Genomic DNA, 115343 nt, shown 5'->3' on the forward strand with positions numbered 1-115343 from the left:
GGCCAAGTGGTTGTGGAAGGAGAAGCTTTCTCCATTCACGCTTGTACTTCTTTGGCCTCTATATGCCAGAAACCCGGCTTATGCTTCATGCATAAACCGGGTTTCTCGACAGGCTGAAGGAGCCCGCGGCATCTGCCGCGGGCTCCTCGACTTGCAAAAAAGGCCTCGCAGAGTTCACGCCCGCAGGCGTGAAAGAATTTGAGTCCGTTTTCAGCCGCGACATGTGCGTGGCTGAAAACACTTCTCAGCCTGTCAGTGTGGAAGCCGTTTGCCCTTGGCAAACGGCTTCTGCGCGCAACAGGCTGTATTCCTCTCTCCAAAGCGGCTCTGCCGCTTTGGAGAAGCGTCAGCAGATAAACATGGCGTCTCCGAAGGAGAAGAAGCGGTATTTCTGCTCCACCGCCTCCTTGTAGGCGGCCAGGATGCGCTCCCGGCCCGCCAGGGCGGACACCAGCATGATGAGGGTGGATTCCGGCAGATGGAAGTTGGTGATGAGGCAGTCCAGCACCTTGAATTTGTAGCCCGGATAGATGAAGATATTGGTCCATCCGGCGCTCTCCTTCAGGGTTCCGTCCTCTGCCGCCCAGCTCTCAATGGTGCGGCAGGAAGTGGTGCCCACGCAGATCACCCGGCCTCCCTCGGCCTTGGTGCGGTTGATGGTCTCGGCGGTCCCGGCAGAGATCATGCAGTACTCGGAGTGCATCTCGTGGTCCAGGATATCCTCCTCCTTCACCGGGCGGAAGGTGCCCAGGCCCACATGGAGGGTCACATAGGCCAGACGCACCCCCATGTCCTCCACCTGCTTGAGTAGTTCCTTGGTGAAGTGGAGACCGGCGGTGGGGGCGGCGGCAGAACCCACCTCCCGGGAGTAGACGGTCTGATACCGCTCCGGGTCGTTAAGCTCGGCCTTAATGTAAGGAGGCAGAGGCATCTTGCCCAGCTGCTCCAGCTTTTCCAGGAAAATACCCTCGTAGTCGAAGCGGACCAGCCGGTTGCCGCCCTCCAGCACCTCGGTGACCTCGGCGGTGAGCTGGCCCTCGCCGAAAGACACCCGGGTACCAGGCTTCATTTTGCGGCCGGGCCGCACCAGGCACTCCCAGGTCTTATTGCCCCGGTCGATGAGCAGCAGCACCTCCACCGCTCCCCCACCGGGCTCCCGGTGGCCGATGAGCCGGGCGGGCAGCACCCGGGAGTCGTTGAGTACCAGACAGTCTCCCGGTCTCAGCAGAGTGGGCAGATCGAAAAAGTGCATATGTTTCGTTTCGCCGGTGTGCTTGTCCAGTACCAGCAGCCGGGAGGAGTCCCGCTTCTCCAGAGGAGTCTGAGCGATCAGCTCCTCCGGCAGGTAAAAGTCAAAATCAGACGTCTTTATGGCTTGCGCACCTCTATTCCAGTATAGTAGAAGGTCAGGATATCCTGATAAGTATAGCCCTGCTGGGCCATGGCATAAGCGCCCCACTGGCTCATGCCCACGTTGTGGCCCCAGCCGGAGCCGGTGATGGTGAACACGGTGGAGCTGTCTCCGCCGCTGCCGCCGGATGCCGTGGCCTGGGTCACCTGGCCGCTGCCGTCGATGATGTACACGTCGCCGCTCAGCTTGGAGGTGGAACCGCTGCCGTCGATGGCATAGGCCCCGTCCAGGCTGCCGAGGGTACCATTTCCGTTCACCGTGTAGCTCCCTCCCCCGCCGGACGAGCCGCTGCCGGCGGAGCTGGACACGGTGTAATGGATGGACCGCAGCCCCAGGAAGGTGCGGCAGTCGTCCCGGATCTTGCTCCAGCTCTTGCCGGAGGAGTCGGTGAAGGTGATCTCAATGGCATTGCCGGTGGGGCTGGTCTTGGTGACCTTGAAGTCCACGATGCCCGAGTTGGTATAGCCCTTGGAATTGAGCAGGTCGGTGAGCTCCTGGGCCGTATAGGTCACCGTCCAGTTATAGTTGGGAACCTTGCTGGCCACCGACGCTTCATAGGGGTCGTACTTGCCGATGAGGTAGGCCACGTTGCTCCCCCACACATTGACGGCGCTCTCGGTGGCGCCGCCGTCGTGGGAGGAATACACCGCGTCGATGAGGGAGCCGTTGTACCAGGCGTATTCGCCGTAGGTCTCCTCCACCGCCTTGCTGCTGGAGGCCGTCACCCGCTTCATGCCCTCATAAACCTGACAGCAGGTGGTGTTGCAGATGTCGAAGCCCTGGCTCTTGTGCTTGCTGGCGGTATAGTTGCGGTAGGCGTAGGTACGGGCACACACCGCCTGGGCCTTCAGGGCCTCCAGGGGCCAGGAGGAGCTCATCTCCCGCACGATGACCCCCTGTACATAGTCCTCCAGACCGATCACGTTGCTCACCGTCAGGTTGCCGCCGCCGGTCCGCTGGTACTGGAAGCCGCCATAATAGGTATTGCCCCGAAAAATGGTCTCGGTCTTGACGCTGTCGTCCAGGCCGGGCTTGATGCCCAGGCTCTTGGAGGCGCTGTCAAACTGGAAGAGGATCTGGCTGGTGCCCGTCTTGACCACCGACACCCCGGCGCTGGAGGTACCAACCACCTCGGCGCCCCCAAGACCCAGGCTGGACTGAGCCGCCTGGGCGGATTCCTTGTCCAGGTAGGCGCCCACTCTGGCCTGCCACTCTCCATCGATCCAGGCCGCAAAGCCGCCGGAATGGGCGGAAGCGGCCGCGGCAGCTTCGTTGTAGGAGCTGTAGCTGCCCGGCAGCTTCAAATGCCAGCAGCCCACGGCGATATTGGAGGTAATGGTGTCGTAATAGCCGCTCCATGTCCCCACCTTGCCGTAGTAGACATTCTGGGTTTTGACCACCGAGATGGCGGTCTCACTGGTGGCGGCCAGCTGCTGAAACACCCGGTTGTCGTCATAATAGCCCAGCCGGTACCCGCTGCCCACATCGTTGAGCAGGTTGGCGCCAGGCAGGGCGTTGGAGCCGTAAAAGATACCCACTTTAATGGTGGGATCCACCGCCACCGAGGCGGCGGAAGCCGGAGACTGGCTCAACGGAAGGACGATAGCCAGGGCCAGAGCTGCAATCTGCACAATTTTTTTCATCTTTCCTGTTTTCATTTGGCGGAAATCCCATCTCGCTTTCGTTGACACTTTGCCAGAACTTGTGGTACAATTTTGCAAACTAAATAGCGAAATTACATTTGCAGGATAGAGGCGCGGCTCTTCAAGAGTAGCGTGGTGAGGGTGCCGGGCCCGGTGAACCGCGTGAAAGGGGAGGCCGCCGAAGGGACGCTCCCGGTGGTGCGTTTGCCTGGTCGCCCGGATAAGATCCGTTCGACTGTCGCCGCACACGCGGCGGAGTGCTGTCTGCTTTTGTCTGGTATGGTCGGGGACGCACTGTCCCTGTCATTATAGTACAAAATCAGCAGTTCTGTAAACTGCTGATTTTCTTTTTCTTTTCGCTATGAGTTTCCGGTCTGAGACAGGCCGGTGTTGGAATAAACTTTGAGCAACGGAGGTATGGTCATGGAAAAATACAAAGTAGGCGTCATCGGCGGCACCGGTATGGTGGGCCAGCGTTTTGTTTCCCTGCTGGAGAATCACCCCTGGTTCCAGCTCACTGTCATTGCGGCCAGCAGCCGCTCCGCCGGCAAGACCTATGAGGAAGCCATCGGCTCCCGCTGGGCTCTGGAGAATCCCATGCCCGAAGAGGCCAAAAAGATGGTGGTCATGAACGCCCAGGCCGATATCGAGGCCATTGCCTCCCAGGTGGATTTTGTCTTTTCCGCCGTGGATATGAAGAAGGAAGAGATTCAGGCTCTGGAGGAGGCTTACGCCAAGCACGAGTGCCCCGTGGTCTCCAACAACTCCGCTCACCGCTGGACGCCCGACGTGCCCATGGTGGTGCCGGAGATCAATCCCGAGCATATCAAAGTCATCGAGGCCCAGCGAAAGCGACTGGGGGTGGAGCGCGGGTTCATTGCCGTTAAGTCCAACTGCTCCCTCCAGAGCTATGTTCCCGCCCTGCACCCCCTGCGCGGCTTCGGCCTGAACCAGGTGCTGGTCTGCACCTATCAGGCTATTTCCGGCGCGGGCAAAACCTTCGACACCTGGCCTGAGATGGTGGACAATGTGATCCCCTACATCGGCGGCGAGGAGGAGAAGAGCGAGCAGGAGCCCCTGAAGCTGTGGGGCAAGGTGGAGAACGGGGTCATCGTCAACGCCCAGTCCCCCGCCATCACCGCCCAGTGTCTGCGGGTGCCCGCGTCCAACGGCCACATGGCCGCTGTGTTCGCACGCTTTGAGAACAAACCCTCTATGGAGGAGATCAAAGAGATCTGGGCAAATTACAAGGGCCGTGCCCAGGAGCTGGCCCTGCCCTCCGCTCCCAAGCAGTTCCTGCACTACTTTGAGGAGCCCGACCGTCCTCAGACCCGGCTGGACCGGATGACCGAGGGCGGTATGGCGGTCTGCATTGGCCGTCTGCGTCCCGACACGCAGTACGACTATAAGTTCGTCTGCCTGTCCCACAATACCCTTCGCGGCGCCGCGGGCGGCGCAGTCCTTCTTGCCGAACTTCTGTGCGCGGAGGGTTACATTTCAAGGAGGTAACCCTAATTATGAGAGAGCCTGTTTTTACCGGAGCCTGTTCCGCCATCATCACCCCGTTTGACCACAGCGGCGCCATCAACTACGATCAGTTCGGGAAAATCATCGACGAGCAGATCGAGCGGGGCCTGGACGCCATCTGCGTCTGCGGCACCACCGGAGAGTGTTCCACCCTGACCATCCGGGAGCACATTGCCGCCGTGGAATACTGTGTCAAGCGGGTGAACGGCCGGGTCAAGGTCATTGCCGGCGCGGGCAGCAACGATACTTCCGCCGCCGTCTACCTGTCCCAGCACGCTCAGGACTCCGGTGCCGACGCCCTGCTGCACGTCACCCCCTACTACAACAAGGCGTCCCAGACCGGCCTCATCAAGCACTACGAATACATTGCCGACCGGGTGGATCTGCCCATTATCCTCTATAATGTGCCCTCCCGCACCGGCGTTTCCTTCACCGCCGAGACCTACAAGGTGCTCTCCCAGCACCCCAACATCAACGGCGTCAAGGAGGCCAGCGGCAACTTCTCTCTGCTGGCCCACACCCTGGCCATCTGCGGCGACGACTTCTATGTCTGGTCGGGCAACGACGACCAGGTGGTCCCCATGATGAGCCTGGGCGCCAAGGGCGTCATCTCGGTGGTAGCCAACATCGCCCCCGAGGTCATGATCCAGATGACCCACCTGTGCCTGGAGGGCAAGTTTGACCAGGCCGCCGCCCTTCAGCTGGGCTACATGGACTTCATTGACGCCCTCTTCCTGGAGGTCAACCCCATTCCCATCAAGGCTGCCATGAATCTGGCGGGCTACGACATCGGCTCCCTCCGCCTGCCTCTGTGCGATATGAGCGACGGACCGCTGGAAACCCTCCGTCAGTCTATGGTCAAGGTGGGACTGCTCTCCGCCTGAGCCACCGGGAAAGGATGTTGGAAATGCTTCGTTTGATCCTCTCCGGCTGCAACGGCCGGATGGGCCGGGCGGTGGAGCATCTGTGCGCCGCCCAGCCCGACCTGGAAATCGCCGCCGGATTTGACCTGCTGGGGACTGGTGACCGGGACTTCCCCGTGTTCTCCTCCCCCGCTGAGTTCCAGGGGCAGGCTGACGCTCTCATCGACTTCTCCTCCCCTGCTGCCCTGCCCGCTCTGCTGGACTTCTGTTTGCAGCGGAACATCCCGGCAGTGCTGGCCACCACCGGCTACTCGGAGGAGCAGCTGGCCGCCATCGACCAGGCGGCGCGGGTCATCCCCGTGTTCCGCTCCGCCAATATGTCCCTGGGAGTCAATGTGCTGCTGGCCCTGGTACGCCAGGCCACCGCGGCTCTGGGGACGGACTACGATATTGAGATCGTGGAAAAACACCATAATAAAAAGGTGGACGCCCCCAGCGGCACCGCCCTCATGCTGGCCGACGCGGCGGCATCCGCTCTTCCCTACCAGCCCGACTATGTGTGTAACCGCCACAGCGTCCGCAAGGCCAGAGACAAGGAGGAGATCGGCATCTGCTCTGTCCGCGGCGGCGGCATCGTGGGAGATCACGACGTGATCTTTGCCGGTGAGAATGAGGTCATCACCCTGAGCCACTCCGCCATGAGCCGAGAGGTCTTTGCCTCCGGCGCCATCCGGGCGGCCCGATTTCTTGCCGGTATGGAGGCCCCTGGTCTCTACTCCATGACTGATCTGGTCCAGGCCACCCTTTCCTAACAGCAAAAAAAGACCGCCCAATGGGCGGTCTTTTTTCATTCTTTGTCCGGCGGCGTTTGGGGCTGCTCCTCCAGGGGCTTGCCGTTGCCGTCGATTTTTTTTGCCTTGAGACGCTTGTTGACCCACTCCCGAACCAAAGCATAGAGCACAGCGAAGGTGGGCACGCCCAGGATCATGCCGGGGAAGCCAAACAGGCCGCCGCAGGTGACAATGGAGATGAGCACCCAGATGGCGGACAGGCCGGTGCTGTCGCCCAGGATCTTGGGCCCCAGGATGTTGCCGTCAAACTGCTGCAATCCGATGACCAGGGCAAAGAACCGCAGGGCGGCCCAGGGGTCCACGATCACCAGAATAAACAGACAGGGAATGGCGCCGATGATGGGCCCAAAGAAGGGGATCACATTGGTGACACCCACGGTAACGCTAACCAGCATGGGGTACGGGATCCGGAAAATGGCGCACAGGATGAAACAGAGCACGCCGATGATGGCGGAATCGATGATCTTACCGTTGATAAAGCCCACGAATACCCGGTTGGCCTGACCGCATACCCCCAGCAGCCAGTCGGACCGGCGCTTGGACACGGTGGCGTAGAGGAGCTTTTTCAGCTGGGGTACCAGCCGGTCCTTCCCCGCCAGCATATAGATGGAGGAAATCAGAGCGGTGATGCCCGCAATCACGCCGCTGCCGATGGCAAAGCCCACATCCAGCAGCTGGGGCAGGGCCTCCGCCGCTTTTGCGGTCATGTTGCTGATCATGTTCTGGAAGTTACCGAACATATCGTTGATGGCGTCGGCATCCAGATCAAATTGCTCGGTCAGATCCTGCACCAGCTGATCCAGGCTGGTCAGGTAGGTCTGCATATTGCCCGCCAGGTCCTTGACGCTCTGTACCACCTGAGGCACGATGAGCCCCAGCAGAATGGCCACCACCGCAAAGGCCAGCACATAGACCAGCAAAATGGACAACGCACGCTTAAACCGGTGGTTGGGAAAGAGTTTTCGCTCAAAAAAGCACATGGGGGTATTGAGCAGATAGGCAATGGCAAAGCCCACGATAAACGGGGACAGAACCCCCATAAACTGGTTGATTCGGACAGTTACTACGCTGAAATGGTTCAATCCCACATAGAACAGGATGGCAACGATGAGCACAATGAGCAGCTGCACATGGCTGCCATCCAGGATGTACCATTTCTTCTTGTTCTTCGGGTCCTCTTTTTCCGGCACAGTGCCTTCCTCCTTTGCAGCCGCCACACACATTGCCGGGGCGGTAAGCCTTCCAACAGGTTTATTGTATCATGCCTGTTTGTCGCCTGCAACCAAAGTCAGGTAAAATTAAGAAAGGGGCTGCCCCACTGACGGCAGCCCCTGAACACTCAGCCCTGCAGAGAGGCCCGGTGGAAGACCTTCTTGCCCTTCTTGATCATGACGCCGTCGCCGGAGAGCTGCTCGGCAGTCACGGCAGTGTATACGTCCGTTACCTTCTGGCCGTCCAGTTCCACGCCGCCCTGCTCGATGAGGCGGCGGGCCTCCTTCTTGGAGGGCGCCAGCTTACAGGCCAGCATCAGATCCAGAATACCGATGGCGCCGTCGGTGAGCGCACCAGCCTCCAGGGCGGTGGAGGGCACGTTGCTCATATCGCCGCCGCCCACAAACAGGGCCTTGGCAGCATCCTGGGCCTTTTGGGCCTCCTCCTCGCCGTGAACCAGCTTGGTCAGCTCAAAGGCCAGGATCTCCTTGGCGGTGTTGAGCTGGCTGCCCTCCCACTTGTCCATCTCGTCGATCTGCTCCAGAGGCAGGAAGGTGAGCATCCGCAGGCACTTGAGCACATCGCCGTCGCCCACGTTGCGCCAGTACTGGTAGAACTCATAGGGGCTGGTCTTGTTGGGGTCCAGCCACACGGCGCCCTTGGCGGTCTTGCCCATCTTCTTGCCCTCGGAGTTGAGCAGCAGGGTGATGGTCATGGCGTGGGCGTCCTTGCCCAGCTTGCGGCGGATCAGCTCGGTGCCGCCCAGCATATTGGACCACTGGTCGTCGCCGCCGAACTGCATATTGCAGCCGTAGTGCTGGAACAGATGGTAGAAGTCGTAGGACTGCATGATCATGTAGTTGAACTCCAGGAAGGAGAGGCCCTTCTCCATGCGCTGCTTGTAGCACTCAGCCCGGAGCATATTGTTGACGGAGAAGCAGGCGCCCACCTCACGGAGCAGCTCAATGTAGTTGAGCTTGAGGAGCCACTCGGCGTTGTTCACCATCTGGGCCTTGCCCTCGCCGAACTCGATGAAACGCTCCATCTGCTTCTTAAAGCAGTCACAGTTGTGCTGGATGGTCTCCGGGGTCATCATGTTGCGCATATCGGTACGGCCGGAGGGGTCACCGATGTAGCCGGTGCCGCCGCCGATGAGGGCGATAGGACGGTTGCCCGCCATCTGGAGCCGCTTCATCAGGCACAGAGCCATGAAGTGACCCACATGGAGGGAGTCGGCGGTAGGGTCAAAGCCGATGTAAAAGACGGCCTTGCCCTCGTTGATCATCTTGGAGATCTCCTCCTCGTTGGTGACCTGGGCAATGAGGCCACGGGCCTTCAGTTCTTCGTAACAAGTCATGTTCATTCTCCTTTATCTCAATGGTGTAGTCATCAGTATAACCGCTTTCCGCAGTGGGGACACTTGGCGTCGTCCATGTCGTGGAGGATTCCGCAGTGGGGGCAGGGGACCTGAGCAATGCCCGATCCCTCATCCTGGGAGATGCTTCCCGACAGATAAAAGTCTAGGTGTTGGCAGCTCTGGCAACACCATAGCTCCACAGGCATTAAATCTTCCATCCCGTTCCGCTCAAGATTCCCTCTCAAATGCCAGCCCGGCGCACCTTTTTTCAGAAAATGCTGTCCAATGCAGGCCATCTCCCCGCCGCAGCGGGTACAGACATTCCGATCCACAAAATCCCCCTTTCATGCAAAAAGCCCTCTGTCCGTTCGGACAGAGGGCGTAAAAACGCGGTACCACCTCTGGTTCGCCGTTTTCTCGCAAAAACGGCCTCATGCCGTGCCAACACACGGCGGCGCGATAACGGGCGCACCCGACACGGCCCTACTGGGGGTCTCCCCTGTTCAGGCGGCTGCTCCAGAGTGTATTTCCCAGCCTGTCCCCTCCCCCTCTCACCAAACCGGGGGCTCTCTGGGCGGGACGGGGGTTGGTACTTCTCCCTGTCATCGCAGTGTCATATTGATGAGGATTATAATCGCTCTTGCTCCGTTTGTCAAGCAGAAAAGCGGTACTCAACAAAATCTAGCTTTTGTGTAGTTTCTTGTAGGTCTCCGCACTGTCCAGCAGCTCCCCGGCGGCGCCAAGGGTAGCGTCGGTGATGTGCTCGCCGGAGGTAAGCCGGGCCAGCTCCTCGCACCGGCGCTGGCGGGTCAGACGCTCCACCTGGGTATAGGTCCGGCCGCCCCTCTCCCCCTTCTCCACGGAGAAGTGGACGTCGGCCATGGCGGCCAGCTGAGGCAGATGGGTAACGCACAGTACCTGCTTGGCGTGGGCCACATCGGCCAGCTTTTCCGCCACCTTCTGGGCCGCCCGTCCGGACACGCCGGTATCCACCTCGTCAAAGACCATGGTGCCCACCTGATCGTTTTCCGCCAGCACATTTTTCAGGGCCAGCATGATGCGGGCCAACTCACCGCCGGAGGCAATCTTCTGGATGGGCTTCAGGTCCTCGCCCACATTGGCGGACATGAGAAACTGCACCTCGTCCATGCCGGTGTCGTCCATGGCGAACTCCCCCGGCTTGGGTCCAAACTCCACCTGGAACCGGACCTTGGGCATATCCAGCTGGGCCAATTCGCTCTGAATCCGCTGTTCCAGCGCCTTGGCCGCCTTCTTTCGGGTCTGGCTGAGGGTCTCCGCCGCCTTTCGGGCGTCGGCCAGGGCCTTGGACTGCTCCTTCTCCAGCCGGGCAATGGTATCAGTGGAGAACTGGATCTCGTCCAGTTCCTTTTTGCAGCGGTCCAGATAGTCCAGCATCTCGTCCACCGAATCGCCGTACTTCTTCTTCAGCCGGTGGAGTACGTCCAACCGGCTCTCGATCTGGTCCAGCTCCCCCGGTTCAAAGTCAAAGGCGTCCCGCAGATCCCGGATCTGCTCGGCAATGTCTTCGGCGGCGCAGCGGAGTTCCACCAGCTTTTCCAACAGCTCGGCGGCCTGGGTGCTGATGCGGCCGGCGGCATGAAGAGACTGCTCCGCCTCCCCCAGCAGGGCAGCGGCTCCTTCCCGTTCATCATCGCCGGACAGGGCCAGATGCGCGCCTTCCACGCTCTTCATCAGCTTACCGGCGTTGCGCAGCAGATCCCGCCGCTCCGTCAGTTCTTCCTCTTCCCCGCTCCGCAGCTCGGCCCGCTCCAGTTCGCCGATCTGAAATTCCAGGCTGTCAATGCGCCGGGCCTTCTCCGCCTCGTCCATCCGGAGGGATGAGATCTCCCGGCGGAGGGCAGCCAGTCTGTTATAGCAAACCCGGTAGGCATCCAGATCCGCCCCGGTGGCGCCAAAGCCATCCAGATAATCCAGGTGACACCGCTCGTCCAGCAGCTGCTGGCCGTCGTGCTGGCCGTGGATATTGAGCAGTAGGCGGCCCAGCTGCCGCAGCTGGGAGACGGTGATGAGCCGGCCATTGATGCGGCAGATGTTCTTCCCGTCGGGCTGGATCTCCCGCTGGATGAGCAGATTGCCCTCCTCGTCGGGGCCTACGCCGTTCTCCCGGAACCAGTCCAGCTCTGGCAGGCCGGTAAACACCGCGTTGACCAGGGAGGACTTTGCCCCGGTACGGATCAGATCCCGGCTGGTGCGCTCCCCGATGATGGCCCCGATGGCATCCACCACAATGGACTTGCCCGCGCCGGTCTCGCCGGTGAGGACGTTAAAGCCTTTGTCAAACTGGATGTCCGCCGTCTGGATCACCGCAATATTTTCAATGTGCAGCAAAGAAAGCATATAGGCCACCACCCTAGAAAGGCACGTTGATTAAAAAAGCCTCGCAGAGTTGCGCCGCCCGCAGGCGGCGCAATAAAATCGAAAACCGTTTTTGGCTGCGACATACGCGTAGCCAAAAACACTTCTCAGACCGCAAGTGTGGAATTTATCCATCAAAGATGGACAAATTCTGCGCGTAGCGGGCTGCATCCTGCTCAAAAAAGTGACTTTGTCACTTTTTTGAAGTCTCATTTCAGCATGGCATGGATCTCATTGCAGAAGGAGGCAGCGTCCTCATTGGTGCGCATAATAAGGATGGCGGTATCGTCTCCCGCCAGGCTGCCCACCAGGCTGGAAATATCCATGCCGTCAATGGCGGCGCAGGCCGCAGAGGCCAGACCGGGCATGGTTTTCAAAACCACGATATTCTGGGCCATATCAAAGGAGGTAACGCCCTCCTTGAAGATGGTACGCAGCCGTCCCGCGATATTCAGGGAGGCCTTCCGCTCCGAAACGGCGTAACGATAGGTCCCGTATCCGGTCAGTTCCTTAATGAGGTGGAGTTCCTTGATGTCCCGGGAAATGGTGGCCTGGGTGGACTGCACCCCTCTGGCCCGCAGCTCTGTCAGAAGCTGATCCTGGGTATCAATATCCTGCTCCGCAATGATCCGCAAAATCTCCTGCTGCCGTTTCGCTTTCATGGCTTACGCACCTCCCAATTTATGATTCAAAATCTCATAGAATGTCCGGCCGGTCACCCGAACCAGTCTGGTTTTGGATTTGGACATCTTGGTCTCCACCACGTCGCCGCCGTTGAGCTTGAAGGCTTTCCCTCCATCCACCGACAAAAAGGCGGTCTTGCGGGCCATCCGGCCCAGCTTGATGGACACCATCCGCTCATGGCCCAGCACAAAGGACCGGGCAGACAGGGCGTGAGGACAGATGGGCGTAACGATGATGTTTTCCGCCGTGGGCTCCACGATAGGGCCCCCCGCCGACATGGAATAAGCGGTAGATCCGGTGGGGGTGCTGATGACCACACCGTCGGCAGACATCTTGGTAATGGTGGTCTTATCCCCCAGCACCTCCAGATCCACCACCCGGGCCACCGCCCCCTTGGTGAGGGCAGCGTCGTTGAGGGCGATGTCAGAATAGATCACCTTGCCGTCCCGCCGCACCGTCACGTCCAGCATCATGCGGTCCTCCACAGCATACTTTCCGGCGGGCAGCTTGGAGAGCATAGACAGTTCCCCCAGTTCCAGCTCCGCCATGAAGCCAACGCTGCCCAGGTTAACGCCCAGAATGGGCACATGGTGCTGGTTGGCGTCCTTGGCGGCATGGAGGATGGTGCCGTCTCCGCCAAAGCACACCAGAATATCCGCGTCCTTCAGCTCCTCCTCGGTCTGCTTGAACTGGATGTGCTTGGGAAATTCGATGTTTCCCCCCTCCACCGCAAAGGGCAGGCAGATGGCGGTCTCCACCCCGGCGGCTTTCAGAATCTTCTCCGCCGCCTGGGCGGCCTTCAATCCCCGGTCCCGATAGGGGTTGGGGCTCAACACTACTTTCATTGTCCGGCTCCTTCCAGGGCCGCGTGGGATGCCTCTACCAGGGCTGCCGGATCGCCGGTCCAGGAAGCTCCGCCTCCCCCGGCCAGCAGGTGTCCCAGGTACTCAATGTTGCCCTCGGGTCCTCTGATTGGTGAAAAGGTCATATCCTTTACAGTAAAATCCGCATCAGCGGCGTTCTTAAGAAATTGCTGGATCACTTCCAGGTGGACAGCGGGGTCCCGCACCACGCCCTTCTTGCCCACCTTTTCCCGGCCGGCCTCAAACTGGGGCTTCACCAGGCACACCGCCTGGCCGTCCGGCTTGAGCAGGCCACGGAGGGCAGGCAGAATCAGCTTCAGGGAGATGAAGGACACGTCCACGCTGGCAAAGTCCAGCTCGTCGGGGATCTGCTCATGGGTCAGATAGCGGGCATTGGTCCGCTCCAGACACACCACCCGCTCATCGCTGCGGAGGGACCAGGCCAGCTGACCGTAGCCCACATCCACGGCGTACACTTTGACCGCTCCGTTTTGGAGCATACAGTCGGTAAAGCCGCCGGTGGAGGCGCCGATATCGCCGCACACCGCCCCGTCCAGGTGAATACCCTCAAAGGTTTTCATTGCCTTTTCCAGCTTCAGGCCGCCCCGGCTCACATAGGCCAGGGTCTGGCCCCGCACCTCCACAGGCGCATCCTCGGGGATCTGGGCTCCGGCCTTGTCCACCTTCTGCTCTTTTACATAGACCTGGCCGCTCATAATGATGGCCTGGGCCCGCTGACGACTCTCCGCCAGCCCCCGCTCCACCAACAGCACGTCCAGTCTTTTTTTAACAATTGCCATGTCCGCAGACCTCCAACGCTGTTTTATACAGGGACGCCCCATCCAGGCCGCACAGGGTTCTCAGTTGGGACACAGGCCCGTGGGTGACAAAGCCGGGCCCGGTGTTGACCATGGCCACCTTTGCAGCAACACCCCGCTCCAGCAGCTTTGCAGCCAGCCGCTGCCCCACACAGTTGCCTGGGGCAGCCTCCTCTGCCACCAGCAGCCGCCCGGTTTCCGCCGCCGAGGCTGCCACCGGCGCCCCGTCCAGGGGCGTGATGGTATTGAGCTTGAGTACCTGGGCCTGGATACCGTCGGCCTCCAGCCGCCGGGCACAGTCCAGCAGCGCATTGACTGTGATACCGTAGCCTGTCAAGGTAATATCCTTGCCGGCACGCAGCACTGCGGTGCTGACCAATCCGGAATCGTCCTGATAGTCCCCCTGTCCACCCCGGGGATAGCGGACCGCCACCGGCCCCTTTACCTCATAGATGGCATATCGGAGCATCGACTCCAGCTCAGCATAGCTGGAGGGGCACAGCACTGTCATGCCGGGCACCGTATCCAGAAAGGCAGGGTCAAAGACACCGTGATGGGTCTCACCGTCCTCTCCCACCAGCCCGGCCCGATCAATGGCAAAGACCACATGAAGGCCCTGAAGGGCCACATCATGGATCAGCATATCGTAGGCCCGCTGAAGGAAGGAGGAATACACCGCAAAGACCGGGATCATGCCCTGCTTGGCCATACCGGCGGACATTGCCACCGCATGGCCTTCGGCAATGCCCACATCAAAGAACCGGTCCGGGAACCGGGCGGCAAAGGTGTTGAGTCCTGTTCCTCCCTGCATGGCGGCGGTAATGGCACACAGTCTGGGGTCCTCTTCCGCCATCTTGCAGAGGGCCTGTCCAAAGACAGCGGAGAAATTAGTACCGCTGCCCTTCAGCACCTCGCCGGTCTCCACACAGAAGCGGCCCACACCATGAAATTGATCGGGGTTGCGCTCCGCTGGTGTGTAGCCTTTTCCCTTTACAGTTCTGACATGGAGCAGCACAGGGCCTTTCAGGTCCCGGGCATACTTGAGCAGCCGGGTCAGCCGCTTCACATCATGGCCGTCCACCGGCCCCAGGTAGGTAAAGCCCATATCCTCAAAGAGACTGCAAGGCAGTAGGGTCTCCTTGATGGCGGTCTTGACCTTGTGGGTCACTTTGTAGATCCCACGCCCCAGAGCGGTAGCTCCCATCACCTTCCGGTAGCCCCTCTTAAAGCGGAGATACTGGGGCTTGAGCCGCTGACGGGCCAGATGGTCGGCCACGCCGCCCACGCTCTTGGTGATGGACATCCCGTTGTCGTTGAGAATGACGATAAGGGGCTCCTTGCTGTCTCCCGCGTCAGATAGTCCTTCATAGGCCAGGCCGCCGGTGAGGGCACCGTCTCCAATCAGGGCCAATACACTGTAATCTTCATGCTGTAAAGTTCTTGCCCTTGCTATTCCGAGGGCCACCGACACTGAGTTGGAGGCGTGGCCGGCGATGAATGCGTCGGTGTCGCTCTCGGTGGGTTTTGGATAACCGGCCAGCCCGCCAAAGGAGCGCAGAGTCTCCATGGCGGCATTGCGGCCGGTGAGGATCTTGTGGGCGTAACACTGGTGGCCCACGTCAAACACCAGCCTGTCCCGGCCGGTATCAAATACCCGATGAATGGCAACGATCAGCTCCACCGCCCCCAGACTGGAGGCCAGATGGCCGCCGGTGCGGGAGACCACATCCAGGATGCGGGCCCGCAGCAGACCGCAGAGAGCAGCCGCCTCACTGTCGGTCAGGGCGCTGAGATCGTTGGAACATTGCTCCAGACTAAGAATGGTAACACCTCCCGGTGAAGGATCAAATCAACAAATCAGTGGGGCTGTCAACTCCACTGCCAGGCGCCGAACAAGCCCACTGCAACGCCCAGCACGCCGCCCATCAGGACCTGGAAGGGCGTGTGGCCCAGCAGCTCCTTCAGTTCCTTGCCGAAGAGGGCCGGCTTCATTTCGGTCCAATGGTCCATGATATAGTTGAGGATCTTGGCCTGTTCCCCCGCCGCCTTGCGGACGTTGGCGGCGTCATACATGACCACGATAGCCAAAACCGCCGCAATACCGAACATAGGCGATCCCCAGCCATACATATAGCCTACCGATGCGGCGCAAGCGCATACGAAGGCGGAGTGGGAGCTGGGCATCCCGCCGCTGGCCACCAGATAGTGCCAGTCCAGCTTCTTTTTTGTGCAGAAGGTAATGATGATCTTCAACACCTGCGCAATGAACCAGGCCAGGATCGCCAGGTTGAGGATCAGATTGCCGGTGAAAAAGTTTACTACGTTTCCCATGATGCGCCTCACTTCTCACGGCTTGCCAGGGAGCGGGCCAGCCAGCACAGGCTGTCGCCCTCATCCCCAAAGATGGACAGGGCTTCCACGGCCTCCTCGGTCAGTTTTTCCACCAGACGGCGGCACTCCTCCACCCCTTTCAGGGTCACGAAGGTATTTTTCTCGCTCTTAGCGTCGGAACCCACCGGCTTGCCCAAGGTGGCCTCGTCACCCACCACATCCAGGATGTCGTCCTGGATCTGGAAGGCAAGTCCAATCCGCTCTGCATAGCGGCATACGGCCTTCCGCTGCTCCTCGCTGCCGCCGGCCAGCACACAGCCCATCTCGGCGGCGGCACGGATGAGCGCTCCGGTCTTGAGGCGCTGCAGCTCTTCCACCTCAGTAAGGCCCATGGCATGGCCTTCCCCCGCCATGTCCAGTACCTGGCCGCCTACCATGCCCTGAGCGCCGGCCGCCCGGGCCAACACCCCCGCCGCCTCCAGCGTCCGCTCCGGCGGAAAGGTCACAGACGGGTCCAGCATCCACTCAAATGCCCCGGTCAGCAGCGCATCTCCCGCCAGTACCGCGGTAGCCTCGCCATATACCTTGTGGTTGGTGGGCCGGCCCCGGCGCAGGTCGTCGTCGTCCATGCAGGGCAGATCGTCGTGGATCAGCGAGTAAGTATGGATCATCTCAATGGCCCCGGCAAAAGGCAGCGCTTTCTCCGGATCGCCGCCGCACAGCCGGCAGCTCTCCAGCAGCAGCACCGGCCGGATCCGCTTGCCGCCTGCCAGCAGACTGTAGTACATGGCGTCGTAGAGATCCCCACGGGGCGCCCGGCCCTGGAAGCAGTGCCGCAGCCATTCCTCCGCCTGAGCCCTGTGGCCGTCCAGTCTCTCCTGTTCCGTCATACCTGTCCCTCCTCAAACGGCTCCTCTGCCGGCTGACCATCCGGCCCTGCCAGCAGCTTACGCACCTTCTGTTCGGCACTGTCCAGTTGGGCGGAACAGCCGCCCAGCAGCCGGGTCCCCTCCTCAAAGAGGGACAGAGCCTCCTCCAACGGGGCGTCTCCCCGCTCCAGCCGCTTCACGATCTCCTCCAGCCGGCCCATAGCCTGCTCAAAGGTCAGTTTTTCTTCCGCCATGTCCTTAAGTCCTTTCCAAAAGCAGTCAAGTTAAACCACTTGACAGGATATCTCGCCATCTGCCACCCGCAGCTTCAAAGGGTCGCCGGGGGCCACGTCGGTCACAGACCGGACCACACCGCCGTCCGCCTTTCGGGGGATGGCGTAGCCCCGGCCCAGTACCTTCAGGGGGCTGAGGGCATCCAGCTTGGAGGCCAGCTGTCCAAAACGCTGCCGCTCCCGGTTGAGGGCGGCGTTCAGTCCTGCCGCCAGCTTCTCCCGCTGGTAGTCCAGTACCATCCGCTTGTCGTCCACATAGTTCATAGGGTCCTGAAGGGCCCGGCACCGGGCCGCCCGGTCCAGATCCTTTCGGGCGGACTCCAGCTTGCGGCCCATGGCCTGGGCCAACCGCCCCTCCATCTGATGCAGCCACACCGCTACCTCGTTCTGGTCGGGTACTGCCAGCTCGGCGGCGTTGGAGGGGGTGGCCGCCCGCAGGTCGGCTACAAAATCGGCGATGGTCACGTCAGGTTCATGCCCCACCGCAGAGATCACCGGAATGGCCGAGTGATAGATGGTGCGGGCTACGTTTTCGTCATTGAAGGCCCACAGATCCTCCATGGACCCGCCGCCCCGGCCGGTAATGATGAGGTCGGCCACCTGATGCTGGTTAGCCCAGGTAATAGCGGCGCAGATCTCCCCGGGGGCCTCCGCCCCCTGGACCCGCACCGGCAGGAGAAAAACCTCCGCCATGGGCCACCGGGCCCCCAGGATGCGCAGCATATCCCGCACCGCCGCGCCGGCGGAGGAGGTAATGAGAGCGATGCGCTTGGGGAATTTGGGGATGGGCTTTTTGTGGGCGGGATCAAAAAGTCCCTCCGCATACAGCTTCTGTTTCAGCTGTTCAAAGGCCAGATGCAGATCCCCCACTCCCTCCGGGGTCAGGGAGGTACAGTACAGCTGGTACTGTCCGTCCCGGGGAAAGACCGCCACCCGGCCGAAAGCGATGACCTTCATGCCGTTTTCCGGCCGGAACCGGAGGGACATGGCCTCCCGCTTGAACATAACGCAGCGGATGGCCCCCTCCCCGTCCTTCAGGGAAAAATAGTGGTGGCCCGAGGGATAGGCCTTGTAGTTGGAGATCTCCCCCCGGACATACAGGGCGGTCAGCTCCCGGTCCCGGTCCAGCAGGGCTTTGATATACTGGTTGACCTGAGAAACCGTGTAAATATTACTCATGCAAGGTCACCCGCCTTTACGGCTCTCCAAGTGAGGATGGCGGTGCCCATGGCGTTGTCGGTGGAGAACCGGGGCTGGGCAAACACCGCTCCCAGAGGCTCCATCACCTGCCGCAGCAGGGAGTTGGAAGCCACGCCGCCGGAGCACAGCACCGGCAGGCCGGGATACTGCTTCAGGGCGGCCAGGGTGGTGCGCCGCACCACGTCGGCCACCGTCAGCAGGGCAAAGCGGGCGATGTCTGCCTTCTCCGCCCCCTGCTCCGCCATAGCCTTCACCTTATTCTCCATACCAGAGAGCGAAAACGTAAAGTCATTTAGCTTCACAGTAAATTTCTTGGCCTGCCCCACCTGAGCCAGCTGGTCCACCGCCTTACCCGCCGGGAATGGAAGGCCCAGCAGCACGCCGGTGCGGTCGATGAGCTGTCCGGCGGAGATGTCGCTGGTGCCACCCAGAAGGGTGGCTTTCACGTTGACCCCATCCGGCTCCACATGGAGCAGCTCGGTGGTGCCGCCGGACAGGTGCCAGGCCAGCATAGGCCTGTCCAGCAGATCCATCCGGCCCGCCGACCAGGCGGCGGCGACAATATGGCCCTGCTGGTGAGAACAGGCAAAGAAAGGTACGTTCAACGCGGCGGCCAGGGTACGGCCCTGGCTCTCCCCCGCCAGGAAGCAGGGCATATAGGACCCTTCCACCGCCCGGGGCCGGGTGGAAGCGCCTACGGCAACGATGCCGTCCAGCCAGCCTCCCTCCTTCAGCTGGGCAAAGCGGTCGGGCAGGGCCTTGACGTGCTGGAACAGGGCGTCGCTCTGCCGCAGGCCCAGCTCGCCGGGGCGCACTTCCAGCAGGCGTCCGGCGTTCTCGCCCCCCTCGCCGTCAAAGACGGCGGCGGAGGTGGTGTAGTTGCTGGTGTCGATGCCCAGGGTACGCATCAGCCCTCCGCCTCCGGCTGCTCCTTCAGGCCCACCGGGTCAGGGATGTGCTCCCCCCGGACGAAGGAGCCCAGAATGCCGTTGACGAAGGAGACCACCTCGGGCTCCTCATAGTGCTTCACCAGCTCCAGGGCCTCGTTGATGGCGGCGGCGTTGGGGATGTCCTGCATATACAGGATCTCATACATAGCCACACGCATGATGGCCACGGCCACCCGGTTCATACGGGAAAACTTCCAGCCGATGGCGTATTTGGAGATATACTCGTCCAGCTCGGGGGCGTGGTCATAGACCCCCTCTACCAGACGGGTGATGTAGGTCCGCTGGGCCTCGTTGGGGAATTCGGCATACAGGGGTTCCTCCTCCCCAATGAGTGCGAAGGTCTTGCGGTTGAGGGCCTCGTCCAGCAGCTCCCGGGCGGTCTGCCCGGTGAAGCCCAGTTCAAAGGTCAGGTGGACGGCGATCTCTCGGGCGGCGGTTCTGGTCATGATGGGTTCCTCCATTCCGGCGTGATGAGCCGGTGATATTCACAGTTATTATAATTATACATCAACTGTATGCAAAAAGGAAAGAGATATTTCAAAATTAGACTCCAGATTCCAGCCCCTTTTCCTGGGGCAGACCGGCCAAAACACACAAAAGGGCCTGTTGCTTGCTCTGCAACAGGCCCTTGGTCCGGCTTGATTTACTTGTGTTCCTTTTCAAATACGATGCCGGCCACATGGACATTGACGTGTTCCACGGTCAGGCCACTGGTATTTTCAATGGCGTTAAAGACGGCGCTCTGCACCTCTTTGGCCACGTCAACGATGGTATAGCCGTATTTGACCAGCAGGGACACGTCTACCCGGACGCTCTCCCCCACCATAGTAATGCGGATGCCCTTGGACAGATTCTTCTTTGCGCCCAGCAGCTCCGCGATATCGCTGCTCAGATTGGTGGACAGACTGCCCACACCCTCCACTTCCGTGGCGGCGGCCGCCGCGATCACAGCCAGCACATCCTCGGAGATATGGATGTTACCCAGTTCGTCAGGCCGGGAGATATATTCCTTTCCATCGCCCATACCGGTCACGCTCCTTTTGTGTACTATGGGACCATTTTACCACAAATCAGAAAAAATACAACTGATTTTTGGCGGGGACCCTGGGGCTCAGGGCTGGGCTTCGATGATGGTGATGGCGCTGGCCTCCAGGCCGGTCTCTTCGGTGACGATCTCGGTGATGCGGGCCACATCGGCGTCGGTGAGCCCCTCCTCGGTGGCGGACACCACCACGCTGACGCTGCCGTCGCTGATGAAAGCCACGCAGTCGGCGTACCCCTTGGCAGTGACCAGATTTTCGATCTGGGCCTCGGACACGGTGTAGTCGGCCAGGGTCTGGATAGCCTCACCGGTCTCCGCCTTCATGGTCTCGGTGGCGTTGGTGTCGGCGGCGGCCTCCTGGAGGATGGACAGGGCGCTGTCTCTGGCCTGCTGGCGGTTGAGCCGGGCGGCGTCAAAGTAGCCGCTGCTCTTGTCCGTGGCGGTGGGCGCCGGCGAGGCGGAGGGGTCCGCCGAGGGAGCGGGGCTTGTTTTAAGCAGCGGGTCGGCGCTCTGCATGGACACCAGCTCCGCCTCTCCCAGAGTCTTGCCCGCTTCCTCGCTCTGCCCCTTTTGATAGGACCAGTTGAGGTACACCGCGCCGCATACAAAGAGCACCACTGCGGCCACCACCGCGTTTCGTTTCCATACGTTCATACTGTTACTGCCTCACTTTCCTTTTGATACTGAGATCTGATTGGCCCCCAGCCCGGTGAGGGCGGATACCGCCTCCACCACCTTCAGGCGTACTGCGGGGTCGTCCCCGCCGGAGCATACCACAAGAGCCCCCTGGTATTGAGGCGAAAGCTGTTGGAGGATCACCGGTTCCTCATAGCCGGAGCCCTTGGAAAGCACCACCGTGGATTGGGAGGACTCGCTCCCCTCCGCCCGCACCGAGTGCTGGGTATCCTTGGCCAGCACCTGTCCCGGTCCGGACCGCAGAGTGAGCACCACCTCTGCCTGCCCTACCCCGTCCATCTGAGACAGGGCCTCCTCCAGCCGTCCCTCCAGCTCCTCCGTTCCAAATTCCACCTCCTGGACACTCTGCTGCCGGGTCTGGGTGGTCTCTCCCCCTCCGCTCAGAGTGGGCAGCGCCATCATGACCACCCCCACCGCCACCACCAGCAGCGCGTATTTATACCGCTGGAACAGCTCCATGAGCCGCCCCTTGTACAGGGCCAGCCCGTTGCCCTTTTCCGGTTGATGCCGGTTCATTCCGCTCCCCCGCTTTCGTAATACTGCCGGTCTGCCGGGATGGCAAAGTCGGCCTCAATCTGCTCGGTGAGGGCCTCCCGCTCCTCCCGGGACAGCTCCCCGGTGATGGTGACCACCTTTGGGATGGGGTATTCCGCCGCCTCGTCGGCCTCCACCTGCACCGTGCAGGTGATGCCCAACGCTGCCGCCTTGTCCTGAATATATGCGGCGGACTGGGCTTCTATGATGTCCATCATCAGGGTTTTATTCTCCTCCTCCAGCGCCTGAGCAGAGTATTCCGCGTCCAGGCGGTATTCCGTCATGGCCCGGGTGAGGGCCGAGCCGTCCAGGCTTATCAAGGGCTTCACCACGGCCAGCAGCAGAAGCAGCCCACCCGCCAGCCGGGCGGCCCGTTTTGGCCCCCCTGCCGGGGACAGGCCCTCCGCCAGGGCCAGGATCATGGCGGCGCAGGTCACCCCCATCAGCCATTTTCCCAAAAATTCTACCATGGTCTCACCCCCCTGCCAGCGACACGGCGGAGATCATGGAGATGAGCAGCAGCAGGGCGCAGGCCCCGGTCATCCCCAGGATCAGTCCAAAGGCCCCGCCGATCTGGTCGATGAGGGCGGCCACCCGGCTGCCCGACAGGGCGGCGCTGAGGGCGGAGGACACCTTATAGGTCAGATAGTGGAAGCCAAGCTGTAGGAAAGGCACCAGACAGATGCCGATGACCACCAACATTCCAAACACCCCCACCGTGTTTTTCATCACCCCCGCCCCCGCCAGCACGGTCTCCGCCGCATCGGACAGGATGCCGCCTACCACCGGCACCATGCTGGACATGGTGAACTTGGCAGCCTTCACTGTCAGGGCGTCGGTGGTGCCCGCGATGACTCCACTGATGGTGAGATAGGTGACAAAGAGGATGAGGGTGCCGGTAAGCACCGTGGTCACCGCCCACTTGAGGGTAGCCGCCATCCGCTTGAGGCCATCGTTGCCCACCGCAGCCCAGGCCACACAGGCCGCGATGTAGGTATACACCAGGGGCAGCAGTACACGGTTGATCAAGGTGATGAGCAGGTCGGAAAAGAGCATGGTGGCCAGCTGCCGGGCCACCGCGCCTCCCGGGGACCCGGCGGCGGAGGCCGCCGCCGTCACCGCGGGCAGCAGCAGCTTGGAGAAGCTGTCCATATGCTCGATGGCCTCCCGGCCCATGCCGATGAGGGAGTTGGCGTCAGCCGCCGCAATGGCGGTCACCGCCAGGGCCCCCACCAGAGCCACCCCATTGACCGGGCCCTGGCCTGCCCCCATGCCCTCGGCCAGAGAGCAGAAGAGCACCACCGCCAGCAGCAGGGCCCCGCTGCGCAGGGCCTTGCGGATCACGCCCCCCAGCTCTTCGCTGCCGGTGTCCAGAATCTGGTCGATGCTGTCGTCCAGGTCCAGCCCGGCGGACAGGTCGACATCGGGCATCCACTCCGCCCCGGCATTCTCCAACCCCTCCAGGTCCAGGGCGGCAGACTGGGTATCCAGCACGCCCTGACTGGCCCAAGCCGTCCCTGTCAGCACCGTCAGCAGCACCACCAGCACCGCCAAACGCCGTATCATGGTCCTTCCCTCCTCTTTTGTACCAGCTTCTCACAGCAGCTGTGCCACCGTGTCCAGCACCGCCCGCAGCAGGGGCAGGGCGGTACACAGAGCCAGGGCGGAGCCGGCCGTCTCGGTAACGGCGGCAATGCCCCCCTCCCCCGCGTCCTTGCATACCTGGGCGGCAATGTGGGTGAGGATGGCAATGCCCACCGTCTTGATGACGGGGGCCACCACCGCAGGGGACAGCCCCGCCATATCCTGCAGCTCCTCCGCCATGGCCACCACGTCCTCCACCGCCCTCAGGGCCAGACCCAGCACCACAGCGGCGGCGGCAATGGAGAGCACCAGAGCCAGCTGCCGGGCGGTGCCCTTCACCATCACGGCACACAGAGCACCCAGGACGGCCACCGCCCCCACCTTCAGCATGGTCTCCATGGCTACAGACCGAACAGGTCCTTGACCAGATCAAACAGCCCGCTGATCTGCTGGACCACCATCATAAGTACCACCACCAGCCCCGCCAGGGTGGTCATGGTGGCCTGCTCGTCCCGGCCCGACCGGGAGAGCACCTGATTGAGCACCGACACCAGAATTCCGATGGCGGCGATTTTAAAGATCAGATCCACATCCATGTTTTTAACTCCTTTAAAGCAGCAGAATGACCAGCAGCCCGCCGCAGGTCAAGCCCAGCACCTGATACATCCTGCCCCGCTTTTCCCCATCCTCCCGGGCAAGTTCCGCCTCCCGGGTCAGTTCCGCCACCGCCCGGGCCAGAGCGGTACGGAGGCCGGACTCCTCAAACCGGCCCAGTACCTCCCCCAGCTCGTCCATCACGGCGGCAGACCGGCCTTCCAGATCCAGCGGGGTATCCTCCAGAGCCTGCCGCCAGATCTCCGCCAGGGAGCGCTCCCCCAACTCCTCCATGCCCTTCCGGCAGTTGGCAAACAGCTCTCCCGCCGGCGGCGGATAATCATCAGCCAACTCCTCCATCAGCTGGGGCATGGGCGTAAGGCGGAAGGAGATCTCCCGGTCCATCTGCTCCAGCGCCCCGGCCAGCTGCCGCAGCACCCTGGCCCGCCGCTTCAGCCGCCGGTGGGCGTCAAAACCCAGAAAGGCCCCGCCGCCCACCGTCAGCAGGGCGCCCATCAGCCGGATCACAGCTGGTACACCTGACAGCTCCGCCCCTCCAGCCCCCGGGAGAGCACCGCCAGCTTCTGAAAGCAGCGGTTTTCCAGCAGAGGCCGGTACAGAGGCCGGGTCTTCAGGTCCTCCAGGTCGGCGGCGTGGGCGGTACAGAGAAGGCGCACACCGCAGTTGGCTGCCAGCAGCAGGGCGGCACAGTCCTGGGATGCGGTGATCTCGTCGGCGGCCAGCACCTGGGGATTCATCCCCCGCAGCAGCATCATCAGGCCCTCCGCCTTGGGACAGCCGTCCATCACATCGGTCTGCCGTCCTATGTCAAACTGGGGCAGGCCGTTGTACATGGCCGCCAGCTCCCCCCGCTCGTCGGCCACTCCCACCCGCAGGGGCGGGTGGCCCGTTCCGTCGGAGAGCCTTCGGATCAGATCCCGCAGCAGGGTGGTCTTGCCGCCTCCCGGCGGGGACAGGATGAGGGTGCTCTGAAAGCGATCCCCCTCCCACAGCCTGTCCGCCACAGCGGCGGCGGCTCCTGGCACCTCACGGGCGATGCGGATGGCCAGAGAGGACAGCTGCCGCAGATTGAACACCGCGCCATCCTTCACCACCGCGCTGCCGCAGATACCGATGCGGTGGCCGCCCGGCACGGTAAAAAAGCCGCTTCTCATTCGCTCCATGGCAGTGTGGGCGGAGGCCCGGGTGGCGATCTCCACCACCAGACCCAGGTCCGCCGGACTTACCGGCTCACCACCGGGCAGGGACCTCTCCCCCGTGGGGCACACTACCGACATGGGCCTGCCCGCCCGCAGCCGCAGCTCCTCGGCCACAGCCTGAGTGGACTTGTCCAACCTCTCCGCCTGCCGCCGCATATAGGGCGGCAGCAGGGCCGCCGCCTGTAAATACCGCGTTACATCCCCTTGTTCCCGCATAGCGTCACATCCTTCTTTGGTGTCTGCAACATACCTATGAGGGCCCGTCCCCATTTATGACCATGAAACTTCATGCGCATATGGGCCGTCCCGGCCCATGCGCTTTGATTTCATGGCCGTGCCGCTGAAAGCGGCACATGGCCAATTTTGCTATGCTTTTGCATAGCAAAAAGGGCCTGTTGCAAAATAGCTGTTTTGCACAAACCTGTCATTGCGAGCCAGTGCGCACACTGGCGTGGCAATCCGTTTCCCCGGCAAAAAGGGCGGATTCCCACGAAAAACGGCCGCCCGGTGGGCGGCCGTTTTTCTCGGAATGACGGGTCTTTGTACGAGCTGCACATTTTGCAACAGACCCTCAAGCAAAATGGACTTATTTTTTCTTTTCTTCCTTGACCAGTACCTCTTTCAGGTCGGAACGCTCCTTCAGAGCGGCAATCATCTCCGCCTTGTCCTCGGCAGACACATCGGCGGGAAGGGCATACTCCTCGATCTTGGCAAAATCCTGCTCCAGGCGCTTTTTCTGGCTGGCCAGCCACTTACCCCCCTGTCCCTCAGGGTAGACCAGAGCCACCAGCCTGGGATGGGCCTTCATCTGGTTGACCCACAGCTTGTCCGGGTCGTGCTTGCGGAAGGCCAGCAGGTAGACCAGCGCCACGATGGCGACGGCGGCAGTGGCGAAGCCGAACACCTGGGAAACCCGGATGGGGGTGTTGAAGAAGTACAGGCTGTCGGTCCGCAGGCCCTCGATGAAGCCCCGGCCCACCCCGTACCAGGCAAAGTAGCTCAAAAAGATCTGGCCGTCAAACTTCCGCCACTTCTTGGCGATGACGATGAGCAGTACCAGCCCCACCAGGTTCCACAGGGACTCATACAGGAAGGTGGGATGGACCTCCACATATTGCAGAGATCCGTTTACATACTCGTAGATACCCATGCGCCAGGGCAGATCGGTAGGACCGCCGTAGGCCTCGATGTTGACAAAGTTGCCCCACCGGCCTACCAGCTGGCCGATGAGCATTCCGTAGGCGCCCAGGTCGGCAAAGGCCAGGAATTTGACCTTCCGCACCTTGCAGAACACCAGCAAGGTAATGACCGCGGCAATGACGCCGCCGTAGATGGCCAGGCCGCCGTCCCAGATGCTTACCATGGCCCCGAAGTCCAGGGAGCCGTCCGGTCTGCGGTACAGATCCAGGTAGAAAATGATGTAGTACAGCCGGGCCCCGATGATGGACAGGGGCACGGCAAAAAAGAGCATATCGATGATGTCATCCTGACGGATGCCGAACTGGGACGCCTTCCGGGAGCAATACACCACCGCCAGCAAGAAGCCGGCGGCGATGATAATGCCGTACCAGTGGACGGGCCATCCAAAGACCCGGAAGGCAATGGGGTTCATGGTCAGCTCCAGCCCCAGGCCGGGAAAGGATACGGTACCCATTACGCCTCACCCTCCCCCGGGCGCACCACGGCCAGACCGCACCGCTCAGCGGTCACCCAGCTGCGGATGCAGTCCTCCACGCAGGCCTGGTCGATGGAGTCGAAAATCTCCGGGAACTTGAAGTAGTCCACCCCGGTAAAGTGGGACTGGGCCATGGAGATGCAGGTAAACTCAAAGGAGTTGAGGCCCCGGACCTTGGCGCCGTAGACCCCCTTCTTCAGCCGCTGGAACAGGCCGGGGTCAATGCCTTCCCGAGCCAGACGCTCCCCTTCGGCCAGCACCGCGTCCCGCACCTTCTTGGGGTCCCGGCTCTCGCCGCCGGCCACCATCATGGCGCAGCCGGGATAGAGCTCAAAGCCGTAGCTGAAATTCTTGTTGATCAGCCCCTGGCTGTACAGCTTGGCGTACAGAGGTGTGGAGTTGCCCAGCAGAGCCTCGCAGGCCAGCTCGCCTGCCAGCTCCCGGCGCATCCACTCTTCGCCCTTCTGGGCGGGATCGCACTTGAAGCCCAGCATAAAGATGGGGGTGGACACCTCCATGGTCAGTTCCTTCTCGGAGGTCGCGGCGTTGGGAGCCTCCTCCCCGCCGTAGTCCCGTTCCATCTGGCCCAGAGAATCCTTGGGCAGGATCTCCTTGGCAATGGCGCACACCTGCTCCGGGTCCACGTCGCCCGCCACGGTGAGCACCATGTTGGCCGGGTTATAGAAGGCCTTGTGGCAGGAATAGAGGGTGCCGGCAGTGATGTGGGAGATGGACTCCTGGGTACCGGCGATGGGCACCCGGATGGGATGGTGGTCATACAGGCACTCCATCAGGGCGTAGAACACCTGGTTCTCCGGGTCGTCCTCCACCATGCGGATCTCCTGACCGATGATGCCCTGCTCCTTGTCCACGCTCTCCTGGGTAAAGTAAGGCACGGACACAAAGGAGAGCAGGATCTTCAGGTTGTCGAAGAACTTCTCGGTGCTCTCAAAGTAGTAGCCGGTGATGGCGGAGCTGGTGAAGGCATTGGGAGAGGCTCCGTTGGCCGCCAGATCCTGGAGGGCGTTGCCGTCCTCGGTATCAAACATCTTGTGTTCCAGGAAGTGGGCCACCCCCGCCGGGGTATCCTTCCACCGGCCGTCCTGGAAAAAGCGCATATCCATGCCGCCGTAGTTGGTGGCAAAGAAGGCGTAGCTCTTCTGGAAATCCCGGCGGCGGTCCACATAGATGTGGAGCCCGTTCTCCAGAATCTCATGAAATACGGTCTCCCCCAGACGGGGGTACTGCTTGCTTACCATAGAATCACTCCCTGCCTTTCAGGAAATATACGGTGTCCAGGGTCAGATCCTGGGCAGCCTCCACCACCTGGGCCCGTGTAACGGCCTCCACCCGGGCGGCCATATCGTCGGGGCCGTCGGTGAGACCGGCGGCGGACTGGCCCAGCCAGTAGTCCTCCAGCCGGGCCTGGGTGTCCAGGGTGGTGCGCAGGGTGCTCACCACCGACCGGCGGGCCCATTCCAGCTCATCGTCGGAGAAGTCCCCGGTCTGGCACTTGTAGAGCTGGGAGAGGATCTCGGCCTCCGCCTGACCCACCTTGTCAAACTCCACACCGGAGGAGACCAGCATCACGTCCTTGTATTTCATCAGGCCGGAGCTGGCGTAGTAGCACAGGCTCAGCTTCTCCCGCACGTTCATAAACAGCTTGGAGGTGGTAGTGCCGCCATAGATGGCGTTGACCAGGGTGAGGGCCGGATAGTTCTGGTCCCAGGCGTCGCAGTTGGTGCGGAAGCCCATGGCCAGCTTGCCCTGGGTCACATCCAGGGATTCCTCTACCCGTTTGGCCTGCTTAGGCGCCTTTCCCTTGGCGGGGCGGACCAAACCGGCCCGCTCCCCCTCCGGCAGCACCGCCAGCAGAGGCCCGAAGGCCGCCTGTACCCGCTGGGCGTCCGCCGAGCCGCAGTAGTAGAGCTCCACCCGGGCCTCCTTCAGCAGGGCCTGATAGCCTGCCCACAGGCTCTGAGGAGTGATGGCCTCCACCGCCTCCAGGCTGCCCAGCTTATCCACGCCGAAGCTCTCCCCGGCGCACATCTCGGCCACTACCCGGATCTGGGCGTACTGCCGCTTGTCATTGACCTGGGCCTTGATGCGGTCGGCCAGGTTGGCCTTCTCCTGCCCGGTATAGTCGGGGCAGAAGGCCCCGTCCTGAGTATAGGGGGCGCCGATCAGCTCCGCCAGCAGGGCGGCGGCCGGCTCCAGCACCTGCTCCTTGTTCAGAGTATAGGCGTCATCCAGAAAGCTGCCCACAAAGCCCACGCACTGGGTCTCGCCCTTCTTCCGCACCATGGGCTCCAGAGAACCGCCGTACAGCTCGTCCAGGGCAGCGGACAGGGATTCCATATCAGGATGAGCCGCCGTTCCCCGGCGGAGCACCATGGGAGCCAGGGCATTGAGAGAGGCCTTTTCCGCCGTCAGCGGGGTGAGAAACTGGGCCCCCAATACGCTGGATTTGAATTTTTTAGTCTGTACCGCCGTCAGCCAGACGCCGGGCTGCAATTCGATCCTTGTGACCTTCATGTGCTGCGAACCGTCCTTTCTTGTTTACCTCCATAGCCTGCCCCATTGGACAGGCTCTATCCATCTACAGCCTGCTGCGGTCCCGCAGCCAGCTGGGCAAAGAGCGCATTTTGATGCTGGAAACCACGCCCATGGCGGCATACATGGTGACGATGGAGGAGCCGCCATAGCTGATAAAGGGCAGGGTCAGGCCTACCACCGGGAATACATAGAGGCACATCCCCACATTGACGCCCACCTGAGCCAGCAGCATACCGGCGTAGCCCATGGCAATAAAGGCGCTCTGGGGAGAGCAGGCCCGGCGGGCCACCCACACACACCGCAGGATGATGGCCGCCAGCAAAACCAGCAGCAGCAGACAGCCGATCAGGCCAAACTCCTCGCCGCAGACGGCAAAGATCTCGTCGGTCTCCCGGGCGGGCAGAGACTGCTTGTACTGACTCTGGGTCTGGATACCCTGGAGGTAACCCATGCCGGTGAGGCCGCCGCTGCCGATGGCCATGATGCTGCGACTCTGCTGCCAGCCCTTACCCTGGGTCTGCTCCCAAATGGTATCGGGGTTGCCCAAAATGTGGTCGATGACCACGGTGAACCGCTTCATATAATACATATCTTTGATGTGGGGCCAGATCAGCACCACACCCACCACGCATACCACCACGGCCAGCAGGAACCAGCGTTTTTTGACCCCGGCGCACCAGGCCATAATGACAAAAATGATCAGATAAGTCAGGCCCATGCCGAAGTCGCCGGAGGTCACCGCCACCACACCGAACATGAACAGGGTGTGCCCCGCGATCTGGAACACCGAGGAGGGCTTGCTGATGCCCTTGTCCCGCAGCCGGCTCATCTGCCAGGCCAGCAGCAGTACAAAGGTCAGCTTGGCCAGCTCGGCGGGCTGAAGGTTGACGGGAAACCCAGGAATGTGAAGCCAGCTGCGGTTGCCGTTGACCTCCACACCCAGAGGGGTGCGGACCAGCGCGTTGATGACCACATTAAAGAGCAGCAGCCACTTCCAGGATTTATCCACGAACAGCTCGATGTCCACCGAGGACATGAGCATATAGATCACAACACCCATAACAATCGCCACGGCCTGCACGATCATGCAGCGCATGGCGTCCGCCTCGCCCAGGTAGCGGGTGGCGCTGAAAATGAGCACCAGACCATACCCGCTGGCCAGCAGGCACAGGGTCAGCAGCAGCCGGTCACCCTGCTGCCAGAAGGAACGAATGGAATCTCTCAGCCAGGACACCGGCTCGCCTCCTTACCTATTTCGTCCGCGGGTTCGGACGTACGTCAAATTAGTTTACCATCTTTTTTGCGTTTGGTAAACAGGTGTGTTATAATCTTGTCAGAATCTTCACATTTTGAAGAGGTGCTATATGGAAATTATAACCAACTCCCCTGCTGAGACCGAGGCCGCAGGCGCTGCTCTGGCCGCCCGGCTGAATCCGGGGAGCGTCATCGCCTTTACCGGCGATCTGGGGGCGGGCAAGACCGCCTTTACCCGAGGTCTTGCCCGCGGCCTTGGGGTGGAGGAGCGGGTGACCAGCCCCACCTTTACCATTGTCAATGAGTACGAGGGCGGGCGTCTGCCCCTGTTCCACTTTGATATGTACCGGCTGGGCTCTTCAGACGAGCTCTTCGACATTGGCTGGGAGGACTACCTGGCCCGGGGCGGCGTGTGCGCTGTGGAGTGGAGCGAAAATATCGCCGACGCGCTGGAGGAGGATACCATCCGGGTGGACATCCGCCGGGGCGAGCACGACGACCAACGCATCATCACCATTACGGGAGGTCCCCAACCATGAAAATACTGGCTCTGGAATCCTCCGCCACCGCCTGCTCGGTGGCTCTGTGCGAGGATGAAAAGCTCATTGCCCAATCCTATCAGAACAACGGCCTGACCCACTCGGTCACCCTGATGCCCATGACCACTTCCCTGCTCTCCGGGTGCGGCCTTACTCTGGAGAATGTGGACGTCATCGCCGTGGCGGCGGGCCCCGGCTCCTTTACCGGTCTGCGGATCGGCGTGGCCGCCGCCAAGGGCCTGGCCTGGCCGGGCAACAAGCCCTGCGCCGCCTGTTCCACTCTGGAGTCCATGGCCTGGAACCTGGCCCACACCGGGCTGGAGATCTGCGCCGTCATGGACGCCCGGCGGCATCAGGTGTACAACGCCCGCTTTGCCAGTAACGGTGAAACGCTGGAGCGTCTGACTCCCGACCGGGCCATTTCCCTGGAGGAGCTGGGGGCGGAATTAAAAAACAGCGGAAAAACGCAATTACTGGTTGGAGACGGCGCGGTTTTATGCTATACTACCCTCAAAGGGCTGGGGCTGGACGTCCGCCTGGCGCCCCCCCATCTGCAATTCCAGAGCGCGTGGGGCGTGGCCCGGTGCGGTCTGGAGCTTGCCCGACAGGGCCTGCTGACCGACGCGGCGGGTCTGGCGCCCAACTATCACCGGCTCTCCCAGGCTGAACGGGAGCGGCTGGCAAAAGAACAAAACAAAGGGGAATAGCGCCATGGATATGGAAAAAGTACACATTCTCGATCACCCTCTCCTGCAGCACAAGCTGTCTATCCTCCGGGATGAGACCACCGGCGTCAGGGACTTCCGTCAGGTCGTCTCTGAGATCGCCACCCTCATGTGCTATGAGGCCACCCGCGACCTGCCTATGGAGGAGGTAGAGATCAAGACCCCCATCACCACCGGCAAGTTCAAGACCATCGCCGGCAAGAAGCTGGCCATCGTTCCTGTTCTGCGGGCCGGCCTGGGTATGGTGGACGGCATCCTGACACTGATCCCCTCCGCCAAGGTGGGCCACATCGGTCTGTACCGCGACCCCGACACCCTGGAGCCCGTGGAGTACTACTGCAAGATGCCCAACGACATCGCCGAGCGTGATGTCATCATCCTGGACCCCATGCTGGCCACCGGCGGCTCTGCCTCCGCCGCCATCCAGTTCATCAAGAACTATGAGGTCAAGCACATCAAGCTGATGAACATCATCGCCGCCCCCGAGGGCATCGAGCGGGTCCATCACGATCATCCCGACGTGGACATCTACTGCGCCGCTCTGGATGAGAAGCTGAACGAGCACGGCTACATCGTTCCCGGTCTGGGCGATGCCGGCGACCGCATCTTTGGCACCAAGTAAATTATATTGCAAAAAGGTCCTCTTCCTCACTGGGAAGAGGACCTTTTTTATTATTCTTTCATCTGCACCAGCCGCCATCGCAGGCCGGAGTACCGCCGCTGCTGGCGGTCGTTGGCGGTCATGGTGGCCACCACTTCCTCATCCCCCACCAGGATGAGCAGTTCCCGGGCACGGGTGATGGCAGTGTACAGCACCCCCCGGGTGAGCAGCATGGGGGCCCCCTCACTCACCGCCAGGATCACCGCCCGGTACTCGCTGCCCTGGGCCTTGTGTACGGTAATGGCATAGGCGGGCTCCAGCTCCACCAGCATATCCTGGGTGTACTCCACCACCCTGCCCTCAAAGTCCACGGTAAGGGTACCCTCCCGGTTGTCCACCCGGGTCACGGTGCCGATATCTCCATTAAAAATGCCCATGCCGCTGTCGGAACCGTCATGCCACATCACATCGTAGTTGTTGCGTACCTGCATGACCCGGTCACCCTGTCGGAACACATACTCCCCGAACCGCTTCTCCGGCTTGTCAGGCTGGGCGGGATTGACCGCCTCCTGAATGGCCCTATTGAGGGAGGCGGTGCCGGTCACCCGCTTGCGGGTGGGTGACAGCACCTGGATCTGGTCGGCGGGAATGCCCATATTGTTGGGCAGCCGGGTCTGGATCAGCTCCACAATGGTCTCAGCCGCCCGGGCCGGGTCCTTCCGGCGCAGGAAGAAGAAGTCGTGCTCCCGGTCCTTCAGGTCGGGCAGCTGGCCCCGGTTGACCCCGTGGGCGTTGCGGACGATGGCGCTCTCGGCGGCCTGCCGGAAAATCTCGGTGAGCCGCACCATAGGGATGGCTCCGCTGCGGATGAGATCGGAAAACAGGTTGCCGGGGCCCACGCTGGGCAGCTGGTCCGGGTCCCCCACCAGGATCAGGCGGCAGTCGTCCCGCAGGGCGGCCAGCAGCCCCTGCATCAGCACGATGTCCACCATGGAGGTCTCGTCCACGATGACGGCGTCCGCCTTCAGGGGATCGCTCTCGTCGTGGGCAAAGATCAGCTTGCCGGAGCGGGGGTCGTACTGGGTCTCCAGCAGCCGGTGGATGGTGTACCCCTCCGCCCCGCACAGCTCTCCCAGCCGCTTGGCCGCCCGGCCCGTGGGGGCAGCCAGGGCGGTCTCCAGCCCCAGCTGGTCAAAGAGGGCCAGTACCCCCCGCAGAGAGGTGGTCTTACCGGTACCGGGACCGCCGGTGAGGAGCATCACCTGACTGGTAGCCGCCAGGGCCACCGCCTCCCGCTGCTGGGGGGCGTACACGATGCCCTGGTCGTCCTGAATACGGTCAATGAGTTCATCCAGGCCGTGGGGAGCCACCAGCTCGCCTCGGGACATCTCGGTGAGCCGCCAGGCCACATACTGCTCGGCCTCGCACAGGGCCTGGAGGTAGACAGCCTCCTCCCCTGCCACCGGCTCCTGGATCACCTCACCCCGCTCCAGCAGGGTCTCCAGGGCGTCCTCCAGGCTCTCCCCCTCCACGCCGATGAGCTGGCCGGTAGCCATCAGCAGCTTCCGCCGGGGCAGGAAGGCGTGGCCATTGTCCAGATTGTAGGTCAGCTCAAACAGGAGAGCCGCCTCGATGCGCTGAGGGTCGTCCCCCTCCATGCCCATGGACAGGGCCAGGGCGTCAGCTGTGGAGAAGTCCACCCCCAGCTCCTCGTCCACCATCAGATAGGGGTTGCCCCGGATGACCTCCAGGGCCCGGTCCCCGTACCGGCGGTACAGGGGCATGGCCAGCTGGAGGGGCACCTCATGCTCTCCCAGAAAGGCCAGCAGCCGCCGCATCCCCATCTGAAGCCGGAACTGTTCCCCAATGGTCAGAGCCTTTTTACGGGTGATGCCCTTGATGCGGGTAAGCTGCTCCGGGTGCTCCTCCAGCACGGTGAGGGCGTCCTCCCCAAACTCCTCGATCATCCGCCGGGCGGTAGCGGCGCCGATGCCCCGCACCGCCCCCGAGGACAGGTAGTCGAAGATGGCCTTGGCCCCGGCGGGCAGACGCCGCTCCACGGTCTCAGCCTTGAACTGCTCGCCGTAGGAGGCGTGGCGGGTCCAACTGCCCTGGACCGAGATACTCTCTCCGGGGGCCACCCCCGGCATACAGCCCACCACCGTGACCAGAGCCCCGTCCCCAACGTCAAGACGAAGCACCGTGTAGCCGTTCTCCTCGTTCTGGTAGATCACGGCCGACACGGTGCCCTGCATATAATCCTGTGACTCCTCCTGCATGGCTGCCCCTCCTTGTGTCGCTTGGAGAATATGATACCATCCGCAGGCGGATTTGTCGAATGCTATTTCTCTGTGATGTACTCGCTCAGCCGCCCGGCGGGACAGACCACCACGCCAGTGGCGCCGGTGAGCAGGGCGGCAGCCACCGCCTTTCCCGCCGGGTCCAGTCCGCCGTCGGCGATCACGATGGTAAACCCCTTTTTCTGCCGCCCCCGCAGCCACAGCAGCCGCTTTACGTCCTGCTCCAGATGGGCGCCCTCCCCTGCCGCCGGGACCACGGCATAGACCGGGCCGGCCCCTTCCGCCGGAGCAAGCAGCCATCCAAACAGCACCCAGCCCAGGGCCAGAAGGCCGATGGCCGCCAGCAGGGCCAATACGGCCTGTAAGATTCCGTCCAAACCCTTCACCTCCGCCCCATCCTATGCACGGGGCGGAAGAAGGGACTCAGCTCCCTACGGTGGAGACCACAATGCCGGTGGCAAAGGTCATGATCAGCCCGGCGGTGACCACACCCAGGAAAATGGAGGGCAGCGCTTTCCGCAAAGGCATATCCAGGAAGGCGGCCGCCAGGGCGCCGGTCCAGGCGCCGGTGCCCGGCAGGGGGATAGCCACAAATATCCACAGACCGATATATTTATATTTGGTCACCTTCTGCCCCTTCAGGTGGGCCTTTTTTTCCAGCTTGTCCACCAGGGAATTGAGCTTGGGGGATTTCCGGCGCATCCATAGAAAAATCCGCCGGATATAAACGATAATAAAGGGGATGGGGATCATATTGCCAATAATCGAGGCCACCAGCGCCTGTCCCGGAGGCAGGCCCAGAGCGGTACCGAAGGGCACGCCGCCCCGCAGCTCAATGATAGGCACCATGGACACCAGCATGGTAAAAAACATTTCGCCCAGATTGGTGGACGTCAGCCATTGCAGCAATTCCAAAAGAGAACACCTCGCTTGCGTCAGTTTCTGTATTGTATCATATTGGCGGGAAAAAGAACAATTAAAATTTCCTAAAGACATCTTTTCTTTGGACGGCGCAAGCCCTTGTCCAGTTCCTTCATCAGTGGTATAATATTTTGACTATTTTGAGAAGAGAGGTTTTTCACATGACCTACAAAGAAGAATTTATCACCTTCATGGTGCGCTCCGGCGTGCTCACCTTCGGCGACTTCACCACCAAGTCCGGCCGCAAGACCCCCTATTTCATCAACACCGGCAACTACAAGACCGGCGCTCAGGCTGCCAAGCTGGGCGACTATTACGCCGCCTGCATCCAGGAGAACCTGCCCGAGGGCGTGACCTGCCTGTTTGGCCCCGCCTACAAGGGCATCCCTCTGGCTGTCACCGCCGCCGCCTCCCTGTACCGCAACTATGACCGGAACCTGCCCTACTGCTTTAACCGGAAGGAAGCCAAGGACCACGGCGAGGGCGGCTCCATGGTGGGCTACAAGCCTCAGGACGGGGACGACGTGGTCATCGTGGAGGACGTGGTTACCGCCGGTACCGCCGTCCGGGAGACCATTGAGCTCTTCAAGCACGTGGCCAACGTGAACATGAAGGCCCTCATCGTGTCCGTGGACCGCATGGAGCGGGGCACCAAGGACTGCTCTACCCTGGACGAGCTGCGGGAAGACTACGGCATCGCCGTCTACCCCATCGTCACCGTCAAGGAGATCATTTCCTTCCTCCACAATAAGGAGATCGACGGCAAGGTCTACATTGACGACGAGATGAAGAGCAAAATGGAAGCCTATCTGGCTCAGTACGGCGCCAAGGCCTAAACATATAAAGGAGGAGTCCGGTCATGGGCACCCACGACGGCCACCGTCAGCGGTTAAAAACTGAATTTCTGGCCCGGCCGGACTCCTTTCCCGACCACAAGCTGCTGGAATTGCTCCTGTTCTACGCCAATCCCCGCAGCGATACCAATCCCCTGGCCCATGAGCTTCTGAATCATTTCGGCTCTCTGGCTGGGGTACTGGACGCAACACCGGAGGAGCTGCAAAAGGTCAAAGGCGTGGGCGAACACGCCGCCGTTCTGTTCAAAGCCGCCAAGGAATTGTCCGGCCGCTATCTCACCGCCCGCACCCAGATGGACGACATTGCCCGGAACACCAGAGACTATTTTGCCCTGCTCCAGCCCTACTTCTTCGGCGCCCGCAACGAACAGCTCTGCCTGCTGTGCATGGACGGTAAGGGCAAGGTGCTGGGTATCCGCAAGCTGGGCGAGGGCAATGTAAACGCCGTCAACATTACCACCCGGCTCATCGCCGAGGCCGCCCTCTCCCTCAATGCCGCGGCGGTGGTGCTGGCTCACAATCACGTCTCCGGGATTGCCTTCCCCTCCGGCGACGATATCGCCACCACCGAAAGTCTGGCCCCCTTCCTGGCCCGGATGGGTGTGGAGTTGGTGGACCACCTGATTTTCGTGGACGACGATATGGTGTCCCTCCGGGACAGCGGCTTCTACCGGCCATAAGAACATTCTTTCGATTCATCGTTGCAATGGAACTGATGTTCTGATACAATGTGTCTGAGAGGTGATGGTATGCCTAAATTTGAAGTGGTAAGCGAATATCAGCCGGCAGGCGATCAGCCCGAGGCCATTGCCGCCCTGGCGGCAGGCATCGAAAACGGGTTGGATGAGCAAACCCTGCTGGGCGTCACCGGTTCGGGCAAGACCTTCACCATGGCCAAGGTCATCGAGGCGGTCCAGCGGCCCACCCTGGTGCTGGCCCACAACAAGACCCTGGCCGCCCAGCTGTGCGCCGAGTTCAAGGAGTTCTTCCCCAACAACGCGGTGGAGTATTTCGTGTCCTACTATGACTACTACCAGCCCGAGGCCTATATTCCCCACACCGATACCTTTATCGAAAAGGACTCGGCGGTAAACGAAGAGATTGACCGGCTGCGGCTGGCGGCCACCGCCTCCCTGATGGAGCGGCGGGACGTGATCGTGGTGTCCTCGGTGTCCTGTATCTACGGCCTGGGCGAGCCGGAGGACTTCGCCAAAATGATGGTCTCCCTCCGGGTGGGCGCTCAGATGGAGCGGGACGAGCTGCTGAAAAAGCTGGTGGCCATCCGCTATGAGCGCAACGACATCGCTTTTGAGCGCAATATGTTCCGGGTCCGGGGAGACACAGTAGAGATCTTCCCGGCCTACTGGAAGGACTCCGCCATCCGGGTGGAGTTTTTTGGAGATGAGATCGACCGCATCTCCGAGATCAACGTGGTCACCGGCTCCCCCATCCGGCGGCTCAACACCATCCCCATCTGGCCTGCCACCCACTACGTCACCCCCAAGGAAAAAATGGACGCCGCCATCCAGGAGATCTATAAGGAACTGGAGGAGCGTGTGGCCTTCTTCGAGCGGGAGGGCAAGCTTATCGAGGCCCAGCGCATCAAGCAGCGCACCATGTACGACGTGGAGATGATGCAGGAACTGGGCTACTGCACCGGTATTGAGAACTACAGCCGGGTCATTGAGGGCCGTCCCGCCGGGTCTCCCCCCCGCACCCTGCTGGACTACTTCCCCAAGGATTTTGTCCTCTTCATCGACGAGAGCCACGTGACCCTCCCCCAGGTGCGGGCCATGTACAACGGTGACCGCGCCCGAAAGACCTCCCTGGTGGACTACGGCTTCCGTCTCCCCTGCGCCTTTGACAACCGGCCTCTGAAGTTTGAGGAGTTCCAGAAGCGCCTCAACCAGGTGGTCTATGTGTCCGCCACCCCCGGCGAGTACGAGCGGGAGCGGTCAGGCCAGATCGTGGAGCAGGTCATCCGTCCCACCGGCCTGCTGGACCCCAAGATCGAGGTGCGCCCGGTGGAGGGCCAGATCGACGACCTCATTGGGGAGATCAACGACCGCACCGCCCGCAAGGAACGGGTGCTGGTCACCACCCTCACCAAGAAGATGGCGGAGGATCTCACCGCCTATCTCACCAATGCCGGCATCAAGGTGCGGTATATGCACCACGATATCGACACCATCGAGCGGATGGAGATCATCCGGGACCTGCGGCTGGGCACCTTCGACGTGCTGGTGGGCATCAACCTGCTGCGCGAAGGTCTGGACCTGCCGGAGGTCTCCCTGGTGGCCATTCTGGACGCCGACAAGGAGGGCTTCCTCCGCTCCGAGACCTCCCTGATCCAGACCATCGGCCGTGCCGCCCGAAACGCCCAGGGTCTGGTGGTCATGTACGCCGACTCCATCACCCCCTCCATGCGCCGGGCCATGGACGAGACCGAGCGCCGCCGTGCCAAGCAGGACGCTTTCAACCAGGCCCACGGCATCGTGCCCAAGACTGTCATCAAGTCGGTGCGGGACGTCATCGACCTGTCCGAGGACAAGGGCGAGCTGCCCCACTCCAGGAAGGCTCTGTCCAAGAAGGAGAAGGAGGCCGCCATCGCTAAGCTGGAGAAGGAGATGAAAGAAGCTTCCAAGAGATTGGAATTCGAGTACGCCGCCGTCCTCCGGGACCGCATCATTGAGCTGCGGGGCCAGGGGTGACCTCTTACAAGGAGGGCTGTTATCATGTACGACCGGCTGAAAAAGATCCTGCCCATTGTTTTGATCGTCATTGTCGCTGTCTTTTCGGTCCTCTACTTCTTCATTGGCCGCCGGTACGGCGTGGAGTACCAGGACGCCCTCTACTTCCTCAACTCCGAGGGCGGCGCCACAGTGTACTCCGCCAAGGTGGACGGCCAGAGCGCCTCCTTCACGGTAGAAGGAAACACCGTCACTTACCACTGGGGGGACACGGTCTACGGCCCCTATACCGTCCGTGAAGACCCCACTGCCGCCCCAGGCGGAGAGTGGGAGTCCCTGGACCTGATCGGTGTAGAGATCCGGGAGGAGGACAGCATTCTTTTTCGGGGCGGATACACCGAAGATCTGTTTCTGTTTATACGGGAGGACGGCGAGCCTGATTCCGACCTCTTTCATGTCACCTACTCGGTGAACGGTGTCGAACACGACGCAGACGGCAATGTGGTGGACCCACACCGGCCCAGCCTGTCCACCCTCATCCGATTCTCCCAGCTGCCCCAAGCGGATGCCCACCGGGGTAATTCCCTGATGTGGTTTCTGGGTCTCTTCCTTGCCGGGATTGCCGCCCTGCTCATTAAATTCGACGACACCCTGTTCCGCCTTCACCTGTCCTTCCGGGTCAAGTATCCGGAGGACGCCGAGCCCTCTGACTGGGAGATCTTTTCCCGTATCTTTAGCTGGATCGCATTTACACTTCTCTCCCTCGGACTATTCATCGCGGGAGTCGTTATCATTAGCTGACCAAACATCATAAAAGTGAGGTTTTTGTCATGAATTACGTCACACTTGGTAAAACTGGTCTTAAAGCTGCCCAGGTTTCCTTCGGCGGCATCCCGATCCAGCGTTCCGACGCCGCCAATACCAAGGCGGTGGTGGACAAGCTGGAGCAGTATGGCATGAACTACATCGATACCGCCCGAGGCTACACCGTGTCCGAGGAGTATCTGGGCGCCGCCCTGGAGGGCCGCCGGGATAAGTTCATCCTGGCTACCAAGTCCATGGCCCGGGACAAGGAGTCCATGGCCAAGGATATCGACATCAGCCTGAAAAACCTGCGCACCGACTACATCGACGTCTACCAGATCCACAACCTGCCCGAGGCTGAGATTGACAAGGTGTTTGGCGAAGGCGGTGCCTGGGAGGCACTGAAGGAGGCCAAGGCCGCCGGTAAGATCGGTCATCTGGGCGTCACCGCCCACAACGTGGATGCGCTGAAGAAGATGATCGAGCTCCACGGCGACAAGATCGAGACTGTCATGTTCCCCTACAACATCGTGGAGACCCAGGGCCACGAGGTATTGAAGAAGGCCAAGGAGATGGGGATCGGCACCATTGCCATGAAGCCCATGGCCGGCGGCAATCTGGACGACTGGAACCTGGCCCTGCGGTTCATCGCCGCCTCCGGCGTCATCGACATCGCCATTCCCGGCATGGGCTCTCCCGAGGAGGCCGACCGCAACGCCGAGGCCGCTGAGCACTTCTCCCCTCTCACCCAGGAGGAGCTGGCCGAGTGCGACCGCATCCGCAAGGAACTTGGCAACGAGTTCTGCCGCCGCTGCAACTACTGTGCCCCCTGCCCCAACGGCATCAGCATCCCCAACTGCTTCCTGATGGCCAACTATGCCCGCAAATACGGTCTGGCCGACTGGGCCAAGGCTCGGTACGACGCCATGCAGTACCACGCCGGCTCCTGCGTCCAGTGCGGCGCCTGCGAGAAGCGCTGCCCCTACAACCTGCCCATCCGGGATATGCTGACCAAGGTGGCAGATCTGTTCGGCTATTGATATCAGCATAGAGGAAGGTGGATCCTATGGAATTGAACACTCTGAATCCCGACGCTGAGTATGGTCTGATGGATGCGCTGGCGGTCTATCTGCCCTTCTTCATCGGCCTGATCGCCCTGGTCCTCATTGTTCTGGCCGTCCTGCCCAAACTTCCCAAGCCCATGCGCATCCTGTTCGGGATCGCCGGCGGTGCGCTGCTGTTCCTGGCCCTGTGGTATTTCATTTTCCACACCAACTTCTCGTAAACGCTGAATCAAAAGGATTTTATCTTATGCTGGATCATATTTCCGTCAAAGGCGCTCGCGCCAACAATCTGAAAAACATCGACGTGGACATCCCGCGGGACAAGCTGGTGGTGCTCACCGGCCTGTCCGGCTCGGGCAAGTCCTCTCTGGCCTTTGACACCATCTATGCCGAGGGACAGCGCCGCTATGTGGAGTCCCTGTCCTCCTACGCCCGGATGTTTTTGGGGCAGATGGAGAAGCCCGACGTGGACTACATCGACGGCCTCTCCCCCGCCATCTCCATCGACCAGAAGACCACCTCCAAAAACCCCCGGTCCACCGTGGGCACCGTCACCGAAATTTATGACTACCTCCGTCTGCTGTGGGCCCGGGTAGGCACCCCCCACTGCCCCAAGTGCGGCAAGGAGATTAAGCAGCAGACCATCGACCAGATCATTGACCAGGTGCTGGAGCTGCCCGAGGCCACCCGCATTCAGGTCATGGCCCCGGTGGTCCGCGGCAAGAAGGGCACCCACCAGAAACTGCTGGAGGACGCCCGCAAGTCGGGCTACGTCCGCTGCCGGGTGGACGGCTCTCTGTACGACCTGACGGAAGAGATCGAGCTGGACAAGAACAAGAAGCACAACATCGAGATCGTGGTGGACCGGCTGGTCATCAAAGAGGATATCGCCCGCCGGCTCACCGACTCGGTGGAGGTGGCCTCCAACCTGGCCGGCGGCCTGGTTGTCATCAACATCGTGGGCGAGGACCGGGATATCATGTTCTCCCAGAATTACGCCTGTGAGGACTGCGGCATCTCCATCGAGGAGCTGTCCCCCCGTATGTTCTCCTTCAACAACCCCTTCGGTGCCTGCCCCACCTGTACCGGCCTGGGCTCTCAGCTGAAGGTGGACCCGGACCTCATCATCCCCAACAAAGAACTGTCCATCCTGGAGGGGGCCATCACCGCCTCCGGCTGGAACAACATCAAGGGGGATTCCATCTCCCGGATGTATTTTGAGGCTCTGTCCAAGAAGTACAACTTCAAGCTGACCACCCCCATCAAAGACCTGCCGGCAGAGATCATGGATATCATCCTCTACGGCACCAAGGGAGAAAAGCTGAAGCTGACCTATGAGCGGGAGAACGGCCACGGCACTCTGATGCAGCCCTTTGAGGGCATCATCAACAACCTGGAACGCCGTTATAAGGAGACCCAGTCTGACGCCATGCGCCGGGATCTGGAGGACTGCATGGGCGAACGCCCCTGCCCCGACTGCGGCGGCAAGCGCCTGCGGAAGGAGGCCCTGGCTGTCACCGTGGGGGGCATCAACATCGACACCTTCTGCCGCAAGTCCGTGACCGAAGCACTGGACTTTTTGGACCACCTGGAGCTCTCCGATCAGAAAATGCTCATCGCCGACCGCATCCTGAAGGAGATCAAGAACCGGTTGGGCTTCCTCCAGAGCGTGGGCCTGCAATATCTGACCCTGAGCCGGGCCGCCGCCACTCTGTCCGGCGGTGAGAGCCAGCGTATCCGCCTGGCCACTCAGATCGGCTCCTCCCTGATGGGGGTACTCTACATTCTGGACGAGCCCTCCATCGGCCTGCACCAGCGGGACAACGACAAGCTGCTGGCCACGCTCAAGCACCTGCGTGACCTGGGCAACACCCTGCTGGTGGTGGAACACGACGAGGATACCATGCGTCAGGCCGACTATATCGTGGATATTGGCCCCGGCGCAGGCGTCCATGGCGGCCAGGTGGTGGCCTGCGGCACCGCCGAAGAGGTGATAAATACCCCCGGCTCCATCACCGGTGACTACCTGTCCGGCCGGAAGAAAATCCCCGTTCCGGCGGAGCGGCGGACCGGTAACGGCCACTTCCTCACGGTCAAGGGCGCGGCGGAGAACAACCTGCAAAATGTGGATGTGTCCATTCCTCTGGGTACCTTCACCTGTGTCACCGGCGTATCCGGCTCCGGCAAATCCTCCCTGGTCAACGAGATCCTCTATAAGCGGCTGGCCGCCGACCTGAACCGGGCCAAAACCCGCCCCGGCAAGCACCAGTCCATCGAAGGCGAGGAATATCTGGACAAAATCATTGCCATCGACCAGTCCCCCATCGGCCGCACCCCCCGGTCCAATCCGGCCACCTACACCGGCCTCTTCAACGACATCCGTGACCTGTTCGCCTCCACCCCCGACGCCAAGGCCAGAGGCTACGGCCCCGGCCGGTTCTCCTTCAACGTGCGGGGCGGACGGTGCGAGGCCTGCCAGGGCGACGGTCTCATCAAGATCGAGATGCACTTCCTTCCCGATATCTACGTCCCCTGCGAGGTATGTAAGGGAAAGCGGTACAACCGGGAAACCCTGGAGGTACGCTACAAGGGCAAGAACATCTATGAGGTGCTGGATATGACGGTGGAGGAGGCCCTCCCCTTCTTCGAGCATCTGCCCCGGCTGTACAACAAGCTCCAGACCCTCTACGAGGTTGGTCTCAGCTATGTAAAGCTGGGCCAGCCCTCCACCGAGCTGTCCGGCGGCGAGGCTCAGCGGGTGAAGCTGGCCACCGAGCTGGCCAAGCGCTCCACCGGCAAGACCATCTATATTCTGGATGAGCCCACCACCGGCCTTCACACCGCCGACGTGCATAAGCTGATCGAGGTACTTCAGAAGCTGGTGGACGCGGGCAACACCGTGGTGGTCATCGAGCACAATCTGGACGTGATCAAGACTGCCGACCACGTCATTGATCTGGGCCCCGAGGGCGGCTCCGGCGGCGGTACTATTGTGGCGACCGGCACTCCCGAGGCGGTGGCCCAGTGCCCCGCCTCCTACACCGGGCAGTATCTGAAGCGGATGCTGGAGTGACCTCAGGAGAGCTGACAGCCCATTGTGATGAACAAAAAACAGGCGCACTGCTATAGCAGCGCCTGTTTTTTTGCCTTTTGGGCGGAACAGCGTTGACAAAACACCGTTATTGTATTATACTATCATTAGCTAAACTATTTAGTTCATTATAAAAACGTGAATTTTTTAACAGGAGGCAGCGCAATGAGCATTCAGAATGTGGTTCTCATCGGCGGCGGCGTGCTGGGCAGTCAAATCGCCTACCAGACCGCCTACAAAGGCTTTCACGTCACCATCTGGCTGAGGAGCGATGCCTCCATCGGCCGGGCCCAGCCCAAGCTGCAGAGGCTTCACGACATCTATGTGGCGGAACTCACTGCCGCCAAGTCCACCCCTGGCCCCTATAGTCCCGGTCTGCTGGACAACAGCCGCACCTACACTCCGGAGGAGATCGACGGGCTGATCGCCCAGGCGGACGCAGCTTTGACCGGCCTGACCCTGACCACCGATCTGGCCGGGGCGGTGAAGGACGCCGACCTGGTCATTGAGGCCCTGGCAGAGGTTCCCCAGGAAAAGATCGAATTCTATCAGAAACTGGCTCCTCTGCTGCCGGAAAAAACCATCCTGGCCACCAATACCTCCACCCTGCTCCCCTCTTCCCTGGCCCAGTATACCGGCCGGCCAGAGAAGTACCTGGCGCTCCACTTTGCCAACAACATCTGGAAGCAGAATACCGCGGAGGTCATGGGCCACCCCGGCACCGCCCCGGCCGCTTACGAAGAAGTTGCCCAGTTTGCCGCGGATATCAGCATGGTGCCCCTGCGTCTGAAGAAGGAAAAAAACGGCTACCTGCTCAACTCCATGCTGGTCCCCTTCCTGATGGCAGCCCAGAGCCTGTGGGCGGAGGATATCGCCGACTTCGAGACCATCGACAAGACCTGGGTGCTGGCTACCGGCGCCCCCATGGGCCCCTTCCGCATCCTGGACATCGTGGGTATCACCACGGCCTACAATATCCTCACCAACAACCCTGCTGCCGCCGACCCCAATACCACCTACGGCAAAATGGCCAAGCGGCTGAAAGAGGAGTACATTGACACCGGTAAGCTGGGCATCAACGCCGGTGAGGGATTCTACAAGTATAAATAAGCATTCGTACACAAAAGGGGCGCCGCGTATCTCGCGGCGCCCCTTTTTTCATTCCTTACAAAGTCGTTCCCGTCCACTGACCTGCTCCAAATCAATCCGCCACACCGCGGTGCGGGGCAGGTGCTTCTCAATGACCTCCTCCACCCGTTCCGGGCAGTCGGGGGCATATTTTTTGCAGATGGCCCGCAGAGCTGCCTTCTGCTCCTCCGGGTCGGTCACCTCATGGGCGGTCCCACGGGCTACGGCGCTGGTGAACTCCGTCTCGTAGGCCGCCTGCACCACCCGCTGATGGCCTACAGCCGTCAGGCAGACCTGGGGGTGGAGTCTCAGGCAGTCCAGCTTTTCTCCCCCCAGCCTGGAGTGAAAATAGACCGCCTCCCCCACCCGAACGCCGTTAAGCGGCATACAATAGGGCAGCCCCTCAACGTCGTTTACCGCCAACACCATATATTCGCACCGGTCCAGGGCCTCCAGGCCCACATCCCGTCCATCATCTCGCTTCATATCTATCCGTCCCTTCCGGCCCCAAGGGCCTGTTCTCTCCCCCATCATACCCCCGCCCGAGCCCCATCGCAAGAAAAACTTCCATTCCCTCTTGACATCCTGCCGAGCAAGTATATAATAATATATGAACAATAGCTCATATGTTATTAGAAAGGATGGTCGTCATGACAGACAGCAACGGCGTGGAACGGTGCGATTACAGCCACGTCCACCAAGAGATCGTGGATAAAGTGGAGCGCACCATGCCGGAAGATGAGATCCTCTACGATCTGGCAGAGCTGTTTAAGATCTTTGGGGATTCTACCCGCATCAAGATCCTGTATGTGCTTTTTGAGTCGGAGATGTGCGTGTGCGACATCGCCAAGCTGCTGGGCATGACCCAGTCCGCCATCTCCCACCAGCTGCGGGCTTTGAAGCAGAGCAAACTGGTCAAATACCGCCGGGAGGGCAAAACTGTGTTCTACTCCCTGGCGGACGGCCATGTCCGCACCATTCTGGGCCAGGGCATGGAACACATTGCGGAATGAGAGGAGTTTTACGATGAGAAAGTCATTCAAGCTGAGAGATCTGGACTGCGCCAACTGCGCCGCCAAGATGGAGGACGCCATTCGCAAGCTGGACGGGGTGAACAGCGCCACCGTCAGCTTTATGACCCAGAAACTGACCCTGGACGCCGACGACGCCCGGTTCGGCGAGATCCTCCAGCAGGCCGCCAAGGTCTGCAAAAAGGTGGAGCCCGACTGCACCATTGTGTTCTGATCCTGTTATCTGTGTAAAAAGGAGAGATGGATCATGACCAAAAAGCAAAAGCGGATGCTCATCCGCATTCTGGCCAGCGGGGTACTGTTTGTTGGGGCTGTACTGCTTCCCCTGTCCGGCTGGGCGGAGCTGGCGGTCTTTCTGGTCCCCTATGCCGTCATTGGCTGGGATGTGCTGTGGCGGGCGGTGCGCAACATCGCCCACGGGCAGGTATTTGACGAGAACTTCCTCATGGCCCTGGCCACCATCGGCGCACTTGCCATCGGCGAATACCCGGAGGCCGTCTTTGTTATGCTGTTCTATCAGGTAGGCGAGTGGTTCCAGAGCTATGCGGTCAACCGGTCCCGCACCTCTATCGCGGCTCTGATGGACATCCGCCCCGACTACGCCAACATCGAGGTGGACGGCCAGCTGCAGCAGGTGGACCCGGAGGAAGTATCTGTGGGAGACGCCATTGTGATCAAGGCTGGGGAGCGGATTCCCCTGGACGGCGTGGTGCTGGAGGGAACCTCCACCCTGGACACCGCCGCCCTCACCGGCGAGTCCCTCCCCCGCCAGGTCCAGCCCGGCGACGATGTGGTCTCCGGCTGTGTCAACCTGTCCGGCTTGCTGAAAGTCCAGGTCACAAAGGCTTTTGAGGAGTCCACCGTATCCAAGATCCTGGACCTGGTGGAGAACGCCAGCAGCAAAAAGGCCAAGGCCGAGCACTTCATCACCCGATTTGCCCGGTACTATACCCCCATTGTGGTGCTGGCTGCCGTGGCTCTGGCCCTCCTGCCTCCCCTCTTCACCCAGGTGAGCTGGCTGGATTCCATTCAGCGGGCGCTCAATTTCCTGGTAGTATCCTGCCCCTGCGCCCTGGTGATCTCGGTGCCGCTCTCCTTCTTCGGCGGCATCGGCGGGGCCTCCCGGGCCGGTATTCTGGTCAAAGGAGGCAACTACCTGGAGGTGCTGGCCAAAACGGAGATCGTGGTCTTTGACAAGACCGGCACCCTGACCCAAGGAGTCTTTAACGTCACCGCCATTCATCCCGATCACTGTGACCAGAGCCAGCTGCTGGAGCTGGCCGCCCTGGCGGAGGCCTCCTCTGATCATCCCATCTCCCGCTCTCTGCTGGAGGCCTGGGGCCAGCTGCCCGACCGCAGCCGGGTCACTCAGGCGGAAGAGCTGTCCGGCCGGGGCGTCCGCGCCATGGTGGACGGCAAGGTGATCTGCGCCGGCAACGACAAGCTGATGGATGAGATCGGCGTCACCTGGCACCCCTGCCACCATGTGGGCACCACGGTCCATGTGGCCGCCGACGGGGTCTATCTGGGGCACATCGTCATCTCCGACCAGGTAAAGCCGGACGCCCAACAGGCCATCACCGCACTGAAGGCGGCAGGAGTACGCAAAACTGTGATGCTCACCGGCGATGCCAAGCAGGTTGGCGAGGCGGTAGCCGCCCAGCTGGGGCTGGATGAGGTCCACACCCAGCTCCTCCCCACTGACAAGGTAGACCGGGTAGAGGGACTGCTGAAAGAGGTATCCCCCAAGGGGGCCCTTGCCTTCGTGGGAGACGGCATCAACGACGCCCCCGTCCTTTCCCGGGCGGATGTGGGCATTGCCATGGGCGCCCTGGGTTCCGACGCTGCCATCGAGGCGGCAGACATCGTCCTCATGGATGACAAGCCCTCCAAGCTGGCCCAGGCCATTGCCATCGCCCGCCGCACTCTGGCTATTGTCCGTCAGAACATCGTGTTTGCTCTGGGGGTAAAACTGCTGGTGCTGGTGCTCAGTGCTCTGGGCCTGGCCAATCTGTGGGAGGCCGTCTTTGCAGATGTTGGCGTCTCTGTTATCGCCATTCTCAACGCCATGCGGGCCATGCGCACCGCCAAGATGTAATAAAAAACGCGAGCCTTACGGCTCGCGTTTTTTGTGTTGTGCATTTAACTCAGACGCAGGGCGGAAACCTCGTTCAGCACGGTCTGCATGGTGGCCTTGTCATACCCGCCGTTGGAGGCAGTGCGGTCCAGCAGGATTCCGCCGTCCTTGGTGGGAGCAGAGAGGGCACACACCGACAGATAGACTACCTGGGCCCGCAGGAAGGTGCCGCTCTCCAGCATGGTGCGTTCACTCTGACGGATGGAACCCAGCGTTACCCCCGCCTCCATGGCAGTCTGCCAGGTAAAGTCAGGATTGGTGCCAGTCTCGGAATAACCCAGCGCCCGGAGCACAAAGGTCATATACTCCCCTGCCGTAATGGTGTTGTTGGGGGCAAAGACCAGCTGACCGGCGGCGTTGGTACCAATGCCGGTAGTGTAGCCCTTTTCATAGGCATAGGCCAGATAGCGGTCGGCCCAACTGGGGCTGTCCACAAAGGGATTGGTTGCCGTACTGGACAGGGCGGCCTGTTCCTCCCCCAACAGGCGAATGAACATGACCAGGCCCTCCACCCGGACCGGCTGGCGCTCCAGCTCATAGCCGGAGCCGTAGGTGGCGCCGGTGCCCTTCAGAAGGCCCATCTTAGTCAGGCCGTCAGCCATAGCGTTATAATCTACGTTTCCGCTGGCGGAGAGGGTATAGCTCCCCTCCAGACAGAGGACTGCGGTATCAGAGGTCACAGTCACCGCCACAGCGACGCTCTCCCCTGCCAGACAGCGGTGGCGGGCAGTCAGCCCACTGCCGGAGGCCACCGTATTGCCTGCCGTTGTATCCACCAGCACACCACCGGAGGCCGTAGCACTTCCTGCCAGCAGCATCACGCCGGAGCCGGAGGTAAGGGTCAGCACATCGCCCTTTTTAAAGCGCAGGTCATTGAGTCCGGACGTTCCGCCTGCTTGGGCCAAATATGCGGAATGCTCGCTGTTGAGCTGGTTCAGCGCCTGATTATAGACAGGTGCCGTCAATTCCTCCACCCGCTGCTCCGCCTGCTTCAGGGCCTCATCGGTAAACGTACCATTTACATAACTTTTGCTCACCAAAGACTGGTCGGCGGCTACCACCGCCCCGCAGCTCACCAGGATCACCCCGGCAAGCAAGATTGCCGCTGCTTTTTTCATGCGTCCTCCGAGATCATATAGCTGAGGGCCAACAGGCTGTCCGCAAAGTGAACATCTTCAATGACCACGCCCGGCGCCTCCACCGTCAGCTCGCTGTTAGTAAAATTCCAGATACCCCGTACACCGGCTCGCACCAGCCGACTGGCGGTGGTATTGGCAACGCTCCGGGGCACGGTCAATACACCGATGCTGGCCGGATGCTCCACCAGATACTCCTCCAGCCGATCCACATGATAAATGGGCACGCCAGAGCGAGTCTGGCCCACGATCTCCGGGGCCACGTCAAAGGCCGCGGCCAGCGCCACACCCGAGCGCTCAAAGTGGAAGTTCTCCATCAGGGCCCGGCCCAGATTGCCCGCGCCCAGAATAACCGCCGTATGTCCCCGGTTCATACCCAGGATATCAGAGATCTCATCCCGCAGTTTCTCCACGTTATAACCATATCCCTGCTGGCCAAATTCCCCAAAGCAGGACAGATCCTGCCGGATCTGGGAGGCTGTCAATCCCATGGAGCGGCCCAGAGCACTGGATGAAATACGCTCCACACCGGCCGTATGCAGGTCCGTCAAATGGCGGTAATACCGGGGTAGCCGCCGAATCACCGCACTGGACACCTTTTGCTTTCTCATGCGCCATCACACTCGTTCCAGAGGATATCTTTCCTATTCAGTTTACTCAAAACCGGCCCCGATGTCAACGCCTCACGGGCAATTCCTCCGTTGACGGCATAGAGTGGAAAGAAAAGGAGGAATGCAACTTGGCCGCAACAGGAACCATTCTGACCCGGGTATTCACGTCCCGGGCCCAGATCCCGGTGGCAGGCGCCACCGTAGCTTTTACCCAGCGGGGCACCGAAGGCCGCCACACCCTGCTGGCCCTGCGGGTCACCGACGCCAATGGCCGCACCACACCGGTTCAGGTAGAAACACCTGACGCCTCAGCCAGCGAGTCTCCCGGCACTGTCACTCCCTTTGCCGTATGTGATATCTGGGCTGAGTCCCCGGGCTATGAACTGCTGGTGGTGGAGAACGTCCAGATCTTTGCCGGCACCCAGACCTTGCAGGAGTTGGAGCTCATCCCTCTGCCGGAGCAGTCTGCCACTCTGCTGCCGGAGGACCCGGTCAACGTACCGCCTCAGAATCTGTAAAGGAGGGATACCATGCCAGAATCGCTGCCCATTACCCCCTATGTGCCGCAATACATCACCGTTCATCTGGGCCCGCCGGGCTCCAGCGCGGAGAATGTGACGGTATCCTTTCCGGAGTATGTGAAAAACGTGGCCTCCAGCGAGATCTACCCCACCTGGGAGCCCGCCGCCCTCCAGGCCAACATCCTGGCCATCATCTCTTTCGCCCTCAACCGGGTATACACCGAGTTCTACCCAAGCCGGGGCTACCCCTTCAATATCACCTCCTCCACCGCCTACGACCAGAAATTTATCAAGGACCGTAACATCTTTGAAAATATCAGCCAGCTGGTGGATGAGATGTTCAACTCCTACATACGGCGCATCGGCTTTGTAGAGCCTCTGGCCGCCAAATTCTGCAATGGCACCACCGTCACCTGTGACGGGCTATCCCAGTGGGGCAGCCAGGCCATGGCGGAACAGGGGGCGGACTATATGACCATCCTGCGCTCCTATTACGGCGATAACATTGAGCTGGTGACCAACGCCCCGGTCCAGGGCATCCGCTACTCCTACCCCGGCTATCCCATCCGCCGGGGAGACAGGGGCGAGGCGGTACAGCGCATCCAGGTCATGCTCAACCGTATCTCCCGGGACTACCCCGCCATTCCCAAGGTCTACCCGGTGGACGGGGTCTTTGGTCCCGCCACCGAGGCGGCGGTCAAGAAATTCCAGTCCATCTTTGATCTGACTCCCGACGGCATTGTGGGCAATTCCACCTGGTACAAGATGGTGTTCCTCTATGTGGGGGTGCTGGATCTGGCAGAGCTCATCAGTCAGGGGCAGACCTATTACCCCGGCAGCGGAAGCCAGCCCTTCCCCAACGTGCTGGCCGAGGGCGCCAGAGGTGATTCTGTACGGACCGTACAATATGTGCTGTCGGTGGTGTCGGAGTTCTACAGCAATATCCCCCGGGTGGCCATCGACGGCATTTACGGTCCCGCCACAAAAAATGCTGTCATCGCGGTTCAGCGCATGGCCGGCCTGCCCCAGGACGGCATCATGGGTCCACAGACCTGGGCCGCCCTCTACCGGCTCTATGCCGGTATCGCGGACACGGTGGAGACCTATACCAACGTGATCCCGGAGCAATTCCGCCCCGATCTGCCCGAAAGCCAGGCCACCGGTTTGACTCAGTACCCCGGCCAGCCCATGACCCTGGGCTCCGCCGATGAGAGAGGAGTATCCGCATGATTGTGCCTCAAGAGATCCGCCTGATCGGCCAACCGGTCCGCAGCCTGCAAACCATGCTGCGGGAGCTGTCCTTCCTCTATGATTTTCTGCCGCGGCTCACTCCAGATGGGGTCTTTGGGGAGCGCACCCTGGAGGCCGTTATGCTCTTTCAGCGGGAATTTTTCCCGCCGGTCACCGGTCGGGTGGACCAGGCCACCTGGGACGCCATTGCCGCCCTCTACCTCCAAGCCAAGGCCCGGCTGAACGGTCCGCTCCCCTTCCGGGGCTACCCCCAGGGAGATTTCACTGTAAAGCCTGACCAGGACAGCGTTCATCTCTATCTGGTTCAGTCCATGTTCCGAGCCCTGGCCCGCCTCCTCAATGGCATCCAGTCCACCCCGGTCACCGGCCAGAACGATACCGCCACTCAGCATAATATCCGCTGGGTCCAGCAACTGGACGGCCGGCCCCAGACCGGCGTACTGGATCAGGACAGCTGGAATACCATCAGCCGGCTGTATACACTATTCGTCACCTACGGACAAAAATAAAAACTGGGCCGCACCAACATCGGCAGCCCCTATGCGTTCGCACAGCCTTCAAAAAGCAGCCGCTTTTCAGCGGCTGCTTTTTTACGGAAAAACGGAAAGTACACTTGACATTTCAAAGCATCGATGCTACACTTCAAATGTAAAGGACGCTTTCCATCCGAAGGAGGATGAACTTGAAAAATCGATTGGAAGAGCTGCGGAAAAGCAAGGGGATTAGTCAAGAGGAACTGGCCACGGCACTGGAGGTCTCCCGTCAGACCATAAGCTCGTTAGAAAAGGGCCGCTATAATCCATCCATTCTTCTAGCCTTCAAAATTGCGCGCTATTTTGGAATGAGCATTGAAGATATCTTTCTTTATGAGGAGGAATTATTATGAAATATAAGATTGCTGTACTGGTTGGCATCCTCCTGGCGGGAGGGGGTCTGTTTTTGCTCAGAAGTTCCCTGGAACTTCAGGGTATTCTGCGCATCCTTCCCTATCTCTGCATCGGGGTGGGCTGCGGCTGCTTCGGACACAGTGCTGGGGAGCTGCTGAGCCGCCGGGCTTTGAAAAACGATCCATCGCTGCAAAAGCAGCTGGAGATTCAAAAAAACGACGAGCGCAATATAGCCCTTGATCACCGTGCCAAAGCCAAAGCCTATGATATGGGCATCTACCTCTATGGCGCACTGCTTGTGGCATTTGCTCTTATGGATGTTTCCCTGCCCTTGCTTCTGCTGCTGGTTGCCTGTTATCTATTTCTGGAGGGGTACTGCCTCTATTACCGCTTACGCTTCGAAAAGGAAATGTGACACATTAAAAAGGACCTGCCATTACGGCAGGTCCTTTTCTCAGGTCTCGTGGTCCACTGTCTTCATCTGTTTCAGATTGCCGATCTTATGGCTCCGACGCTCCAATTCGGCCAGCACCGCGTCCAGAGGGATGTTCTGGTCGGCCATCATCACCATCAGGTGGTAGATGAGGTCGGAGATCTCCCCCACCGTCTCCTCCTGCTTGCCGTTCTTGGCGGCGATGATGGTCTCGGAGCACTCCTCCCCCACCTTCTTCAGGATTTTGTCCAGACCCTTATCAAACAGATAGCAGGTGTAGGACCCCTCCTGGGGATCGCTCTTGCGGCCCAGCACCACCTGGTACAGGTCCTGTAAAATGGTATCGCTCATGGTGTTTCCTCCCAAATCGTGTTAAAAAAGCAGCTGCGTGCTCCGGTATGGCAGGTGGGGCCCTCCGGGGTGCAGAGATAGAGCAGGGTGTCGGTGTCACAGTCGGTAACCATCTTCTTCACATGGAGGAAGTGGCCCGAGTTCTCGCCCTTGTTCCACAGTTTCTGGCGGCTGCGGGACCAGAACCAGGCGGTTCTGGTCTTTAAGGTCAACTCTACCGCCTCTTTGTTGGTAAAGCCCAGCATCAAAATATCTTTGGTATCCGCGTCCTGGATGATGACGGGGATCAAATCGGATTTCTGAAACAAAAGGTCCAGATCCAGCATACTATCACCTCAAAACTCCCAGGGCGGCTTCTCCTCTTTCCAGTCCCAGGGATCTTCTCCTCCCCGCCGGTCCCGGCGGGCGGTCAGCTTGGTCTGCCCCGCCGATGTGCGAGACGCCGGCCGGCTGGTGGCCGGTCTTTGTTTCACCGGTTTCCGCATCTGGTTCCCGCCCGGCAGTCGCTTTCCAGTCAACTGATTGACATTGTTTTCTCCGATCAAATCGGACACCAGATCAAAAATGTTATCCAGCATACCATCTTCCCCCTTGTGTGAGTTATCGCACCGGGATCTGTCTGGTTTCAAGATACTCCTTTACCTGGGGCACTGTCAACTCCCCAAAATGGAATAAAGAGGCTGCCAAAGCTGCGTCGCACCCAGTCTCCTCAAATACCTCCGCAAAATGGGCCAGGCTACCGCAGCCACCGGAGGCAATGACGGGGATGGATACCGCATTGGTGACCGCTTTTGTCATGGCCAGATCAAAACCAGCCTTGGTTCCATCTGCGTCCATGGAGGTGAGCAAAATCTCTCCCGCCCCCAGGGCCTCGCCCTTCTTCACCCATTCGATGAGGTCCATGCCGGTGGGCTTGCGGCCTCCGGCCACCACCACCTCCCAGGTGCCGTCTCCCCGGGACCGGGCGTCCACCGCCAGCACCACGCACTGGGAACCGAACCGCTCCGCCGCTTCGGAAATCAGTTCAGGCCGGGCCACGGCGGCGGAGTTGACAGAGATCTTGTCCGCCCCTGCCCGCAGCAGCCGCTGGAAGTCCTCCAGAGTACGGATGCCACCCCCCACGGTTAGTGGGACAAAGACCTGGGCAGCAGTACGCTCCACCACGTCGGCCACGGTGTCCCGGGCATCACTGGTGGCGGTGATGTCAAGAAAGACGATCTCATCAGCTCCCTGATCGGAATAGTATTTGGCCAGCTCCACCGGGTCGCCGGCGTCTCGGATATTGACGAAGTTGACCCCCTTCACCACCCGGCCGTCCCGCACATCCAGGCAGGGAATGATTCGTTTGGCTAACACTGCTCCCCCGCCTCCTTTACCGCTTGCGCCAGATCCACCGTTCCGGCGTAGTAGGCCTTGCCGATGATAGCCCCGTACAAATTCATGGCGTTCAGCTGAGACAGGTCCCCGTTGGAGGCCACCCCGCCGGAGGCCACGATCTGACAGCTTACCGCTTCTTGAAGCGCAGCCAGCCGGTCAAAAGAAGGGCCGGACAACATCCCATCGGTAGCGATATCTGTAAAGATAATCGTCCTTACACCTATCGCCTCCATGGACTTGGCGAAGTCCAGGTAGTTGAGGCCGGAGGACTGCTCCCATCCGGCGGTCTTAACGATGCCGTCCATGGCATCGATGCCTACGGCAATGCGCTCGCCATACTTGGCAACCGCCTCTTTTACAAACTCCGGATGGCTGACGGCGGCGGAGCCGATCACGCACCGCCAAACTCCCAGGGCAAAGACCTCCTCCAGGTCGGCCATAGAGCGGATACCGCCCCCCAGCTCCACCTTCAGGCCAGAGTTCTGGGCCACCGCCTGCACGATGGCGCCGTTCTGCCGGGCTCCACTGCGGGCTCCGTCCAGGTCCACCATATGGATATGGCGGGCCCCGGCGTCATAAAAGGCCTTTGCAGTCGCCAGCGGATCATCCGCCACCTGGTGAGCCGTTGTGAAATCTCCTTTGTAAAGGCGGACAGCCTTACCATCTTTCAAATCAATGGCGGGAAATAAGATCATCTGTTCAGCCCTCCGAAGTTTTTCAGAATCTGCAAGCCCACCTCACCACTCTTCTCCGGGTGGAACTGGCAGCCGTACACGTTGCCCTTCTGCACCGCCGCCACCACCGGGATACCGTAGTCGGTCTGGGCGATAACGGTGGCCGGGTCAGCGGCCACGCCACAGAAGGAGTGGACAAAGTAGACGTAGCTACCCTCCTCCACCCCAGCAAACAGCGGAGACGGGTTGGGGTAGCTCAGGCTGTTCCAGCCGATGTGGGGCAGCTTAAGATTGGTCTCAATCTTACGGACACAGCCAGGTACAAGTCCAAGTCCTTTACACTCCCGCACCTCTTCGCCCCGGTCGAAGAGCAGCTGCATTCCCAGGCAAATGCCCAGGATGGGTTTGCGTTCTGCCTGGGCCACCAGCACCTGGTCCAGACCGGTCCCCCGCAGCTTATCCGCCGCGTCGGGGAAGGCTCCCACACCAGGCAGGATGATGGCGTCGGCCAGCTCCAGCTCTTTTGGATCGCTGGTGATACAGGTTTTCAGGCCCAGGTAGTCCATGGCGTTGGTCACGCTCTTCAAATTGCCCACGCCGTAGTCCACGATAGCGGTATAACCCATCACAGCACCCCCTTGGTGGAGGTGACCCCGGTACCGGTAATCTGCACGGCCTCCTTGACCGCCACACCCAGGGACTTGAACAGGGCCTCAGTAATGTGGTGGGCGTTCTTTCCATAGTGGCACTTCATATGTAAAGTTAATCCACTATTCACCGCGAAGGCCCTCATAAACTCCTCGGTAAGGCAGGAATCATAGGCCCCGATCATGGGTTGAGGCATCTCGGCGTCAAACACCAGAAAGGGCCGGTTGGAGAAATCCAGGGCGGTAAAGCACAGGGCCTCATCCATGGGGATGAAGGCAGAGGCAAACCGCCGGATGCCCTTCCGGTCCCCCAGTGCTTCCTTCATGGCCTGGCCCAGCACGATGCCTATATCCTCCACGGTGTGGTGCCCGTCCACCTCCAGGTCCCCCTGGACATAGAGTTCCAGGCCCAGCCCACCATAGAAGGCGAAAGCCGTCAGCATATGGTCGAAAAATCCGATGCCGGTGTGGACGTCCACCCCTCCTCCCTCCAGAGAGAGGGTCAGACGGATATCGGTCTCCTTGGTGGTGCGGGTCAGTTGGGCTGTTCTCATGGTCATTCTCCTTTACTCAAACCGCACCCTGATGGAATTGGCGTGGGCGGTGAGATGCTCCGCATTGGCCAGGGTGATGATCTGCTCCTTAATGGGACCCAAGCTGGCCTCGTCATATTGGATGACACTCATAGTCTTGAGAAAGCTGTCCACGCTGAGGGGCGAGAAGAACCGGGCGGTACCGCTGGTGGGCAGCACATGGTCGGGTCCGGCCAGATAGTCCCCCAGAGGTTCCGGGGACCAGGCGCCCAGGAACACCGCACCGGCGTTCTTGATGGAGGGCAGCAGGGCCCGGGGGTCCTCGGTGACGATCTCCAAGTGCTCCGGGGCTACCTCGTTGGCCAAGGCGGCGCAGTCAGCCAGACTATCGCACACGATGGCGCAGCCAAAGTCCCGCAGGGAGCACTCCATGATCTCAGAACGGTCCAGATAGCCAGTCTGGCGGATAATTTCAGCGTCCACCGCCTGGGCCAGTTCCATGGAATCGGTGAGCAGCACGGCGGAGGCCAGCTTGTCGTGCTCCGCCTGGCTCAGCAGGTCGGCGGCTACAAATTTGGGGTTGGCCTTGCCATCTGCGATAATCAATATCTCGGATGGCCCGGCCACCATGTCGATGTCCAGCTTGCCATAGGCCTGCCGCTTGGCGGAGGCCACAAAGGCGTTGCCGGGGCCTACCAGTTTATCCACCCGGGGGATGAACCCGGCCCCGTAGGTCAGAGCCGCCACCGCCTGGGCGCCGCCTACAGCGATGACCCGGTCCACCCCGGCGATCTTGGCGGCAGCCAGCACCGCGTCGTTCAGGTTCTCGGTGGGGGGCGTCACCATGACGATCTCCTCCACCCCGGCCACCTTGGCAGGCACCGCGTTCATCATCACACTGCTGGGATAGGCTGCCGTGCCGCCGGGCACATAGATTCCCACCCTGGTCAGGCCACGGACCACCCGGCCCACCACGCCCCCGTCAGGGGAAGTCCACTCCATGGTATGGGTAAGCAGCTTCTCATTGTAATCCTTGATGTTGGCCGCCGCCCGCTCCAGGGCGGAAATCAGGTCCGCCGGGCAGCGGTCATAGGCCGCCTGGAGCTCCGCCTGGGAGATCTCACGGGGTTCAGCCTTATCAAAACGGAGAGAATAGTCCCGCACCGCTTCAAAACCCTTCTCCCGGACCGTCTCCATAATCTCGGCTGCCGCCGCGTCAATGGCCTGGTTTGCCTGGGCCGCTCGGGCCTTCATGGCGCTGATAACCGCTTTTTCGGCCGCGCCGTCTGCTTTTACGATCTGAATCATGTCCGCTTCTCCAATTCTCCCTCACAACGGGCGATAAAGTCTTCAATCTGATTCTTGTACAGCTTCATGCTGGCGGTATTCACGATAAGCCGGGCAGACACCGGCGCCACATCCTCGATGGGCACCAGGCCGTTGGCCTTCAGAGTGGCTCCCGTCTCCACGATATCCACGATGGCGTCGGCCAGGCCCAGAATGGGGGCCAGCTCCACGCTGCCCTCGATCTTGATGATATCCACGTCCATACCCTTGCCTGCAAAGAAGGCACGGGTCACCTCCGGGTACTTAGAGGCGATGCGCCGGGTCTTGTAGGTACCGTAGAAGTCGCTCCCCGCCTTGACGGCCAGGGCGAACCGGCATTTGCCGAAGCCCAAGTCCAGCACTTCGTAGAAGGAGCCTCCCTTCTCCAGGATGGTGTCCTTCCCTACGATGCCCAGGTCGCAAACGCCGTGCTCCACATAGGTGATAACATCGGGGGCCTTGGCCAGCACCGCGTCCAGGGGGTAGTTGGGCACACAGTGGACCAGACGGCGGCCCGGGTCCTTGATGGGGGAGCAATCCAGCCCGGCCCCCTCAAAGAGCTCCATGCTCTTGTCCAGCAGCCGCCCCTTGGTAATGGCGATCTTCAGCCGCTCACTCATACCCGCACCGTCCTTTCTCCGTCCTTATCCAAAACCAGCACCATCTCCGCGCCCTTGTCCCGGGCCAGATTCAGGCTGGACTCCAAAGTCCGGCAGGGGGACAGCTCGCAGGTACCGGCGGGGCGGCCATCCACCGCCTCCAGGGCCTGGGCCAGATAGCCCGGCTCATAGTGGACCACGGTGCGCAGCACCGGCAGCACCATCTCAGGCAGGGTGCGGGCCACCGCGTCCACGTCCACGGCAAAGCCGGTGGCCTGGGCCTCCCGGCCAAAGATACCCACCAGGTTATCGTACCGACCGCCGGAGAGCACAGCGTCCCCCGCTCCCTCTACATAGCCCCGGAAGACTACGCCGGTGTAATAGTCGATCTGGTGGACCATGCCCAGATCGAAGCGGATATAGGGGCCGTAGCCCGCGGCGGACAGCTCGTCATACAGCTCGGACAGGTAGTCCACCGCCGGGGTCTTCCCCGCCAGCTTCTCCGCCTGACCCAGCACCTCCACCCCGCCAAAGAGGCGGCTGAGCTGTTCCAGGGCGGCACAGGCCGGGTTGCCCCGGTAAGGCTCCAGGAAATCCTTCAGGGCCGCGAAGTTCTTGCCCTCGATGAGGGCCCGGATCTCCTCCACGGCGGAATTCTCCAATTCCAGCCGACCTGCCAGCTCCCGGAAGTACCCGGCGTGACCCAGCTCAACATGGAACTTGGGGGCTCCGCAGCACCGCAGGGCATCAATGGCGGTAACAATGATCTCCACGTCCGCCTTCTTCCCTTTTGCACCGATGAGCTCCACCCCGCACTGGGGAATCTCCCGGCTGCCGCCGTTGTGGGCGGGGTTGGCGCGGTACACTGTCTGATCGTAGTACAGCCGCTGAGGCATGGCCACCGCCTTCAGTTTGGTGGCAGCTACCCGTGCAATGGGGGTGGTGGAGTCGGGCCGCATAACGCAGAACTTACCGCTGGGGTCCCCTACTTTGATCATGCGCTCCTGGGGAATAGCGCTGCCCGACCGGGCAAAGAGATCATAGAACTCGGTCTCCGGGGTGGAGACCTCCAGAAACCCCCGCTGACGGAACAGGCGGGTTAGCTTAGCCTGGACCTGCCGCCGCTCCTGACACTCGGCAAACAGCCGGTCCCGGGTTCCTTCGGGGGTGTTGATGTTAAATTTCATGGGATCACGCCCTTTGCTTTATCGCTTTACCACACTAATATACTATAGTATCCCAATTTTGTCAAGTGCGAACCGAATAAAATACGGGCAGCCCCCTGGGGGCTGCCCGCTGCAATCGCTTAAAGAACCAGACTGGGGGCGCTGTAGACCCGGGCAGCCATTTCACTGTTAAGCATATACAGGCCCTTGGCGTCATCTCCAAAGAGCTTCATCTTTTTGATCATGTCCTCGGCGTTCTTTTCCTCCTCGCCCTGCTCCTTGACAAACCAGTCCAGGAACTGCGTGGTGCGGAAATCCTTGGCGGCCTGAGCAGCCTCATAAATGTTGTGGATCAGGCCGGTAACATAGCGCTCATGCTCCAGGCCGAACTCCAGCACCTCCAGCTTATCCTTGAGTTCCTTATCCGGCTTCTGGATGGTGTCCAGAGTGACCTTGCAGCCGTTGTTCTGCAGGTATTGGAGGAAGAGCATGGCGTGATCCCGCTCCTCCTGGGCCTGTACCTTGTACCAGTTGGAGAAACCGTCCAGTCCGATCTCATCATAGTAGATGGAAAAGTCCAGATAGAGGTAGGCGGAGTAGAACTCCTTATTCACCTGTACATTCAGCAGCTCAGCAACCTTTTGATCCAACATGGTCACACACCTCATTTATGTAATAGGATGGGTTTATGGTATCATTTTCCTAGACAAAATACAAGCCCGCAAAGGGGGACGGTATGCCTTTCCTTAAAATCCGTCAAACAGCGTGATCTGACTGGTGTCTGGCATACCGTCCAGGGCACCCACTGCTTTCAGCTGCTCGATGTGGGTTTTGGACACCTTGGGGCAGGCGGCGGAGAATTCCTCGATGGAGATGAACCGCTTACCCTGCCGCTGCTCCATAATGGACAGGGCCGCCGTCTCACCCAAGCCGGGGATGGAGGTAAAGGGCGGCAGCAGGGTCCCCTTCTCCATATCGGGCAGGAAGTTGATTGCGTGGGAGCGGTACAGATCCATGTGCTCAAAGGTGAAGCCCCGGAGGTAGAACTCATACACCACTTCCAGGGTGACCAGGGTATCCTCCTCCACAGGAGTGGGCTTCTCCTTACTCTCAATCTCCTTCATCTTGGCCTTGCACACATCCATGCCCATACACATACAGGTGGCGTCGAAGGCCTTGGCTCGGATGGAGAAGAAGGCGGCGTAGAAGGCCAGGGGGTGGTGCACCTTGAACCAGGCAATGCGGAAGGCCATCATAACGTAAGCCACGGCGTGGGCCTTGGGGAACAGGTACTTGATCTTCTTACAGGAGCCGATATACCAGTCGGGCACACCGGCGGCCTTCATCTCCTCCTCTGCTCCCTCGGGCAGGCCTCTTCCCTTTCGCACCGCCTCCATGATCTTGAAGGAGCGCTTCTCCGGCATACCGCAGGAGATCAGGAAGATCATGATATCGTCACGACAGCCGATGGCCTGGCCAACGGGGATACCCTGATCCACGATCAGGTCCCGGGCATTGCCCAGCCACACGTCGGTGCCGTGGGAGAAGCCGGACAGGCGCAGCAGGATATCGAACTGGTGGGGCTGGGTGTCCATGAGCATTCCCCGGGTGAACTTGGTGTTGAACTCAGGAATAGCCACGGCTCCGGTGGGGCCCAGAATGGGGTCGTCCTCAAAGCCCAGCACCTTGGAGGAGGTGAAGATACTCATGGTGTCCTTGTCGTCCAGAGGGATCTTCTGGGGGTCCACCCCTGTCAGGTCCTGAAGCATACGAATCATAGTGGGATCATCGTGGCCCAGCATATCCAGCTTCAGCAGGTTGGACTCCATGGAGTGATATTCAAAGTGGGTGGTGATAATGTCGCTGTCCGGGTCGTCGGCGGGGTGCTGCACCGGGCAGAAGTCGTAGATCTCACGGTTCTGGGGAATGACCACCATGCCGCCCGGGTGCTGGCCGGTGGTGCGCTTAACACCGCTGCACCCCAGGGACAAACGGTTCTCCTCCGCACGGGTGCCGTGGAGCCCGTGGTCGTCCAGATAGTGCTTCACATAGCCGAAGGCAATTTTGTCCTTCACCGTACCAATGGTGCCCGCCCGGAACACATGGGTCTGTCCAAACAGCTCAAAGGTATAGCGGTGGGCGCTGGACTGATATTCGCCGGAGAAGTTCAGGTCGATATCAGGCACCTTGTCGCCGCCGAAGCCCAGGAAGGTCTCAAAGGGGATGTTGAAGCCGTCCTTGTCATAGGGAGTGCCGCACACCGGGCAGTTGGCATCCGGCATATCAGCACCGCAGCCGATGCCCAGCTCCTTGGCCGCCTCAAAGTCAGAGTGCTTGCACTTGGGGCAGCGGTAGTGAGGCGGCAACGAGTTCACCTCGGTGATACCCGACATGAAGGCCACCAGAGAGGAGCCAACCGAACCACGGGAGCCCACCAGATAGCCGTGGTCCAGAGAATCCTGCACCAGCTTCTGGGCCGACATATAAATCACGTCGTACTTACACTTGATGATGTCACCCAGCTCGGCGTTGATCCGGTCCACCACGATCTGGGGGGGCTCCTCACCGTAAAGGGCTTTCGCCTTATCCCACACCAGCCGGGTCAGTTCCTCGGCGGAGTTTTCGATCTTAGGAGCAAACAGGCCCTTGGGCAGGGGCACCACGTCCTCGCACCAGTCGGCCACCAGGTTGGTGTTGCGCACCACCACCTCGTAGGCCTTCTCCTTGCCCAGGTAGGCAAACTCGTCCAGCATCTCCTGGGTGGTCTTGAAGTAAAGAGGCAGGGGCGAATCGGCGTCGTCAAATCCCTTGGAGGCCAGCAGGATATGGCGGTAAATCTCGTCCTCCGGGTCCAGGAAATGGACGTCGCCGGTGGCGCACACCGGCTTGTCCAGCGCCTCGCCCAGAGCCACCACCGTGCGGTTAAAGTCCCGCAGCTCCTCCTGGCTCTTCACCATCCCCTTGCGGAGCATAAAGGCGTTGTTGCACAGGGGCTGGATCTCCAGGAAGTCGTACCAGGAGGCGATGCGCTTGAGCTCGTTCCACTCCTTCCGTTTGACGATGGCCTGGAACAGCTCGCCGGCCTCGCAGGCCGAGCCGATGATGAGACCCTCCCGGTGCTGGTTGATGAGGCTTTTGGGCATGATGGGATACCGCTTGAAGTGGTCCAGATAGGAGGCAGAGATCAGCTTATAGAGGTTCCGCAGGCCCAGCTGATTCTTGGCCAGCACGATCAGGTGCTTGGGCTGCCGCTTGGCCTTGCCGCCGGAGCGGAGCTTGGACATGGCCGGGTTGATCTGCTGGAGGGTATGCACCCCCAGGTCGGCCAGCATCCTGAAGAAGGGTACCAGCATATAGCCCACCGTGGCCGCGTCGTCATAGGCCCGGTGATGGTTGAAAGCAGGCAGATTCAGGTGGTTGGCCACGATATCCAGCTTATACTTGCCCAGGTCGGGCAGCAGGTTCTGGGCCAGGATCAGGCTGTCCAGAGAGGTATTCTCGAAAGGCCGGCCCATGCGGCGGCAGGCCTCCCCAATAAAGCCCATATCAAACTCCGCGTTGTGGGCGGCCAGAGGCCGGTCCCCCACGAAGTCCAGGAACGCATTGACCGCCTCCTCCTGGGAGGGGGCCCCCTTCAGCATCTCATCCGTGATGCCGGTGAGCTGGGTGATCTCCCGGGTCAGGGGCCGGCCCGGGTCGACGAAGGTGGAGAACTGCTCCACCACTTCCCCGTTCCGCAGCACCACGGCGCCGATCTCAGTGATGGCCTCGGTGCGCTTGTCCAGGCCGGTGGTCTCAATATCAAAGCAGACGATATCTTGTGTAAAGTCCTGATCCTTGTCACCGTGAATGACCACCCGGTCATCCACGTCGTTGATAAAATAGGCCTCCACGCCGTAGAGGATCTTGATGTTCTTGGCCGAGTGCCAGGCGTTGGGGAAGGAATGGGCCACTCCGTGGTCGGTGATGGCGATGGCCCGGTGGCCCCACCGCTCCGCCCGCTTCACCACGTTCTTGTCCACGCCGATGGGAGAGTCCATCTTGGAGCCCACAGCGGTAAGGGCATCCATGGCCGACATATTGGTATGGAGGTGGAGCTCCACCCGTTTCTCGGGGGCATTGTCCATCTTGGGCTCTTTTTTGCCCTCCATCACCGCGAAGGGCTCCAGCACCATGTCACCGGTAAAGCGGTCGATATTCAGCTTACCCTGGATAAAGAGATGCTGACCTTTCTTCACACCCTCTACCAAGGGCTTGCCCTCATCGCCGGGAAAAAACTTGTTGACCCGCACGGAGCCGGTATAGTCGGTCACGTCGAAGGACACCACCCAGGCCTCCCGCCGCTTCAACTCCCGGTGGTCTACCGCGAACACGTCGCCCTCCACAATGACGGTACCCATATCCAGATCCAGGGTACCCATTGGGATAGGTTCCTTCTTGATCTCATGGCGGCCGTAAAGTAATTTCCCTTTTCCTTCTTTAGGGGCCTTTTTCTCTGTGGGACGGGCCACCTTCAGGCTCTCCAGAGCCTTGCGGCGGATCTCCTCGGTACGGCGGAAGGCCGCAGCGGCATCATCCTCCACCGGCGGCTTTTGGGGCTGCTGGACGGGAGCAGGCTGCTCCGGAACCGGGGCGGCTGCCGCAGGCTTCCGGGGCGCTTCGGGCGTAGGGGCAGCCCCATCCCCAGCCGGGACAGTCATCTCCAGCGACACCTGCTCCACCCGGTAGGCCAAGGCAATGCTGCGCTCGATTTGGCGGCGCAGCTCCTCCGCCGGGAGCGCGGTGCACTCCACCTGGGCCTTGATGGACCGGGTATGTTTATCGATGACCGCCCGGGTCACTAGGTAGCCCTGGACCATCGCCGTCAGCTCCGGGCCGGGCCGCCAGGCGGAAAACAGTTTTAAAAATGGGATCTTTTGTGCTTGAGGCATAGGACACGCTCCTGCTTTACAGTTGGTCGATCAGGGTAAACAGCTCGTCCACCAGCTGCTCCTGGGGGACCTTCTTCACGATCTCGCCCTTGCGGAACAGAAGGCCCTCCCCCTGTCCACCGGCAATACCTACATCGGCGGCGGCGGCTTCGCCGGGGCCGTTGACCACGCAGCCCATCACTGCCACGGTAATGGGCTTGTGGACTTCCTTCAGCCGATCCTCCACCTGGTGGGCCAGGTCAATCAGATCAATGCGGGTACGGCCGCAGGTGGGACAGGACACCAGATTGGGCTCGTTGGCTGCCATACCCAGGGCCTTCAGGATATCCTTGGCGGCGTACACCTCCTCCACCGGGTCGGCGGATAGAGACACCCGCAGGGTGTCGCCGATACCCAGGGCCAGCAGACCCCCGATGCCGATGGCGGACTTGATGGTACCCATACGGGTGGTGCCCGTCTCGGTAACGCCAAGGTGTAAAGGATAATCACTTTTCCCGCTCATCAGCTTGTAGGCCGCCATCGTGGTAACTACCGATGAAGACTTAAGCGACACACAGATGTCGTGGAAATCATACTGCTCCAACAGAGCGATATGGCCAAAGGCGGACTCCACCAGGGCCTCCGGGGTGACTCCGCCGTACTTGGCTAGCAGGGGCTTCTCCAGAGAACCGCCGTTGACGCCAATGCGGATGGGAAGGTGTCTTGCTTTACAGGCTTCCGCTACCGCTTTCACCCGGTCTTCCCCGCCAATGTTGCCGGGATTGATGCGCACCGCGTCGCACCCCTCCTCCACACAGGCCAGAGCCAGCTTGTAGTCAAAGTGAATATCCACCACCAGCGGGATATGAATACGGGCTTTGATAGCCCCCACAGCCTTGGCCGCCGCCATATCGGGTACCGCTACCCGGATGATCTGGCAGCCCGCCTCCTCCAGACGGAGGATCTGATTCACCGTGGCTGCCACGTCATCGGTACGGGTATTGGTCATGGATTGAATGGTGACCGGAGCGCCGCCGCCCACCGGGACGCCGCCCACAAAAATCTGTCTGGTCATTGGTATACCTCCCGCTAAAACAGCTTGATCACGTCGTTGACCGCCACCACCACCATTAAGGCGATGAGGCAGAAAAAGCCCACGGCATTCACATAGCCCAGATACTTTTCATTCATCTTCTTTTTGGTAATGAGCCGGTAGATCCCGCCCACAAACACAAACAGGATCTGTCCGCCGTCCAAAGCCGGGATGGGCAGCAGATTCATCACCGCCAGGTTAATGGCAATCAGAGCGGTAAAGTCCAGGATGTTGATGAACAGGCCAAACAAACCTGCCGCTGCGGCGCCTGCCTGACCCACATCGCCTGCCACCGCCACAATGCCGATGACACCTGACATATCGTTGAGGCCCACCGCACCGGTAATCAGGTCGCCAAGGCCCATCCATACCATACGGACGTAGTCCACCGCCTGATACCAGGTGTTCCGCAGCAAGGTCAGGGAGGTATCCTCCTGGAACTCGCCCAGATAAATTCCCCGCTTCATGACCTGATTGCCGTTTTCATCGGTGAGCTGTCGATAGGGCAGGTCAATGGTGCCCAGATCCACCTTCTCACCGTCCCGCAGCACCACCACATCCACCTGCTCCCCTGCTCGCTCCAGGAAGATAAAGGCGTCGTTGTTGAAGTAAATGCGGTGGCCATCAATGGAATAAAACTGATCTCCCGGCTGAAGCCCGGTCTGGGCGATATCCTCTGCCCCGGGCATAAAGCCGGTGACCACCGGCATGGACGGACTGCCCGCCATAGCCATGATGATGAGGATGAGCACCACACCGGTAATGAAATTCATGAACGCACCGGCCACCAGAATGATAAGCCGCTTCCAGCCCGCCTTGTTGCCAAAGGCACGGGGATCGTCAGAGGACTCCCCCTCTCCCTCCATGGCACAGAAGCCGCCGATGGGAAAGGCGCGCAAGCTGTAAAGCGTCTCCCCTTTCTCCCTTGAAAACAGCTTGGGACCCATGCCGATAGCAAACTCGTTCACCTTCACACCCATCAGCTTGGCGGCAATAAAGTGGCCGAATTCATGGATGGCAATGAGCAGCCCGAAAAACAGGATGATGAGCACAATGGAAAGTACGTTCATAAACACCTCAAACTCAGATTACTTGCCCGCTGCCTGACGGGCCTCTTTGTCTGCTTCCAATACGTCCTCCAGTGTGGGAGACTGGACCACAGGAACCTGGGCCAGCGCCCGCTCCACCCGCTTGGCAATCTCGCCAAAGGAAATCTGCCCCGCCAGGAAGAGGCCCACCGCCGCCTCGTTTGCACCGTTGAGGATAGCGGTAGCGGTGCCGCCGGTTTTGGCGGCCTCCAGGGCCAGAGAGAGGCAGGGAAACGCCTCATAGTCCGGGACGTGAAAGGTCAGGGGCGGACAGGTCAGCAGGTCCAGGGGCTTTGCCACCGCCTCAGTGCGGGCGGGCCAGGTCAGGGCATACTGGATGGGCAGGCGCATATCGGGTACCCCCAACTGGGCCAGCACCGCGTTATCACAGTATTCCACCAGGGAGTGGATGATGCTCTCCCGGTGGACCACAATGGAGATTTTTTCCGGCGGCATCCGATAGAGCCGCATAGCCTCGATAAACTCCAGGCCTTTGTTCATCAGCGTAGCGGAGTCCACCGTGATCTTAGCGCCCATAGACCAGTTGGGGTGCTTCAGGGCCTGCTCCACCGTAGCAGAGGCAATCGCCTCTTTATCCCAGCCCCAGAAGGGCCCGCCGGAGGCGGTGAGGATAAGGCGTTTCACCTCTCCCCTGTCCCGGCTGCCCTGGAGGCACTGGAAGATGGCGGAATGCTCCGAGTCCACCGGTACGATCTCCGCGCCGTACTGATCGGCCCCATTCATCACCAGCTCGCCGGCGCACACCAGGGTCTCTTTATTGGCCAGTGCAATCCGTTTGCCCTGACGGACCGCCGCCAGGGTAGGAACCAGGCCCACCATACCCACCACAGCGGTGAGCACAGTGTCCGCCTCCTCCAGAGTGGCGGCCTCCACCAGTCCCTCAGGACCGGAGGCCACCCGGATGGACGTATCGGCCAGCCGGGTCCGCAGGTCGGCGGCAGCGGCAGGGTCCATCATGACCGCCAGTCGGGGCCGAAACTGGCGGCATTGGGCCTCCATCCGCGCTACGTCCCGGTTGGCGGTCAAGGAAGCCACAGTCATGCCACAGGCGGCAATCACTTCCAGTGACTGCCGCCCGATGGAGCCGGTAGAACCCAGCAAAGAAATGCAGTTGCTCATGTGTTCAGCCTCCCACAGCGGGCAGGAATTGGATCAGCAGTTCGATCAGGGGCGCACAGAAGATTACGCTGTCGAAACGGTCCAGCACGCCGCCGTGGCCGGGGAAAATGTTACCGAAATCCTTGATGCCATACTCCCGCTTGATATAGGAAAAAGACAGGTCGCCCAGCTGGGATACAATGCTGCCCAGAGCGCCGTAAATCACAAGATACAGGTAATTGACCTGCATGGAGAAGCCAAACTGGAGGACAGCGCCATAGATCACCGTGCAGATAATGGCACCTGCAAAGCCGCCCACAGCGCCCTCCACCGTCTTTTTGGGGGAGAGCTCAGGCGCCAGCTTATGCTTGCCGAAGGCCATACCCGCAAAGAGGGCAAATGCGTCGCTGAGAAAGGCTACCTCAAAGGGCAGCACGATGAGGGCCATCCAGTGCTCCATGAGCCGGATCCGCAGCAGCGAGGACAGAAAAAAGGGAATGACTACGCTGAGGAAGAAGGCGCCTCCCATCTTCTCCAGCGTAATGCGCTTATGGCTGGCAATGGCCTCGGCAAAAAGGAGCACCACATAGAGGAACATTCCGGCCAGGGCGGGCATCAGCTTGCCGTTATAGTAGACCCAGAACGGAATGAGACCTGCCAAAACAATGGAATAGCCGGAAATACGGGTATGCTTGAGAAATCCGGTGGACCACAGTACCTCATGCACCGCGATCATAGACAATCCGGCCACCAGAATGGGCAGGATGACCGGATAGACCGGCGAGACACCGTATACCGCCGCCGCCAGCAGCGGAATACAGACCACCGCCACCATGATTCGCTTGACCACTCAGACACCTCCATAGCGGCGGGAGCGGCTCTGATAGGCCGCCAGCGCCTTGTTCAGCTCTTCCTTGCTGAAATCAGGCCACAGCACATCGGTATAGTAGAACTCCGCGTAGGCCGACTGCCACAGCAGGAAGTTGGAAATCCTCAGCTCACCACTGGGCCGGATCACCAGATCCGGGTCAGGTATCCCAGCGGAATAGAGGTAACCGGAAAAATCCGTCTCTGTCAGCTGAGCGGGGTCTTTCATCCCCGCCGCACATTCCGCCGCAAAGGCCCGGGCCGCCCGGACGATCTCGTCCCGTCCACCATAGTTGAAGCATACGTTGACCTGCATACCGTCATAGTGGGTGGAGATATCGTCGGTACGCACCGTCAATTCTCTCAGCTCCGGAGGAAGTGCCTCCAGATCTCCGAAAAAGTGGAGTCTGATCTTGTCCCGCTCCATCTTCTCAATGGACTCCAGAAGATACTTCTTCAGCAGTCCGATGATGGCGGAGACCTCCTCCAGAGGCCGCTTCCAATTCTCCGTGGAGAAGGCGTATACCGTCAGATACTCAATTCCGATCTTCTGACAGTATGTGGCGATGGTACGGAAGGTCTCCGCGCCAGCGGCGTGGCCTGCCGTACGAGGCAGCCCCCGGCGCTTGGCCCAGCGGCCGTTGCCGTCCATGATGATCGCCACATGACGGGGCAGGTGGTCAAAATCCACCTGGACCTGCGCCGCCTTCGGTTTGAATAATGCCATGTTCAACCCGCCTATACGACACCAGTGCGGGACACTCTTCGCATCCCGCACCATGTGTCTCTTGTTTGATGTTATACCGCCATCAATTCCGCTTCTTTTTTGACGGTCAGCTCATCGATCTCCTTGCACCGCTTGTCGGTGAGATCCTGGAGCTCTTTCTCATAGTCCTTGCGGTCGTCCTCGGTCATCTCGCCCTTTTTCTCCAGAGCCTTAAACTTCTCCATGGCGTCCCGGCGGATGTTGCGGATGGCCACCTTTCCGTTCTCACCGTACTTCTTCACCTGCTTGGTCAGTTCCTTACGGCGCTCCTCGGTGAGCTGAGGGAAGGACAGACGGATCACACGGCCGTCGTTCTGGGGGTTGATGCCCAGATCAGAGCACTGGATGGCCTTCTCGATGGCCTTCAGCAGAGTACCGTCCCAGGGCTGGATCATCAGGGAACGGGGATCAGGAGAGGAAATGGCGGCCACCTGATTCAGGGGGGTGGGGGCGCCGTAGTAGTCCACCGTAATCTTATCCAGCACGGCGGCGTTGGCCCGTCCGGCACGGACACTGGCGAAATCACTCATCACTACGTCGATGGTCTTTTTCATCTTGGCGTCGAATTCTTTATTGAGCTCTTTCATTTCACGGTTCCTCCTTGACGATGGTTCCGATTTTTTCACCCATGACCACACGCAGAATGTTCTCAGGGTCCTTGAGTGCGAACAGGATCACCGGGATCTTGTTGTCCATGGACAGGGACGTGGCGGTGGAATCCATCACCTCCAGGTGCTGAGCCAGCACATCGTCATAGGTGATGGTATCATACTTCACCGCGTTGGGGTCCTTGCGGGGATCGGCGGAATACACGCCGTCAATGTTCTTGGCCAGCAGAATGGCGTCGGCGTCGATCTCTGCCGCCCGCAGTACAGCCGCCGTATCGGTGGAGAAGAAGGGATTGCCGGTGCCGCAGCCGAAGATGACCACTCTGCCCTTCTCCATATGCCGGATGGCCTTGGAACGGATGTAGGGCTCGGCGATGGACCGCATCTCAATGGCGGTCTGCACTCGCACGTCCACACCCTTCTGCTCCAGCACGTCGGCCACTGCCAGTGCATTGATGGTGGTAGCCAGCATTCCCATGTGGTCGGCACGGGTACGCTCCATCCGGTCGCCGCCATCCTTCAGGCCGCGCCAGAAATTGCCGCCGCCAACCACGATGCCCACCTGGACACCGGCTGCCACGCACTTCTTAATTACGTCGCAAACGCTGCCGATGACATCGAAATCCAGACCCCGGCTGGCCTCGCCGGCGAGGGCCTCGCCGCTGAGCTTCAGAAGAATCCGCTTGAACTGCGGTTCACTCATATGTTCAACCCCTTTTCGGAAAATCATGCTATCTTATTTTAATATAGTTTTCCATTTTTGCATAGAGGTTAGGCTAAAGTTTTTCAAATTATTCGTATTCTCTCCTTCCCCTCCTGTAAAAATTGTCAAGGGCTCTGTTCCCGCCTTCAAAAAAGCGGGAACAGAGCCCAGTTTCCCCTTTTACGCCCTTTTGTGCCAGCGCAGCAGCAGGGCAGAATTGACAATGACCACCACCGAGCCCGCGTTGTGGACCAGCGCCCCCACCACAGGATTCAGAATGCCGGTAATGGCCAAGGCAATGGCCGCAAAGTTCAGCGCCATGGAGAAGGTCAGATTGCACTTGATGGTGACCATCATCCGCCGGGCCAGCCGCAGCAGATGGGGCAGCTGCCGTAGATCGTCCCCCACCAGGGCCATATCGGCGGCATCCACAGCGATATCGCTGCCCACACCGCCCATGGCAATACCCACCATGGCCCGTTTCAGTGCAGGGGCATCGTTGATGCCGTCGCCGATCATGCACACCGGTCTGCCCTCTTCCTGAGCCCGGGCAATCCAATTCAGCTTGTCCTCCGGCAGGCATCCAGCCTTCACCTCCCGGATATTCAGCAGTGCCGCGATATGCCCGGCGGCGCTTGGGTGGTCACCCGTCAGCAGCACCGGCTGCACTCCGGCACCCTTCACTGCCCGAATGGTCTCTGCCGCGTCGGGCCGCAGGGTATCGGCCAGAGCCATCACCCCGATCAATGTTCCCTCTTCTGCCAGATAGATAAGGGTACACCCCTCGTCCAGCCGGGCCTGAACAAAGCCCTCCGCCTCCTGGGGCATGGGCACACCCAACTGCTCCATCAGCGCCAGATTGCCTGCCCATAGGTCTCTGCCCTCCACAATGCCCTTCAATCCCAGGCCAGGCAGCACCTCCACGCTCTTCCCCTTCGGCACCAGATCAGGAAAGCGCTCCCGTCCACCCGCGGTAACGGCCTTACCCAAAGGGTGCTCCGACCAGGACTCCAGGCCCACAGCCCCTGTCCACACCTGTTCCTCCGTCCGGCCATTCAGGGGAAGCACCGCAGTTACCTGCAGCTTTCCTAATGTAAGAGTGCCCGTCTTGTCAAAAGCCACACACTGGACCCCAGCCAGCCGCTCCAGCGCATCTCCCTCCCGTACCAAGAACCCGTGCCGGGTGGCGTTGCCAATGGCCGCCATAATGGCGGTAGGGGTAGCCAGCACCAGGGCACAGGGGCAGAACACCACCAAAATAGTAACCGCCCGGATCAGCTCCCCGGTAACAAAGCCGGTGATGGCGGCGGCGGACAGGGCAATCGCCACGATCCAGGTGGCCCACCGGTAGGCCAGTCCCACGATTTTCGCTTTTCCTGCGTCCGCCGACTGGACCAGCCGTACCATCCGCTGGATGGAGCTGTCCTCCCCCACTCGGGTGGCTTCCATGGTGAAGGCCCCGTATTGGTTGACCGTTCCGCTGGACACCTGGTCCCCTGGGGCCTTGTCCACCGGCAAGGACTCTCCTGTCATGACCGATTGGTCCACAGAGGTGCGCCCGTCCCTTATGATCCCATCCACAGGAATGGTCTCACCGGGCAGCACCCGCAGCAGTTCCCCCACCTGGACCACCTCCGCGGGCACCACCTCTTCCCCGTCGCCAGTCAGCCGGCGAGCGGTGCGGGGCGTCAGTTTCACCAGCTTTTCAATGCCCGCTCTGGCTCGGGCCACCGTCAGATCCTCCAGCAGGGCGCCCAGCTGCATAATAAAGGCCACCTCGCCAGCGGCAAAGTCCTCGCCGATGATCACCGAAGCCACCAGAGCAATGGATACCAGCACATCCGCCTTGATGTCAAAGGCAGTGATCAGCCCAATGAATGCCTCCAAAATAATAGGCAGACCGCACAGCACAATGGCCACCCAGGCCGGGTCTACCGGCAGATGAGTCCCCCACAGAATGCTGACCACCAGAGCCAGCCCGGAAAGAACAAGCAGTGTGATATCCTTGCGGACACCGCCCCACTCCAGTATGGCCTCCAATTTTTTCATATCATCCGCCCTCCTATACCCCTATGGGTATCTCGCCATCATTATACCCATGGGGGTATAGGTTGTCAAGGAGAAGTGCTATTCCCTTTCTATAAAAAAATCGGGCAGCCATATGGCTGCCCGATTTTTGGAAACAATCTGTTCAGTCGTCCCGCTCGGCACTTAGAATCCTGCCATCGGCAACGCTGATTTCATACTCATATTCATATTGGCCTGACTTAAACTCCACCTTGTAGCATCCATCATCCGATTCCAATTCCACTTCCAACTCCCGCGTATCCGAAAGAGCCACTCCGGCGTTGGACAACGCAATATCTCTGGCCTGCTGGCTGCTGATGGTGCCGCTGGAGCCCCCCTGAGGCTGTTGGGTCTGGCCCGGAGCCGGTGTCTGGATGGTCTGTCCCTCCTGCTCCGCCTTGATAATAGCACCAGTGGCCGCGTCGATGTCGTATTCATACTCCACACCGCTGACGCCAAATTCAACCTCGTAAACCATCCGGCCATCTTCATAGTCATAGTCAGCTTCCAGGTAGTCCAGCTGGGACTGTTGAACACCGGCATGGGTCAGCGCCGTCTGGGTGGCAGCATCCACACCCACATAGCCACTCTGGCTTGCAGTACCGGTAGAACGGATGCTTTCCTGCTCACCGTTCTGGCCTGTCAGGTCGGCAGCAGCCTCGGAATTGGCCAACAGGTTCAGTTCGTTGATGGACAAGCCTACCAGCGACTCAAAGGTCAGGTGGGAACTGCTGTCCACCAATGTCTGGATCAATGCGGCCTTACCCTGGGAGATCCCGTATTCTTCCGCCTTCTGCTGCAAGGCATCATCTGTGGCAAAGCTCTGGGAAAGGATGGCTCCATTGATAGAAGCCGACTCCAGCACCTGGGAGATCTCCCCTGTCAGCTTCTCTTCCAACGCAGCGCCCCGGGTCAAATCGTCATCCTCCACCGAAATCAGCACAGAATTGGCCAGTTCATCCACATATCCATGCTTCAGCAGAGAGCCAATAATGGCATTGACCGCCACCTCCAGATCCGTACCGGTCAGATCCATGCCGTCCAAAATCTGATTGGCATCATCGTTGACCGGGGTGGCGGAAAGAACCTTTTCTTCCCGGTTTACCTCCAGCCGGACACAGGGATTCACGTCGAGGGAGACCACAGAGGCTACCGCGTTGGCCTGCTGATACCGCACTCCGGCCACACCGCCGCCAATGGCAAGCGCCAAGCAGGCAGCCGCGATCCAGGGCAGGATGCGCTTTCGCCGTTTGGGTGCGGAAATCGGAATAATCTTCCCATTCTGGGGCCCCAGGCGAGCAAGCACCGCCTCCACATCGTCAGGCGCGGCGTGCTCCAGTGCCGTATGGAGTTTACGCTCCAATTCCTGATCATTCACGGTTTCTCACCCCCTTCCAGTATGGTCCGCAGCTTCTGCAGCGCCCGGCGGTACTTGGACAGCACCGTAGACAGCGGCAGATCCAGCAGGTGCGCGATCTCCTTATGTTTCCAGCCGGTGACTGCGTGGAGGGTAACCACCTGGCGCTCTTCATCGGTCAGACCTTCCAGCGCAGCCCACAGTACCTGACGGTCCTCCACCGTTACCAGAGGACTGTCCGCCGCCAGCCGTTCCCAGGATTCCGGTTCCAATTCCTCCGTCTTGCCCCGCTCCCGCAGCTTCATCAGGGCCAGATTGCGGGCAACGGTGAGTACCCACGCCAGCGGTGTACCACGGGACTGGTATTGATGGACATTTTCCCAAACACGCACAAAAGTATCTTGCGTCACATCCTCCGCATCATGGGTATTCTTGAGATAGGAGAGAGCAAGGCCGTATACAGCTGTCCGGGCATGGTGATAGAGTTCCGCCAGTGCCTCCTGTTCTCCAGCCTGCATCCTGACCAGCAGCGGCTCCAGAACATCTGGAGCGGTCACCCGGCGGCTCTCCTCCGCCATGGTCTCCAGCAGGATCAGCATAGTTTTCTCTCCTCTCATTGGTGGAATGCAAAACACAGGCATTTTATTGCACTCAAATCAAAATAATTTTGCCGTCCGCACGAAGGCAAGACAGTTATTGTTATTATAACCCAACAATCACCGCCGCGTAAAGTCCTACCGCTGGGTCCCCATGGCTGTCTCCAGTTTTTTCAGCGCCTTTTTTTCAATGCGGGATACATAGGACCGCGAAATGCCGCATTTGGCAGCCACCTCCCGCTGGGTCAGGGGCTTACGGTCATTTAATCCGTAACGGAGGGTAATGATAGCGGCCTCCCGGGCATCCAGGCACTTCTTTACACATTCCCGCACCTGGATACACGCGTCTCTGGCATCCAACTCCTCCAGCATATCGTCATCCACACTGATGGTATCCATTAGAGAAAGCGAATTCCCGTCCCCGTCTCCATCAATAGCGTCTGACAAAGATACCTCCCCCTGGGTCTTACGCTGGGCACGAAAGTGCATCAGGATCTCATTTTCAATGCAGCGGGACGCATAGGTAGCCAGCCGTACTTTTTTATCCGGTTTAAAGGTACCAATTCCTTTGATCAGCCCAATGGTACCAATAGAAATCAAGTCGTCCTGATCCCCATTGGGGGTATAGTACTTCTTAAAGGACTATTGCAAGAGACTAATCCACCCCGCTGAAAATGGGCTGAAGCCTGCTGCCCCAGCCGGAGATAGATCTCTAAATAGATCTGCTTATCGTCGCTTTGCTCCAACACCACAATGTGATCCAGGATCGTCGCCACGACTTCAGATTGGATTCCATTTGTAAAGTTCAGTTCTTCCCACAGGGCCTTTTCCAGGAGTTTTGGGTCAATCTCCGTACTTTTTTGCATTTGCTCCTGCTGACACAGAGACATCCGCTGTTCCTCTAGGGCGGAGATCTGGCGGTTGAAGCGTCCGTTGCGCTCCTTAAACTCCTGGAGGGTAATAGCATCCGCCATGCTCAGCTCCAGCAGCTTATCCTTCTTCTCCCCGATCTGGCTGATCTGCACCTCGATCCGCCCAATCTGAGCGGAGTAATCCACCCCGCACGAGGTTTCCCCAATGCTGTCCAGCACCAACCGGATGATCTGTTTTTTCTCTGTAACCACCTTCTCAAAGAGGTCGGCCAAGACCTGATCCACTTCATGGGTACGGATACCCGGTAGATCGCACCCATCCTTTCCTTTCTGGCGGTAGGTCTTGCAGCGCCAGAACTCCGTCTCTCCTTTCTGGGTCTTAAAGGACTGGCGATGGAAGCTGGTGCCGTGTCTGCCGCAAATGATTTTCCCACTGTATGGATAACGGTTGTGGTAACTGGTGGCTTTTGTCCGAACCTCACGGCTCCGCTGCTTGAAGATGGCGTTAGCCTGATCCCACAACTCTTCCGAAACAATGGCTGGGATGTTGGGATCTGGGTACATAACCCATTCACTCTCGTCCAAAAAGGCTTTCTTTTTGGTTCGGTAATCCAGCGACTGGGTCTTGTTGCCGCAGTACCATCCCTTGTACTTAGGGTTGGTCAGAATATGCCGGATGGTCAGCTGATTGAACTCATTACCCAGCAGGCTGGTGTGTCCTCGCCGGGTCAACTCCTGAGAGATCTTTCGGATTCCATACTTCCCAGTGGCGTAGAGTTCAAAAATGAGCCGCACCGCCTCAGCCTGCTCCGGGATAATGGTCAGCTTGCAGTCCTTCTTATCGTACCCCCACAGACGGTTATTGCCCAGAACATGACCGTTCTTGATGGACTGTCGGAACCCGAATTTCAAACGCTCGGACAGCTTCCGCACCTCATCCTGGGCCACCCCTGCCATCACCACCAAGCGAAACTCGCTATCCGTATCCAGGGTATTGATGTTGTCATTTTGAAAGAGAACGCCCACATTGGCATCCAGCAGTTCCTGAGTGTACTGAATGCTGTCCAATGTACTTCTGGAAAATCGGGAGATCTCTTTGGTAATAATGAAATCAAACAAGCCCCGGTGGGCGTCGTCAATCATCCGCAGAAAACTCTCCCGCTTATAGGTGCTGGTTCCTGAGATACCTTCGTCCACATACCCCTGTACGAATGTCCAGTTGGGATTTTTCTGAATGAATTCCGTGTAGTATTGAACTTGGTTTTCCAAACTTCCCTGCTGCTCCACTTTCTCCGTAGATACACGGGCATAATATGTAACCCGCAGGGAAAGGTCGTAGATAGACCTGCCCATCCGTAACTGTTCCCGCAGCTTTCTAATGGTCATCATGCCGTTGATCCCCCTTCTGCTCTTGTACTTGTAAAGGCTTATCTTCAGCATAATGGGTGAAATGCTTTCTGTCAAAAAACCGAGAATGACTGGCAGAATGATAAAGATCCTCTGAGATAAAGTTCCGCTGCCACAGTCGCTTCAAAAGAACAAGCCCGATCTCACGGTCAATCTCATTCATGCTCAAACCTCCTTCTCGGTAAGTTATGCCTTTTGAACGGATACTATGATGTTCGGATTCAAAGCCACATGAACGCACTGGCAGCGTGTGCTGCCAGTGCGTGGTATCTGACTTTGAATATGCCGGTCATATTCATCGCCATATTTATCGAGCCCCTGGCGAAATGGGAACATGGCAGGTTGTCCGTGGCGAGGACGATTCATAACTCCACAGCGTCGGTCGTACCGTGCGCCGTAGGGTTCCCCCGCTTACGTGGGAGGCCACCGTTCGGAAGTACCATTATGTCTGTGCTGCTCTCCTCCTGAATGAGCCATAAGCACCCAGGCGTATCGCTTACAAATCGCTCACATCGGTGTGACCGATGGTCATGGCGGTAAACGAAAAATTGCATTGGCACAGTGACGTACCTGCTCATGCTGCCGATATTCCATTATCAAGGTTCACCGAGAAGTGAAAACCCCTCTATTAACAAGGACATCTGGAGGCGATTTTTTAAGTCTCTTTGAAAAGTTTTTCTAAAATCTTTTTGAGATTCTTTTTGCCAGCCTGGATGCTGTAATAGACCGCTTGTACGGAGGTGCCGTCCGCAGCGGCGATTTCTTCCAAGGTCATGTCCATAAAGTAATAGGCATAGATCCGGTCTGCCTGTTTTCTGGGGATAGACCGCATAGCTTTGTAAAGTTCTTCGTTCTGGATATGCCGCATCGTTTCTTCTTCCGGCCCAGGTACTTGTTCTAAAATGTGAGCCTCCACTCCCGGTTCACTGTCCAGAGATACCACATCCCCGTTTCGGCTTCTCCGCTTCTCCAGGGCCTGGTCAGCAAGACGACACTGCTCAAACATGGCGTCAATCTTGTAGGAAACAGGATATTCCGAGTATGTAGAATCCAGATGGGGGTATTCTTTTCTCAAATCAATAAATTTCATGTTGGCAACTCCTTTGAATTGTTTTGAAGTATTCAAAGAAGTTGCTACGGGTACGCTGCTATGGAGGGATGCCAGTGCGCTGTAAACCAATCAAACTGCAAATAAAAAAAGGCATATCGAATCTCATCGTTTTTACGACAAAATTCGATATGCCTAACACAAACGGATTCCCCGGGGCCGGGTCTGTCAAATAACAAAAGAAAAGAGGATTTTCTTTTCCGTTTCAGCGGACGGTCTAGAAAATCCTCTTTTCTATGCCACGGGTTATACAGTTGTTTTGATTCAAAAAGAATTGCGCACCGAGATCACTCTTTCTATAAAACTTTTAATATATCATACAGTTGAGGTCGAAAGAATGATAACACAGTCGGAAGGTCGAAATTTGCTGACAAATGGAAAGAAAACAGTGCTTTTACTGAAATTAGGTTTAATTCATATTGCGTTTCCTACGTTCCCACGCTAAAATGATGGTAGGCAGAACAACAGGAGGAGGTTTGAGCGACATGAAATATCTTCTGTACCGATCCCCTGGAAGCATAGAGAAGGATGTGACAAAACACGAACTGGTGGCTGTGGAATTTGGTACAGACATCTATGAAGTCACGGAGGCTCTGGTCGAAGCAGCGTCTCAAGATCTGGCTGGTATGCCGGAATACGAGGGGTGCCAGACTGCTGCCTATGCTCCCGAACCGTTAAAGCCATTCCGTAAGGTCAAACGCTACGACTACGAGATGATGGGTATTGTCTATCCTACTCATGGGGATGAAAATATCTTGATCGACTATGGAGTTGCAGAAAGACCTGAATAAAACGCAAAAAGGGAAACCCGGATTCAGTCCAGGTTTCCCTTTTGCATTGTGTCATAATTTCTATTTATAGCCGCCCTCGCAGCTCCGTCCAACTGGTGGCAGTCTCCAGCTCCACACCGGCGTTAAGCGCTTTGAAATGCTCCTTGCCGCAGTGGATTTTTAGCTGCTCACTGGTTTTCAAGTGCATAAAGCTGGTATCACCCTTGGTTTCCAGGACGAAATACAGCTTTTCCTCGCCATTCTTGTTGAGATACACAGCCCAGTCGGGGTTGTACGTGCCGATGGGGGTTTCAATTTTGAATCGGCTGGGAATCTTGAAGAACATCTTCACATCCGGGTCGTTGTCCAAGGCCACGGCAACCGGCTTCTCCACCGTGGAGCTGTCGTAAACCACATAGTCATAGACGCTGTGTTCCACCTTTACGGCGTTCCGATCCAGGTTAGCAAGCAACTCAGTGGTGTCGAAGATTTCCTGCACATAATATTCCTGGCCGTCCAGCTTCACATAGCGGATACCGTCGATAGCCAGGGCGTGGCGGTGGCTGCGGATCAGCTCTACGACTTGCTCCAGAAATGCCTCCGGGTTGTTGAGGAAATCCCCGCACCGTCCGCTCTCCACCAGAATCCGGTTGACGGTGGCCGGGGTCAGCAACGTTTCATCGCTGATGGCGGTAATAATGTCCGGCAGGGCCTGATAGTCGTTGGCAATATCCATTGTCCGCATTTCCCGTTCTATGTGACTGATTCCAGCCTGTTCAATATGGATGCCGGCGGTCTGGGACACCAGTCGGGTTTTGGGGATATGGGGCATTTCCCGGATAGCTTTGACGCAGTTCTCCACAAGCTGCTCGGTGTCAATGCTCACCCGATAAGCGGTTTTCTGCTTGATCTTGTTCCATAGCTCCAGGAACTCCGGGGAGAGCATGACTTGTTTGTTGAGCCGCACCACCACATCACGGGAAGCATCCCGCACCGGGGGCTTCCGGTCGGCATTGGCGATAATCTGCTCAAACCGCTCTCTGGCAGCTTCATATTTTTTCGGCAGGTCAAGGGTTCCGTTTTTCAGAGCGTTTTTCATGGTGTCCTTGACCTTGCCGGTGCTGGTGATATACCCCTTTTGCTCAAAATGTTGCAGCAGCTCGGTTGCTTCCTCGTGAGTGACAGTGTGTTCCTCCACCACGGTTTCCGTATAGGTGGTTCCGGCCAGAGATTCCACCGCCACCGGCTGGGCTTTTTCCACGATTTCCTGTACCACTTCTTTGACAGGCTCCAGCGCCTTGGGCAGCTCGATTTCCCTGGGCTTGATTGCAGCGGCCACCTGACCAGCCTCATCAATCACACCAGCGGTTTTCAGGGCCTCCACTACCGCCTGGGCCTGTTCGGTCGTTACCTGCTTCTCCACGTCCCGATGGGCCTCATAGACCATGCCGGAAAACAGACTAAGCTGAAGCACACCGAACTTGACGCCGGTTTCGTCCTCGATCTCTTTCTGGAGGGTGGAAGCAAACTCGGAAAAGCTCTCGTTGGCCATGACGTGAAGGACATTGATATTCTTGTCCTCGATGCGCTCGCCGTCCTGGTTGACGCACAGGCGCAGGCCACGGCCCACCTTCTGACGGCAGGTAAAGGTGGACTTCTGCTCAATCAGGGTACAGACCTGGAACACGTTGGGGTTGTCCCATCCCTCCCGCAGTGCCGAGTGGGAGAAAATGAACCGCAGCGGACACTCAAAGCTGAGAAGCCACTCCTTGTCCCGCATAATGGTGTTGTAGGTGTCATCGTCGGCCTGAGTGTCGCCCTTGGTGTCCTTCAGACGGCCCTTTTTGTCCTGGGAGAAGTAGCCGTTATGTACCTTACTCACATCCGTGGTGAATCGCTCCTGAAGGACGGCATACTTGGGTTTCGCTATCAGCTCCTGATAGCACTCCTCAAACATGGTGGCATAGATACCGGGTGTGCCGTCCTCATGGCGGTACTTGTCCACCTTGTCGATGAAGAACAGGGACAGCACCTTGATGCCCTTGTCCAGATACCGCAGCTCTTTGTCCAGGTGGGTTTCGATGGTGCGCCGGATCTGCGCCTTCTTGACGATATTCTCGTCCACATCGCCAATGGCCTTGCCCAGCTTGACCTCCTGGGTATTACCAAACTCGATATGCTCAAAGTCAGGGGTGCAGTCAATTCCAGCGATGGTGTAGCCCTCGTACAAGTCCCGTTGCCCGGACAGCAGAAACAAATCGTCTCCCGGCTTGACGGTAATGGCCTTGCGGGTCACGGCTCCGGTCTTACCCTTCACATCCAGTTCCACTCTGGCCTTAAAGCCCTTGTCGTTGCTGACGGAAAGTAGCCGCACATAGGCTTGATTGAAGCCACCGGCAATCTGATTGGAGGACACGGCGATCTGCTTGACCAGCCCCATTTGGTAGGCATCCACTGGGGTCAGACGGTAGAGCAGATTGATTTTTTCCCGGTGAGTAGCGGAGTACCGCAGTACACACAGGGGGTTCAGCGTGGCAATGGCTTCCTTGGCCTTGGGGGTGTTGTCTACGCTCTGGGGTTCGTCGATGATGACGATAGGATGCGTGTTCTGGATAAAGCCCATGGCCGTTTCACCGTTGAGCCGATCCTGGGCCTGATTGATGATATTCTCCGCCTTCTTGAAAGCGTCGATGTTAATAATCATCACTTCGATGTTGGAACTGGTGGCAAACTGCCGCACATCGGACAGCTTGGCAGAGTTATAGATAAAGTATCGGCACGGCACATTGTCATATTGCAGGCCAAAATGCTCCCTGGTGATTTCAAAGGACTTATAGACACCTTCCCGGATAGCCACCGACGGCACCACAATGACAAACTTGGTGAATCCGTACTTGCGGTTCAGCTCAAAGATGGTCTTGGTATAGACGTAGGTCTTGCCGGTGCCGGTTTCCATCTCGATGCAGAACTGGCAGTCCTCCGCCGAAGGGGTCAGGGGCAGGTTGTTCCGCTTCTGGACGGTGTGCATATTGGCAGTCATAGTCTCCTGGTCGATATAAAGGGCGTTGCCCTGGCCCATTTCCGGGAGAAGGGATGTCTGCCGCTCATCCACCACGGAGAAGGTGCTTTGGGTTTTCTCCTGGCCGGTAAACAAATCCACCACAGCGTTGACTGCCTGGGTTTGGAAGTCTTGGGACTTGAATTTTAGTTTCACTGTTGATCCTCCGATTTAGGGAAAAGTCCTCGCTGGACATTATCGCTAATCAGCATTTTTATATGATCTATTTGAGGAATTCCGTGCTGAAATCTTCGGTTGCACCTTACACATTTTAGATAATCACAAAAATCGTCGCCATACACCAAAGGTGAACCACAATAATTGCATACCGGATGTAGGTCATCTACATAATATCTTCCAAAAGAATCTCGACGCCATTTCCACTCCCAGTTCCAACCGTTAATACTGTCTTTTTGGTATTGTATCCATAAAGGATTCGACTGCTTATAATTCTTAGCGTTGCCAATCTTAAATAGGATGAACAGTATTCCTATAATAATTACCATTGCAACTACTATCCACCAAACTTTAATGTTGAATTGGAGGAAGGAAGTTACACAGTTTATTATGAAGGATAAAATATTTTTAGCAGTGCTTAGAAGTTGCCTGTTCTTTACCATATCGTAAAGCACTGTCAATATAAAGCTGAGGATAACTGGGATAATTGCAACGATAACAGGATGTTTTAGAAGCCTTTTCATTTTTCTTACACCAACTTCAATTCAATCCCATGATCTCGCAGGATGTAGTAGGCATTGGCCATGGCGGTATCGTCAGCAAAGCTGTCACGGGAGATAATGATTTTTGCCGGGGCATATTCGGTCATCTGCTCCACGTCCTCCGGCCGCACATCCTCTGCCAGACAGACCAGCAGCAGGTAATCATCGCCTACGCCATACACTGTCTTGTTGTTGACGGAGAACGAGGTTACGGAGTAGGTCAGCGGTACTCCCAGCTTGAGCATGATTTCATAAATCATATCCAAGTCGGTGCGCTCCGGCTTTACCCGGTGGATCATGGTGTTCATCCGCTGGTATAGCAGATCGAGCTGCTCGTCCTCAATGGGGGTGGCGTCCCAGGTTTTCAGATTGGACGTGTCCAGCTTAAAGACACGGAAGCCCACATCCAGAGACTGCTTGTCCCCTTCCATAGTAACTTGTGCGTGTTCCTCCAGAATTTTCTTTCCGGCCCGTCTGATTCGCTCTTTGCCGATCTCGCAGATATTCTTGTACCCGGCCTTGTACGCCTCGCTCTTTTCGTCGCACAGTTCGGGGAGCTGCACCAGAATAAAGCGCCGGTTGCCGCCGTCCTCGGCGTTGAGCTGCATCACCGCATGGGCGGTGGTAGCAGAGCCAGAGAAGAAGTCGAGAATAATATCGTCTGCATTAGACACTTGGGAAATTAGTTGTTTAATAATCTCAACTGGCTTTGGAAAATCAAATAAATACCTATTAAACAATCCGCCAATTTCCTTGGTCGCAGTATTTGTGTAAATACCAGTGTTGAAAATAGATGAAAAACCAGGGAGATTATCTGACAGTTCGTTCAAGAATGATTTTTTGCGTGGACGCCCCTCTGGGTTGTCGGGCCAAATAATCCGTCCTTCTTGAATGAGCCGATTCATGGTGTTTCGATCATATCGCCAGCCTTTTTCGGGGCATCCGTAGTTTCTCCCATCTGCCGGATTGATTAAATCATAGTGCAAATTTGGACGTGCATCGGCAGTAGCAAGGCCCACCATATTAGCACTTGTCCAGGGGCCACGAGGGTCATTATCAGGATTCTTATATTGTTCTGTTTTTCTGTCAGTTCCACGGAATACTCGGTGTCCAAATTGTTTTGTATAACACACAACATATTCGTGGTCTATTGAAACACCAGTAATATTTCGATTGTCTTTATTCTGCCTGCTTTGCCAAATAAATTGAGCCACGAAATTTTCTTCGCCAAAAACCTCGTTGCACAGCTTTTTGAGATTATCAATCTCAACATCATCTATTGAAATGAAGATTACACCATCGTCCCGTAGAAGATTTGCCGCCAGACGCAGGCGGGGATACATCATGTTGAGCCAGTTGGTGTGATAGCGGCCCATGGTTTCCGGGTTACTCTTGGTGGTCTGCTGGGTCACTTCCTTGTACCGGGCCATGGGGTCAGCAAAGTCATCGGCGTAGACAAAATCGTTGCCGGTGTTGTAGGGCGGGTCAATGTAGATCATCTTCACCTTGCGGTAGTAGGCCGTTTGCAGCAGCTTTAAAACCTCCAGGTTGTCGCCCTCGATGTAGAGGTTTTGCGTGGTATCCCAGTCCACACTTTCCTCCGGGCAGGGGCGTAATGTGCCGGTGGAACGCTTCTGGGCCAGCCGCAGGCAGTCCGCCTTGCCCTTCCACTCAAACTTGTACTTCTCAAAATCGTTGTCGATGTACTCCCCGCACAAAGAAAGCAGCTTGTCAATGTCCAGCTTGCCCTCACTGACGCACTCCGGGAATACCGCGCGCAGCTTGTCCAGGTTGGTTTGTTCTATGTTCATGGAAAGTCCGTCCATCATGTCAGGCATTTTCTTGTACCTCCTGAGTTTTCAATTCGGATACTTCAAGGTATTCGGGATGCTTGCGAAGCACTTCAAATACCCAAGGTTGAATAAAGCCCAAGGACATTCCCCGCGGGGCCATACTTGTTCCAGAAGGCTGGGAAATAACCCTAAATGTTTTAAGCTTTTGTGCCACAGGATCTACCATGGAAAAAACAATGGCAGTTTGCCCTTTGTCAAAAAAACGCTTCAAGTAAACTTTTTCTTCATCTGAAAGGTTTTTTAAAATATATTTATATGTCCTCCATGTGCTGATTTGATCCAACTTTCGTTTGGCTAAACCAGCAATATGTTTAACAATGTGAGATATGAGCAGCGACGCAGATACCGCAAACACAATAAAAATCCATATCCCATATTTTTCTCTAAACACAGTAATATCAAATGGTAAAAGAATTGCAGGAAAGAAAAGTAAGAACATGCAGGCAAAACAAACTGCGAAGGATACTCTTGCAGATACATCTAAAACTTTTCCTATATCCAAATTCATTTATCACACCTCAACTTTCACCACAAACTCTCTCTGCACCCTTGCCGTCAGTTTTTCCTTGTCGGCAAAGGATTTTATTTTTTCTTCCAGCTCCATATCCAGCCGCATGGCGTCAAAGAACTGGCTTTCCTGCCGCTTCATGTACTCCTGCCGAAACTGGTTGATTTTCTTCTGTGCGGCCAGCCGTTTCAGCCGGTCGCTGGTGACGGCCTCCAGCTCCGTTTGCGCCTGCTGCACCTGGCTGTCCAGGGTGTTCAGCTCCCGAATCAATGCCGCCTTATCAGCGGACACCTGCTGCTTCATCCGTTCCATTTCCTCGGCCTGGGCAGGAGACAAACGCTCCAACTGCGCCTCCAGCAGCGCCTCCTTTGGCACCAAATTATCCAGCGGGTGGGGACGGCTGCTCCCTTTTAACCAGTGGGGAGATCTCCGCTCATCCTCGGTGTAGCCCTCCACCGGCAAGTCCAGGATGCTGCGGCAGGCTGCATCGTCCAGGGCCTTGCCGCTCTCCGTTAGGCCACATAGTACGGCGTGTTCCGTGCGGCTGGAGTCTGATACCAGGGTCACGGTATAGAGGGCAATCTGGCACGGTTCCGGCACTGTTGGAACAGTCAGCACTCCCTCATTGGCACTCTCCAGCTCGTGGAGAATCCCACGGCCTATGATGCTGGACAAGGTAAGCTGTCCGGCCTTGGGTTTGAAATCCTTTGCCATGCCATACACCTTCTGACTGTGGTAGGGCCGGTTCCGGCTCCCCGTCCAGTAATAGAACAGCACTGGCAGTTCCTGATACTCCGTAGCCGTAATGGTACGGTTGGCTTCGTCGATCACAAAATAGCAATCGTCGTTCTTTTCATTGTAACGGTTGAAGAACCATTTGGCAATCTCCCAAAGGTCGTTGTTCAGCTCCAGGCTGCGGCGGTTCACATACTTGGGATTGATCTTCACCTTGTCGGCCAGCTCCTTGGTGAAGGTGGTAAACAGAATGTCCTCCGCAGCGGAAACCGTCTGCCGGTTATCTTCCTCGTGGGTGTCCAGGGTCTGGCGGTATGCCTGCTCGATCTGCGCCCTGGGCCGCAGCCGCTGGGCAATAACCGGAAAGGCCCCCTTCACATCATCGGTAAAGCCGCCCAGAACATCGTCGGTGATGCCAAAAACACCATCCGTCACCAGCATCCGCTTGTTGACCAGCTCCAGTTTGCGGACATCTGCAAAGTTGTTCTTGTCAATGAAGGCCACGGACAGCACATCATTCTCCTGGCCCAGCCGGTGGCAGCGGTCGATCCGCTGCTCCAGCTTCAGGGTGTTGTACGGCAGGTCGTAGTGGATGATAAAGGCGGCTTCCTCCAGGTTGAAGCCCTTGGCTCCGTTGTCGGTGGAGATCAGCACCTCGCCCTCCTCTTTGAACTGGCGGATCACGGAGTAATCGGCGCTGCCGTTGTAGGCCAGGGTGCGGTACTGGCCGGAAAGAAGATCTAGGAGCATCTTCTGGGTTTCCACGCTCTCGGTGAAGATAACGGCCTTCCGTCCGGCTCCCGTTCTCTTCATCAGCGAAAATCCCTGTTTCAGAACGGTCAGCAGTTCACCAGCCTTGGCGTCCTGGGAGATGCCCTCGGCCACGGCCTGCATCTCCTGCCATTGTGTCAGCTCCTCCGCTGCGTTCTCCAGCCCCTGGAGCCGCTTGGCGATACCCTTGATGGTTTGCAGAATCGCCGCCGTAGAGGAACCCAACAGGCCCAACAGCCGTAGAGCCAGGTCATATTGATTCATTTCAGGAAAGGCTTTCTTTTCCGGCTGGTTGATGTAGGCATACAGCAGGTCATAGAGCTGCCGCTCTGCCTTGCCGGGGGTGTGCTCCACGGTCAGCAGCACACGCTCTGTCACCTTGGCGTAGTGCTTGGCCTGGGAACGGAGGGTGCGGAAGCAATAGCGGCTGACCTGTTCGCTGAGTTCCGGGTAGTTCTCCGGTCGGCGCAGATACCGGGCCAGAAACTCTTTTTCTCCCGGCAGCAGTGTTTCGTCGATGAACCAGATCAGGCCGTACAAGTCCATGATGTTCTTTTCGATGGGGGTGCCAGTCAGCAACAGCTTGAAGGAGTCACCGGCGATCCGTTTGAGAGCCTTGGCCTGCTTGTTGTCCTCCTGGTAGACCGGGGACAGGGCATTGGCTTCTTCAAATACCGTCAAGTCCCAGTTGACCACCTTTGCGGCTTCCTCGTTGTCGGCGGCAAAGTCGTAGGTGGTGATGACAATGGCATCTTGGATAAAGGCGTTGGGATGGTCAGGGGCGCTGTGGGCCTGCCATTCTTTACGGCTGGTCAGCACCACATAGGGAACGGTATAGAATCGCTCCAGCATTTCCGTCCACTGGTGCAGCAGGTCAGCATTGGGGATCACCAGCAGAATCCGGCTGCATCCCTCCAGCCACTTTTGATTGATGACCAGCATGGCCTCGTGGCTCTTGCCCATACCGGCTTCATCACACAGGACAGCCCCCTTCTGATAGGGTGAACGCAGGGCAAAGCTGGCCGCTGCAATCTGAAACGGATAGATTTCAATATCCGATGATGCAAAGACCGGGAGGAACTGTTCTTCTTCCGGCAACTGCTCCAAGAGCCGAGCCTTGTAATAGGCATGAAACGGTGTTTGCAGCATGACGTATGCCCTCCGTTGTCCAGGTACTTCTTTTGTTTATTATGTCAGATTTTAGGGAAAAAGGCAACGTTGAAACAGATAAGCGGGAGCTGCTTATTGGGCAGCTCCCGTTTATCTAGGCGGTGATATTCAGTAAAGAACTATACGAAAATAGAGGCTTTTGAATTTCAAATTTCAGTATAGGAAATGCTATACTCAAAAAGACGCATTTGGGAATCCTGCTTGACTTTTCTTTTAAGTTCAGCAGTAGGGCTATTCAAACATATAAGGCCGTAAACGTGTTGTCCGGACTTCGCAATATCTGCTTCTACCCATTCAATATATGTTTTAGTTTGTGTGTACGCATCATCGTAACCGGAGTCTTTTTTTAGCTCAATCACATAAAGGTCGTTGTTATTATCCGTTGCCAAAATATCAAGTCTACCAGTACGAAGAATAAATTGTCTGCCGTACACGCCTCTTTTTTGATAGACCTTTAGTGGAAGGCCGAAAACCGGAATACCCTGTTCCATTCTCTGAATTAGTTCATCTTCAAGAAGTTTTTCACTGGTAAATTGATGCTTTTTTATTCCTATGTTAATCGTGGAAGTGTCTGCTGCACTATCTTGTGAATCTGTATCCACATCACATTTTTTGGTTGCCAGGGGACGTCCAATTCTAGCAACGAGTTGTTTTGACACCTTATATCCACTTTTCTGAACAAATTCTTTTGCCTTCTCTTGCTGACCTAATCCCAAATAAGTACGAACGAGATTGTTTGCCGCAAAGCGTGTATCTCTTTTCTCGGATAAACATTTGCGAAATACATCTTCAGCATCATGGTATTTCTTCTGCTTAAACAAACAATATCCCAGGTTATTCAAGGCGTTTTCTGCCTCTGGAAAAACTTCTAATGTTTTTCTGTAATATGCTTCTTCTAACTGATAGTTGCGCTTTTTTCCATAGCACCAAGCCATCCAAAAGTAAATATTGTCCGTATAGAATATGCCTACACGATCTTTAACATCCTCATATTGTTCTAAATACGATAGAGCGTTGTTCCACATCTGCATATTATAATAGGTGTATCCCAATAGTTCTTTCGCCAAATATATATCTCTATTGGTTTGCAACACTCGCAACAGCGCATCTGCAATATCTTCATTTTTTGTCCCGTAATAAACGCTTTCCAATGCCTCACACATTTCTGGAATACCCTTACATACGCCGGGTCTATCAAGCAGTTTTCTCAAATAACTCCACATCCCAGGAATGCCTTCTTTTAGCGGTAAGACCAGACAATAAATAAAGTCTGAGCATGACATTTCTTCATCTTCATCCAAATAACGCTTTATCTTCGCAGGAACATACTGTGCGAGCCTTTTGTTAATTGCTCCAGATTTTCCGGTAAGTAAATCAATTACTGCAAAATATATTTGCTTGATGGGGTCACCGTCCGATAATCTTATAACAGAATTTCGATATTCGATAAAGCAGGGATCTTTCATAACATCGCATTTCATTAACTCTGAATATCTGAGATACCCCATTGTCAAGCTATCTAAAAGCAAGTCGCAGTATTTACTCTGCAATTCGTCATGAAATACAGGGGGGGCAGATATTATAACATTTCGGCATTCTTGAAAATTAGGTTCCTTGGAAAAATCAAGTTGGTCATATGCTTGACAAAGCTTGTTTTGATAATGAATAAGTTCCTTTGATTCTGCCATGCTGAGTTCCTCCTGACGGTCTATTAGCCAGCTCTTATATATTTTCTAAGTTAAAATCTGTTTGTGTGGTTTTTTATTATATCATAAAAGCAATAGAGCGGTTAGACGTGAATTCAAGACTGTATTGAGTATGATGACAGGCCTAACGGAAATCGCTCTCCGTTGGGCCTGCCTAGTGGTCACGCATTTAATCTTTTAATGAAACATATCCAAAATGATATTGAGAATCTGAGATCGTCTGTTTTAAGCTGCGCCCTGTGCTTGTTATTTTGAGCATTTCAGCAGTGATTTGAGTTTCATGACAAATATGTGAGAGTTTTAGCCAAATTCTTGCAAGTTCACCATGAAATTCAGCAGGGTAATTGGTGTTATCTGGGCAAGACACAGGAGTTTTTGCGGAAAAAATTTCTTCAACATTGGCTGAAAATGCGATGTCGTTATCGTAGTGTTCATTGTTGATAGCAAAGAGAATCTTGACGCTTTTCCCGGATTTAATCCTATCGTTATACCACTTCACTCTAGTGTCACTCATTCCGAAGAAAAGTGATTGCGTGGAGAACCAAGTATATCCACGCTTAGCTTCATCTGAAATATATAACGCCATCGTTTCTTCACCATCTAAAGTAACTCCACTAGACGTAGAAAGCCCTAATTTCATAAAAATATAATCTGAACCATCCATCTGGATACTGTCTCGATCAGCAATCATAGCTTTCACTTCCTCCACATGAAGATATTTTTTCTTTAATCTCAGGTATAGCTCCTCGTCTTTAGCGAGCATATACATTTCTAAAACATCATTGAGTGCGGCGGTTTTTGTCATTCCTTTTTCCGACACAAAGTCATTAAACATCTCTTGAACGGTGTCGGCCACTGTGATAGTCATGTAATTTTGCCTGCCCATTAAATCCCCTCCATTGTGTACCATATAGCCGGTAGAGTTTCTTCTAAAGTGTACCATACTCCCGGCAGAGTGTCAAGCAGCATAAAGTAGTTAATAGATCATTATTGAAAGTGACTGATACGTATGGTATTCTTATATCGAGGTAGGTGATTATAATGCCTGATACCGAAAACAAAAGAGTTCGGCGTACCACAGAAGAACGAATTGCCGAGATTGATAACAAAATTGAGGAACTCGGCAATCAGATCCAGGCGATTGAGGCTAAGAAGCAAGAATCTATTGCAGTATTTGATGACCGAATTGCAAAAGTCCAGGCCCGGATTGAAGGCTTGAACAAGCAAAAGGCAGATATTCTCTCCCCCAAGCCGCCTCGGAAGCCGAGAAAAACCAAAAAACAGAAGATCCAGGATTTGATGAAGCAGGCGCAAAAGGCTGGTTTGAAACCGGAAGAAATTGCCGAGCGTCTTGGCCTCAAGATTCAGGAAGAATAACGATAGTTGGAGAGCCTGTTGCTATTTGAAATCGGCAATAGGCTCCTTCATTTCAAATAGAATTGTTTAGAAGTTAAGATAGAATTATGATTAAGAAAAACTGTGGCCAACCGAAATGTTGTCCACAGTTTTAATTTAGCTCATACCTTTATAAGATGAACTTCTTTGCCAAGCGTATGTGCACAGCGCATGGTAAATAGAGTCCCGCCGTGATCACGCCCATCATAGACAGCAATTACCAGCTGTGACTGGTGTACCATATAGCGATTTCGTTGCATGAAACAGGATGGAACATACTTTTCGCATTCTACCTTAACCCCATCGCAGGCCCGCAACAGTTCGTGGAACTGCTGATTTTTCGTTTTTAATTTCCCTGCATAGGGAATAGCTGCCTCCAAAAATAACTCCGGGTGCTGCCTTTTTTCTTCGGCCACGATAGAAGCGAACATGAGGTCAACTCCTTCAGCAAAGCCGGATATGAACCGAGTATATCCATCCTCAAGCGCTGACAAGATTTCATGCCTAAGTGCTTGTTTCACATAATCGATTCGTTTTTCGGGAATATCTCTGTGCCCAGTCACACAACAAGTTTTCTCATTCACCTGTAATTCTCCCCTTTCATAGGAATAACCGATTTTGGTTAATATGATTATATACCATGTTCGGTTAATATTCAAATAAAAGGGGGCTAGTGCATCGTGATTTCTTATGAAAAACTGTGGGTGACTATGAAGAAACGAGGAATCACGCAATATGCGCTGATAAAAAATTTTGGCATAAGCCCTGCGCAAATTACTCGCTTAAAGAGAAATGAGAGCGTAAGTACACACACGATTGATGTATTTTGCGGAATATTAGATTGCAACGTTGAGGATATAATGGAGCATATCAAAGAAGATAAATAAAAAACTGGGGGCTATGGCAATACCATAGCCCCCAGTTTTATCCAATCAAAAGCCGACGAGCCTGCATACTATTTCTGCACCTACGATTAAGAACATACCATGCAGCCTCTATCCACTCCCGATCTGAGTAGGCAGAAATGTCAACCTCTTTGAGTTGAGGGAAATGCCGGTCAGATTTTGGGAGGAATCTCAAATCGGAAATGTAGGTGCAATTTTTCTGCTTTGCCAATAGTGCCACAAGTTCCATTATGCACCTCCATAAAAAACTGGCCTGCCGATGGAGGTAAACCCCTCCTGCCCGGTGATGACCACATTGTTGGCGCTGAAGGCACAGTGCAGGATCAGAATATTGCCGCTCTCGTCCCAGCCGCAGACGATCCCAACATGGGTATCCTCCGGGTAAAAGACCAGATCACCAATCTGCGCCTCCGCCCAAGAAATGTTGGTACAGTAGCTGTGCTGCGCCATAGCACCGCCACCATGGCCGATGATGTACTCACCACCTGTTGCGTTGTAAAACACCCAGTCCACGAACCCGGAGCAGTCCAGGCCATAGGGCCGGTAGGTGCCTGTGGTGCTGTTCCCTGCCGCTGTGACCTCTGTGAGCCGTCCCCAGCGGCTGTCCCAACCCAGGACGAGGCTTTTACCGCCCCAGAAGTAATTGACCTTCCCCACCAGGGAACAGGCCGCACGGATGACCGCCTCACGCTCTGGGGACAGATCCTCCGGCAGATTCAAAAGGACATCCTTGGCATCGGCGGTTATGTTCATCAGACTTCCAATCAAGTCCGCCAGCATCTCCCGTTCCTCCAGCAGTTCCTGAAGCATCTCAAGTTGCTGAGTCGTAAAGTTATATTCCGCAGCTGCTTCTTCTGCCGTTTTGCCTGTAATGGTGATGTGGAGGATTCGCTCTGTGTATCCGTCATCGGCCCCCTCACTGCTTTCCGGGTGGTCGATTTCCTCCACTTCATGGGCAACGGCATTCATATCCCAAAAGACTGCCTCCAGCCGGTCGATCCGGTTCTCGTCCAGGGTCACTACGTCTGTGGCGTCTGTGTCATTGCTGCCGGCAACCTTTACCGCAAAGACGGCCAGTACGTCAACCCAGTCCGCTCCGGTTCCCTCAATCACAACATCGTCATAGCTCTCCGCTGTCTGCAATTCCTCCAGGGTTTCATTGTAGGCATAGTTGACCTGGGCCACGGCAACCGATACGGGTACACCGTCCTGACTGCCATCCCCCGCAAAGAAAATGCCGAAGGGGGACGCTGCAATAGCGGCCACAAGAATTAGGCAGAGGAGCACGATCAGCAGGATCACACCTCCACCAGCAGCCAAAACCCCCTTAACCGCAGCCAGGGCCACCCGCCCAACTGCCTGGGCGAACCGCATGGTGAGTTTTCCAGCCTTGGCCGCAGCCTGTTTTGTCCGCTGACCGGCCTTTTTGACCATTTCTTTCTGCGCCCTCCGGCGGGCCAGGGCCTTAGCCTGCTGCGCCGGGGATAGTTGCCGCTGGACGGTCTTGCTGTGCTGAAAGGGTGTCTTTCTTTTTTGCAGCGCAGTCCCCAGTTTTGGCCGGTTTCCATCCACTTTAAGAGAGCGGGGCGCTTTATTGCCGGGTTTCTGGCCCAAAGTTTTTAGGTTCCTGTCTTTTCCGGCAGGTATCTTAAAATCCGGTGTTTCTCTCTGGCCTACGGGGGACTGGACACCGTTCCGCCAGGGCTTGTCAAAAGAACCAGCATTTTTATTGCCTGCATTAGGAAGGGGACGTTCGCCGCCTCCAGGGGAGTCGTGTCTGTTTGGCTCTGCTAAGTGGGATTGATCTCTCGTACTAAATTTAATCTGCTCCGCTTTCTTTGCCTTTGACCGCTGAGCGTCCTTGATGGCCTTTTTGCGTCCGAGTTCCTTTTGCCTTCCTCCTATATTTTGTGTGTCACTATTTGGATGAGCACTATTAGTTGTGGAAAAATCGGTGGAAGTTGTGGACAAGTCATGCCGATAGTATTTTGTGGGCGATTCGGCCCTTTCATAGCTGTCGAAATGGTTTGAATCCAAAGGGGTGTCAGTATTCGGCCCCAACGCTTCGCCAGGGGTGTTTGCAGGTTGAGAACTGCTTGTCTGAGGCTGTTCTGACACGGTGTTCGTATCCTGTGTCACTTTCTTCCGGCGACGTCGGACAAACTCTTTTTTTACCTTTTGCTTGAGGGCGTTACCTGCGGTTCTTGCCACCCGCTTTCCGCCGCCGTCCACATGATCGGTAGCATAACGCACCGGGTCTTTCTGGCCCGGTGCGTTGCGTTCTTGCTGCTCCTGGTACTTCTCCTTGATGATGGACTTGGCTTCTTTGGGAACAAAGCCGGATATTTTCACTTTTGGCTTGTCCATGGAGCCTTTTTTCTTAATGTCAGCCATAGCTTATCCCTCGCCCGGACGAGTGCTCATCAAGCGGTACAACTCCGTATCCTTGGGAAAGTCGTTGACGAAGGGGACGATGGCACCGCCGACTTTGATCAGGCCGTGACCAGCGGGAGCATTATTCACATGATCCATCTGGGTATCCGAGGTGCCCAGCAGTTTGGCCAGCTCCATCCGATCCGTAGCGGCCTGGTTGAACATGAGGAGGAATTCACTGTTTGCAAACATGAGTTTTGCTGTTTCGGATCGCAGACACTCCTCCACATTCTGGGTGATGCCGGTCAGCATGGCACCATACTTTCTGAACCGTTTCCAACACTTATAGAGGAATTCACCGCTGTACTGGTTGATGCTGCTCTGGCCCCGCCCGGAGCCGCTGGAGAAGAACAGGTAGATCTCGTCGATATAGACGTGAGTGTACCGGCCCTGCTGCCGGTTACGGATGACACGGTTGAAAATGGCGTCCAGCATGACCAGCAGGCCCACGGGTTTGAGGTTCTCGCCCAAATCCTGAATGTCAAAGCACAGCAGCCGGTTATTGGAGTTGATATTGGTCTGATGAGAGAACACATTGAGGGTGCCGGTGGTGAACAGCTCCAGAGCCAGGGCAATATCGTGGGCGGCAGGCTCTTTCTGCATCATCAGATCACGGTGCAAGTCCTTCAAGGTGGGAGGCTCCCCCTTAAAGTCCTTGATGTATTCCCGGTAGATATTGGCCGTACAGCGGTCGATGATGGATTTTTCTTTGGCCCCGATTTCCTGATTGCCCATCAGCTGCTCACATAGAGACATGATGAACTCGCTTTTCAGCACCAGGGGATTCTTGCCGTCGCCATATTCCGCCGACAAGTCCAGGGCGTTGATGTAACTGCACTGGTCGCTGGAGGCCGAGATGGTGATGACCTCACCCCCCAGCGCCCGAACAAGAGGGCCGTACTCTCGCTCCGGGTCTACCACAATGATGTCATGGTCGGTGCCGAGCATCAGGGAGGTCAGCTCCTGCTTTGCCGCCATGGACTTGCCGGAGCCGGAAACGCCCAGGATAAAGCCGTTGCCATTGAGAAGGTTGGCCCGGTTGCAGATAATGAGGTTGTGAGACACGGCATTGACACCATAGTAAACGCCGCCCTTATCCTGGATCTCCTGGGCCTTGAAGGGCATAAGGACGGCGGTGCTCTCGGTGGTCAGGCTGCGCATGGCCTCCACCCGCTGGAGGCCATAGGGCAGCACGGTGTTGAGGCCGTCCTCCTGCTGGTATTTGAGGGTGGAGATCTGACAGCCACGGCCCTGCCCGATGGAAACCAGCGTTTCGGTGTCTTGATCCAACTGCTCCAGCGTGTCGGCCAGATGGGTGATGGTCACCTGTCCCAGCATCAGGCCCTGGTCACGGGTGGTTACATCGTCCATCAGTTCACGGGTCTGGAGGCGGCTTTGCTCCAGGTGGTACGGGATGGTAGCGTTGAAATTGTTGAGGGAATTCTGCCGCTGGGTAAAGCGGCCTACGTCCGATTCAATGGCCATGATCCGCCGCTGGATCTCCTTCACCACTTCATCGGTGGGAATGGGCAGAAGGTTGATGGAGATCATCATGTTCTGGGGTAGGTCGCTCAGCTCCGTAATCATCTCATCCTTAATGAAACTGGCATAATCCCGGAGGAACAGGACACGGCCCACCTGATCTCCAATCTCATAGTGGTCTTTATAGAAAGTCATGCAGTCCGGGGCAATGGCGTCCCGGAAGTCATTACCCCGGTGAGCGATGCGGTTGAGGTCAAACTGAAAGTCCGGGTCATTGGGACGGAAGAAGTCATGGAACAGCCGCATACGCTCCACCACGTTGGTATCCCGCACCATAACATCCATGCGAGACAGGTAAGTGCTCAATTCCGTGCCCACACGATTGAAGAAGGCACGGGCCTCCTCAATGTTTTTTCGCTCCACAGAAATGGTGATGTACTTCTCCTGGGTGAGATTGTTGCTGTTTGCCGCATTTTCCGTCAGAATGTCATTGTATTCCACCCGGTAGCGATCCTTGCCGTCACCAGCCATCTGCATCAGCAGGTTGCGGCTAAACTCCTGCTGGTTCATGGTACGGTTAAACAGGGTGATCTTCACCAGCGCCCGCACCGGCAGGGAGTTTAGGAAAGCGCAGTAGCTGAGGAACAGCGCCTCCTTTTTTTCCGGCCCAGCTACCGCATAATTGACATCAAAAAATCGCCAGGTCTTGGAGTAAAGACCGGCGACTTCAAAGACACCATCCTTATGCACTTTTTTGATGGGGATTGACTGCTGGACGCTGCGGGGGATAAAAAACTTTTCAAGATTGGGGTTTTTCCCCTTAAAGGGCTTAATCATTTCCTTTTTCCCTCCTGTCGCTTGGTTTCGGGGATAAAGCGGTTTTGTGATTTCCAAACACGGTGATTGGACAGCAGAAAGCAGGACTTGAACCACACCCAGGCGAATTTCTCCAGCTTCATGCCGTTATACTGGAAAAAGCCAGCCACCGCAAAAGGAGCGGCCCCCAGAATACAGATCCAGCTCACCGATTCCCGGCCCATGAACCTGCTAAGCAAAGCATACAGCCCCAGAGCGGTTCCAACCGCCAGGGCGGAGCAGAAAAACTGCCGCATGGTCAGGCCGAAGAAGATGGTTTCCTGATAGGTCAGGATTTCTTTGTTGATTTTGATTTCCATAGATCACACTCCAAACATTTCTTTGGCGATGCGGTCGGCGGCTTTTACAAGTCCAACCAGCACCAGAAGGTTGAAGATGGTTTCGCCCAGATAGCTCCAGACCTGGGTGATGACTGCTGCCTCAGCGTCGATGACGGGGGTGCCGCTGGAGACATAGGCCGTAAAGATAATGCAGGCCAAAACCACCACGGCCCCCTCCATGCAGACACCGATATAGCTTTTGAGAAAGGACTTGCCGATAAAGGAGGTGCTTTCTCCCGCAAAGGAGGAAAGGGCGATGGGCGAAAGGGCGGCGTACATATAGAGCTTGAAAAAGCGGCCATAGACCGTGAGGATCATAATAAAGGCTAGTACCGTTACAAAGAGACTGCCCAGCAGCGTGACCAACCACAGCGGGATACTCTCCAGAAAGCCCAGGCTGTTGATGGCATCAATGATTTCGGTGGGCATGGTGATGGAGGCTCCATCGGCACCGCCGATGCTGCCCGCTGCGGTCGCTACAATGCCGTTGCACACCGCAAAGATTTTCGTCAGAAAATCCATTCCGTAAGTAATGGCCACCTTTGCCAATACGAATTGGATCAGGTGGCGCACCACATATTCCGGTCGCTGGAAGTCCCGGAAGCTGGCCGCACTCCGAAAAAGGCTGATAGCAAAGAACAGCACCAGAAGGCCATAACCGATGGCCTGCATACCGCCATTGATGGTGACGATAGTGCTCCAGATCGTGCCGCCCTTGAAGGTTTCCGGCGACTGGGTCAGCAGGCCCCACATTTCCTCCATTTTGGTGTTCCATGTGGTAAATGCGTTTTGAAGGTTGTCTACAACCCAGTTGTTGTCCAAATTGATTCACCTCCAGGTGATAGAGTTTTGGATATGGTAAGATTGTCTGCCGCCTTGATAATGTGGCGTAATTGTGATAAAATATAGCCATGCCAGAAAGGGGGCTTTTCTATGCTGGATATTCGTCCGGTTTCCGATCTGCGCAACAAATTCAGCGAGATTGAGGAAACGGTCAAGAGCGGTCAGCCGGTTTACCTGACCAAAAATGGCTATGGTTCCATGGTGGTGCTCAGCCTGGAGCAGTATGCCGCATTGACGGATGAAGTGGAGCTGCGCCTGGACGAAGCTGACCGGGCTGCGGCGGCAGACAGTGTCCGCTATACGGAAGAAGAAGTGTTTGGCAGAGTGAGGAGTCGGCTCCATGAACGGAAAGCACTATAAGCTGCGGTTTTTGCCATTATTTGAAGATGACCTATCAGGCATTGTGGACTATATTGCGTATCGTTTGAAGAACCCCATAGCGGCTGACCAGTTGGTTGATGCCGTTCAGGAGGCCATTCGAGAGCGTACCACTTGTGCGGAAGCATTTGAGCCGTATCACTCGGCAAAGGAGCGGCAATATCCGTACTACCGGATCTACGTGAAAAACTATGTCATTTTTTACGTTGTGATTGGAGATATAATGGAAGTGCGCCGCATCCTCTACAATCGTCGGAATATACCGGAGCATATTTAAGCGCAGCCGGTCTGTCATCGCTGACAGACCGGCTGCTTCTTTCTTAGATAGCGCCGATGGTGGTCAGGATCTCCTTGGCGAAGGCAATCATCAGCCCACCGAACAGGCAAAGGAAGCCCTGGGTGCGCTGGCTGGCGTCATGGGACTGGATGCTCATGCCAACCTGGACAACGCCCCAGCCCAGGATGATGACGCCGATGGCCTTGATGATATTGAAAATGAAGTCGGAAAGGCTGTTGACGATAGTCAACGGATCAGAACCAGCAGCCATAGCGGGCACCGTGCAGAGCGTGAAGGCCAGAACCGTAAAGGCCCCTGCGAAGTAGCGCCGTCTCACACGGCGGCACAGCGTGTTGGGCTGCTCATTCTTCTTCATCTTCATCAGGATTTTCATGGTCAAATTCCTCCATCGTATCAAATTGATAATCGTCCAGAGAACGAAAATCGTAGGGCAGATCGGATACCTCAAATTTAGTGGGCAGGCTCTTATGGACATAGGGCGCTGCGCCTCCGTCCTCCGTCAGCTTGATATTGGGGTGCTTCATGAGGTCGTATTTTTTATCCAGCACAGGGCGCTCTCCACGGATTAGCAGAATGGAATCGTCGGTATCCATCAAACGAATTTCCTCCTGCATCATCAGCTCACGGCCTGCCTGTTGGTAGTTGGTGGAGCTGGAGCCGCTGTGCCCACGGGTCAGGCCACGGGTGCGGGTGTCCAGCGTTTCCTTGCCCAGCAGCTTACTCATAAACTCCAGAGAGGTCGGCTCGTTGCCGCCGCCTAAAAATAGGAGAGTATCACAGTTGCCGATGATACTCTCCCATTCCTTTTCGTAGATGTTTTTGATCTGAGCGATGTTCTGGACAATGATATTGAGACTGATATTATAGCTGCGGCAAGTGGCCAGGATTTTGGGGTAGCTGTCTGGCTGGGCAACGTTGGCCCATTCATCCTGGATGACACGCACCGGGATGGGCAGCTTGCCTTTGTACTTTTCATCCGCCACCCGGTACAGCTCCTGGAAGCATTGGGTGTAGAGCATACCTACGAGGTAGTTCATGCTACCGTCTGCCACAGGGATGACACAAAAAATGGCTCTCTTGCGTTCTCCAAGAGAACCGAAGTCCATGTCGTCCCTGAAGGTCATGGCGGCAAACTGCGGCATGGCCAATGCCGCTAGACGGACAGCTGCCGACACAAGAATTGTCTTTGCCGTCTTGCCTGCGGCCTGTTTGAAAATCTTATACTGATGGACTGCTATGTGATCTGGCTTGTTGTACTCCAGCTCCAGAAACAGTTGATCCAGAGGGCTTTGGTATTGCTCATCCTCCTCTCGCACCTGCGCACAGGTCAGCAGGTAGGTAATCATTTCAAGGTTTTGCTCATAAGGCGGAGCCTCATGGAGCAGATAGAGCATGAGAGCGGAATCCAATGCAATTTCCGCTTTCTCCCAGAATGGGTCAGAGTTATTTGCGTTTTTGGGGGTGGTGTTGCGGATCAGATTGTCCATCAGCTTCAGCACGTCGGCCTCGTTGCGGATATAGGCGAAGGGGTTATAGCCATCCGATTGGCTGGGGTCGATCAGGTTGAATACCACGATCTCATATCCCATCTCTTTGAGCAGATTCCCGGAAGCCCGCAGCAGCTCCCCCTTGGGGTCTGTGACGATATAGGAGCAGTTTGCGCTGTAAAGCCAGGGTTTGGCCACAAAGCGGGTCTTGCCGGAACCGGAGCCGCCCACTACGACGATGTTGAGGTTCCGCCGGTGCTTGTAGCTGTTGAAGCTGATAGATACGTTTCTAGTAAGGATCACGTTGGACAGCGGATTCTTAGCATCCATGTACTTCTTGCAGAGGGCCTTGGGGTCGCCCCATTTGGCTGAGCCATACTCCTCTCCGGGCCTGCGATTCTCCCTGGAGGTGTAATACAAGCCGATTCCGCAGCAGTAACACACCAGACAGATCAACACAACCTTCATGGAGTGGGGTTTCCACTGGATGGAGAACGGATGGGCAAACTGCCCGGATATGTGCTCCATCAGGGTAAATAGGTTCATACCGTCCTCGTAGGCGGTGGCAATCAGCAGAGCGGCCCAAATCACCAGAACAGACAGTGCCGCCCACAAAGGGGCGGCACTGCGAAAATTCTGATTGCGCTTCACGGCTTAATACCCGGTTTTGGGCAGGGTCGTAATGGTCTTGGCGTAAACCTTGGTCACCCAGCGGCTCACGGCCTGAATCCACTGACCATTGTAGACGCCGCCCACATCGGCCACATTGACAATGCTGGAGCCATTGGCAAGGCCATTCACCACATTGCCGTGGATATAGGCGGTTTCCACCTGACCAAAGCCGCCCTTGACGGTGCCGAACACGAACATGATCTCAGTGACACGCTCGTTGGAGGCAAGGCCCAGGGCCGCAGGGCTGGCTTCCAGCACATAGTTCTTGGTGGTGGAAAGGCTGTCTGCCAGGGTCTGATAGCTGTCTTTCAGATTGGTCTTATAGACGATCTTATAGGAGAGCTGCTGGTTGTAGGTGCCGGTGACCACCTTGGAAAGCTGCACCTGACCGGGCAGCGTGTCTCTCCAGTAGAAGGAGGACAGCGGCACGGTAGAGGTGTTTCCGATGCCGGTGATGGTGTACCGGATGGGCTGGTTGGGCATGACCTCGGCATAGCCGGTCTTTTTGATGGATACGCCGGTGGACACGCTGTTGTCCTCCACCTCGAAGGTCACGATCTGGCCCTCATAATCCAGGTATGCGGTCAGGACGGTGGGATTGATGGAGTAATAGTCGGGGGCCTGTACCTCACGGATGGTATAGCGGCCCAGGGGCAGGAGCTTGGATACCGCTCTGCCATTGTAGTCGGACACAATGGTGTCCACCACATTGCCCGCCTTGTCGTAGACCTCAAACACAGCTCCTTCCAGCAGCGTCCCGGCGGGCAGGGCGTTGATGGGGTTATCGTCCGCAGACTTCTTGATGATCTGGATCTGCCCCATGATGGGGGTGTTCTCCCACTCCACCAAGGTTGTCTCGCCGGACTTTACATAGACGGTCTTGCGCTGGGTGTCCAGGATGTACCCCTCGTTCTCCAGCTCACGGAGATAGTAGCGCCCGGTTTCGATGTTCTCAATGTAGACGTAGCCCTGGTTGTCGCTGGTGTACTGGCCCACAGGGTTATTGTTGGCGTCATACAGCAGGAAAGTCACGCCGTAGATGCCCTTGCCGGTGCTGCTGTCGGTCTTGTGAATGAGGATGCCGGAGAAGGCTTTGTTGGTCACGGTCAGCTTACTGGTCTTGCCGTCCACCACCTCAAAGTAGTGGGGGGTATCATCCAGCTTATAGCCCTCCGGGGCCTCGATCTCCACCGCATAATAGGCCCCGTCCTCCAGGGCCAGGAACACCCGGCCATACTTGTCGGTGGTCACGGTATCCACCAGGGCGTCATTCATCTGGCGGATTTCAAAAGTGGCATTGGCCAGCCGCTCCGTTTTATCCGCTTCGTCAACCTTGATGATCTCCACGCCGCCCACAGGGTCGTTGTAGAAGGTCAGCTCCTGGGTGTCGTTGGGGTTGATGACCACCGTCTGGGTACGGGTTTGTTCGTGGATGGTATAACCCTCGATGGTCTTGGTTTCCGTCACCACAATGGTGCCGGTCAGCCCGGACAGGATGATCTGGCCGTTTTCATCGGTGGTATAAAGGCCCTTGCTGGAGAGGGTGCCGCCTTCTGCGTCCACATAGGAGCCGTCGGAGTAGGTCAGCTCAAACTCCACGCCCTCCAGGGGAGCCTTGGTAACGGAATCCAGCTTGTTGATGATAAGATTGCCCTTGGGTTGGTTGAAGAACTCCAGGGTGTAGGTCTGATGATCCTTGATCTGGATGGTCTTGGGGGTGTTGTCCAGCAGGTAGCCCTCCTTGGCCTTGACCTCCTGCACCACATAGCCACCCGGCTCCAGGTCGGGGATGGTGATATAACCGTTTTCATCGGTGCGGAACTCACCGTTGGACGTACCGACTACGGCCCCGTCCGTGGTGGTCACTTTGAAAGTCACCTCGCTGAGAGGTTCCTTGGTTACGCTGTCCATCTTCTTGATGACCAGTCCACCCAGCGGCTCATTGGCGATGGTGACTTCCTTGCAGCTGCCGCTCTCCACCTTGACGGTCTGGGCGGTACCGTTAAGCAGATAGCCCGCTGCGGCCTTGGTTTCCGTAATGGAGTAGCAGCCGGAGGGAATGTGGCTCAGCTTGATCTGGCCGTTGGCGTCGGTAGTGTAGGTGCCTGCCGGATACTCGCAGCCGTTGCACCCGGCAATCTTGAACTGAACGCCGGACAGGGGCTTGTGGGTCACGCTGTCCACCTTGGTAATGAGGAGACAGCCCTGGGGAGCATTGCGGAATTCGAGGGTGACGGTCTGTCCCGCCTTGATCGTGGCGGTCTGGGGAGTATCGTCCAGCTCATAGCCGGTCTTAGCTCGGGTTTCCTTGACCACCAGGGTGGTGCCGGGGTCGATACCCTCAACCAAAATCGTACCGGCGCTATCGGTGACAAATTTGCCGTTGGCGTCGCCTACCACAGTTCCGTCGGCAGTAGTAATCATGAACTCCACATCGCTGAGCGGCTCATGGGTTTCACTGTCGATCTTCTTAATCAGCAGGCTTCCCTTGGGAGAGTTGCCGAAGTACAGCTGTACCACATCCTGCTCCTTGCCGGAGATAAACACGGTCTGGGGTGCGGTGTCGATGACATGGCCATTGGGACTGGCCAGCTCCTCCACGACATAAGTGCCCGCCTCCAGGCCGGTGACGGTAAAGCTGCCGTTGGCGCTGGTCTTATAGGTGCCGATCACGGTGCCGCCGGTGCCGGAGGTGCCGCCCAGGTAGCGCACCTGGAACACAGCGCCCTCCAGGGCCTCGCCGGTGACGGAATCGAACTTCCAGACCACCAGGGCACTGAGGGGCGTGTTCTCAAAAATCAGCTCCACAGCCTTGTCGTTGTCCACGTAAATGGTCTGCTCGGAGGGGTCACGGAGGGTATAGCCGATGGGCGGATCAACCTCCACCACCTTGTACCAGCCGGTGTCCAGCTTATCCAGGTAGATTTCGCCGTTTTCATCGGTATAGTAGAAGTTCTGCTCCAGTTTCTGATAGGTGCCGTCCTCGGTGTTGTCCTTGGCTACCCAAAGCTCAAACTTTGCCCCCTTCAGAGGATTGCCGGTGACGGAATCAATCTTCTTGATGGTCAGGCCCGGTTTCTTCTCGTTCTCAATGGAGATCTCGGTGGTTTTACCGGGCCGCAGATAAACCTCGTGAGGGGTGGAGTCCAGAATGTAGCCGTCCGGGGCCTGGATTTCGGTGACGACGTAGTAACCCTCATCCAGATGGATATTCTCAACGGTAATAGAACCGTCCGGGCCTACGGGGAAGTCTCCGATCTTCACGCCCGCCTTGGTCTTGACTTCAAAGATAGCCCCCGTCAGGGCGTTGCCGTTGATGTCCACCTTGTGGATGGTCAGTGTGGGCCGCTTGTAGTTCTGGAACTGCACCGTAGCGTCCCGGTTCGGCTCCAGTGTCACCTGCTGGGGGGTGGCGTCCAGGATATAGCCCTCCGGCACACTCTGCTCGGTGACGGTATAAACGCCGGGCAGCAGGTTCTCGATGGTCACGGTGCCGTCCTCGCCGGTGGGTTCGGTGGTAATGGTGGGGCCGTCCGCATAGTTCAGCGTGAAGGTGACGCCGGAGATGGGTTCGCCGGTGTCCTTATCAGTCTTGCGGATAGTCAGGTCAGGCCGCTTGTCGTTCTGAATGGTGATTGTAGAGGTCTGACCAGGGAACAGCTCAACGTGGTATTCGGTGGGGTCTAAGATGTGGTCGGCCACCGTAGCGGTTTCCTTGACGGAGTAGACACCCGGCTCCAGATCCGCAATCAGGATCTCGCCCTGGGAATTGGTGGTACGGTCAAGGTAGTGGCTTCCATCCTCGATTTTGGCAATGCGGAAGGTGACGCCAGCCAGCCGGGAGCCGTCGGCGCTGAGCTTAATCAGCTGGAAGGACGGCTTGATGGAGTTGGTAAAGACGAACTGGGCGTCCTCGTTGGGATCAAGCTGGATAATGCGCTGGGCTTCGTCGATGATGTAGCCGGGGCAGGACTTCTCCGTTACCACATAGGCTCCAGCGGGCAGGTGGGACAGGTCGATCTCGCCGTTTTCATCGGTGGTAAACTCCTCCGGGCCATAGTCACCCGCCACCGACTTGATCTCAAAGACCGCATTGGGGATCACCTTGGACGGATCGGCGGAATCCACCTTAATGAGCCTCATGCCGGGTTTCATATCATTAAAGAAGGTCAGTTCCTTAATGCCGTCACCGGCCTTCAGTTCCACCGACTGGGGGGTGGTGTCCAGGATATAGCCATCGTTTCCGGTGTCTACTTCCACCGCTCGGTAGGTTCCGGGTTCCAGATCGGTCAGCAGAATTTCACCAAATGCGTCCGTTTGGAATTTACCCAGGCTTACTTCGTCACGGAATACCTCGAAGGTCACTCCGGGCATGGCCAGATAGTTTTTGCGGTCGTACTTGACAATGCGTAGGCCGGGGAGTTCCTCATTGATGATAGGCAGCGTGGTGCTTTCACCGGCAACTACCGTCGTGGTGTAGATGGTATCGTCCAGCTTCCAGCCAACCGGAGCCGTCTTTTCCTGAACACGGTAGGCTCCAGGCTTGATCTCGGTGAAAATAGCACAGCCTGCGGAGTTGGTGGTGGTGGTGTAGGTCTGCCCACTTTCGATATGCTCAATGGTGATAACGGCACCGGGCAGGTTCATACCCGTGTTGGACTTCTTTTCGATGCGCAGACTGCCATAGGGATCGTTGAAGTAGGTGACTTCCGCAATCTCATCATATACCACTGTCACATTCTGCGTGGGTTCCTTGCTGATCAGGTAATGATTGGGGGCTTCCCGCTCAATGACGGTGTAATTGCCGGTTTTCAGCAGGGGAATATAGATCTCGCCGTTGCTGTCAGTGACAAAGGAGCCAATGCTGTCACCATCGGGGCCGATAACCTCAAACCGTGCGCCGGAAAGAGGCAGCTCCGTCCCGGTTTCGTATTTCAGAATCCGCAGTCCAGTTTCATCGGGTTCATCGTCCGGGTTATCAGCGTAATTGCTGTATGCGGACAGGTTCATGGTAACGGTGGGGTCGGTGTCTACTACATAGTTCTGCAAGTTGCCATAGGTGTCCTTCTCTTGGCATACGGCATAGAACACAGCGTACTTGTAGACATTTGTGCTGAAGGAGAGCTGGACGCTGCCAGTCTCACCCTGGATGCTGTCTGCCGGGTAGAGCACCTTGAACTGACCGGCGTACCCATCGCCAGTCCCTTCGGTTGTAATGGTGGTAATATCCTGGTTGTTAAGGTCAACAATACGGGTTCCTTCGGGAACAGAGGCGGGGTCGGTGAAACCCACATTGACTGTATAATCGCAAACCCAGGTCTTGCTCCAGAAGGTAAATACCTGCTGCTTGTACTGCTTGCCGTCTACGGTGACGGCGTATGCGGTATCACGATCCGGGGTGCAGGTGACACTGGGAGAAAGTGTCTCAGTCCAGCTGGTGCCCCTGGCGTAAATGTCCTTTGTTGCCGCAAGAATTTTCTGCGCCCGGGTCAACTCAACTCCAGACAGGGAGGGATTAACTTTCAGGTTATTGATGTTCCAGTTGGAGAGCAGATAGCACCAGAGCGCCATTTTTGTGGCATAGTACGCCTGGTACTTGTTCTCCAGGTTCAGCTCCGCAAGGCCACGGGTAGGATAGCCGTTTGCAATAATACCCATCACCTTGGGATCGCTGGTCTTTTCTTCGGCCAGATAGGAAATGCTTTCCCCAACCCCAACGGTCTGCGGAACTCCATATAGATTGGGGTTGACGCAGTAGGCCGGGATCTCCTTCTGCTGGCCAGCTGCGTTGATGTAATTGTAGTAAGTGTACTTCTGGGACTGTACCCGCCCGTTGATGGACAGGTAGGCCAGCTCGTAACCGCCGTTGTAGATGTCAACTTCACCCAGAGCGTCCTCCACAGTGTTGGCAGCAGAGGCAAAGCCGGTACAGAGGCTCAGCAAGGTGGCAATGCACAGTACCAGTGCAAGCAGTCTCCGTGTCATGGTATGACCTCCTTTGAATAGCAAAGACGCCCGATGCAATCGCATTGGGCGTCTTTTTAGGTGGATATGAAGTTTAATGGATATAGGCTAGATGCGGTGCATGATGTTATACTCGGTGCGCTGGAAAACGCCGTTTTTATAAACGTCCCACGCTTCCATGTAATAGGTTCCGGGAGGGCAGGAATTAAAGAGATTGGTAATCTCAGAAGATCTCCAGGGCCAGAAGGTCTGTGGGGTGATTTCCGTAGGAATAGTGAGGGAAATCTTCACCTTCGCATTTCCGCTGGGATGGAGAACCGGCTTCCCATCCTTCCAGGTTTCGGGGTTGTCTCCGATGGCATTAAATAAAGTATACAGCATCCGGCGGGATTCGTAGATGTTGCGGGCAAAGAGATAGTCCTGTCCTGCGCTGCTGTACCGGCGAACCTCCGGGGCAGGGAGTTCTACCTGGGGCATGAGGCTCCAATCGCAGGTGGCGGTGGGCAGTTCAGGGAGAGGGCCATCCTGGAACATATTCTTGTCCCAACGGCTCACGTCTGTAATAGTGTAGGTAGAACCGTCATCGCAGAGGATCTGATCGCCTACTTTGGGCTGATACCGGGAGCCGGTTGCCGCCGCCGCATGATAGGGGTCTGCGGTGGTAGCCACGTTAGCAGGATTCTCAGTCTGTCCGGTAGGTTCTGTGGTAATCACCACGGTGCGGGTGTCGTTGTCCCAGCTCACGCCAAATCCCAGCTTGTCGCCAAGATCCCGGAGTTGGAAGTAGTTGTTGCCGTTAATCACATAGCCAATCAGCTCGATTTCCTGACCGTCCAATGTGATCCGCTGGTCAAGGTCGGTGGTGGGTGTTGCAAGGATGCCAGCAGCATAGGCTACGCTGCCGCCAAACAGGGCAGCCCCGCAGAACAGACCTGCGAGAAACATGGGGATATTCTTTTTCATCATCAAAGCCTCCTTGTCTGAGTGATTTCTGCCGACATCATAGCAAGGATATAAGAGGCTGTCAAAAAATCAAACCATCTTTGCCTGCACACACCAACGATAAGCGGGCTGATCCATGACACAGGTGACAAGGGTAATGATGTTGTCGTTGGTGGCATCCAACACCGACACCTGGGTGCTGAGGATCTTCTGCACCGAGTACACCTCATAGGTGCGGGTGCCCAGCTTTGTGGTCAGGGTAATTTTATCACCTCCAGACAGCGTATGGATTTTGCCAAAGTGGTTATTCACACCTCTGTTATGGCCTGCGATTGCCACATTGCCATTCCAGATGCTGGTGTTCTCAAAATGCCCCGCCCCCGTAGCCAGGGCGGTGGCGCTCGTTCCCTCGTTGACATTGACCTTCAGGCCGATGGAAGGGATGGACAAGGTGGCGATATAGCCGCCGCTGTAATAGAGGGCATCCGTCACCGGCGTATAAGCCGTTACGCTGCCGCTGGTATCCACACTGGGTAAGGTCGGCACCGTGGAGGTGTTCGGAATGGTGGTCGTCCCGGTAGCTCCGGGGACAGTCACCGTCCCAGTGCCCGCCGAGGTGGCGTTTCCAGGGCCAGTATAAATCTGCCCGTCCCGGATCAGATTGGGCGTCAGCAGCTCGCCGCTGCCCAGAACGTAGGAGGTGGGCGAGCCAAAGGTAGGTGGGATCAAGGCAGCGTTCTTGCTGCGGTCGGTGTTGGCCGGTGCGCCGGTGGTCACATAGATGGTGTCATCCGAGGTGGGCCTGCCAAAGAGCGGATTGTCCGGCGCATCAAAGGAATACTCCAGCGCACTGGCGGGCAGCATGGTGGCCCCCGTCAGGCAGCAGGCGGCAAGCAGCGTGGCAAGCAGTTTCTTCATGTCATTCGTACCCCCGTTTCTTGTTGATGTAGTGTTTGTAGCCTTTCTGCCCAAAATAACCGGCGCAGCCCAGAGCACCCAACCCAAGGGGGATCAGCAGCCATTTCCAATCAAAGGAGAACGGGGCGGACTGCGTAGTGTCGATAGCGGCATCAGTGTCCTCACCGGCAGATGCGGAGTCGCCGCTGGAAAACACCGCCGTATAGGTAATCACATCGGTACTTACCCTGGTGACTTCTCCCATATAGTTTGCCGTAACCACATAGCCGGTGGCGTATTTGCTGGTGGCTGTTCCGGTATAGGTGGCGGTGGCGGTATAGCGCAGGGCCATATCATATCCATCGGTCTGGGTTGTTGCGGCCTCTTGCCACTGCACATCGGCCAGCGTCAGCGTCCGGCCACTGTCTGTAATGCTCTTGGGAATCAGGGACACATCTGCCCCGGACAGGTTGGGATAGGTGCGGGTGGCCGATACAGTACGGCTGCTGCTCTTGTAGCCTGCGGCCTCCACGGTAATGGTGGTGTGATCCAGGGAGAGAACACCCTGATAGCCGTCCTCGGTCTGTACCTCTAACTCCGGCTCCAGCATGGCAAGGATCTTGTTCATGTCCTGGGTATCGGAATCCAGGGTCAGAACCTCCGTATAGTCCTTGGTATCGCTCTCGATCTGTGCCTGCTTCAGCACATCCAGCAGCGTGTAGACCTTTCCCTCACGCTCAAAGTCCTCGGTGGGAATAGCGGAAGGATCGTCCTGGGAGGAGAGGTAATAGACCTTCTCAATGCGGGTAATCCCATTTTCCTCACTTTGCCTTACTTCGGCAGGATAGAGCGGTACCGGATCAGGCGTAGGAATCGTCATGTCGGTCACCCCCTCGGTGGCAGGGGAGGCGGTGCTATCGCTTTCCGCCCCCTGCGGCGTTTCGCTGGGAGCCGCTGCCGCAAATGCAGTGGTCATGATGCCGCAGAGCAGCAGCGTCATGGCACACAAGGTACAAAAGATACGCTTCATCGTTCCAGTCCTCCTTTTGTTTTTTTGCCGTTCTTGGCATGGTGAAAAACGGGAGCGCCCTTTTCACGCTGGGGCTGTCCCTTTTCACGCTGCGCCTGCTGCGCTTTCAGTTCTTCCAGCTTTTTGCGCACGGAGGGACGCTGTTTGGGGTCACTGGTCGTAGTCTCGGTAGCTGCTCTCGTATCTGTCCCGTATTCCCTGGATCTTTCGCCGGATGGAACACGGGACGGCTCTTTTTTTGCGGCCTCGTCCTCCTGACGAATGGGGACGGCAACACCCATGCGTTCCAGGATACGGTTGATCTGCCGTGCGTCCTTGGCCTTTGCCATGATTTCCACTGTGCCGGTCTTTTCCGCTTTGTTGATGATCGGATAGTACAGGACGCCGTACTGGGTGCTTTCCTTCTTGAACGCAGCCAAGTCCTGCTCGTTGATGGAGAAAATGGTCAGCTCCTCACGATCCTGGATCAGCCGCTTCAATGTGGTTTTACCGGCAACCTTCTGGTTATCGTTGGCAAGGGCAATCAGCAGCGCCGCCAGATTCTTGGCTCCCAGCCCTGCCAGCTTTAGGGCGCTCTCGGTAATCTGAATTCCTTCCCGTACCATCAGATCAGCGGTTTCTCCGCTGGTACTCATGTCTTACAGCCTCCTTCTGATTTTGTGATTTGTTTTCCTCGAACTCCCGTAAGTTCTGCTGAATACCGGGAACCTGCTGTTCGATTCGTTTGCAGAGTGCTCGTTCCTTCCGCAGCTGCCGTAAGGAGGCGGTCTGGCGGTCAATCTCACGGACGAGTTCTTCTTTGATATTCTCATCGGTTTCACACCTCCTTTTTGCATAGAGTGGTTGCCGGAGTTCTGTCCGCTGCTGGATCTCCTGCTCTATTTGTGCCTGACGCTCCATAAGCTGCTCCAAGGTGGAAATGCCATGCTCATGGAGATATAAAAATTGCGCCTGATAGCGTTCCAGACGGAGCACCTCACGACGCATTTCATAAGAGATTCTTTTTCGGGTCGGCCTTTTGTATCGGCGCAGCAGATAAACGTATCTAAGGTACAGCGCATAAAAGCCGGTGATCTTCTTTTTGCGGACGGTTTTCCAGGAGCCGGAGAAACGATAGCGCCGAACCGGAAGCGGTTGATAGGCTGCAACACGGCCTTCCAAAATAGCCCGCTGCTGCTCCTGGATGCGCCGCTTGATGTCCTCCACGGTGTACCCTTCACCCAGCCGATCCAGGCGGAAATTTCGCTTTGCTCCGGGTGGGCGAACAGTCAGATATTTGCGGTTGGGGTTCCGGGAAACTGTGTACCCCTTTTTCTCCAACAGGTTGAGAAAATCGGGAAAGGTAAAGCAGTCACGGATCACCAGATCGATCTCATCCCGGAGCATTTGAGAGAGCGTCGGTTTTCCCTCCTGCTGGGCCTTCCATTCGGCATAGTGTTTTCCCTTGCCTTCGGGTGACAGAACCGAAAGATTTTCAGCTTTGCACAGTTCATCTGAAGTTTTGCGAATAGTATTGTAGTAGCTTATCGGACTAGAGTGATATTTCTTCCCGTCCAAAAAAGAAACTGAATTGATAATGATATGTGAGTGAAGATGCGCCCGATCCAGATGTGTACCAATTACAACTTGATAAGCGTCTCCAAAAACTTCCCTTGCAAATGCTACACCAATTTTGTGAGCCTGCTCTGGCGTAACCTCTCCAGGGGCAAATGATTGAATAAAGTGATAACCCAGCACTCCACCCGTATTGCGAAAACGTTGCTTTACTTGCTGCATTTCACGATATGCGGTTTCTGGACTGCCGCAGTTAATTGTGGTGACAAAGAAAGATTGCTCTGTTTTCTCTGGATTTGTAATATAAGTAAGACCAGCAGCCAATGTTGTTTTTTTACTATTGGTCACATAGTTCACTCGGCTATCCAATCTGGAACGAATTGCGATCACTTTTGTAATAGCCATTTATAGCTCCAATACCTTTTCCCAAATTTGCTTTACCAAGCACTCTATCACTGCAAGTTCCTGCTGAGCAATCTCGTGTTTGCTATTTGCAATTCTGGCAATCTGATTGATATTGTTGCCAATGGCGTTCAGCTCTTTTATCAATGACGCCAGTTCTTCCGGCGGCTTAGGAGTCAGCTCTATTCCGGCAATAGCGTCTCTAATAAATCGCTCTTTTGATACTCCTGCCTTAATCGCTTCCTGATTTAAGTGTTCCCATTCTTCATCCGTGAAACGAATCACTTTTGCCTTATTCCGCTTTGCCATATCACAACCTTCCTCTCCACTTGATATGTGGGTAGGGCCAAAATTTAGGAGGGTAGATTCTACCTCGTTTCCCCACACATCCCACCCAGGGGAAGTTTGGCGAGCGAACAGTTCTATGCGAGGTAAATCACCCATGAGCGCAACAATTTTTTCCCGAGCTTCATCCGGCTTCCGGCTGTGTTCCCGGATAGGCGAAATAATAAATTGATGAACATTAGCTGCTTTCCGCTTCGGATGCCCTTTTGTGGCCAAGAGGCAAATTTCTGCATTTCCCCTTGTCCAAAAGCCCATTCCACAAAGCCAGCTATCTGACTTGCGGTTTTTCTTCAGCCAGACGAAACCTACTGTTTTATAAGAAAAGCCCCATGCCTTAATCAACTGCAAAGCACTGGGAAGTTGGGGAAATGTAGTCCATAGAAAAAGAACGCTGTCTGAGGCCGAAATCTCGGCTACTGGCAGCGCACAAAGCTCCTCTATGCTCATGGTAGGATAGTGTTTTTCTGCTGCTCCGCTTACCCCTTTTTGATTGTATCTCCACGGAGGATCAGCGTAGATAATAGAATACTTTTTTGCCATTATGTTCCTCCACACACGCTCCATGTTAAATGTGGTGTAGTTGTTGCGCTTTCGATAGCTCTACGCTTTAATTGCTTTAACATTATGATGACCGATTGACGCTGTATTCAACGGGGGTATTAGGGGGACATCCCCCTAACAAGCGCATTTTGGTATCAAAATGCTATGCTTGCAGGAACAGGCGGCAAGCCGCCTGTTCCTCAATCCACCTTCCCGAAAAAAACTACCGCTCCTCTCCGCCACGGGTTTTCACCCGCCCTGCAATTCCTTTCTGGATTTGCAAATAGTCGTTGTAATCCTTTCCCTTGGGCGGAGGATTGTCCAGCACCTGATACCCGTGCAGACATTGTTGGAGGGCTTGCGCCGCTTCCCGGCCACGCTCGTCGTTGTCCAGGCACAAAATGATTTTTTTAATGCCTGGATTGTGCTGGAGATAGGTTTCCAAAGCCAGCGGAAGTTTCAGCTCTGCGTCGGCCTTTGGATGATAAATTCCTGAGAGAGAAAGACAGTTGGCGCTTCGCCAGTTCTGCCCCTTTCGCTTGAGGATACTCAGATAGGAGAGAGCGTCAATGGCGCTTTCAAAAACGCACACACTCTCTCGGTCATTGGCTTGCAGCGGCACACAAAACGAATACCGCTTATCGCTCCCGGCCACCTCTCCAACAAAGGTTGAATGAGACAATGTACCTCGCAAAGAGGCATATTTGGCTGTGCCATTTTCAAAGCCCACAAATACGCAGTTGTGCCGTTTGGCGTCCTCGTAAAGTTGGCCCGACTTGATGCAGTGATTGATGATTTCAGCGTCAATTCCCCTGGCACGAAGATAGGCAAACACTCGTCTGGTATCGGGATTTTGTTCGGGCAGCTGGAAGTCAGGTCTGGCCTTGGGAGGCGGTTTTGATACAGGCCGGGAAGAAAGCAGCGGCTGCTCACCGAGGATCATTCCAACCGCTTCCGGCAGTTTGTAGCCACGCACTTTGACCAGATAATCCAGGGCAGTAGAACCTCCAATATTACGGCTCCACCAGCACCACTTTCCGTTAGAAATTTTCAGCGAGTCATGGCTTTTGGTGCAGTAGGTTCCGCCGCTCACATGAACCAATTCTCCAGGGTCATGACGTTGTAAGTAAGTCAGCAAATCCACTTGCCGAGCCTGCTGGATTTGTTCTTTTGTGTAGTACGGCACTCAGTTCACCTCCTGGTTTCAGATTGATTTTTGAGGGAAGAACGTGCGGCTATTTAACGCTCCCGATCATACTTGATTCGATAAGCATAATGGTCTGCGCTGTACCGCTTCAAATAGTCATTTTCCGTGGTTTGAGGGGAATCCAAATCAATGTTGGTAAGCCGGGGATCTTCCGGGCTGTCAAATAGTTTCTCAACCGGAATTACCTCGATTTTGCCTCCGATATGGAGCTGTCCTCCGAACACTCCGGCAGGAGAATGAAAGCTCCGATCTCCGCATACCCACAGAAGTTTGGTGCCCGCCGGAAGTTCTCCAACGGGCTGTTTGAGCACGATCACGGAACGAGGTTTTGCACCGGCGACTTCGTAATATCCCGCATACTCCGCTTTCTCATAAGCACGCACCATTTTGTCAAAATGGCGCTGTGGTTTGATATAAAACAAGCTCTCTTGATAGCCCATTTTGACTTCACCTACCGTTCCATTTCATGGGGCTTGATGTCCTTTGCCTGATATTCTCGATTGTGGTATGTGATTTTTTGAGGATACAAAAACTCTTTCTTAAAAAACTCCATCTGGCTCTTAGTCAGGCTCGCAAAGTGGTCGCCGTCTGTCCCGCAAATAAAGCAAGTCCCTACGATAACATCTGTGATTTGCCCGTTTCTTCTGATTACTCGATTAGCCGGGAGGTCGGTTAAATTTGCGCCTTCTCGCAACATCAGCAAACAACCTTCTGGAAGATTAGCCGAGGCTGTGCGGCCACCCACAATTTTCTCCATATCCTCCATCGTATTGTTGATTAAAACCGGACGGGCTATTTTCCCGCTTTCCAAAAGCAGCACCCAGATAGCATTTGTCATATTGTGCGTTTTCTCTGGCTCAAAATTGATTTTTGTAAACCCATATCTTTCGCAGTAATAAAAGCCAGGCTCTACGGCAGGAGAGCTAATGACCTGAACCACATCAGACATAGAAAGAGGCTGTCCAGTGTATCCTTCTGGCGGGGCCACATTGAACATATAGTAGATCCCATCCAAAGTGGGGCGCTCAACAATGCCCCTAAAAGCGCTATTGTAAAGGCTGCTCATTACCTGATCGCTTCCTTGAATTTTGGAAAGCTGATCGGATGGAATGTATGCAACCCGGTTGCGATCTCGGGAGTGATCAATCTGATAGATACAAATTTCCATAAAGCGTGGAGATGCTCTGAGTTCCCTGGTTGCACAGTCCTGGATCACGTCAATCAAATCCCCATAATTTTTATCCCTGTAATCACTGTTTTGCAATTCAGCATACACGCAGGCGAGGGGATGTTCAGTGTTCATGAGAGCCTTTGCCAACATGGGAGGCAGATGGCCTTCGCACATGGTTGCCAGGATGTCCTCACGGACGCTGTATTCGCTGGCGTGGTTCAGAATTTCTTTAGGAGTCTGGGCCAACAACCAGTGGCGGTACTCGTCTTGCTCGTCCCGCATTTTGTTATACAGATCCAAATTGATCTGCGATTCGTTCATAAAGTCACCTCCATTATCGCTCCATGTCCCTTCTCCTGGACTTACCAGCGGCCTGCTGCCTTTGCCGGATAGACTGCTCGTGCCTGCCCTTGTAGGCAGCTCGGATGTCCGCCATCAGACGGCGGCATTCCTCTGGGGGAATGGGTTCCAGTTTGTCCCTTGCGCCGGAAAAAGCCGCACGGATCTCCGGCTGTTTGACCGCCCGCACC

At 57.3% G+C, this 115343-nt stretch carries 111 protein-coding genes, 1 pseudogene, 1 riboswitch and 1 other annotated feature (1 of these 114 running past the window's edge); of the genes and pseudogenes, 27 read left to right on the forward strand and 85 right to left on the reverse strand.

The genetic code is table 11. The annotated features are described in order from the left end of the window. Positions 1-346: 346 nt before the first annotated feature. The gene (gene queA, locus B5G42_RS02790) at positions 347-1372 is read right to left on the reverse strand and encodes a tRNA preQ1(34) S-adenosylmethionine ribosyltransferase-isomerase QueA (protein ID WP_087266694.1); all 1026 of its coding nucleotides are present in this window, start codon (positions 1370-1372) and stop codon (positions 347-349) included. Then, entirely contained in the window at positions 1369-3054 is a 1686-nt protein-coding gene (locus B5G42_RS02795; protein ID WP_087266432.1) for a SpoIID/LytB domain-containing protein, read from the reverse strand. Before B5G42_RS02795 ends, queA begins: the two co-directional genes overlap by 4 nt. 98 nt (positions 3055-3152) lie before the next feature. Further along, a riboswitch (Lysine riboswitch) is annotated at positions 3153-3325 on the forward strand. Between the two features lie 152 nt (positions 3326-3477). On the opposite strand from B5G42_RS02795, the gene asd reads away from it, so the two are divergent. Genes asd through dapB form a run of 3 tightly spaced genes read left to right on the forward strand, consistent with a single transcriptional unit; the run spans position 3478 to position 6256 of the window. Further along, positions 3478-4563, forward strand: coding sequence for an aspartate-semialdehyde dehydrogenase (asd, locus tag B5G42_RS02800; protein ID WP_087266434.1), 1086 nt, complete (start codon positions 3478-3480; stop codon positions 4561-4563). A gap of 8 nt (positions 4564-4571) precedes the next feature. Next, positions 4572-5465, forward strand: coding sequence for a 4-hydroxy-tetrahydrodipicolinate synthase (gene dapA / locus B5G42_RS02805; protein ID WP_087188057.1), 894 nt, complete (start codon positions 4572-4574; stop codon positions 5463-5465). A 23-nt stretch (positions 5466-5488) separates the two neighbouring features. After that, a complete protein-coding gene (dapB, locus tag B5G42_RS02810) occupies positions 5489-6256 on the forward strand; it encodes a 4-hydroxy-tetrahydrodipicolinate reductase (protein WP_087266436.1) in 768 nt (255 codons plus the stop codon). 35 nt (positions 6257-6291) lie between these two features. On the opposite strand, the gene B5G42_RS02815 is transcribed toward dapB, so the two are convergent. The 26 genes from B5G42_RS02815 to B5G42_RS02940 form a co-directional block, all read right to left on the reverse strand. Further along, positions 6292-7485 carry an AI-2E family transporter gene (locus B5G42_RS02815; protein WP_242958856.1) on the reverse strand — a complete coding sequence of 398 codons (1194 nt, stop codon included), beginning with the start codon at positions 7483-7485 and terminating at the stop codon, positions 6292-6294. A gap of 149 nt (positions 7486-7634) precedes the next feature. Continuing rightward, positions 7635-8864 carry a tyrosine--tRNA ligase gene (gene tyrS, locus B5G42_RS02820; RefSeq protein ID WP_087266440.1) on the reverse strand — a complete coding sequence of 410 codons (1230 nt, stop codon included), beginning with the start codon at positions 8862-8864 and terminating at the stop codon, positions 7635-7637. A 372-nt stretch (positions 8865-9236) separates the two neighbouring features. Continuing rightward, positions 9237-9479 (reverse strand) — a binding site (T-box leader). A gap of 66 nt (positions 9480-9545) precedes the next feature. Continuing rightward, complete coding sequence (gene recN, locus B5G42_RS02825) at positions 9546-11243, reverse strand: DNA repair protein RecN (RefSeq protein ID WP_087266442.1); 1698 nt, start codon at positions 11241-11243, stop codon at positions 9546-9548. A gap of 227 nt (positions 11244-11470) precedes the next feature. Then, a complete protein-coding gene (locus B5G42_RS02830; RefSeq protein WP_087266444.1) occupies positions 11471-11923 on the reverse strand; it encodes an arginine repressor in 453 nt (150 codons plus the stop codon). A gap of 3 nt (positions 11924-11926) precedes the next feature. Continuing rightward, entirely contained in the window at positions 11927-12790 is an 864-nt protein-coding gene (locus B5G42_RS02835; protein WP_087266446.1) for an NAD(+)/NADH kinase, read from the reverse strand. Next, positions 12787-13608 carry a TlyA family RNA methyltransferase gene (locus tag B5G42_RS02840; RefSeq protein ID WP_087266448.1) on the reverse strand — a complete coding sequence of 274 codons (822 nt, stop codon included), beginning with the start codon at positions 13606-13608 and terminating at the stop codon, positions 12787-12789. Before B5G42_RS02840 ends, B5G42_RS02835 begins: the two co-directional genes overlap by 4 nt. Continuing rightward, positions 13595-15439, reverse strand: a complete 1845-nt coding sequence (gene dxs / locus B5G42_RS02845) for a 1-deoxy-D-xylulose-5-phosphate synthase (RefSeq protein WP_087266450.1) — start codon at positions 15437-15439, stop codon at positions 13595-13597. The genes B5G42_RS02840 and dxs overlap by 14 nt, the downstream gene beginning before the upstream one ends. 56 nt (positions 15440-15495) lie before the next feature. Further along, positions 15496-15957: a divergent PAP2 family protein gene (locus tag B5G42_RS02850; RefSeq protein WP_087188047.1), complete on the reverse strand. Its 462-nt coding sequence runs from the start codon at positions 15955-15957 to the stop codon at positions 15496-15498. 8 nt (positions 15958-15965) lie between these two features. After that, positions 15966-16847 carry a polyprenyl synthetase family protein gene (locus B5G42_RS02855; protein WP_087266453.1) on the reverse strand — a complete coding sequence of 294 codons (882 nt, stop codon included), beginning with the start codon at positions 16845-16847 and terminating at the stop codon, positions 15966-15968. Next, positions 16844-17080, reverse strand: coding sequence for an exodeoxyribonuclease VII small subunit (xseB, locus tag B5G42_RS02860; RefSeq protein WP_087188045.1), 237 nt, complete (start codon positions 17078-17080; stop codon positions 16844-16846). The genes B5G42_RS02855 and xseB overlap by 4 nt, the downstream gene beginning before the upstream one ends. 30 nt (positions 17081-17110) lie before the next feature. Next, positions 17111-18298: an exodeoxyribonuclease VII large subunit gene (gene xseA / locus B5G42_RS02865; protein ID WP_087266454.1), complete on the reverse strand. Its 1188-nt coding sequence runs from the start codon at positions 18296-18298 to the stop codon at positions 17111-17113. Further along, positions 18295-19227, reverse strand: a complete 933-nt coding sequence (locus B5G42_RS02870; protein ID WP_087266457.1) for a DNA-binding protein — start codon at positions 19225-19227, stop codon at positions 18295-18297. The genes xseA and B5G42_RS02870 overlap by 4 nt, the downstream gene beginning before the upstream one ends. After that, positions 19227-19715, reverse strand: a complete 489-nt coding sequence (gene nusB, locus B5G42_RS02875; protein WP_087188042.1) for a transcription antitermination factor NusB — start codon at positions 19713-19715, stop codon at positions 19227-19229. Before nusB ends, B5G42_RS02870 begins: the two co-directional genes overlap by 1 nt. Before the next feature lie 197 nt (positions 19716-19912). Beyond that, on the reverse strand, positions 19913-20293 hold the full coding sequence (locus B5G42_RS02880; RefSeq protein ID WP_087188041.1) for an Asp23/Gls24 family envelope stress response protein: 381 nt from the start codon (positions 20291-20293) through the stop codon (positions 19913-19915). An 87-nt stretch (positions 20294-20380) separates the two neighbouring features. Further along, entirely contained in the window at positions 20381-20965 is a 585-nt protein-coding gene (locus B5G42_RS02885) for a SpoIIIAH-like family protein (RefSeq protein WP_087188040.1), read from the reverse strand. Positions 20966-20977: 12 nt separating this feature from the next. Beyond that, a complete protein-coding gene (locus B5G42_RS02890) occupies positions 20978-21523 on the reverse strand; it encodes a hypothetical protein (RefSeq protein WP_087266459.1) in 546 nt (181 codons plus the stop codon). After that, positions 21520-22011: a stage III sporulation protein AF gene (locus tag B5G42_RS02895; RefSeq protein WP_087266461.1), complete on the reverse strand. Its 492-nt coding sequence runs from the start codon at positions 22009-22011 to the stop codon at positions 21520-21522. Before B5G42_RS02895 ends, B5G42_RS02890 begins: the two co-directional genes overlap by 4 nt. Positions 22012-22015: 4 nt before the next feature. Beyond that, on the reverse strand, positions 22016-23107 hold the full coding sequence (locus tag B5G42_RS02900; RefSeq protein WP_087266463.1) for a stage III sporulation protein AE: 1092 nt from the start codon (positions 23105-23107) through the stop codon (positions 22016-22018). 30 nt (positions 23108-23137) lie between these two features. Next, positions 23138-23524, reverse strand: a complete 387-nt coding sequence (locus B5G42_RS02905) for a SpoIIIAC/SpoIIIAD family protein (RefSeq protein WP_087266465.1) — start codon at positions 23522-23524, stop codon at positions 23138-23140. Between the two features lie 2 nt (positions 23525-23526). Further along, positions 23527-23721, reverse strand: a complete 195-nt coding sequence (gene spoIIIAC, locus B5G42_RS02910) for a stage III sporulation protein AC (protein WP_087188035.1) — start codon at positions 23719-23721, stop codon at positions 23527-23529. 13 nt (positions 23722-23734) lie between these two features. Then, positions 23735-24247: a stage III sporulation protein AB gene (locus B5G42_RS02915; RefSeq protein WP_087266467.1), complete on the reverse strand. Its 513-nt coding sequence runs from the start codon at positions 24245-24247 to the stop codon at positions 23735-23737. Next, complete coding sequence (locus B5G42_RS02920; RefSeq protein ID WP_087266469.1) at positions 24244-25155, reverse strand: stage III sporulation protein AB; 912 nt, start codon at positions 25153-25155, stop codon at positions 24244-24246. Before B5G42_RS02920 ends, B5G42_RS02915 begins: the two co-directional genes overlap by 4 nt. Before the next feature lie 370 nt (positions 25156-25525). Next, entirely contained in the window at positions 25526-26593 is a 1068-nt protein-coding gene (gene lgt / locus B5G42_RS02925; protein WP_087266471.1) for a prolipoprotein diacylglyceryl transferase, read from the reverse strand. Continuing rightward, positions 26593-27873 (reverse strand): EF-P 5-aminopentanol modification-associated protein YfmH, encoded by a 1281-nt coding sequence (locus tag B5G42_RS02930; RefSeq protein WP_087266473.1) that lies wholly within the window; start codon positions 27871-27873, stop codon positions 26593-26595. Before B5G42_RS02930 ends, lgt begins: the two co-directional genes overlap by 1 nt. Positions 27874-27877: 4 nt before the next feature. After that, positions 27878-29149 (reverse strand): EF-P 5-aminopentanol modification-associated protein YfmF, encoded by a 1272-nt coding sequence (locus B5G42_RS02935; RefSeq protein WP_087266475.1) that lies wholly within the window; start codon positions 29147-29149, stop codon positions 27878-27880. A gap of 64 nt (positions 29150-29213) precedes the next feature. Continuing rightward, positions 29214-30404 (reverse strand): FtsW/RodA/SpoVE family cell cycle protein, encoded by a 1191-nt coding sequence (locus B5G42_RS02940; RefSeq protein ID WP_087266476.1) that lies wholly within the window; start codon positions 30402-30404, stop codon positions 29214-29216. A gap of 130 nt (positions 30405-30534) precedes the next feature. On the opposite strand from B5G42_RS02940, the gene tsaE reads away from it, so the two are divergent. From tsaE to upp, 3 genes are read left to right on the forward strand one after another with little or no spacing between them, the layout of a single operon-like run. After that, positions 30535-30963: a tRNA (adenosine(37)-N6)-threonylcarbamoyltransferase complex ATPase subunit type 1 TsaE gene (tsaE, locus tag B5G42_RS02945; RefSeq protein WP_087266478.1), complete on the forward strand. Its 429-nt coding sequence runs from the start codon at positions 30535-30537 to the stop codon at positions 30961-30963. Next, a complete protein-coding gene (tsaB, locus tag B5G42_RS02950) occupies positions 30960-31670 on the forward strand; it encodes a tRNA (adenosine(37)-N6)-threonylcarbamoyltransferase complex dimerization subunit type 1 TsaB (RefSeq protein WP_087266480.1) in 711 nt (236 codons plus the stop codon). Before tsaE ends, tsaB begins: the two co-directional genes overlap by 4 nt. A 10-nt stretch (positions 31671-31680) precedes the next feature. Continuing rightward, positions 31681-32310, forward strand: a complete 630-nt coding sequence (gene upp / locus B5G42_RS02955) for a uracil phosphoribosyltransferase (RefSeq protein ID WP_206406157.1) — start codon at positions 31681-31683, stop codon at positions 32308-32310. 50 nt (positions 32311-32360) lie between these two features. On the opposite strand, the gene B5G42_RS02960 is transcribed toward upp, so the two are convergent. The 3 genes from B5G42_RS02960 to B5G42_RS02970 form a co-directional block, all read right to left on the reverse strand. Next, on the reverse strand, positions 32361-34568 hold the full coding sequence (locus B5G42_RS02960) for an SF1B family DNA helicase RecD2 (RefSeq protein WP_087266484.1): 2208 nt from the start codon (positions 34566-34568) through the stop codon (positions 32361-32363). 62 nt (positions 34569-34630) lie between these two features. After that, positions 34631-34966: a hypothetical protein gene (locus tag B5G42_RS02965; RefSeq protein ID WP_087188025.1), complete on the reverse strand. Its 336-nt coding sequence runs from the start codon at positions 34964-34966 to the stop codon at positions 34631-34633. 46 nt (positions 34967-35012) lie between these two features. Further along, positions 35013-35504, reverse strand: a complete 492-nt coding sequence (locus B5G42_RS02970; protein WP_343212801.1) for a COG2426 family protein — start codon at positions 35502-35504, stop codon at positions 35013-35015. Between the two features lie 167 nt (positions 35505-35671). Here B5G42_RS02970 and pyrE point away from each other — a divergent pair, with 167 nt between their 5' ends. The 8 genes from pyrE (at position 35672) to B5G42_RS03010 (ending at position 45123) form a co-directional block, all read left to right on the forward strand. Continuing rightward, positions 35672-36346, forward strand: a complete 675-nt coding sequence (gene pyrE, locus B5G42_RS02975) for an orotate phosphoribosyltransferase (RefSeq protein WP_087266487.1) — start codon at positions 35672-35674, stop codon at positions 36344-36346. Positions 36347-36369: 23 nt separating this feature from the next. Beyond that, on the forward strand, positions 36370-37044 hold the full coding sequence (radC, locus tag B5G42_RS02980) for a JAB domain-containing protein (protein ID WP_087188023.1): 675 nt from the start codon (positions 36370-36372) through the stop codon (positions 37042-37044). A gap of 69 nt (positions 37045-37113) precedes the next feature. Beyond that, positions 37114-39075 carry an excinuclease ABC subunit UvrB gene (gene uvrB, locus B5G42_RS02985; protein WP_087266490.1) on the forward strand — a complete coding sequence of 654 codons (1962 nt, stop codon included), beginning with the start codon at positions 37114-37116 and terminating at the stop codon, positions 39073-39075. A 24-nt stretch (positions 39076-39099) separates the two neighbouring features. Next, entirely contained in the window at positions 39100-39855 is a 756-nt protein-coding gene (locus B5G42_RS02990) for a hypothetical protein (protein ID WP_087266492.1), read from the forward strand. A gap of 29 nt (positions 39856-39884) precedes the next feature. Further along, positions 39885-40898: an aldo/keto reductase gene (locus B5G42_RS02995; RefSeq protein WP_087266494.1), complete on the forward strand. Its 1014-nt coding sequence runs from the start codon at positions 39885-39887 to the stop codon at positions 40896-40898. 26 nt (positions 40899-40924) lie between these two features. Beyond that, entirely contained in the window at positions 40925-41143 is a 219-nt protein-coding gene (locus tag B5G42_RS03000) for a hypothetical protein (protein ID WP_087266496.1), read from the forward strand. 26 nt (positions 41144-41169) lie between these two features. Next, positions 41170-43995: an excinuclease ABC subunit UvrA gene (gene uvrA, locus B5G42_RS03005; RefSeq protein WP_087266498.1), complete on the forward strand. Its 2826-nt coding sequence runs from the start codon at positions 41170-41172 to the stop codon at positions 43993-43995. A 183-nt stretch (positions 43996-44178) separates the two neighbouring features. Continuing rightward, positions 44179-45123 carry a 3-hydroxyacyl-CoA dehydrogenase gene (locus tag B5G42_RS03010; RefSeq protein ID WP_087266500.1) on the forward strand — a complete coding sequence of 315 codons (945 nt, stop codon included), beginning with the start codon at positions 44179-44181 and terminating at the stop codon, positions 45121-45123. A gap of 48 nt (positions 45124-45171) precedes the next feature. Here the strand turns inward: B5G42_RS03010 and B5G42_RS03015 are convergent, their stop codons facing one another. Then, entirely contained in the window at positions 45172-45627 is a 456-nt protein-coding gene (locus B5G42_RS03015) for a pyridoxamine 5'-phosphate oxidase family protein (protein WP_087266502.1), read from the reverse strand. A gap of 164 nt (positions 45628-45791) precedes the next feature. Between B5G42_RS03015 and B5G42_RS03020 the strand changes: the two genes are divergently transcribed. Genes B5G42_RS03020 through B5G42_RS03030 form a run of 3 tightly spaced genes read left to right on the forward strand, consistent with a single transcriptional unit; the run spans position 45792 to position 48270 of the window. Then, the gene (locus B5G42_RS03020) at positions 45792-46154 is read left to right on the forward strand and encodes an ArsR/SmtB family transcription factor (protein ID WP_087266504.1); all 363 of its coding nucleotides are present in this window, start codon (positions 45792-45794) and stop codon (positions 46152-46154) included. Between the two features lie 13 nt (positions 46155-46167). Beyond that, entirely contained in the window at positions 46168-46386 is a 219-nt protein-coding gene (locus tag B5G42_RS03025) for a cation transporter (RefSeq protein ID WP_087266506.1), read from the forward strand. Between the two features lie 33 nt (positions 46387-46419). Next, positions 46420-48270 carry a heavy metal translocating P-type ATPase gene (locus B5G42_RS03030; protein ID WP_087266508.1) on the forward strand — a complete coding sequence of 617 codons (1851 nt, stop codon included), beginning with the start codon at positions 46420-46422 and terminating at the stop codon, positions 48268-48270. Between the two features lie 44 nt (positions 48271-48314). Here B5G42_RS03030 and B5G42_RS03035 read toward each other — a convergent pair whose 3' ends face one another. Then, positions 48315-49427: an S-layer homology domain-containing protein gene (locus B5G42_RS03035; RefSeq protein ID WP_087266510.1), complete on the reverse strand. Its 1113-nt coding sequence runs from the start codon at positions 49425-49427 to the stop codon at positions 48315-48317. Next, entirely contained in the window at positions 49424-50056 is a 633-nt protein-coding gene (locus B5G42_RS03040) for a redox-sensing transcriptional repressor Rex (RefSeq protein ID WP_087188013.1), read from the reverse strand. The genes B5G42_RS03035 and B5G42_RS03040 overlap by 4 nt, the downstream gene beginning before the upstream one ends. A gap of 128 nt (positions 50057-50184) precedes the next feature. On the opposite strand from B5G42_RS03040, the gene B5G42_RS03045 reads away from it, so the two are divergent. From B5G42_RS03045 to B5G42_RS03065, 5 genes are all read left to right on the forward strand, one after another. Next, on the forward strand, positions 50185-50574 hold the full coding sequence (locus B5G42_RS03045; RefSeq protein ID WP_087188012.1) for a spore cortex-lytic protein: 390 nt from the start codon (positions 50185-50187) through the stop codon (positions 50572-50574). A 12-nt stretch (positions 50575-50586) separates the two neighbouring features. Further along, on the forward strand, positions 50587-51807 hold the full coding sequence (locus B5G42_RS03050) for a peptidoglycan-binding protein (RefSeq protein ID WP_087266512.1): 1221 nt from the start codon (positions 50587-50589) through the stop codon (positions 51805-51807). After that, positions 51804-52337 (forward strand): peptidoglycan-binding domain-containing protein, encoded by a 534-nt coding sequence (locus B5G42_RS03055; protein ID WP_242955354.1) that lies wholly within the window; start codon positions 51804-51806, stop codon positions 52335-52337. Before B5G42_RS03050 ends, B5G42_RS03055 begins: the two co-directional genes overlap by 4 nt. A 173-nt stretch (positions 52338-52510) precedes the next feature. Then, the gene (locus tag B5G42_RS03060; protein WP_087266514.1) at positions 52511-52714 is read left to right on the forward strand and encodes a helix-turn-helix transcriptional regulator; all 204 of its coding nucleotides are present in this window, start codon (positions 52511-52513) and stop codon (positions 52712-52714) included. Then, on the forward strand, positions 52711-53130 hold the full coding sequence (locus tag B5G42_RS03065) for a hypothetical protein (RefSeq protein WP_087188009.1): 420 nt from the start codon (positions 52711-52713) through the stop codon (positions 53128-53130). Before B5G42_RS03060 ends, B5G42_RS03065 begins: the two co-directional genes overlap by 4 nt. A 39-nt stretch (positions 53131-53169) precedes the next feature. Here the strand turns inward: B5G42_RS03065 and hisE are convergent, their stop codons facing one another. The 26 genes from hisE to B5G42_RS03195 all read right to left on the reverse strand — a co-directional run bounded on the left by hisE (position 53170) and on the right by B5G42_RS03195 (position 78364). Next, positions 53170-53499: a phosphoribosyl-ATP diphosphatase gene (hisE, locus tag B5G42_RS03070; protein WP_087188008.1), complete on the reverse strand. Its 330-nt coding sequence runs from the start codon at positions 53497-53499 to the stop codon at positions 53170-53172. Continuing rightward, positions 53496-53825 (reverse strand): phosphoribosyl-AMP cyclohydrolase, encoded by a 330-nt coding sequence (gene hisI / locus B5G42_RS03075; protein WP_087266517.1) that lies wholly within the window; start codon positions 53823-53825, stop codon positions 53496-53498. Before hisI ends, hisE begins: the two co-directional genes overlap by 4 nt. A 9-nt stretch (positions 53826-53834) precedes the next feature. Next, positions 53835-54077, reverse strand: coding sequence for a hypothetical protein (locus tag B5G42_RS03080; protein WP_087188006.1), 243 nt, complete (start codon positions 54075-54077; stop codon positions 53835-53837). A gap of 22 nt (positions 54078-54099) precedes the next feature. Continuing rightward, positions 54100-54855, reverse strand: a complete 756-nt coding sequence (gene hisF, locus B5G42_RS03085; protein ID WP_087188005.1) for an imidazole glycerol phosphate synthase subunit HisF — start codon at positions 54853-54855, stop codon at positions 54100-54102. Continuing rightward, on the reverse strand, positions 54849-55571 hold the full coding sequence (hisA, locus tag B5G42_RS03090; RefSeq protein ID WP_087266519.1) for a 1-(5-phosphoribosyl)-5-[(5-phosphoribosylamino)methylideneamino]imidazole-4-carboxamide isomerase: 723 nt from the start codon (positions 55569-55571) through the stop codon (positions 54849-54851). The genes hisF and hisA overlap by 7 nt, the downstream gene beginning before the upstream one ends. Beyond that, entirely contained in the window at positions 55568-56176 is a 609-nt protein-coding gene (gene hisH, locus B5G42_RS03095) for an imidazole glycerol phosphate synthase subunit HisH (RefSeq protein ID WP_087266521.1), read from the reverse strand. The genes hisA and hisH overlap by 4 nt, the downstream gene beginning before the upstream one ends. Beyond that, complete coding sequence (gene hisB, locus B5G42_RS03100; RefSeq protein WP_087266523.1) at positions 56176-56751, reverse strand: imidazoleglycerol-phosphate dehydratase HisB; 576 nt, start codon at positions 56749-56751, stop codon at positions 56176-56178. Before hisB ends, hisH begins: the two co-directional genes overlap by 1 nt. 12 nt (positions 56752-56763) lie before the next feature. Next, on the reverse strand, positions 56764-58038 hold the full coding sequence (gene hisD / locus B5G42_RS03105; protein WP_087188001.1) for a histidinol dehydrogenase: 1275 nt from the start codon (positions 58036-58038) through the stop codon (positions 56764-56766). Further along, the gene (gene hisG, locus B5G42_RS03110; RefSeq protein ID WP_087188000.1) at positions 58035-58676 is read right to left on the reverse strand and encodes an ATP phosphoribosyltransferase; all 642 of its coding nucleotides are present in this window, start codon (positions 58674-58676) and stop codon (positions 58035-58037) included. Before hisG ends, hisD begins: the two co-directional genes overlap by 4 nt. Continuing rightward, positions 58673-59842: an ATP phosphoribosyltransferase regulatory subunit gene (hisZ, locus tag B5G42_RS03115; protein ID WP_087187999.1), complete on the reverse strand. Its 1170-nt coding sequence runs from the start codon at positions 59840-59842 to the stop codon at positions 58673-58675. The genes hisG and hisZ overlap by 4 nt, the downstream gene beginning before the upstream one ends. Before the next feature lie 119 nt (positions 59843-59961). Continuing rightward, the gene (locus tag B5G42_RS03120) at positions 59962-60474 is read right to left on the reverse strand and encodes a ferritin (protein ID WP_087266525.1); all 513 of its coding nucleotides are present in this window, start codon (positions 60472-60474) and stop codon (positions 59962-59964) included. Between the two features lie 93 nt (positions 60475-60567). Further along, positions 60568-64752: a PolC-type DNA polymerase III gene (locus B5G42_RS03125; protein ID WP_087266527.1), complete on the reverse strand. Its 4185-nt coding sequence runs from the start codon at positions 64750-64752 to the stop codon at positions 60568-60570. A 16-nt stretch (positions 64753-64768) separates the two neighbouring features. Then, on the reverse strand, positions 64769-65806 hold the full coding sequence (gene ispG / locus B5G42_RS03130; RefSeq protein WP_087266529.1) for a flavodoxin-dependent (E)-4-hydroxy-3-methylbut-2-enyl-diphosphate synthase: 1038 nt from the start codon (positions 65804-65806) through the stop codon (positions 64769-64771). A gap of 14 nt (positions 65807-65820) precedes the next feature. After that, on the reverse strand, positions 65821-66894 hold the full coding sequence (locus B5G42_RS03135; RefSeq protein WP_087266531.1) for a M50 family metallopeptidase: 1074 nt from the start codon (positions 66892-66894) through the stop codon (positions 65821-65823). 18 nt (positions 66895-66912) lie between these two features. Next, positions 66913-68052 carry a 1-deoxy-D-xylulose-5-phosphate reductoisomerase gene (locus B5G42_RS03140; RefSeq protein ID WP_087266533.1) on the reverse strand — a complete coding sequence of 380 codons (1140 nt, stop codon included), beginning with the start codon at positions 68050-68052 and terminating at the stop codon, positions 66913-66915. Positions 68053-68056: 4 nt separating this feature from the next. After that, positions 68057-68881 carry a phosphatidate cytidylyltransferase gene (locus B5G42_RS03145; protein ID WP_242955353.1) on the reverse strand — a complete coding sequence of 275 codons (825 nt, stop codon included), beginning with the start codon at positions 68879-68881 and terminating at the stop codon, positions 68057-68059. After that, a complete protein-coding gene (locus B5G42_RS03150) occupies positions 68882-69625 on the reverse strand; it encodes an isoprenyl transferase (protein ID WP_087266536.1) in 744 nt (247 codons plus the stop codon). 71 nt (positions 69626-69696) lie between these two features. Continuing rightward, complete coding sequence (gene frr / locus B5G42_RS03155; RefSeq protein ID WP_087187992.1) at positions 69697-70251, reverse strand: ribosome recycling factor; 555 nt, start codon at positions 70249-70251, stop codon at positions 69697-69699. A gap of 1 nt (position 70252) precedes the next feature. Continuing rightward, on the reverse strand, positions 70253-70975 hold the full coding sequence (pyrH, locus tag B5G42_RS03160) for a UMP kinase (RefSeq protein WP_087187991.1): 723 nt from the start codon (positions 70973-70975) through the stop codon (positions 70253-70255). A 180-nt stretch (positions 70976-71155) separates the two neighbouring features. Then, positions 71156-73024: a heavy metal translocating P-type ATPase gene (locus tag B5G42_RS03165; RefSeq protein WP_087266537.1), complete on the reverse strand. Its 1869-nt coding sequence runs from the start codon at positions 73022-73024 to the stop codon at positions 71156-71158. Positions 73025-73166: 142 nt separating this feature from the next. Beyond that, on the reverse strand, positions 73167-74420 hold the full coding sequence (locus tag B5G42_RS03170; RefSeq protein ID WP_087266538.1) for an anti-sigma-I factor RsgI family protein: 1254 nt from the start codon (positions 74418-74420) through the stop codon (positions 73167-73169). Further along, on the reverse strand, positions 74417-74998 hold the full coding sequence (locus tag B5G42_RS03175; protein ID WP_087266541.1) for an RNA polymerase sigma factor: 582 nt from the start codon (positions 74996-74998) through the stop codon (positions 74417-74419). Before B5G42_RS03175 ends, B5G42_RS03170 begins: the two co-directional genes overlap by 4 nt. Positions 74999-75133: 135 nt before the next feature. Continuing rightward, positions 75134-75595: a sigma-70 family RNA polymerase sigma factor gene (locus B5G42_RS03180; RefSeq protein ID WP_242961111.1), complete on the reverse strand. Its 462-nt coding sequence runs from the start codon at positions 75593-75595 to the stop codon at positions 75134-75136. Then, complete coding sequence (locus tag B5G42_RS03185; protein WP_242961112.1) at positions 75592-77256, reverse strand: recombinase family protein; 1665 nt, start codon at positions 77254-77256, stop codon at positions 75592-75594. The genes B5G42_RS03180 and B5G42_RS03185 overlap by 4 nt, the downstream gene beginning before the upstream one ends. After that, a complete protein-coding gene (locus tag B5G42_RS03190) occupies positions 77243-77437 on the reverse strand; it encodes a hypothetical protein (protein ID WP_087266543.1) in 195 nt (64 codons plus the stop codon). Before B5G42_RS03190 ends, B5G42_RS03185 begins: the two co-directional genes overlap by 14 nt. A gap of 492 nt (positions 77438-77929) precedes the next feature. Beyond that, positions 77930-78364: a sigma-70 family RNA polymerase sigma factor gene (locus B5G42_RS03195; protein WP_087266545.1), complete on the reverse strand. Its 435-nt coding sequence runs from the start codon at positions 78362-78364 to the stop codon at positions 77930-77932. A 503-nt stretch (positions 78365-78867) separates the two neighbouring features. On the opposite strand from B5G42_RS03195, the gene B5G42_RS03200 reads away from it, so the two are divergent. Then, on the forward strand, positions 78868-79173 hold the full coding sequence (locus B5G42_RS03200) for a carboxylate--amine ligase (protein ID WP_087266547.1): 306 nt from the start codon (positions 78868-78870) through the stop codon (positions 79171-79173). Positions 79174-79237: 64 nt separating this feature from the next. Here B5G42_RS03200 and B5G42_RS03205 read toward each other — a convergent pair whose 3' ends face one another. The 6 genes from B5G42_RS03205 to B5G42_RS03235 all read right to left on the reverse strand — a co-directional run bounded on the left by B5G42_RS03205 (position 79238) and on the right by B5G42_RS03235 (position 90582). Beyond that, a complete protein-coding gene (locus tag B5G42_RS03205) occupies positions 79238-82366 on the reverse strand; it encodes a type III restriction-modification system endonuclease (protein WP_087266549.1) in 3129 nt (1042 codons plus the stop codon). A 550-nt stretch (positions 82367-82916) separates the two neighbouring features. After that, positions 82917-84767, reverse strand: coding sequence for a site-specific DNA-methyltransferase (locus B5G42_RS03215; protein WP_087266553.1), 1851 nt, complete (start codon positions 84765-84767; stop codon positions 82917-82919). Beyond that, complete coding sequence (locus B5G42_RS03220; RefSeq protein ID WP_087266555.1) at positions 84760-85290, reverse strand: super-infection exclusion protein B; 531 nt, start codon at positions 85288-85290, stop codon at positions 84760-84762. Before B5G42_RS03220 ends, B5G42_RS03215 begins: the two co-directional genes overlap by 8 nt. Positions 85291-85293: 3 nt before the next feature. Then, on the reverse strand, positions 85294-87945 hold the full coding sequence (locus tag B5G42_RS03225; RefSeq protein ID WP_242961113.1) for an SNF2-related protein: 2652 nt from the start codon (positions 87943-87945) through the stop codon (positions 85294-85296). A 167-nt stretch (positions 87946-88112) separates the two neighbouring features. Further along, positions 88113-89654: an endonuclease NucS domain-containing protein gene (locus tag B5G42_RS03230; protein WP_087266557.1), complete on the reverse strand. Its 1542-nt coding sequence runs from the start codon at positions 89652-89654 to the stop codon at positions 88113-88115. 187 nt (positions 89655-89841) lie between these two features. Further along, positions 89842-90582, reverse strand: a complete 741-nt coding sequence (locus B5G42_RS03235) for a hypothetical protein (protein WP_242961114.1) — start codon at positions 90580-90582, stop codon at positions 89842-89844. Positions 90583-90713: 131 nt separating this feature from the next. Here B5G42_RS03235 and B5G42_RS03240 point away from each other — a divergent pair, with 131 nt between their 5' ends. Next, entirely contained in the window at positions 90714-91049 is a 336-nt protein-coding gene (locus tag B5G42_RS03240) for a hypothetical protein (RefSeq protein ID WP_087266561.1), read from the forward strand. Positions 91050-91189: 140 nt separating this feature from the next. Here the strand turns inward: B5G42_RS03240 and B5G42_RS03245 are convergent, their stop codons facing one another. After that, the gene (locus tag B5G42_RS03245; RefSeq protein ID WP_343286685.1) at positions 91190-91840 is read right to left on the reverse strand and encodes an SLOG family protein; all 651 of its coding nucleotides are present in this window, start codon (positions 91838-91840) and stop codon (positions 91190-91192) included. On the opposite strand from B5G42_RS03245, the gene B5G42_RS03250 reads away from it, so the two are divergent. Further along, positions 91748-91954 carry a helix-turn-helix domain-containing protein gene (locus tag B5G42_RS03250; RefSeq protein WP_087266564.1) on the forward strand — a complete coding sequence of 69 codons (207 nt, stop codon included), beginning with the start codon at positions 91748-91750 and terminating at the stop codon, positions 91952-91954. The two genes, B5G42_RS03245 and B5G42_RS03250, sit on opposite strands and share 93 nt — an antisense overlap. A gap of 246 nt (positions 91955-92200) precedes the next feature. Here B5G42_RS03250 and B5G42_RS03260 read toward each other — a convergent pair whose 3' ends face one another. The 4 genes from B5G42_RS03260 to B5G42_RS03275 form a co-directional block, all read right to left on the reverse strand. Continuing rightward, a complete protein-coding gene (locus tag B5G42_RS03260; protein ID WP_242961115.1) occupies positions 92201-93544 on the reverse strand; it encodes a C40 family peptidase in 1344 nt (447 codons plus the stop codon). 825 nt (positions 93545-94369) lie between these two features. After that, positions 94370-96724, reverse strand: a complete 2355-nt coding sequence (locus tag B5G42_RS03265; RefSeq protein WP_087266568.1) for a VirB4-like conjugal transfer ATPase, CD1110 family — start codon at positions 96722-96724, stop codon at positions 94370-94372. Next, positions 96721-97062: a PrgI family protein gene (locus tag B5G42_RS03270; RefSeq protein WP_087266571.1), complete on the reverse strand. Its 342-nt coding sequence runs from the start codon at positions 97060-97062 to the stop codon at positions 96721-96723. Before B5G42_RS03270 ends, B5G42_RS03265 begins: the two co-directional genes overlap by 4 nt. A 3-nt stretch (positions 97063-97065) precedes the next feature. Next, positions 97066-97905, reverse strand: a complete 840-nt coding sequence (locus tag B5G42_RS03275; protein WP_087266573.1) for a hypothetical protein — start codon at positions 97903-97905, stop codon at positions 97066-97068. A gap of 111 nt (positions 97906-98016) precedes the next feature. On the opposite strand from B5G42_RS03275, the gene B5G42_RS03280 reads away from it, so the two are divergent. Further along, entirely contained in the window at positions 98017-98286 is a 270-nt protein-coding gene (locus B5G42_RS03280; RefSeq protein WP_087266575.1) for a type II toxin-antitoxin system Phd/YefM family antitoxin, read from the forward strand. Continuing rightward, complete coding sequence (locus B5G42_RS03285) at positions 98267-98581, forward strand: type II toxin-antitoxin system RelE/ParE family toxin (RefSeq protein WP_087266577.1); 315 nt, start codon at positions 98267-98269, stop codon at positions 98579-98581. Before B5G42_RS03280 ends, B5G42_RS03285 begins: the two co-directional genes overlap by 20 nt. A gap of 43 nt (positions 98582-98624) precedes the next feature. Here the strand turns inward: B5G42_RS03285 and B5G42_RS03290 are convergent, their stop codons facing one another. The 14 genes and pseudogenes from B5G42_RS03290 to B5G42_RS03350 all read right to left on the reverse strand — a co-directional run. Beyond that, positions 98625-98975 carry a TrbC/VirB2 family protein gene (locus tag B5G42_RS03290; RefSeq protein WP_087266579.1) on the reverse strand — a complete coding sequence of 117 codons (351 nt, stop codon included), beginning with the start codon at positions 98973-98975 and terminating at the stop codon, positions 98625-98627. Beyond that, positions 98944-100704 (reverse strand): VirD4-like conjugal transfer protein, CD1115 family, encoded by a 1761-nt coding sequence (locus B5G42_RS03295; protein WP_242961116.1) that lies wholly within the window; start codon positions 100702-100704, stop codon positions 98944-98946. Before B5G42_RS03295 ends, B5G42_RS03290 begins: the two co-directional genes overlap by 32 nt. A 39-nt stretch (positions 100705-100743) precedes the next feature. Beyond that, positions 100744-106746 carry a SpaA isopeptide-forming pilin-related protein gene (locus B5G42_RS03300; protein ID WP_087266580.1) on the reverse strand — a complete coding sequence of 2001 codons (6003 nt, stop codon included), beginning with the start codon at positions 106744-106746 and terminating at the stop codon, positions 100744-100746. An 87-nt stretch (positions 106747-106833) separates the two neighbouring features. After that, entirely contained in the window at positions 106834-107691 is an 858-nt protein-coding gene (locus B5G42_RS03305) for a hypothetical protein (protein ID WP_140399773.1), read from the reverse strand. 66 nt (positions 107692-107757) lie between these two features. Further along, positions 107758-108585 carry a class D sortase gene (locus tag B5G42_RS03310; RefSeq protein ID WP_087266584.1) on the reverse strand — a complete coding sequence of 276 codons (828 nt, stop codon included), beginning with the start codon at positions 108583-108585 and terminating at the stop codon, positions 107758-107760. 1 nt (position 108586) lies between these two features. Beyond that, positions 108587-109594 carry a hypothetical protein gene (locus tag B5G42_RS03315; protein WP_087266585.1) on the reverse strand — a complete coding sequence of 336 codons (1008 nt, stop codon included), beginning with the start codon at positions 109592-109594 and terminating at the stop codon, positions 108587-108589. After that, positions 109591-110229, reverse strand: a complete 639-nt coding sequence (locus B5G42_RS03320) for a PcfB family protein (protein ID WP_087266587.1) — start codon at positions 110227-110229, stop codon at positions 109591-109593. The genes B5G42_RS03315 and B5G42_RS03320 overlap by 4 nt, the downstream gene beginning before the upstream one ends. Further along, positions 110204-111553 carry a relaxase/mobilization nuclease domain-containing protein gene (locus B5G42_RS03325; protein ID WP_087266589.1) on the reverse strand — a complete coding sequence of 450 codons (1350 nt, stop codon included), beginning with the start codon at positions 111551-111553 and terminating at the stop codon, positions 110204-110206. The genes B5G42_RS03320 and B5G42_RS03325 overlap by 26 nt, the downstream gene beginning before the upstream one ends. Continuing rightward, complete coding sequence (mobC, locus tag B5G42_RS18570) at positions 111554-111859, reverse strand: plasmid mobilization protein (RefSeq protein ID WP_242961118.1); 306 nt, start codon at positions 111857-111859, stop codon at positions 111554-111556. A 39-nt stretch (positions 111860-111898) separates the two neighbouring features. Then, positions 111899-112435: pseudogene (locus tag B5G42_RS18575) on the reverse strand (MT-A70 family methyltransferase); the annotation flags it as partial. Between the two features lie 223 nt (positions 112436-112658). Next, on the reverse strand, positions 112659-113621 hold the full coding sequence (locus tag B5G42_RS03335) for a DUF3991 and toprim domain-containing protein (protein ID WP_087266592.1): 963 nt from the start codon (positions 113619-113621) through the stop codon (positions 112659-112661). A 53-nt stretch (positions 113622-113674) separates the two neighbouring features. After that, positions 113675-114082 (reverse strand): hypothetical protein, encoded by a 408-nt coding sequence (locus B5G42_RS03340; protein WP_087266594.1) that lies wholly within the window; start codon positions 114080-114082, stop codon positions 113675-113677. Positions 114083-114093: 11 nt separating this feature from the next. Beyond that, on the reverse strand, positions 114094-115134 hold the full coding sequence (locus B5G42_RS03345) for a DUF3848 domain-containing protein (RefSeq protein WP_087266596.1): 1041 nt from the start codon (positions 115132-115134) through the stop codon (positions 114094-114096). A 13-nt stretch (positions 115135-115147) separates the two neighbouring features. Continuing rightward, a protein-coding gene (locus tag B5G42_RS03350; protein WP_087266598.1) for a hypothetical protein crosses the window boundary here: on the reverse strand, positions 115148-115343 show its 3' end. It continues 368 nt past the right edge of the window; 196 of the gene's 564 nt are visible here — the last part of the coding sequence; its start codon lies off the right edge, out of view; its stop codon occupies positions 115148-115150.

It is taken from the genome of Flavonifractor sp. An91, assembly GCF_002159225.1.
GTDB classification, from domain to species: domain Bacteria; phylum Bacillota; class Clostridia; order Oscillospirales; family Oscillospiraceae; genus Flavonifractor; species Flavonifractor avicola.

Bases quoted from the DNA above. Each gene is read 5' to 3' on its own strand.
- B5G42_RS02885 (WP_087188040.1), bottom strand. From the start codon at position 20,965: ATGAACGTATGGAAACGAAACGCGGTGGTGGCCGCAGTGGTGCTCTTT.
- pyrH (WP_087187991.1), bottom strand. From the start codon at position 70,975: ATGAGTGAACCGCAGTTCAAGCGGATTCTTCTGAAGCTCAGCGGCGAG.
- B5G42_RS02890 (WP_087266459.1), bottom strand. From the start codon at position 21,523: ATGAACCGGCATCAACCGGAAAAGGGCAACGGGCTGGCCCTGTACAAG.
- B5G42_RS03140 (WP_087266533.1), bottom strand. From the start codon at position 68,052: ATGAGCAACTGCATTTCTTTGCTGGGTTCTACCGGCTCCATCGGGCGG.
- B5G42_RS03240 (WP_087266561.1), top strand. From the start codon at position 90,714: ATGCCTGATACCGAAAACAAAAGAGTTCGGCGTACCACAGAAGAACGA.
- ispG (WP_087266529.1), bottom strand. From the start codon at position 65,806: ATGACCAGACAGATTTTTGTGGGCGGCGTCCCGGTGGGCGGCGGCGCT.
- B5G42_RS02935 (WP_087266475.1), bottom strand. From the start codon at position 29,149: ATGAAGGTCACAAGGATCGAATTGCAGCCCGGCGTCTGGCTGACGGCG.
- B5G42_RS03320 (WP_087266587.1), bottom strand. From the start codon at position 110,229: ATGAGTACCAGCGGAGAAACCGCTGATCTGATGGTACGGGAAGGAATT.
- B5G42_RS02835 (WP_087266446.1), bottom strand. From the start codon at position 12,790: ATGAAAGTAGTGTTGAGCCCCAACCCCTATCGGGACCGGGGATTGAAG.
- B5G42_RS02880 (WP_087188041.1), bottom strand. From the start codon at position 20,293: ATGGGCGATGGAAAGGAATATATCTCCCGGCCTGACGAACTGGGTAAC.
- B5G42_RS03190 (WP_087266543.1), bottom strand. From the start codon at position 77,437: ATGAATGAGATTGACCGTGAGATCGGGCTTGTTCTTTTGAAGCGACTG.
- B5G42_RS02850 (WP_087188047.1), bottom strand. From the start codon at position 15,957: ATGGGAAACGTAGTAAACTTTTTCACCGGCAATCTGATCCTCAACCTG.
- B5G42_RS03125 (WP_087266527.1), bottom strand. From the start codon at position 64,752: ATGCCTCAAGCACAAAAGATCCCATTTTTAAAACTGTTTTCCGCCTGG.
- hisB (WP_087266523.1), bottom strand. From the start codon at position 56,751: ATGAGAACAGCCCAACTGACCCGCACCACCAAGGAGACCGATATCCGT.
- B5G42_RS02840 (WP_087266448.1), bottom strand. From the start codon at position 13,608: ATGGCAATTGTTAAAAAAAGACTGGACGTGCTGTTGGTGGAGCGGGGG.
- B5G42_RS02995 (WP_087266494.1), top strand. From the start codon at position 39,885: ATGAATTACGTCACACTTGGTAAAACTGGTCTTAAAGCTGCCCAGGTT.
- B5G42_RS02930 (WP_087266473.1), bottom strand. From the start codon at position 27,873: ATGGTAAGCAAGCAGTACCCCCGTCTGGGGGAGACCGTATTTCATGAG.
- B5G42_RS03055 (WP_242955354.1), top strand. From the start codon at position 51,804: ATGATTGTGCCTCAAGAGATCCGCCTGATCGGCCAACCGGTCCGCAGC.
- xseA (WP_087266454.1), bottom strand. From the start codon at position 18,298: ATGAGTAATATTTACACGGTTTCTCAGGTCAACCAGTATATCAAAGCC.
- hisE (WP_087188008.1), bottom strand. From the start codon at position 53,499: ATGAGCGATACCATTTTACAGGACCTGTACCAGGTGGTGCTGGGCCGC.
- B5G42_RS02895 (WP_087266461.1), bottom strand. From the start codon at position 22,011: ATGGTAGAATTTTTGGGAAAATGGCTGATGGGGGTGACCTGCGCCGCC.
- B5G42_RS03270 (WP_087266571.1), bottom strand. From the start codon at position 97,062: ATGGAAATCAAAATCAACAAAGAAATCCTGACCTATCAGGAAACCATC.
- B5G42_RS02795 (WP_087266432.1), bottom strand. From the start codon at position 3,054: ATGAAAAAAATTGTGCAGATTGCAGCTCTGGCCCTGGCTATCGTCCTT.
- hisA (WP_087266519.1), bottom strand. From the start codon at position 55,571: ATGATCTTATTTCCCGCCATTGATTTGAAAGATGGTAAGGCTGTCCGC.
- asd (WP_087266434.1), top strand. From the start codon at position 3,478: ATGGAAAAATACAAAGTAGGCGTCATCGGCGGCACCGGTATGGTGGGC.
- B5G42_RS03225 (WP_242961113.1), bottom strand. From the start codon at position 87,945: ATGCTGCAAACACCGTTTCATGCCTATTACAAGGCTCGGCTCTTGGAG.
- B5G42_RS03165 (WP_087266537.1), bottom strand. From the start codon at position 73,024: ATGAAAAAATTGGAGGCCATACTGGAGTGGGGCGGTGTCCGCAAGGAT.
- pyrE (WP_087266487.1), top strand. From the start codon at position 35,672: ATGACCTACAAAGAAGAATTTATCACCTTCATGGTGCGCTCCGGCGTG.
- B5G42_RS02905 (WP_087266465.1), bottom strand. From the start codon at position 23,524: ATGGAGACCATGCTGAAGGTGGGGGCGGTGGCCGTCCTGGGTGCTCTG.
- uvrA (WP_087266498.1), top strand. From the start codon at position 41,170: ATGCTGGATCATATTTCCGTCAAAGGCGCTCGCGCCAACAATCTGAAA.
- B5G42_RS03035 (WP_087266510.1), bottom strand. From the start codon at position 49,427: ATGAAAAAAGCAGCGGCAATCTTGCTTGCCGGGGTGATCCTGGTGAGC.
- radC (WP_087188023.1), top strand. From the start codon at position 36,370: ATGGGCACCCACGACGGCCACCGTCAGCGGTTAAAAACTGAATTTCTG.
- B5G42_RS02830 (WP_087266444.1), bottom strand. From the start codon at position 11,923: ATGAAAGCGAAACGGCAGCAGGAGATTTTGCGGATCATTGCGGAGCAG.
- B5G42_RS02960 (WP_087266484.1), bottom strand. From the start codon at position 34,568: ATGCAGGAGGAGTCACAGGATTATATGCAGGGCACCGTGTCGGCCGTG.
- B5G42_RS03220 (WP_087266555.1), bottom strand. From the start codon at position 85,290: ATGAATTTGGATATAGGAAAAGTTTTAGATGTATCTGCAAGAGTATCC.
- B5G42_RS03185 (WP_242961112.1), bottom strand. From the start codon at position 77,256: ATGATGACCATTAGAAAGCTGCGGGAACAGTTACGGATGGGCAGGTCT.
- B5G42_RS03340 (WP_087266594.1), bottom strand. From the start codon at position 114,082: ATGGGCTATCAAGAGAGCTTGTTTTATATCAAACCACAGCGCCATTTT.
- B5G42_RS03030 (WP_087266508.1), top strand. From the start codon at position 46,420: ATGACCAAAAAGCAAAAGCGGATGCTCATCCGCATTCTGGCCAGCGGG.
- B5G42_RS03345 (WP_087266596.1), bottom strand. From the start codon at position 115,134: ATGAACGAATCGCAGATCAATTTGGATCTGTATAACAAAATGCGGGAC.
- B5G42_RS03000 (WP_087266496.1), top strand. From the start codon at position 40,925: ATGGAATTGAACACTCTGAATCCCGACGCTGAGTATGGTCTGATGGAT.
- dapB (WP_087266436.1), top strand. From the start codon at position 5,489: ATGCTTCGTTTGATCCTCTCCGGCTGCAACGGCCGGATGGGCCGGGCG.
- dapA (WP_087188057.1), top strand. From the start codon at position 4,572: ATGAGAGAGCCTGTTTTTACCGGAGCCTGTTCCGCCATCATCACCCCG.
- xseB (WP_087188045.1), bottom strand. From the start codon at position 17,080: ATGGCGGAAGAAAAACTGACCTTTGAGCAGGCTATGGGCCGGCTGGAG.
- B5G42_RS03175 (WP_087266541.1), bottom strand. From the start codon at position 74,998: ATGCTGATCCTGCTGGAGACCATGGCGGAGGAGAGCCGCCGGGTGACC.
- B5G42_RS03065 (WP_087188009.1), top strand. From the start codon at position 52,711: ATGAAATATAAGATTGCTGTACTGGTTGGCATCCTCCTGGCGGGAGGG.
- nusB (WP_087188042.1), bottom strand. From the start codon at position 19,715: ATGACCAGAACCGCCGCCCGAGAGATCGCCGTCCACCTGACCTTTGAA.
- B5G42_RS03150 (WP_087266536.1), bottom strand. From the start codon at position 69,625: ATGGCATTATTCAAACCGAAGGCGGCGCAGGTCCAGGTGGATTTTGAC.
- B5G42_RS03215 (WP_087266553.1), bottom strand. From the start codon at position 84,767: ATGCCTGACATGATGGACGGACTTTCCATGAACATAGAACAAACCAAC.
- tsaE (WP_087266478.1), top strand. From the start codon at position 30,535: ATGGAAATTATAACCAACTCCCCTGCTGAGACCGAGGCCGCAGGCGCT.
- recN (WP_087266442.1), bottom strand. From the start codon at position 11,243: ATGCTTTCTTTGCTGCACATTGAAAATATTGCGGTGATCCAGACGGCG.
- B5G42_RS03040 (WP_087188013.1), bottom strand. From the start codon at position 50,056: ATGAGAAAGCAAAAGGTGTCCAGTGCGGTGATTCGGCGGCTACCCCGG.
- B5G42_RS03080 (WP_087188006.1), bottom strand. From the start codon at position 54,077: ATGCTGGATAACATTTTTGATCTGGTGTCCGATTTGATCGGAGAAAAC.
- uvrB (WP_087266490.1), top strand. From the start codon at position 37,114: ATGCCTAAATTTGAAGTGGTAAGCGAATATCAGCCGGCAGGCGATCAG.
- tsaB (WP_087266480.1), top strand. From the start codon at position 30,960: ATGAAAATACTGGCTCTGGAATCCTCCGCCACCGCCTGCTCGGTGGCT.
- spoIIIAC (WP_087188035.1), bottom strand. From the start codon at position 23,721: ATGGATGTGGATCTGATCTTTAAAATCGCCGCCATCGGAATTCTGGTG.
- lgt (WP_087266471.1), bottom strand. From the start codon at position 26,593: ATGGGTACCGTATCCTTTCCCGGCCTGGGGCTGGAGCTGACCATGAAC.
- B5G42_RS03290 (WP_087266579.1), bottom strand. From the start codon at position 98,975: ATGAAAATCCTGATGAAGATGAAGAAGAATGAGCAGCCCAACACGCTG.
- B5G42_RS03310 (WP_087266584.1), bottom strand. From the start codon at position 108,585: ATGAAGAAACTGCTTGCCACGCTGCTTGCCGCCTGCTGCCTGACGGGG.
- B5G42_RS02920 (WP_087266469.1), bottom strand. From the start codon at position 25,155: ATGCGGGAACAAGGGGATGTAACGCGGTATTTACAGGCGGCGGCCCTG.
- B5G42_RS03015 (WP_087266502.1), bottom strand. From the start codon at position 45,627: ATGAAGCGAGATGATGGACGGGATGTGGGCCTGGAGGCCCTGGACCGG.
- B5G42_RS03135 (WP_087266531.1), bottom strand. From the start codon at position 66,894: ATGAACGTACTTTCCATTGTGCTCATCATCCTGTTTTTCGGGCTGCTC.
- B5G42_RS03325 (WP_087266589.1), bottom strand. From the start codon at position 111,553: ATGGCTATTACAAAAGTGATCGCAATTCGTTCCAGATTGGATAGCCGA.
- hisD (WP_087188001.1), bottom strand. From the start codon at position 58,038: ATGATTCAGATCGTAAAAGCAGACGGCGCGGCCGAAAAAGCGGTTATC.
- mobC (WP_242961118.1), bottom strand. From the start codon at position 111,859: ATGGCAAAGCGGAATAAGGCAAAAGTGATTCGTTTCACGGATGAAGAA.
- B5G42_RS03020 (WP_087266504.1), top strand. From the start codon at position 45,792: ATGACAGACAGCAACGGCGTGGAACGGTGCGATTACAGCCACGTCCAC.
- tyrS (WP_087266440.1), bottom strand. From the start codon at position 8,864: ATGACTTGTTACGAAGAACTGAAGGCCCGTGGCCTCATTGCCCAGGTC.
- upp (WP_206406157.1), top strand. From the start codon at position 31,681: ATGGAAAAAGTACACATTCTCGATCACCCTCTCCTGCAGCACAAGCTG.
- B5G42_RS03305 (WP_140399773.1), bottom strand. From the start codon at position 107,691: ATGATGAAAAAGAATATCCCCATGTTTCTCGCAGGTCTGTTCTGCGGG.
- hisI (WP_087266517.1), bottom strand. From the start codon at position 53,825: ATGCTGGATCTGGACCTTTTGTTTCAGAAATCCGATTTGATCCCCGTC.
- B5G42_RS03230 (WP_087266557.1), bottom strand. From the start codon at position 89,654: ATGGCAGAATCAAAGGAACTTATTCATTATCAAAACAAGCTTTGTCAA.
- B5G42_RS03235 (WP_242961114.1), bottom strand. From the start codon at position 90,582: ATGGTACACAATGGAGGGGATTTAATGGGCAGGCAAAATTACATGACT.
- B5G42_RS03315 (WP_087266585.1), bottom strand. From the start codon at position 109,594: ATGAAGCGTATCTTTTGTACCTTGTGTGCCATGACGCTGCTGCTCTGC.
- B5G42_RS03280 (WP_087266575.1), top strand. From the start codon at position 98,017: ATGCTGGATATTCGTCCGGTTTCCGATCTGCGCAACAAATTCAGCGAG.
- B5G42_RS03285 (WP_087266577.1), top strand. From the start codon at position 98,267: ATGAACGGAAAGCACTATAAGCTGCGGTTTTTGCCATTATTTGAAGAT.
- B5G42_RS03010 (WP_087266500.1), top strand. From the start codon at position 44,179: ATGAGCATTCAGAATGTGGTTCTCATCGGCGGCGGCGTGCTGGGCAGT.
- B5G42_RS03300 (WP_087266580.1), bottom strand. From the start codon at position 106,746: ATGACACGGAGACTGCTTGCACTGGTACTGTGCATTGCCACCTTGCTG.
- B5G42_RS03200 (WP_087266547.1), top strand. From the start codon at position 78,868: ATGAAATATCTTCTGTACCGATCCCCTGGAAGCATAGAGAAGGATGTG.
- B5G42_RS03025 (WP_087266506.1), top strand. From the start codon at position 46,168: ATGAGAAAGTCATTCAAGCTGAGAGATCTGGACTGCGCCAACTGCGCC.
- B5G42_RS02870 (WP_087266457.1), bottom strand. From the start codon at position 19,227: ATGCGTACCCTGGGCATCGACACCAGCAACTACACCACCTCCGCCGCC.
- hisH (WP_087266521.1), bottom strand. From the start codon at position 56,176: ATGGGTTATACCGCTATCGTGGACTACGGCGTGGGCAATTTGAAGAGC.
- B5G42_RS03265 (WP_087266568.1), bottom strand. From the start codon at position 96,724: ATGATTAAGCCCTTTAAGGGGAAAAACCCCAATCTTGAAAAGTTTTTT.
- hisZ (WP_087187999.1), bottom strand. From the start codon at position 59,842: ATGAAATTTAACATCAACACCCCCGAAGGAACCCGGGACCGGCTGTTT.
- B5G42_RS02855 (WP_087266453.1), bottom strand. From the start codon at position 16,847: ATGACGGAACAGGAGAGACTGGACGGCCACAGGGCTCAGGCGGAGGAA.
- B5G42_RS02900 (WP_087266463.1), bottom strand. From the start codon at position 23,107: ATGATACGGCGTTTGGCGGTGCTGGTGGTGCTGCTGACGGTGCTGACA.
- frr (WP_087187992.1), bottom strand. From the start codon at position 70,251: ATGAAAGAGCTCAATAAAGAATTCGACGCCAAGATGAAAAAGACCATC.
- hisG (WP_087188000.1), bottom strand. From the start codon at position 58,676: ATGAGTGAGCGGCTGAAGATCGCCATTACCAAGGGGCGGCTGCTGGAC.
- B5G42_RS02990 (WP_087266492.1), top strand. From the start codon at position 39,100: ATGTACGACCGGCTGAAAAAGATCCTGCCCATTGTTTTGATCGTCATT.
- B5G42_RS03120 (WP_087266525.1), bottom strand. From the start codon at position 60,474: ATGTTGGATCAAAAGGTTGCTGAGCTGCTGAATGTACAGGTGAATAAG.
- B5G42_RS03195 (WP_087266545.1), bottom strand. From the start codon at position 78,364: ATGAAATTTATTGATTTGAGAAAAGAATACCCCCATCTGGATTCTACA.
- B5G42_RS03050 (WP_087266512.1), top strand. From the start codon at position 50,587: ATGCCAGAATCGCTGCCCATTACCCCCTATGTGCCGCAATACATCACC.